This window comes from Streptomyces sp. R-07 (genome assembly GCF_049913175.1).
Classification (GTDB): domain Bacteria; phylum Actinomycetota; class Actinomycetes; order Streptomycetales; family Streptomycetaceae; genus Streptomyces.
The window spans coordinates 2,952,399-3,067,741 of sequence record NZ_CP183978.1 but is presented as its reverse complement, the minus strand read 5'-3'; the positions used below and the strand labels follow the sequence as shown (position 1 = coordinate 3,067,741).

General features: G+C 71.7%; 87 protein-coding genes, 3 rRNA genes, 1 other RNA gene and 1 pseudogene (2 of these 92 cut by a window edge). 58 read left to right on the top strand and 34 right to left on the bottom strand.

The annotated features are described in order from the left end of the window. Positions 1–274: the 5' end (the start) of an RNA polymerase sigma factor SigF gene (locus ACN9M0_RS13785; protein ID WP_366037832.1), read on the bottom strand. The gene continues 623 nt to the left of window position 1, outside the view; 274 of the gene's 897 nt are visible here — the first part of the coding sequence; it begins with the start codon at positions 272–274; the stop codon falls past the left edge of the window. Between the two features lie 221 nt (positions 275–495). Here ACN9M0_RS13785 and ACN9M0_RS13780 point away from each other — a divergent pair, with 221 nt between their 5' ends. The 6 genes from ACN9M0_RS13780 (at position 496) to ACN9M0_RS13755 (ending at position 5,796) form a co-directional block, all read left to right on the top strand. Continuing rightward, positions 496–864 (top strand): STAS domain-containing protein, encoded by a 369-nt coding sequence (locus ACN9M0_RS13780; RefSeq protein WP_366037831.1) that lies wholly within the window; start codon positions 496–498, stop codon positions 862–864. Between the two features lie 94 nt (positions 865–958). Continuing rightward, positions 959–1,378 (top strand): ATP-binding protein, encoded by a 420-nt coding sequence (locus ACN9M0_RS13775; protein WP_366037830.1) that lies wholly within the window; start codon positions 959–961, stop codon positions 1,376–1,378. Between the two features lie 119 nt (positions 1,379–1,497). Then, positions 1,498–2,184 (top strand): peptidase, encoded by a 687-nt coding sequence (locus ACN9M0_RS13770; RefSeq protein WP_366037948.1) that lies wholly within the window; start codon positions 1,498–1,500, stop codon positions 2,182–2,184. Further along, positions 2,184–3,260, top strand: a complete 1,077-nt coding sequence (locus ACN9M0_RS13765; protein WP_366037829.1) for a hypothetical protein — start codon at positions 2,184–2,186, stop codon at positions 3,258–3,260. The genes ACN9M0_RS13770 and ACN9M0_RS13765 overlap by 1 nt, the downstream gene beginning before the upstream one ends. Next, positions 3,257–4,312, top strand: a complete 1,056-nt coding sequence (locus ACN9M0_RS13760) for a hypothetical protein (RefSeq protein ID WP_366037828.1) — start codon at positions 3,257–3,259, stop codon at positions 4,310–4,312. Before ACN9M0_RS13765 ends, ACN9M0_RS13760 begins: the two co-directional genes overlap by 4 nt. 14 nt (positions 4,313–4,326) lie before the next feature. Beyond that, entirely contained in the window at positions 4,327–5,796 is a 1,470-nt protein-coding gene (locus tag ACN9M0_RS13755) for a hypothetical protein (RefSeq protein WP_426403665.1), read from the top strand. Between the two features lie 62 nt (positions 5,797–5,858). Here ACN9M0_RS13755 and ACN9M0_RS13750 read toward each other — a convergent pair whose 3' ends face one another. Next, a complete protein-coding gene (locus ACN9M0_RS13750) occupies positions 5,859–7,379 on the bottom strand; it encodes a peptide MFS transporter (protein WP_399702050.1) in 1,521 nt (506 codons plus the stop codon). 426 nt (positions 7,380–7,805) lie between these two features. Between ACN9M0_RS13750 and ACN9M0_RS13745 the strand changes: the two genes are divergently transcribed. Beyond that, positions 7,806–8,483 carry a response regulator transcription factor gene (locus ACN9M0_RS13745; RefSeq protein WP_041129540.1) on the top strand — a complete coding sequence of 226 codons (678 nt, stop codon included), beginning with the start codon at positions 7,806–7,808 and terminating at the stop codon, positions 8,481–8,483. 48 nt (positions 8,484–8,531) lie between these two features. Then, a complete protein-coding gene (locus ACN9M0_RS13740; protein ID WP_399702047.1) occupies positions 8,532–9,803 on the top strand; it encodes an ATP-binding protein in 1,272 nt (423 codons plus the stop codon). A 35-nt stretch (positions 9,804–9,838) separates the two neighbouring features. Here the strand turns inward: ACN9M0_RS13740 and ACN9M0_RS13735 are convergent, their stop codons facing one another. Next, positions 9,839–10,354: a GtrA family protein gene (locus tag ACN9M0_RS13735; protein WP_399702044.1), complete on the bottom strand. Its 516-nt coding sequence runs from the start codon at positions 10,352–10,354 to the stop codon at positions 9,839–9,841. Positions 10,355–10,511: 157 nt separating this feature from the next. On the opposite strand from ACN9M0_RS13735, the gene ACN9M0_RS13730 reads away from it, so the two are divergent. From ACN9M0_RS13730 to ACN9M0_RS13715, 4 genes are all read left to right on the top strand, one after another. After that, complete coding sequence (locus ACN9M0_RS13730; protein ID WP_366037823.1) at positions 10,512–11,705, top strand: 5-(carboxyamino)imidazole ribonucleotide synthase; 1,194 nt, start codon at positions 10,512–10,514, stop codon at positions 11,703–11,705. Between the two features lie 19 nt (positions 11,706–11,724). After that, positions 11,725–12,222 (top strand): 5-(carboxyamino)imidazole ribonucleotide mutase, encoded by a 498-nt coding sequence (gene purE / locus ACN9M0_RS13725; RefSeq protein WP_366037947.1) that lies wholly within the window; start codon positions 11,725–11,727, stop codon positions 12,220–12,222. Continuing rightward, positions 12,219–13,415, top strand: coding sequence for a dipeptidase (locus ACN9M0_RS13720; protein ID WP_366037822.1), 1,197 nt, complete (start codon positions 12,219–12,221; stop codon positions 13,413–13,415). Before purE ends, ACN9M0_RS13720 begins: the two co-directional genes overlap by 4 nt. Positions 13,416–13,536: 121 nt before the next feature. Then, on the top strand, positions 13,537–14,460 hold the full coding sequence (locus ACN9M0_RS13715) for a membrane dipeptidase (RefSeq protein ID WP_366037821.1): 924 nt from the start codon (positions 13,537–13,539) through the stop codon (positions 14,458–14,460). Positions 14,461–14,521: 61 nt separating this feature from the next. Here ACN9M0_RS13715 and ACN9M0_RS13710 read toward each other — a convergent pair whose 3' ends face one another. Continuing rightward, the gene (locus tag ACN9M0_RS13710) at positions 14,522–15,853 is read right to left on the bottom strand and encodes a UDP-glucose dehydrogenase family protein (RefSeq protein ID WP_366037820.1); all 1,332 of its coding nucleotides are present in this window, start codon (positions 15,851–15,853) and stop codon (positions 14,522–14,524) included. Positions 15,854–15,980: 127 nt separating this feature from the next. Here ACN9M0_RS13710 and ACN9M0_RS13705 point away from each other — a divergent pair, with 127 nt between their 5' ends. Next, on the top strand, positions 15,981–17,153 hold the full coding sequence (locus tag ACN9M0_RS13705) for an acyl-CoA dehydrogenase family protein (protein ID WP_426403664.1): 1,173 nt from the start codon (positions 15,981–15,983) through the stop codon (positions 17,151–17,153). 51 nt (positions 17,154–17,204) lie between these two features. Here the strand turns inward: ACN9M0_RS13705 and ACN9M0_RS13700 are convergent, their stop codons facing one another. Further along, the gene (locus ACN9M0_RS13700; protein WP_399702040.1) at positions 17,205–18,467 is read right to left on the bottom strand and encodes an LCP family protein; all 1,263 of its coding nucleotides are present in this window, start codon (positions 18,465–18,467) and stop codon (positions 17,205–17,207) included. Positions 18,468–18,597: 130 nt separating this feature from the next. Here ACN9M0_RS13700 and ACN9M0_RS13695 point away from each other — a divergent pair, with 130 nt between their 5' ends. Next, positions 18,598–19,143, top strand: coding sequence for an acyl-CoA thioesterase (locus ACN9M0_RS13695; RefSeq protein ID WP_366042658.1), 546 nt, complete (start codon positions 18,598–18,600; stop codon positions 19,141–19,143). A gap of 223 nt (positions 19,144–19,366) precedes the next feature. Here ACN9M0_RS13695 and ACN9M0_RS13690 read toward each other — a convergent pair whose 3' ends face one another. Then, entirely contained in the window at positions 19,367–20,746 is a 1,380-nt protein-coding gene (locus ACN9M0_RS13690; protein ID WP_366042659.1) for an LCP family protein, read from the bottom strand. Positions 20,747–20,958: 212 nt separating this feature from the next. Here ACN9M0_RS13690 and ACN9M0_RS13685 point away from each other — a divergent pair, with 212 nt between their 5' ends. Continuing rightward, a complete protein-coding gene (locus tag ACN9M0_RS13685) occupies positions 20,959–21,996 on the top strand; it encodes a glycosyltransferase family 2 protein (RefSeq protein ID WP_366042660.1) in 1,038 nt (345 codons plus the stop codon). A gap of 69 nt (positions 21,997–22,065) precedes the next feature. Here the strand turns inward: ACN9M0_RS13685 and ACN9M0_RS13680 are convergent, their stop codons facing one another. The 5 genes and pseudogenes from ACN9M0_RS13680 to ACN9M0_RS13660 form a co-directional block, all read right to left on the bottom strand. Further along, entirely contained in the window at positions 22,066–23,823 is a 1,758-nt protein-coding gene (locus ACN9M0_RS13680; protein WP_366042661.1) for an LCP family protein, read from the bottom strand. Between the two features lie 50 nt (positions 23,824–23,873). Then, positions 23,874–25,589 (bottom strand): LCP family protein, encoded by a 1,716-nt coding sequence (locus tag ACN9M0_RS13675; protein WP_366042662.1) that lies wholly within the window; start codon positions 25,587–25,589, stop codon positions 23,874–23,876. Between the two features lie 231 nt (positions 25,590–25,820). Further along, on the bottom strand, positions 25,821–27,020 hold the full coding sequence (locus ACN9M0_RS13670) for an LCP family protein (protein ID WP_366042663.1): 1,200 nt from the start codon (positions 27,018–27,020) through the stop codon (positions 25,821–25,823). Positions 27,021–27,347: 327 nt separating this feature from the next. After that, a pseudogene (locus ACN9M0_RS13665) lies at positions 27,348–27,599 on the bottom strand (TIGR03089 family protein); the annotation flags it as partial. Positions 27,600–27,720: 121 nt separating this feature from the next. Further along, positions 27,721–28,473 (bottom strand): TIGR03089 family protein, encoded by a 753-nt coding sequence (locus ACN9M0_RS13660; RefSeq protein WP_366042664.1) that lies wholly within the window; start codon positions 28,471–28,473, stop codon positions 27,721–27,723. Between the two features lie 137 nt (positions 28,474–28,610). Between ACN9M0_RS13660 and ACN9M0_RS13655 the strand changes: the two genes are divergently transcribed. From ACN9M0_RS13655 to ACN9M0_RS13645, 3 genes are all read left to right on the top strand, one after another. Then, entirely contained in the window at positions 28,611–30,065 is a 1,455-nt protein-coding gene (locus tag ACN9M0_RS13655) for a peptidoglycan recognition protein family protein (RefSeq protein WP_426403663.1), read from the top strand. A 105-nt stretch (positions 30,066–30,170) separates the two neighbouring features. After that, a complete protein-coding gene (locus ACN9M0_RS13650; protein WP_366042666.1) occupies positions 30,171–31,253 on the top strand; it encodes an NDP-sugar synthase in 1,083 nt (360 codons plus the stop codon). 605 nt (positions 31,254–31,858) lie between these two features. Next, the gene (locus tag ACN9M0_RS13645; RefSeq protein ID WP_399702027.1) at positions 31,859–32,803 is read left to right on the top strand and encodes a DNA-3-methyladenine glycosylase family protein; all 945 of its coding nucleotides are present in this window, start codon (positions 31,859–31,861) and stop codon (positions 32,801–32,803) included. Between the two features lie 3 nt (positions 32,804–32,806). On the opposite strand, the gene ACN9M0_RS13640 is transcribed toward ACN9M0_RS13645, so the two are convergent. From ACN9M0_RS13640 to ACN9M0_RS13630, 3 genes are read right to left on the bottom strand one after another with little or no spacing between them, the layout of a single operon-like run. Next, complete coding sequence (locus tag ACN9M0_RS13640; RefSeq protein ID WP_399702024.1) at positions 32,807–34,114, bottom strand: coenzyme F420-0:L-glutamate ligase; 1,308 nt, start codon at positions 34,112–34,114, stop codon at positions 32,807–32,809. After that, positions 34,111–35,067: a 2-phospho-L-lactate transferase gene (gene cofD, locus ACN9M0_RS13635; protein WP_366042336.1), complete on the bottom strand. Its 957-nt coding sequence runs from the start codon at positions 35,065–35,067 to the stop codon at positions 34,111–34,113. The genes ACN9M0_RS13640 and cofD overlap by 4 nt, the downstream gene beginning before the upstream one ends. Positions 35,068–35,079: 12 nt before the next feature. Beyond that, positions 35,080–35,601 (bottom strand): cysteine dioxygenase, encoded by a 522-nt coding sequence (locus ACN9M0_RS13630; RefSeq protein ID WP_366042337.1) that lies wholly within the window; start codon positions 35,599–35,601, stop codon positions 35,080–35,082. 654 nt (positions 35,602–36,255) lie between these two features. On the opposite strand from ACN9M0_RS13630, the gene ACN9M0_RS13625 reads away from it, so the two are divergent. The 3 genes from ACN9M0_RS13625 (at position 36,256) to ACN9M0_RS13615 (ending at position 42,024) form a co-directional block, all read left to right on the top strand. After that, the gene (locus ACN9M0_RS13625) at positions 36,256–36,519 is read left to right on the top strand and encodes a WhiB family transcriptional regulator (protein WP_015033978.1); all 264 of its coding nucleotides are present in this window, start codon (positions 36,256–36,258) and stop codon (positions 36,517–36,519) included. Positions 36,520–36,775: 256 nt separating this feature from the next. Further along, positions 36,776–40,501 carry a glycosyltransferase family 2 protein gene (locus ACN9M0_RS13620; protein ID WP_426403662.1) on the top strand — a complete coding sequence of 1,242 codons (3,726 nt, stop codon included), beginning with the start codon at positions 36,776–36,778 and terminating at the stop codon, positions 40,499–40,501. Beyond that, complete coding sequence (locus ACN9M0_RS13615; protein ID WP_426403661.1) at positions 40,498–42,024, top strand: DUF5719 family protein; 1,527 nt, start codon at positions 40,498–40,500, stop codon at positions 42,022–42,024. The genes ACN9M0_RS13620 and ACN9M0_RS13615 overlap by 4 nt, the downstream gene beginning before the upstream one ends. A gap of 323 nt (positions 42,025–42,347) precedes the next feature. Here ACN9M0_RS13615 and ACN9M0_RS13610 read toward each other — a convergent pair whose 3' ends face one another. After that, on the bottom strand, positions 42,348–42,803 hold the full coding sequence (locus ACN9M0_RS13610; protein ID WP_366042352.1) for a metallopeptidase family protein: 456 nt from the start codon (positions 42,801–42,803) through the stop codon (positions 42,348–42,350). Positions 42,804–43,102: 299 nt separating this feature from the next. On the opposite strand from ACN9M0_RS13610, the gene ACN9M0_RS13605 reads away from it, so the two are divergent. From ACN9M0_RS13605 to ACN9M0_RS13570, 8 genes are all read left to right on the top strand, one after another. After that, positions 43,103–43,537, top strand: a complete 435-nt coding sequence (locus tag ACN9M0_RS13605) for a DUF3499 domain-containing protein (RefSeq protein ID WP_366042353.1) — start codon at positions 43,103–43,105, stop codon at positions 43,535–43,537. A 104-nt stretch (positions 43,538–43,641) separates the two neighbouring features. Then, the gene (locus ACN9M0_RS13600) at positions 43,642–45,009 is read left to right on the top strand and encodes a phosphomannomutase/phosphoglucomutase (RefSeq protein ID WP_366042341.1); all 1,368 of its coding nucleotides are present in this window, start codon (positions 43,642–43,644) and stop codon (positions 45,007–45,009) included. Between the two features lie 89 nt (positions 45,010–45,098). Next, positions 45,099–45,281, top strand: coding sequence for a Trm112 family protein (locus ACN9M0_RS13595; RefSeq protein ID WP_366042343.1), 183 nt, complete (start codon positions 45,099–45,101; stop codon positions 45,279–45,281). A gap of 302 nt (positions 45,282–45,583) precedes the next feature. Beyond that, positions 45,584–46,732, top strand: a complete 1,149-nt coding sequence (locus ACN9M0_RS13590) for an SIS domain-containing protein (RefSeq protein WP_366042345.1) — start codon at positions 45,584–45,586, stop codon at positions 46,730–46,732. Positions 46,733–46,898: 166 nt separating this feature from the next. Continuing rightward, complete coding sequence (gene manA, locus ACN9M0_RS13585; RefSeq protein ID WP_366042346.1) at positions 46,899–48,050, top strand: mannose-6-phosphate isomerase, class I; 1,152 nt, start codon at positions 46,899–46,901, stop codon at positions 48,048–48,050. Positions 48,051–48,116: 66 nt separating this feature from the next. Beyond that, entirely contained in the window at positions 48,117–49,082 is a 966-nt protein-coding gene (locus ACN9M0_RS13580) for a cation diffusion facilitator family transporter (RefSeq protein ID WP_366042347.1), read from the top strand. A 338-nt stretch (positions 49,083–49,420) separates the two neighbouring features. Further along, a complete protein-coding gene (ahcY, locus tag ACN9M0_RS13575) occupies positions 49,421–50,875 on the top strand; it encodes an adenosylhomocysteinase (protein WP_366042348.1) in 1,455 nt (484 codons plus the stop codon). Between the two features lie 153 nt (positions 50,876–51,028). Beyond that, positions 51,029–51,643, top strand: a complete 615-nt coding sequence (locus ACN9M0_RS13570; protein ID WP_399702012.1) for a hypothetical protein — start codon at positions 51,029–51,031, stop codon at positions 51,641–51,643. Positions 51,644–51,653: 10 nt separating this feature from the next. Here the strand turns inward: ACN9M0_RS13570 and ACN9M0_RS13565 are convergent, their stop codons facing one another. Beyond that, entirely contained in the window at positions 51,654–52,616 is a 963-nt protein-coding gene (locus ACN9M0_RS13565; protein ID WP_426403660.1) for an RDD family protein, read from the bottom strand. Between the two features lie 119 nt (positions 52,617–52,735). Here ACN9M0_RS13565 and ACN9M0_RS13560 point away from each other — a divergent pair, with 119 nt between their 5' ends. From ACN9M0_RS13560 to rrf, 4 genes are all read left to right on the top strand, one after another. Next, the gene (locus ACN9M0_RS13560; protein ID WP_366042351.1) at positions 52,736–53,743 is read left to right on the top strand and encodes a stage II sporulation protein M; all 1,008 of its coding nucleotides are present in this window, start codon (positions 52,736–52,738) and stop codon (positions 53,741–53,743) included. A gap of 570 nt (positions 53,744–54,313) precedes the next feature. After that, positions 54,314–55,839 (top strand): 16S ribosomal RNA (locus ACN9M0_RS13555). Positions 55,840–56,126: 287 nt separating this feature from the next. After that, a 23S ribosomal RNA gene (locus ACN9M0_RS13550) occupies positions 56,127–59,246 on the top strand. Positions 59,247–59,331: 85 nt separating this feature from the next. Further along, positions 59,332–59,448 (top strand): 5S ribosomal RNA (gene rrf, locus ACN9M0_RS13545). Together the 16S, 23S and 5S rRNA genes form the textbook arrangement of a ribosomal RNA operon. 93 nt (positions 59,449–59,541) lie before the next feature. On the opposite strand, the gene ACN9M0_RS13540 is transcribed toward rrf, so the two are convergent. From ACN9M0_RS13540 to ACN9M0_RS13520, 5 genes are read right to left on the bottom strand one after another with little or no spacing between them, the layout of a single operon-like run. After that, positions 59,542–60,852, bottom strand: a complete 1,311-nt coding sequence (locus tag ACN9M0_RS13540; RefSeq protein ID WP_426403659.1) for a DUF58 domain-containing protein — start codon at positions 60,850–60,852, stop codon at positions 59,542–59,544. 12 nt (positions 60,853–60,864) lie between these two features. Next, positions 60,865–61,848: an AAA family ATPase gene (locus ACN9M0_RS13535; RefSeq protein WP_426403658.1), complete on the bottom strand. Its 984-nt coding sequence runs from the start codon at positions 61,846–61,848 to the stop codon at positions 60,865–60,867. Next, positions 61,845–63,059, bottom strand: a complete 1,215-nt coding sequence (locus ACN9M0_RS13530) for a DUF4350 domain-containing protein (protein ID WP_426403657.1) — start codon at positions 63,057–63,059, stop codon at positions 61,845–61,847. The genes ACN9M0_RS13535 and ACN9M0_RS13530 overlap by 4 nt, the downstream gene beginning before the upstream one ends. Continuing rightward, entirely contained in the window at positions 63,056–63,748 is a 693-nt protein-coding gene (locus ACN9M0_RS13525; protein WP_399699268.1) for a DUF4129 domain-containing protein, read from the bottom strand. The genes ACN9M0_RS13530 and ACN9M0_RS13525 overlap by 4 nt, the downstream gene beginning before the upstream one ends. 4 nt (positions 63,749–63,752) lie before the next feature. Continuing rightward, positions 63,753–64,967 (bottom strand): DUF7544 domain-containing protein, encoded by a 1,215-nt coding sequence (locus ACN9M0_RS13520; RefSeq protein WP_366036586.1) that lies wholly within the window; start codon positions 64,965–64,967, stop codon positions 63,753–63,755. A 330-nt stretch (positions 64,968–65,297) separates the two neighbouring features. Here ACN9M0_RS13520 and mtrA point away from each other — a divergent pair, with 330 nt between their 5' ends. The 6 genes from mtrA to ACN9M0_RS13490 all read left to right on the top strand — a co-directional run bounded on the left by mtrA (position 65,298) and on the right by ACN9M0_RS13490 (position 72,759). Further along, a complete protein-coding gene (gene mtrA, locus ACN9M0_RS13515) occupies positions 65,298–65,975 on the top strand; it encodes a two-component system response regulator MtrA (protein ID WP_010356958.1) in 678 nt (225 codons plus the stop codon). Between the two features lies 1 nt (position 65,976). Further along, the gene (gene mtrB / locus ACN9M0_RS13510; protein WP_426403656.1) at positions 65,977–67,995 is read left to right on the top strand and encodes an MtrAB system histidine kinase MtrB; all 2,019 of its coding nucleotides are present in this window, start codon (positions 65,977–65,979) and stop codon (positions 67,993–67,995) included. 43 nt (positions 67,996–68,038) lie between these two features. Beyond that, positions 68,039–69,850, top strand: a complete 1,812-nt coding sequence (locus ACN9M0_RS13505; protein WP_426403655.1) for an LpqB family beta-propeller domain-containing protein — start codon at positions 68,039–68,041, stop codon at positions 69,848–69,850. Positions 69,851–70,014: 164 nt separating this feature from the next. Next, entirely contained in the window at positions 70,015–70,818 is an 804-nt protein-coding gene (locus tag ACN9M0_RS13500; protein WP_426403654.1) for a ComF family protein, read from the top strand. A gap of 294 nt (positions 70,819–71,112) precedes the next feature. Continuing rightward, complete coding sequence (hpf, locus tag ACN9M0_RS13495; RefSeq protein WP_399699263.1) at positions 71,113–71,793, top strand: ribosome hibernation-promoting factor, HPF/YfiA family; 681 nt, start codon at positions 71,113–71,115, stop codon at positions 71,791–71,793. A 213-nt stretch (positions 71,794–72,006) separates the two neighbouring features. Further along, entirely contained in the window at positions 72,007–72,759 is a 753-nt protein-coding gene (locus ACN9M0_RS13490; protein ID WP_366036591.1) for a response regulator transcription factor, read from the top strand. 13 nt (positions 72,760–72,772) lie between these two features. Here the strand turns inward: ACN9M0_RS13490 and ACN9M0_RS13485 are convergent, their stop codons facing one another. After that, positions 72,773–73,936, bottom strand: a complete 1,164-nt coding sequence (locus ACN9M0_RS13485; protein ID WP_366036592.1) for a winged helix-turn-helix domain-containing protein — start codon at positions 73,934–73,936, stop codon at positions 72,773–72,775. Between the two features lie 30 nt (positions 73,937–73,966). After that, on the bottom strand, positions 73,967–74,557 hold the full coding sequence (locus ACN9M0_RS13480; protein WP_426403653.1) for a GNAT family N-acetyltransferase: 591 nt from the start codon (positions 74,555–74,557) through the stop codon (positions 73,967–73,969). A 239-nt stretch (positions 74,558–74,796) separates the two neighbouring features. On the opposite strand from ACN9M0_RS13480, the gene secA reads away from it, so the two are divergent. Beyond that, positions 74,797–77,607 carry a preprotein translocase subunit SecA gene (gene secA, locus ACN9M0_RS13475; protein ID WP_366036595.1) on the top strand — a complete coding sequence of 937 codons (2,811 nt, stop codon included), beginning with the start codon at positions 74,797–74,799 and terminating at the stop codon, positions 77,605–77,607. Positions 77,608–77,737: 130 nt separating this feature from the next. Here secA and ACN9M0_RS13470 read toward each other — a convergent pair whose 3' ends face one another. Next, on the bottom strand, positions 77,738–78,265 hold the full coding sequence (locus tag ACN9M0_RS13470) for an Rv3235 family protein (protein ID WP_366036597.1): 528 nt from the start codon (positions 78,263–78,265) through the stop codon (positions 77,738–77,740). A gap of 275 nt (positions 78,266–78,540) precedes the next feature. On the opposite strand from ACN9M0_RS13470, the gene ACN9M0_RS13465 reads away from it, so the two are divergent. Continuing rightward, positions 78,541–79,047 carry a DUF6912 family protein gene (locus ACN9M0_RS13465; RefSeq protein ID WP_366036598.1) on the top strand — a complete coding sequence of 169 codons (507 nt, stop codon included), beginning with the start codon at positions 78,541–78,543 and terminating at the stop codon, positions 79,045–79,047. A gap of 47 nt (positions 79,048–79,094) precedes the next feature. Beyond that, complete coding sequence (locus tag ACN9M0_RS13460; RefSeq protein WP_366036599.1) at positions 79,095–79,751, top strand: HAD family hydrolase; 657 nt, start codon at positions 79,095–79,097, stop codon at positions 79,749–79,751. A gap of 360 nt (positions 79,752–80,111) precedes the next feature. Here the strand turns inward: ACN9M0_RS13460 and ACN9M0_RS13455 are convergent, their stop codons facing one another. Then, a complete protein-coding gene (locus ACN9M0_RS13455) occupies positions 80,112–80,666 on the bottom strand; it encodes a DJ-1/PfpI family protein (RefSeq protein ID WP_366036600.1) in 555 nt (184 codons plus the stop codon). Positions 80,667–81,096: 430 nt separating this feature from the next. Between ACN9M0_RS13455 and ACN9M0_RS13450 the strand changes: the two genes are divergently transcribed. Then, positions 81,097–86,064 (top strand): NAD-glutamate dehydrogenase, encoded by a 4,968-nt coding sequence (locus ACN9M0_RS13450; protein WP_366036601.1) that lies wholly within the window; start codon positions 81,097–81,099, stop codon positions 86,062–86,064. A gap of 122 nt (positions 86,065–86,186) precedes the next feature. On the opposite strand, the gene ACN9M0_RS13445 is transcribed toward ACN9M0_RS13450, so the two are convergent. The 3 genes from ACN9M0_RS13445 to ACN9M0_RS13435 are packed head-to-tail and all read right to left on the bottom strand — an operon-like array spanning position 86,187 to position 89,258. Continuing rightward, on the bottom strand, positions 86,187–87,518 hold the full coding sequence (locus ACN9M0_RS13445) for a glycosyltransferase family 87 protein (RefSeq protein ID WP_426403652.1): 1,332 nt from the start codon (positions 87,516–87,518) through the stop codon (positions 86,187–86,189). Positions 87,519–87,544: 26 nt separating this feature from the next. Then, the gene (locus tag ACN9M0_RS13440; protein WP_366036603.1) at positions 87,545–88,342 is read right to left on the bottom strand and encodes an ABC transporter ATP-binding protein; all 798 of its coding nucleotides are present in this window, start codon (positions 88,340–88,342) and stop codon (positions 87,545–87,547) included. Then, positions 88,335–89,258: an ABC transporter permease gene (locus tag ACN9M0_RS13435; protein WP_366036604.1), complete on the bottom strand. Its 924-nt coding sequence runs from the start codon at positions 89,256–89,258 to the stop codon at positions 88,335–88,337. Before ACN9M0_RS13435 ends, ACN9M0_RS13440 begins: the two co-directional genes overlap by 8 nt. A 167-nt stretch (positions 89,259–89,425) precedes the next feature. Here ACN9M0_RS13435 and ACN9M0_RS13430 point away from each other — a divergent pair, with 167 nt between their 5' ends. Further along, positions 89,426–90,025, top strand: coding sequence for a TetR/AcrR family transcriptional regulator (locus ACN9M0_RS13430; protein ID WP_426403651.1), 600 nt, complete (start codon positions 89,426–89,428; stop codon positions 90,023–90,025). A 93-nt stretch (positions 90,026–90,118) separates the two neighbouring features. On the opposite strand, the gene ACN9M0_RS13425 is transcribed toward ACN9M0_RS13430, so the two are convergent. The 4 genes from ACN9M0_RS13425 to ACN9M0_RS13410 all read right to left on the bottom strand — a co-directional run bounded on the left by ACN9M0_RS13425 (position 90,119) and on the right by ACN9M0_RS13410 (position 97,830). Next, on the bottom strand, positions 90,119–91,042 hold the full coding sequence (locus ACN9M0_RS13425; RefSeq protein ID WP_366036606.1) for a carbohydrate ABC transporter permease: 924 nt from the start codon (positions 91,040–91,042) through the stop codon (positions 90,119–90,121). Continuing rightward, positions 91,039–92,334, bottom strand: a complete 1,296-nt coding sequence (locus ACN9M0_RS13420; protein WP_426403650.1) for a carbohydrate ABC transporter permease — start codon at positions 92,332–92,334, stop codon at positions 91,039–91,041. Before ACN9M0_RS13420 ends, ACN9M0_RS13425 begins: the two co-directional genes overlap by 4 nt. 9 nt (positions 92,335–92,343) lie before the next feature. Further along, positions 92,344–93,705, bottom strand: coding sequence for an ABC transporter substrate-binding protein (locus ACN9M0_RS13415; RefSeq protein WP_426403649.1), 1,362 nt, complete (start codon positions 93,703–93,705; stop codon positions 92,344–92,346). 123 nt (positions 93,706–93,828) lie between these two features. After that, complete coding sequence (locus tag ACN9M0_RS13410; protein WP_426403648.1) at positions 93,829–97,830, bottom strand: FHA domain-containing protein; 4,002 nt, start codon at positions 97,828–97,830, stop codon at positions 93,829–93,831. Between the two features lie 485 nt (positions 97,831–98,315). Between ACN9M0_RS13410 and ACN9M0_RS13405 the strand changes: the two genes are divergently transcribed. The 4 genes from ACN9M0_RS13405 (at position 98,316) to ACN9M0_RS13390 (ending at position 103,928) form a co-directional block, all read left to right on the top strand. Continuing rightward, positions 98,316–100,040: a serine/threonine-protein kinase gene (locus ACN9M0_RS13405; protein WP_366036610.1), complete on the top strand. Its 1,725-nt coding sequence runs from the start codon at positions 98,316–98,318 to the stop codon at positions 100,038–100,040. 107 nt (positions 100,041–100,147) lie between these two features. Continuing rightward, on the top strand, positions 100,148–101,386 hold the full coding sequence (locus ACN9M0_RS13400) for a serine/threonine-protein kinase (protein ID WP_366036611.1): 1,239 nt from the start codon (positions 100,148–100,150) through the stop codon (positions 101,384–101,386). A gap of 48 nt (positions 101,387–101,434) precedes the next feature. Then, complete coding sequence (gene prfB, locus ACN9M0_RS13395; RefSeq protein WP_366036612.1) at positions 101,435–102,538, top strand: peptide chain release factor 2; 1,104 nt, start codon at positions 101,435–101,437, stop codon at positions 102,536–102,538. Between the two features lie 394 nt (positions 102,539–102,932). Beyond that, the gene (locus ACN9M0_RS13390) at positions 102,933–103,928 is read left to right on the top strand and encodes an LPXTG cell wall anchor domain-containing protein (protein ID WP_426403647.1); all 996 of its coding nucleotides are present in this window, start codon (positions 102,933–102,935) and stop codon (positions 103,926–103,928) included. 102 nt (positions 103,929–104,030) lie between these two features. Here the strand turns inward: ACN9M0_RS13390 and ACN9M0_RS13385 are convergent, their stop codons facing one another. Next, on the bottom strand, positions 104,031–104,213 hold the full coding sequence (locus ACN9M0_RS13385) for a hypothetical protein (RefSeq protein WP_041129480.1): 183 nt from the start codon (positions 104,211–104,213) through the stop codon (positions 104,031–104,033). Between the two features lie 235 nt (positions 104,214–104,448). On the opposite strand from ACN9M0_RS13385, the gene ftsE reads away from it, so the two are divergent. From ftsE to ACN9M0_RS13355, 6 genes are all read left to right on the top strand, one after another. Then, complete coding sequence (ftsE, locus tag ACN9M0_RS13380; RefSeq protein WP_030692056.1) at positions 104,449–105,138, top strand: cell division ATP-binding protein FtsE; 690 nt, start codon at positions 104,449–104,451, stop codon at positions 105,136–105,138. Between the two features lie 21 nt (positions 105,139–105,159). After that, positions 105,160–106,077, top strand: a complete 918-nt coding sequence (ftsX, locus tag ACN9M0_RS13375; RefSeq protein ID WP_366036614.1) for a permease-like cell division protein FtsX — start codon at positions 105,160–105,162, stop codon at positions 106,075–106,077. A gap of 78 nt (positions 106,078–106,155) precedes the next feature. Further along, on the top strand, positions 106,156–107,340 hold the full coding sequence (locus tag ACN9M0_RS13370) for a S41 family peptidase (protein ID WP_366036615.1): 1,185 nt from the start codon (positions 106,156–106,158) through the stop codon (positions 107,338–107,340). Between the two features lie 18 nt (positions 107,341–107,358). Continuing rightward, the gene (gene smpB / locus ACN9M0_RS13365) at positions 107,359–107,901 is read left to right on the top strand and encodes an SsrA-binding protein SmpB (RefSeq protein ID WP_366036616.1); all 543 of its coding nucleotides are present in this window, start codon (positions 107,359–107,361) and stop codon (positions 107,899–107,901) included. Between the two features lie 96 nt (positions 107,902–107,997). Next, positions 107,998–108,391: a transfer-messenger RNA gene (gene ssrA, locus ACN9M0_RS13360) on the top strand. A gap of 188 nt (positions 108,392–108,579) precedes the next feature. Continuing rightward, complete coding sequence (locus ACN9M0_RS13355) at positions 108,580–109,662, top strand: hypothetical protein (RefSeq protein ID WP_366036617.1); 1,083 nt, start codon at positions 108,580–108,582, stop codon at positions 109,660–109,662. A gap of 4 nt (positions 109,663–109,666) precedes the next feature. Here ACN9M0_RS13355 and ACN9M0_RS13350 read toward each other — a convergent pair whose 3' ends face one another. Beyond that, positions 109,667–111,025, bottom strand: coding sequence for an MFS transporter (locus ACN9M0_RS13350; RefSeq protein WP_399699250.1), 1,359 nt, complete (start codon positions 111,023–111,025; stop codon positions 109,667–109,669). Positions 111,026–111,108: 83 nt separating this feature from the next. Between ACN9M0_RS13350 and ACN9M0_RS13345 the strand changes: the two genes are divergently transcribed. The 4 genes from ACN9M0_RS13345 to ACN9M0_RS13330 form a co-directional block, all read left to right on the top strand. Further along, positions 111,109–112,071 (top strand): LysR family transcriptional regulator, encoded by a 963-nt coding sequence (locus ACN9M0_RS13345; RefSeq protein WP_426405301.1) that lies wholly within the window; start codon positions 111,109–111,111, stop codon positions 112,069–112,071. 134 nt (positions 112,072–112,205) lie between these two features. Next, a complete protein-coding gene (locus ACN9M0_RS13340; RefSeq protein WP_366036619.1) occupies positions 112,206–113,561 on the top strand; it encodes a nitrate/nitrite transporter in 1,356 nt (451 codons plus the stop codon). A gap of 84 nt (positions 113,562–113,645) precedes the next feature. Next, the gene (locus ACN9M0_RS13335; RefSeq protein ID WP_366036620.1) at positions 113,646–114,782 is read left to right on the top strand and encodes a uroporphyrinogen-III synthase; all 1,137 of its coding nucleotides are present in this window, start codon (positions 113,646–113,648) and stop codon (positions 114,780–114,782) included. A 372-nt stretch (positions 114,783–115,154) separates the two neighbouring features. Next, on the top strand, positions 115,155–115,343 hold the 5' end (the start) of the coding sequence (locus ACN9M0_RS13330; protein ID WP_366036621.1) for a HelD family protein. 2,145 nt of this gene lie beyond the right edge of the window; 189 of the gene's 2,334 nt are visible here — the first part of the coding sequence; the start codon lies at positions 115,155–115,157; its stop codon lies off the right edge, out of view.

Here is a 115,343-nt window from a genome sequence, read left to right as displayed (position 1 = left end):
GGGTGCCGAACCGGGCGGCGGCGAACCTGACCAGGGCGAGGTTGAGTTCGACGAGGGTGTTGCGGACGTACGCGTGGTCGTGGGTGCCCTCCTCCAGCTCGGAGAGCCGGGCGAAGAGCTGCTTCGACAGGGCACGGGCGTCGACCGGTCCGATCCGGTCGAGCGGTGTGTCGAGCAGTCGGTCGGGCAGTTCGACGGCAGGGGGGACAGGGGGGTGGGGGAGTGCTGCCGACGGCGCGTCGGGGGTACGCGGGGCGTCGAGCCGGGGTGACATGGGTCTCCTTCTGGTTCTTCTCGCTGCGGTTTGCGGCGCCTCCAAAGCCGGCCGGGTCGGATGTTCTCTTCTAGCCCTACCCGCTCGACCCGGATGGTTGCAAGTGGCAATAATCCGTTTCGTACCGATATGAGAAGTACCTCGTGTGCATCGGAGGGCACCCCGCTTGTAGGGTTCGGGGCACGTCAGTCGGCATCCGCGAGAGCGAAAGAGGCACGGCCATGGACCGCGAACACATCGGCAGCGCGCCGCCCGCGCGGCTGCGGGTCGAGGTCCGGGACGTGGGCGGGAGCGCACTCCTCACACCCGTCGGTGAGCTCGACCACCACACCGCCGAACTGCTGCGCACCCCCCTGGACGACGCCCTCGACGCGGGCCGCGCCCGGCTCGTCGTCGACTGCTCGGGTCTGGAGTTCTGCGACTCGACCGGCCTCAACGTGCTGCTCGGCGCCCGCCTGAGGGCGGACGCGGCCGGTGGTGGCGTCCATCTGGTGGCGATGCCGCCCGCGGTGGCCAGGGTGTTCCACATCACGGGCGCGGACGCCGTTTTCACCGTCCACGAGACGCTCGCCACAGCACTCCCCGGCTGAGACCCGCGTCATACGCCGTCGCCCCGGCGTCACCCCGCACGGCCCCCGTACGTCCTGTTCCCTCTGTCCCGCCGATCGGTGAGGTGAAGCGTTGATGGACCAAGCTTCCGACGTCCGTACGCTCGCCCTCGGCGAGACCAGCGGCACCGTGCCGCTCGCGCGTGACTTCACGCGGTCGGCGCTCCACGAGTGGGGCTGGCTGCCGGCCGCCACCGCCGACCGCAGGGCCGCCGCCGAGGACGTCCTGCTCGTCGTCTCCGAACTCGTCACCAACGCCTGCCTGCACGCCGAGGGCCCCGAGCGGCTCGTCGTCCTGCGGATGCCCCGGACGCTGCGCCTCGAAGTCACCGACCGCGGCGCCGGACAGCCCGCGCCGCGCACCCCGCACCGCTCCGGGCGGCCTGGCGGACACGGCATGTTCATCGTGCAGCGGCTCTGCCTCGACTGGGGCATCGACCGCACCCCGGGAGCCCCCGGCAAGACCGTCTGGGCCGAACTGGCCGCACCGGCATAGGACTTTCACAACTCGACGCGTTCCCCTGCCTTCCCTCCGCAAGGTCTCGGGCGTACCTTGACGCCCAATCTGAAAGACCGTCAGTTTCGTTGCGGTGAGGGGTGCTCGGGGTGTCCAAGGTGCCGAACCGGAGGAGAACGACCGCTGCGCTCACGGCGGCGGTCGCGGTGGCGGGCGCGGCCGTGCTGGCCGGCGCACCGGCCGCCCAGGCGGCCGTCGTCGACGTCAACTACGCCTGCGAGACGAAGATCGGGCCCAAGAGCGCCGTCTCGCCCGTCGACATCAAGGCCGTGAAGAGCGGCAGCGGCTACACGATCACCATGTCGTTCGAGAAGGGGGTCTCCGACAGCCCGGTCGAACTCCCCAAGGGCGTCATGACCCCGCGCGCCGAACTCGTCCTCGGCGGCGACGCGAGCGGCACGGTCAAGGTCACGGGGACGCCGAACACGGCCGCCATCCCGCCGGACACCCCGATCAAGATCGGCACGCTGACCGGCACGTTCACCCCGAAGAAGAACGGCAAGGTCACCTTCACGGCGGGGACCCTCACCGTGCACGCCCTCGGGATGGACGCGGCCGTCTGCACGCCGAAGAACAACCCGAAGCCCTCGCTGGAACTCCAGGTCACGGGCGTCTCGGGAGGCTCCGACACCCCGCCCCCCGCCGACGACTCCGGGGACTCCGGCGGCCGACTGCCCAAGACCGGCCCGCTGGACTCCGCCCTGGCGCTCGGCACCCTCGGCGGCACCGTCCTGCTGACCGGCGCCGCCGGAGTCCTCTGGCTCACGCGGCGCACGGCACGCTGATGCGGACGGCGGACCGCTCCGGACGGCGGACGGCGGACCGCGCCCGGAGGCGTACGGAGGCGAGCGCCAGGGGTCGTTCGGAGACGGAGGCGAGCGCCAGGGGTCGTACGGAGACGGAGGCGAGCGCCAAGGGCCGTGCGGAGACCGAGGCGAGCGCCAGGGGTCGTTCGGAGACGGAGGCACGCTCCCGTGCGTCTGCGGCGCGCTCCGGGAGGCGTACGGCCGCGCGCTCCGGGCTCCTGGTCGCCGCGACAGCCCTCCTCGGCGCTGTCGCGGCGGCGCCCCCCGGCGCCCAGGAGTGGACGGCGGCGCCCGCCGCCGGCCGGCCGTACGCCTACCTGGAGGGCCCCGCGGGCAGCGTCCTCCAGGACACCCTGTCGGTCACCAACCCCGGCACCGCACCGCTCACCGTGCGCCTCACCGGCCAGGGCGCCCCGGTGTCCTTCGCCGCCCGGACCGTGACCGTGCCCGCCAGGACCCGCGCCGACGTGCCCTTCGCCGTGACCGTCACCGCGGACACCCCGCCCGGCGAACACCGGGGCACCGTCCGGGCCGCGGCCGCCGGCCGGGAGGTGCGCGTCGACCTCCGGCTACGGGTCAGCGGACCGCACCTCGCCGCGCTCACCGTCGAGGACGTCCACGTCGACACCCGCACCGGCGCCCTCCGCTACACCCTGGTCAACCGCGGGACCACGGTCCTCGCCCCGCGCCTCGCGGTCCGCGCCGAGGGCCTCCTCGGCACCGTCCTTGACCGGCCCGGCCGGGCCCTGCCGCTCACCCTCCGCCCCGGCGAGCGGGCCACCAGGACCGAACCCTGGCCCGACCCGCCCGCCCTCGACTCCGTCACGGTCCGGCTGACGGCCACCGCACCGGGCGCCGCCCCCGCCACCGCCCGCGCCGAGGCCGCCTTCGCCTCGGGCCCCGCGCTCACCGGCGCCGGCGGGCTGCTCCTCGCGGCGGCGGGCGGCGCCGGGTACGCGGTGCGGCGGCGGAACAGGTCCCGTACGCCGGGAGAGCAGGCGGGCGCGAGCCGCGCGTCCCGTACCCAGCGAGCCCCGGCGGGAGCGACACCATGAGGACGATCCGTACGGCCGCCGCCCTCCTCGCCGCCCTCGCCCTCCTCCTGCTGCCCGCCGTCCCCGCGACGGCGGCCCCGGGGCCCGTGGTCGCGCTCTCGCAGGCGGAGGGCGGCAAGGGCGGCGAGATCACCGTCAGCGGCAGCGGCTGGAAACCCGGCGCGCTGCTCATGCTCCTGATCTGCGGTCAGGCCGCCCCCGGCAAGGGCGTCATCGGCGGCACCAACTCCTGCGCCAACACCGAGGGCCGGGCCGCCACCGTCGACAGCCGGGGCGCGTTCAGCGCGAAGCTCCCCGTCGCCGAACCGCCCAAGCCCTGCCCCTGCGTGGTGCACGTGGCCGGGGTCACCGGGCAACAGGACGCCGTCGACAAGGAGTTCACGGTCGCCGGCCACCCCACCGCCCCGCTCCCCGAGGCCTCGGGCGACGGCCGCCTCGCCGTCCTCGCCGCCGTGCGCCTCGACGGCTCCAGCGGCCTCCTCGTCTGGTTCGGGGCGCCCCCGCGCCGGGACGTCGTCTTCACCGTCGGCAACCTCGGCCCGGCCCCCGTCAAGGACCCCGTCTTCCAGGTCGGCACCAGCCACGGCGTCTTCGCGCCGCAGTACGAGGAACGCCAGTGGCGCGGCACGATCGAACCCGGCAAGAAGGCCCTGATCCGCCTCCCCGCCGAGCTCACGGCCGGCGCGCACGGCGACTACCAGGTCTCCGTGAAGTACGCGGGCAAGGTCCTCGTCGAGCAGCCCTGGGGCGTCGGCAGGCCCTGGGGCGTGACGCTCTTCTGGGTGCTCCTCGCCGTCGTCGTGCCCGCCGCGCTGTTCCGGATCGGCATGGCCGTGGTCGACCGCGCGCGGCCCGCTTCCGGGGCCGCCCGGACCGGAGGCCACCGGACCCGGACGGGGCCGCGCCGGCGGCGCCGCGCCCCGGCCCGTACACCCGCTTCCGCCCCCGCACCGGGGGACGAGGAGACGACCGCGGCCCTGCCGTGGTTCAGCCCTGACTCCGCACCGTCAGCGCCAGAGAGCAGCAGCCCGACGACGAAGGGACATGCGTGAGTACGCAACGGAGGATGAGCGCGGCCGGGGTCGCGCTGATGCTCGGCGGCGCGGGGATCCTGTATGCCGCCGGCCCCGCCCAGGCCGCCGAGGTCGGTTACGCGACGGAGTGCATCCCGCCGTCGATCTCGGGGCTCCCGCCCGTGCAGGGCACGACGAAGGTGCTGATCACCGCACCGGCGGAGGCCAAGGTCGGCGACGAGGTCGAGATCGTCTGGAAGACGGTCCAGGCCGCCTCGAAGAACCCCGACGTGCTCGACCTGGAGAAGGACACGGTCAAGCCGACCGGCGTCCTCACCGTGGGCGGCGCGGGGAGCGGGACCGTCGCCATGGAGGGACCGCGGCAGAACCCGCCGATCCCCAAGAACAGCCCGATGGTTCTGCCCGACATGAAGGGGAAGCTGAAGCTGGACAAGGCGGGCGAGTTCACCCTGACGCCCGGCAAGTACACGATCAACGTGTCCAAGCCCCTGTCGACGGACACCAAGTGCTCCCCGAAGGAGACGGTGCCGGTCGGCGCGACGATCAAGGTCACGGACGGGGGAGGGGGGACGACGACGTCGGGCGGTTCGACGTCGGGCGGGACGACCTCCGGGGGTACGACGACGGCCGGCGGTACGACCTCCGGCGGTACGACGTCGGGCGGGACCACGACCACCTCGGGCGGTTCCTCCACCTCGGGCGGGTCCACGGCCTCGGGCGGTTCTACGAGCTCGGGCGGCTCCTCGGCCTCCGGTGGTACGAGTTCCACCGGCGGCGGCTCGAACGACACCGGCGGCTCCGCGACCAGCTCCTCCGGCGGCACCGGCGGGAGCTCAGGCGGTGGCGGCGGGCAGACGGACTTCTCCGGCAAGCAGGTCGCGGTCCAGTTCTCCTGCCAGCCCCCCGGCCCCACCTCGATCGCCTCCAAGGTGACGATCGACGCCAAGAAGAACGGCAATGCCTACGACCTCACGGTCAAGACCGCCAAGGGCGTCATGGACAGCCCGGCGGCCCTGCCCGCCGGCGCCCTCAAGCCGTCGATGGCCGTCAAGATCGGCGGCGCGGACAGCGGATCGGTGAAGGTCACCGGCCCCGCCAACGCGGCTCCGCTGGAGGCGGGCAAGCCGGTCGACCTGCCCGACATGAAGGGCACCTACACACCGGGGGCGACCGGCAAGTCCACCCTCAGCCCCGGCGCCCTCACCATCAACGTCACGCTCGGCGGCTCGCAGATCGTCATCCCCTGCCAGGTCAAGGGCGCCGTGCAGGCCTCCCTCGAACTGGACACGAGCAAGCAGGCGGGCGGCGCCTCCGGCGGCTCCGACGGCGGCGCGGGCACGGCCACCGGCTCGGGCTCCGGCGGTGCCGACGGCGGGAACCTCGCCCACACCGGCGCCGAGAACGACGGCGCCCTGCGCGCCCTCGCCCTCGTCGCGGGCACGATCATCCTGGTCGGCGGTGCGGTGTTCACCTTCACCCCCTGGGCGCGGCTCAGGCGCTGAGAACGACGGAGGGCCCGTCGCACCGGTGCGGTGCGACGGGCCCTCCGTGCGGGCGGGTGACGTCAGTGGACGTCGCCCATGAGCGACTTGACCTTCTTGCGGTACATGAAGATCGCGAAGGCGGCCAGGGTCGCGGCTGCTGCCTGCAGGGCGATGATTCCGGTGCCGTTCAGGTCCACGCCCGCGAGGGAGAGCAGACCCGTGGTGCAGTCACCGGCGGTGACGGCGAGGAAGAACACACCCAGCATCTGCGAGGCGTACTTCTTCGGGGCCATCTTCGTGGTCAGCGACAGACCGACCGGGGACAGGCACAGCTCGGCGATCGTCTGGATCATGTAGATGCCGACCAGCCACATCGGGCTGACCTTGGCGTCGCCGGTGGCCATGCCGATCGGGGCGAGGAACACGAAGAACGAGATGCCGATGCCGAGGAGGCCCAGCGAGAACTTCACGATGGTGCTCGGCTCCTGGTTGCGGCGGGCGAGCCACACCCACAGCCAGGCGAAGACCGGGGCCAGAGCCATGACGAACAGCGGGTTGAGCGACTGGAACCAGGTGGCCGGGAAGCTCAGCGGACCGATGTGGTCGGTGGTCTTGCTGTCCGCGAAGAGGGACAGGGTCGAGCCGCCCTGGTCGTAGATCATCCAGAAGACGGCCGCGGCCACGAAGAACCAGATGTAGCCGGAGACCTTCGACTGCTCGGCCTTGTCGAGTTCCTTGTCGCGCTTGATGCGGACGATCACGGCGATCGGGATGATCAGGCCGGCGACGGTGATCGGGACCAGCGCCCAGTTCAGGGTGTACATGCCGGCGGCGACGACGGCGCCGTAGAAGACGGCGATGGCGACGGCCGTGAGGCAGACCTTCACGAGGACGGACTTGCGCTCGGCGGCGGAGAGCGGGTTCGGGACCACGCTGCTCTTCTCGCTCAGGTGGCGGGTGCCGAAGAGGAACTGGCCCAGACCCACGGCCATGCCGATGGCCGCGAGCAGGAAGCCCATGTGCCAGTTGTAGTTCTCGCCGACGGTGCCGATGACCAGCGGGGCGAGGAACGCGCCGAGGTTGATGCCGACGTAGAAGAGCGTGAAGCCACCGTCGCGGCGCGGGTCGTCCGGGCCGTCGTAGAGGTGGCCGACCATCGTGGAGATGTTGGCCTTGAGCAGACCGGAGCCGGCGGCGACGAGCGCCAGACCGACGAAGAACATCGCCTGGCCGGGAATGGCCAGCGAGGCGTGGCCCGCCATGATCACGAAACCGGCGATGGTGACGGTCTTTCGGGCGCCCCAGACGCGGTCGCCGAACCAGCCGCCGGGCATGGCCATCAGGTAGACCATCGAGACGTACACCGAGTAGATGGCCGTCGCGGTGGCCGCCGTCATGGCGAGGCCGCCACCCTGGCTGCCGGTCGCGGCGTCCGCGCCGCCGGAGACCAGGTACAGAACGAGAAGGGCCCTCATGCCGTAGTAGGAGAAACGCTCCCACATCTCGGTCATGAAGAGGGTGGCCAGACCACGGGGGTGGCCGAAGAACGTCTTCTCGGAACCAGGGGTTCCGGTCGAAGCCGTCGTCAGGCTGGACGCCATGTCGATCCTTGCTCTGTCGGGACGCTCGCTTTGTGAGCGGGTTGCGCCCGGTGGGGGAGGCCGGCACCGGCGGAGCCGCAGAGGACTCCACAGGGATCCACGCCCCGGTTGACGCGTGTACGCGCCCCGGGACCCGGCCCACAGGTCATTCACCGTCAAGGTTCGGCGGAGCCGAACTTACGCAGAAAGAGGACCTTGGCGCGCGAAGCTGGCCAAAGGTCCCCGATTACCGCTACTGACGTCTCGCCACCATACGACACGACAGTGCCGGATATGGAAGGACTTGAGAGATGGATCACAGGTGACGAAGGAACCGTACGCGATCATTCGAAGGTCATCTGCTGGATGCCCACAAGATCCCCAGGGGCCATCCCTGCCCGGCGGATCCCGACCCGGCCCGGGTGCCGTGCGGACTACCATCACCCCATGACCCGTGTACTGCTCGCCGAGGACGACGCATCCATCTCGGAACCGCTGGCTCGCGCCCTGCGGAGAGAGGGGTACGAGGTCGAGGTCCGCGAGGACGGCCCGACGGCCCTCGACGCCGGACTCCAGGGCGGGGTCGACCTGGTCGTGCTCGACCTCGGCCTGCCCGGCATGGACGGCCTGGAGGTCGCGCGCCGGCTCCGCGCCGAAGGTCACACGGTCCCGATCCTGGTCCTCACCGCCCGCGCGGACGAGGTCGACACCGTCGTCGGGCTCGACGCGGGCGCCGACGACTACGTCACCAAGCCCTTCCGGCTCGCCGAGCTCCTCGCCCGGGTCCGGGCCCTGCTCCGGCGCGGCTCCACCGAGCCCGCCGCCGCCCCCGCGACCCACGGCGTACGGATCGACGTCGAGTCGCACCGCGCCTGGATGGGCGACGAGGAGCTCCAGCTCACCGCGAAGGAGTTCGACCTGCTCCGGGTCCTGGTCCGGGACGCCGGCCGGGTCGTCACCCGCGACCAGCTGATGCGCGAGGTCTGGGACACCACCTGGTGGTCCTCCACCAAGACCCTCGACATGCACATCTCCTGGCTGCGCAAGAAGCTCGGCGACGACGCGGCGAACCCCCGCTACATCGCGACGGTCCGGGGAGTCGGCTTCCGCTTCGAGAAGAGCTGAGCCACGCCGGGCCACCGTTTCCGACCAGAGCTGAGCCACCGTTAAGCCATGCGCCGCCGCCTGATCAACTCCACGCTCGCCGTCGTCCTCGTCGTCATCGCCGTCTTCGGCGTCTCCCTCGTCCTCGTCGAGACCCGCACCATCTCCAACAGCGCCCAGGAGAGCGTGGACTCGGAGGCGCTGCGGATCGTCTCCATCGTGGACAGCCGGCTCATCGGCGGCGAGCCGGTCAACCCGGACATCCTCGCCGAGCAGAGCGGCGCCAAGCGGTACGCCCAGATCCGCATTCCCGGCCGCGAGACCATCGAGATCGGTGCCCGCCCCGAGGGCGACGTCATCCGGGGCCTCGCCGAGGGCGAGCGCGGCGAGACCGTGCTCGTCGAGGAGTCCCGCTCCGCGGTGACCGCCGAGGTTGGCCGCACCCTGCTGATCATCGGCGCCGTGGCGCTGCTCGCCGTCGTCGCCGCCGTCCTCCTCGCCGTACGACAGGCGAACAAGCTGGCGTCCCCGCTCACCGACCTCGCCGAGACCGCCGAGCGGCTCGGCTCGGGCGACCCGAGGCCCCGGCACAAGCGGTACGGGGTGCCGGAGCTCGACCGGGTCGCGGACGTCCTCGACGCCTCCGCCGAGCGCATCGCCCGGATGCTCACCGCCGAGCGCCGACTCGCCGCCGACGCCTCCCACCAGCTCCGTACGCCCCTCACGGCGCTCTCCATGCGCCTGGAGGAGGTCGCCCTCGCCGACGACCTGGAGACGGTCAAGGAGGAGGCGACGATCGCCCTCACCCAGGTCGAGCGGCTCACCGACGTCGTCGAGCGGCTCCTCACCAACGCGCGGGACCCCCGCACCGGCTCCGCCGTCGCCTTCGACCTGGACGAGGTCGTCAAGCAGCAGATCGAGGAGTGGCGCCCGGCCTACCGCAGCGCGGGGCGGGCCATCGTGCACTCGGGGAAGCAGGGGATGCGGGCGGTCGGCACCCCGGGCGCGGTCGCCCAGGTCCTCGCCGCCCTGATCGAGAACTCACTCATGCACGGAGGCGGCACGGTCGCCCTGCGCACCCGCGTCACCGGCAACCAGTCGGTGATCGAGGTCACCGACGAGGGCCCGGGCGTCCCCGCCGACCTCGGCGCGCGGATCTTCGAGCGGGCGGTGAGCGGCCGCAGCTCCACGGGCATCGGCCTCGCCGTCGCCCGCGACCTGGCGGAGGCGGACGGCGGCCGTCTGGAGCTGCTCCAGCAGCAGCCGCCGGTCTTCGCGCTCTTCCTGAGCCGGGAGGTCAGGAGCGTCGCGGGAGAGCCGCGGGAGCGCCCCGTACGGTGACGGCCCTGAGATCGGACCGAGGCCGGACGGGAGGGTCAGACGCGGTTGGGCTGGCGGCGGGTCGCCTGCCGCGGGGCCTGCTCCAGGAACGATTCGGCGGTCTGCACGGCCTCCTTCGCCGGCAGCGCGCGGAACACCCACGTGCGGTACGACCAGAAGCGGAACAGGGTCGCGATGCCGATGCCGGAGAACTTGAAGAAGTTGCTGGCCAGCGGGCCGTCCCAGCCGAAGCCGTACGTCGCCGCGTACAGGATGCCGTTCTCGATGACCAGGCCGACCAGGCTGAACAGCAGGAACAGCGTCAGTTCCTTGGTCCGCCCGGACTTGTCCCGGTCGCGGTACGTGAAGTAGCGGAAGCCCACGTAGTTGAAGGCGATCGCGACCACGGTGGCGATCAGGCTCGCCCGCACCATCGGGATCTCCGTGGTGTGACGCACCAGGTTGAAGACGCCGAGATTGACGAGGACGCCGAGACCGCCGACCACCCCGAACTTGGCGACCTCTCGGACGAGCCCCTCGAGTCGCGTGCGCAGCGCGCCGGGTTCACTCATGGTGATCGCTGTGTCCCGTCCGTCCGGATGACGTCCGGGCGACGTCAACCCAACCATGCTAACCAGCGCCCCTGTCACCCGCCTGTGTACCTCGCAATCCTGTGGAGAAACCGACTCCCACCCGTGCTCCACCCGTGTCCCACCGGGCTCTTGCCTTGTGGCAAACCACAGCCGGACGAGTGTTCCCCGATGGTGCGGATACCCTAAGAGGGTGACGTTCCCCGTAGTAGGCATGGTCGGCGGCGGGCAGCTCGCCCGTATGACCCACGAGGCGGGTATCCCCCTCGGCATCAAGTTCAAGCTCCTCAGCGACACCCCGCAGGACTCCGCGGCCCAGGTGGTGAGCGAGGTCGTCATCGGCGACTACCGCGACCTGGACACGCTGCGTGACTTCGCGCGCGGCTGCGACGTGATCACCTTCGATCACGAGCACGTGCCCGCGGAGCACCTGGCGGCCCTGGAGGCGGCCGGCGTCGTCATCCGCCCCGGCCGCGAGGCCCTCGCGCACGCGCAGGACAAGGGGGTGATGCGCGCGAAGCTCGACGAGCTCGGCGCGCCGAGCCCCCGGCACCGCATCGTGGCGGACCCGGCGGACGCCGAGGCCTTCGCCGCCGAGGTCGGCGGCTTCCCGATCATCCTCAAGACCGTGCGCGGCGGCTACGACGGCAAGGGCGTCTGGTTCGTCCGTACGCCCGAGGACGCCCGCGACCCCTTCCTCGCCGGGGTCCAGGTCCTCGCCGAGGAGAAGGTCGACTTCGTCCGCGAGCTCGCGGCGAACATCGTCCGCTCCCCGCACGGCCAGGCCGTCGCCTACCCGGTCGTCGAGTCCCGTCAGGTCGACGGCGTCTGCGACACGGTCATCGCGCCCGCGCCCGGCCTCGACGAGGAGCTGGCGGGGCAGGCCCAGGAGCTGGCCCTGCGGATCGCCAAGGAGCTGGGCGTCGTCGGCCACCTCGCCGTCGAGCTGTTCCAGACCACGGACGGCCGCATCCTCGTCAACGAACTGGCGATGCGCCCGCACAACTCCGGCCACTGGACCCAGGACGGGGCGATCACCTCGCAGTTCGCCAACCACGTCCGGGCGGTTCTCGACCTGCCCCTCGGCGATCCGCGCCCGCGCGCGCCGTGGACCGTGATGTGCAATGTCCTGGGCGGCGACTACCCGGACATGTACTCCGCGTACCTGCACTGCATGGCCAGGGACCCGCAGCTCAAGATCCACATGTACGGCAAGGACGTGAAGCCCGGTCGCAAGGTGGGCCACGTCAACACCTACGGCGACGACCTCGACGACGTGCTGGAGCGCGCCCGTCACGCCGCCGGCTATCTGCGAGGAACGATCGTTGAGTAACCCGCTCATTGGCATCGCGATGGGATCCGACTCCGACTGGTCCGTCATGGAGGCCGCCGCCCAGGCCCTGGACGAGTTCGAGATCCCCTACGAGGTGAACGTCCTCTCCGCCCACCGGATGCCGCGCGAGATGATCACGTACGGCGAGGAGGCCGCCGACCGCGGCCTGAAGGCGATCATCGCGGGCGCGGGCGGCGCCGCCCACCTCCCCGGCATGCTCGCCTCGGTCACCCCGCTGCCGGTCATCGGCGTGCCGGTGCCGCTGAAGTACCTCGACGGCATGGACTCGCTGCTCTCCATCGTGCAGATGCCGGCCGGCGTCCCCGTCGCCACGGTCTCCGTCGCCGGCGCCCGCAACGCGGGCCTCCTCGCGGCCCGGATCCTCGCCGCGCACGACACCGAGCTGCTCGGCCGGATGAAGGACTTCCAGCAGGAGCTCAACGACCAGGCCACGGAGAAGGGCAAGCGGCTGCGCGCCAAGGTCGAGGGCGCGGCGTCCTTCGGCTTCGCCAAGTGAGCGCGGCCGACCGTCTGGCGGAGGCCCGCGAGCTGCTCGCGGGCCACCCCGTCGTCGACGGACACAACGACCTCCCGTGGGCGCTCCGCGAGCACGTGCGCTACGACCTGGACCGGATGGACATCGGCGCGGACCAGACCGGCGCGCTCCACACCGACCTCGCCCGGCTCCGGGCCGGTGGCGTCGGCGCCCAGTTCTGGTCGGTGTACGTGCCCTGCCGCCTGGCCGGCGACGACGCGGTCAGCGCGACCCTGGAGCAGATCGACATCGTCGACCAGCTCCTCGACCGGTACGCCTCCGAGCTCGCCCCGGCCCTCACGGCGGACGACATGGAGACGGCCCGGAAGCAGGGCCGTATCGCCTCCCTCAAGGGCGCCGAGGGCGGCCACTCGATCAACAACTCCCTCGCCACCCTGCGCGCGCTGCACACCCTCGGCGTGCGCTACATGACGCTCACGCACAACGACAACAACGACTGGGCGGACTCGGCGACCGACGAGCCCGGCGTCGGTGGGCTCTCCGCCTTCGGCCGGCAGGTCGTCCGCGAGATGAACCGCTCCGGCATGCTCGTCGACCTCTCGCACGTCGCCGCGACGACGATGCGGGACGCCCTCGACGCCACGGCGGCGCCGGTGATCTTCTCGCACTCCTCGTCCCTCGCGGTCTGCGACCACCCGCGGAACATCCCGGACGACGTCCTGGAGCGGCTGCCCGCCAACGGCGGCGTCGCGATGGCGACCTTCGTGCCCAAGTTCATCCTTCCCGCGGCCGTCGAGTGGACCGCGCGGGCGGACGACAACCTGCGGGCGCACGGCTTCGACCACCTCGACACCACCGCCGAGGCGATGAAGCTGCACCGCGCCTTCGAGGAGGCCGACCCGCGCCCGATCGCCACCGCCGCGACGGTCGCCGACCACCTCGACCACATGCGCGAGGCCGCCGGCATCGACCACATCGGCATCGGCGGAGACTACGACGGCACCGCCTTCACCCCGGCCGGTCTCGACGACGTCGCCGGCTACCCGAACCTGATCGCGGAGCTCCTGCACCGCGGCTGGTCCCACCCGGACCTCGCCAAGCTGACCTGGTCCAACGCGGTCCGCGCCCTGCGGGACGCGGAGGCCGTCTCGCGTGACCTGAAGAGCCGTACGGCCCCTTCGAACGCCACGATCGACGCGCTCGACACGCCGTAGCGGTCCTCCCCCGGACGGCGCAGTCCGCCGAGCCCCCCGAGGGGGCCGGTGGCACGGTGGACGGTACTGCCCCGCTGCTCTCGGCGGGGCGGTACTGCATCGCCGAGTTCGGAGTAAGACCATGGCGGAACTGCTAGACGACCATCCCACCCTCTCCACCGTTCCTGCCGCCGCGGGCGAGCCCGCCGCCGCGGAGCCACCTCCGCCGCTCGACGAGACGGCCCGCGCCCGTGCCCTCCTGGCCGCGCAGCCCGTCACCGAGGGCCACACCGAACTCCCCGGGTCCCTCGACCCCGAGGACCTGCCGCCGACCCGCACCGCGGAGGCCGGCGCCCAGCTCTGGTCCCTGCACGTCGAGGCCGACGAGGGCGTCATCGGGACCCTGCGGCGGATCGACTCCGTCCGCGCCCTCGTCGCCGCCTGCCCCGAGGACCTGCGCCTCGCGCACACCACGTCCGAGCTGGCCGACGCCCGCAACTGCGGCCGCGTCGCCGCCCTGCTCGGCCCGGTCGGCTGGACGGCGCTCGGCGGCTCGGGCGCCACCCTGCGCGCGTACCACGCCCTGGGCGTACGGGCCGTGAACCTCACCCGCTTCGACCGCTTCGCCCGCGACGCGGTACGGGAGATGAACCGCATCGGCCTGGCCGTGGACCTCTCCGGCGCCGACCAGGACACGGTCCTCCGCGCCCTCGCGGTCACCCGCGCCCCGGCCCTGCTGACCAGGGCGGCCCCGGAGACCCTGCCGGACGACGTCCTGCGCCTCCTCGGCGAGAACGGCGCCGTCCTCATGGTCACGGTCACCGACGACCCGGCGGCCACCGCCGACGTCCTCGACCGGGTACGGGCGCAGGCGGGCGCGCACTGCACGGGCGTCTCCCACACCACCGACCCGGCCGCCGGCTACGTACCGCTCTTCGCGGAGCTGCTCCGCCGGGGCTGGACCGCCCAGGAACTCGTCGGCCTCTCCCACGCCAACGCCACCCGGGCGCTGCGCGAGACGGAGTTCCTGTCCCGGACGAACCGGATCCGGCCGGCCGCGGCCTGACCGCAGGTACGGAGAAGGGGCGCACCGCCCGGCGGTGCGCCCCTCGTTCCCCTGCTCAGGATCAGGCCGTCGGGCGGCCCATCGCCCGGTAGGTCCAGCCGGCCGCCCGCCAGCGCTCCCCGTCGAGGGCGTTGCGGCCGTCCAGGATCACCCGCGAGGAGGCGACCGAGGCCAGCTCGGCCGGGTCGAGCTCACGGAACTCGCGCCACTCGGTCAGGTGAAGCACCACGTCCGCCCCGCGCACGGCCTCCAGGGCCGAGGAGGCGTAGCCGAGGGTCGGGAAGACGCGACGCGCGTTCTCCATGCCCTTCGGGTCGTAGACGGTCACCTGGCCGCCCTGGAGGTGTATCTGGCCGGCCACGTTCAGCGCGGGGGAGTCGCGGACGTCGTCCGAGTCCGGCTTGAAGGTGGCGCCGAGGACGGCCACCCGGCGGCCCAGGAAGGTGGACCCGCCGAGGGCCTCGCGGGCCATCTCCACCATCTGGCCGCGCCGCCGCATGTTGATCGAGTCGATCTCACGCAGGAAGGTCAGGGCCTGGTCGGCGCCCAGCTCGCCCGCGCGGGCCATGAAGGCCCGGATGTCCTTGGGGAGGCAGCCGCCGCCGAAGCCGATGCCGGCGCGCAGGAACTTGGCGCCGATCCGGTCGTCGTGGCCGATGGCCTCGGCGAGCTTGACGACGTCGCCGCCGGCGGCCTCGCAGACCTCCGCCATCGCGTTGATGAAGGAGATCTTCGTCGCGAGGAAGGAGTTGGCGGACGTCTTCACCAGCTCGGCCGTCGGGAAGTCGGTCACCACGAACGGCGAGCCCTCGCCGACGGGGACCGCGTACACCTCGCGGAGCGTCTTCTCGGCGGGCCCGCCGGCGTCGCGCACGCCGACCACGATCCGGTCCGGGCGCAGGGTGTCCTGGACGGCGAAGCCCTCCCGCAGGAACTCCGGGTTCCATGCGAGGTCGACGCCCTCGGGGAGGAGCGCCGCGAGGCGCTCGGCCGAGCCGACCGGCACGGTCGACTTGCCGACGACCAGGGCCCCTTCGCGGACGACCCCGGCGAGGGAGCCGAAGGCGGCGTCCACGTAGCTCATGTCGCAGGCGTACTCGCCGTGCTTCTGCGGGGTGTTCACGCAGACGAAGTGCACGTCGCCGAAGGCGCCGACCTCCTCCCAGGAGGTGGTGAAGCGCAGCCGGCCGCTCGATCCCTCGATGCCGGCCACGTGCTTCGCGAGCAGCTCCTCCAGGCCGGGTTCGTACATCGGGACGCGTCCGGCGGACAGCATCTCGATCTTCTCGGGGACCACGTCCAGGCCGAGCACCTCGAAGCCCAGCTCCGCCATGGCCGCGGCGTGGGTGGCGCCGAGGTAGCCGGTGCCGATCACGGTGATCTTGAGGGCCATGCGGGACTCCAGGGAAACGTCGGGCGGAATGCCTGCCCGAGCATAGTCGTGCCCTGGCCCGGGGCCCGGTCACGCCCTACCCTTTGTGTTACTTAACGGTAGTTAGCAAGCGTGGGAGTGAGTGAACGTGGCGGGTTCGACTGATTTCGACCTGTATCGGCCCTCCGAGGAGCACGACATGCTCCGGGAGTCGGTGCGTGCCCTCGCGGAGGCGAAGATCGTGCCGTTCGCGGCGGCGGTGGACGAGGAGGGCCGGTTCCCGCAGGAGGCCCTGGACGCGCTGGTCGCCAACGACCTGCACGCCGTGCACGTCCCCGAGACCTACGGCGGCGCCGGCGCGGACGCGCTCGCGACGGTGATCGTGATCGAGGAGGTCGCGCGCGCGTGCGGCTCCTCCTCGCTGATCCCGGCGGTCAACAAGCTGGGCTCGCTGCCGGTGATCCTGTCCGGCTCGGAGGAGCTCAAGCACAAGTACCTCGGCCCGCTCGCCAAGGGCGACGCGATGTTCTCCTACGCGCTGTCCGAGCCCGACGCGGGCTCCGACGCGGCCGGCATGAAGACCCGCGCGGTGCGCGACGGCGACTTCTGGGTCCTCAACGGCGTCAAGCGGTGGATCACCAACGCCGGCGTCTCGGAGTACTACACCGTGATGGCCGTCACCGACCCCGACAAGCGCTCCAAGGGCATCTCCGCGTTCGTGGTGGAGAAGTCCGACGAGGGCGTGTCCTTCGGCGCCCCGGAGAAGAAGCTCGGCATCAAGGGCTCCCCGACCCGCGAGGTCTACCTCGACAACGTCCGCATCCCCGCCGACCGCATGATCGGCGCCGAGGGCACCGGCTTCGCCACCGCCATGAAGACCCTCGACCACACCCGCATCACCATCGCCGCCCAGGCCATCGGCATCGCCCAGGGCGCCCTCGACTACGCCAAGGGCTACGTCAAGGAGCGCAAGCAGTTCGGCAAGCCCATCGCCGACTTCCAGGGCGTGCAGTTCATGCTCGCCGACATGGCCATGAAGCTCGAGGCCGCCCGCCAGCTCACCTACGCCGCCGCCGCCAAGAGCGAGCGCGTGTCCGCCGGAGGTGACAAGGAAGACCTCACCTTCTTCGGCGCCGCGGCCAAGTGCTTCGCCTCCGACGTCGCCATGGAGGTCACCACCGACGCCGTCCAGCTCCTCGGCGGCTACGGCTACACCCGCGACTACCCCGTCGAGCGCATGATGCGCGACGCCAAGATCACCCAGATCTACGAAGGCACCAACCAGGTCCAGCGCATCGTCATGGCCCGCAACCTCCCGTAGGCACGGCGAAGGGGCGCCCTCCTGCCGGAGGGCGCCCCTTTCCGTATCCGGTCAGCGGTCCGAGGTCACCGTGACCGGCTCGTCGTTCTTGATCTGCTCGACGAGCTGCTTCACCTTCGGCATGTCCCACTTGAAGGAGTTCTGCGGCGCGGAGCCCGCGAGCGGCATGTTCATGGACTTGCCGTCACCGCTGTTGATGCCCTTCATCGCGAAGAACATCTTCCCGAGGTCGTACAGCGACATGTCCTTGTCCACGATCAGCGTGTCCAGACCGGCGCCCAGCGTCGGGTACAGCGTGAACGGGTTGAGGATCGTGCCCGGCGTCGCCGCCTGGTTCGCGAGGGCGGCGAGGAACTTCTGCTGGTTCTTCGTCCGCTGGAAGTCCGACTGGGCGAAGGCGTACCGGGTCCGGACGAAGGCCAGGGCCTGCTCGCCGTTGAGGGTCTGCTCGCCCGCTTGGAAGTCGGCGCCGGACTTCTTGTCCTTGAAGCCCTTCTCGATGTTCAGGTCGACGCCGCCGAGCGCGTCCACGATGTTCGCGAAGCCGGCGAAGCCGATCTCCGCGTAGTGGTCGATGTGCAGGTTGGTGTTGAACTCGATGGTCCGCACGAGCAGCTCGGGGCCGTCCATCGCGTAGGCCGCGTTCAGCTTGGAGCCGCCGCGGGCCGGGTACGCCTTGCCCGACTCGGAGCCGACGAAGTTCGGGATCGTCACCCAGGAGTCACGGGGCAGCGAGACCATCGTGTTCCCGCTGGAGCAGGCCGCGAGGATCATCATCGAGTCGGTCCGCTTGCCCTCGGCGGAGCCGGTGTGGAGCTTCTTCTTCTCCTCGGCGGACATGCCCTCACGGCTGTCGGAACCGACGATCAGATACGTCGTGCAGTCCCCCTCCTCCGGCCGCTCGATGACCTTGGAGAGGTCGACCTCGTTGCGCATCTTCGAGCTGGCCCAGGCGTAGGTGCCGACGCCCCAGCCGAGGACGGCGACGACCAGCACGATCGAGCCGACCTTGATGCGCTTGCGCCAGTCCGGCGCGGGACGGCCGGGCCCCTGCGGGGAGTACTGCGGGGGAACGGTGCCGCGGCCGCCGCCCTGGGCGCCGCCGCCCTGCGCTCCGCCGTAGACCTGGCCCGTGTTGTAGCCGGAGTCGAACCCGTCGTTCCGCGCCTGCGTGTAGTTCGGGTTGTAGCCCTGGCCCTGGTCGTAGCGGGGCTGCTGCTGCGGGCGCTGCACATGGCTCATCCGGCGGGGTCCCTCGGGCTGGGAGTTCGCGTTGCCGCGGCCGTATCCGCCGTCTTCGGGCCAGTCATTCATACGGACCAGTGTGCCGGGCAGGCCTTTCCGGGCGACAGTCCGGGTAGAAGATCGGACCGGTGCTGTTGCCAAGCTGATGCAAAGCGGACCCGACGGGGACGGAGACAGGACCCGGCATAAGGTGGAGGACATGACAGATCAGGGCGACATCGCGGGCGGAATTCCGGGCAAGCCGACCTCGGCGTCCCGCACCACCCTCAGCCACATCATGACGAGCCACGACACCAACCTCCTCGGGACGGTGCACGGCGGTGTGATCATGAAGCTGGTGGACGACGCGGCGGGCGCCGTCGCGGGCCGGCACTCGGGCGGCCCGGCGGTCACGGCCTCGATGGACGAGATGGTCTTCCTGGAGCCGGTACGCGTCGGGGACCTGCTGCACGTGAAGGCCCAGGTCAACTGGACCGGCCGGTCCTCCATGGAGGTCGGCGTACGGGTCATGGCCGAGCGCTGGAACGAGTCCACGCCCGCCACCCAGGTCGGCTCCGCGTACCTCGTCTTCGCGGCCGTCGACGCGGAGGGCAAGCCGCGCCGCGTCCCCCAGGTCCACCCGGAGACGGAACAGGACAAGCGCCGCAACCAGGAAGCCCAGATCCGCCGCACCCACCGCCTGGCCCGCCGCCAGGCCATCAAGGAGCTCCGGGAACGCCGAGCGGCCGAGGGCTACGAGGACTGACCCCCCCGTTGTGGGCACGCGTTCCTCCCCCAGACTTCGTCCGGGAGGTGTCCCCAGGGCGGAACGGGTAGGCGCAACAGACGGCGCCCTTGCCGGCGCCAGAGGCTTCCGAGTCTGACCCCGCACCCGATGTCCGCCACGCCGGGTGGTGCGGGTCCAGGCGCGGCGCCCTAAACGGCGCCTCCGCGTTCCACGACCGCCCACACGGGCGCGGGGGCAGCGGTCACGGACACACCACCTGGTCCCCGGTGACCGCCTCGAACGGCGCCCCGGAAGCCTCCGCCCGCACCCCCCGCACTCCCTTGTAGTCCCCGCCCACAGTCACCCGCAGCGTCGCCCCCCGCCCCGCGACCGCCCGCAGCTCCGACCCCGGCAGGGCCGCCGCCAAGGACTTGGCGGACCGGTCCCACCGCGGGTCGTACTCCACGACGGTGCGCCCCCGCTCCTTCCCGGCCCCGGTCATCGGCGTGCGGGTGGTGTCGAAGCCGGTCGCGCGCAGCGCGTCGTCCACCTTGCGGCCGAGACCGTCGGTCCGGGTCCCGTTGTAGACCTGGACGCGGACCGTCCGTGGCGGCACGTCGACGACGACCGCCTTCGGCGAGCCGGCCTTCGCGGAGGCCGCCGCCTTCTGAGGGGCGAGCGGCTGATCGTCCCGTACGGCCTGGAACAGCTTCTGGGCCTTGGCCGCGTCCCACTTCACCGTGGAGCCGATGCCCTTCACGGGGAAGCTCATGTCCCCGATCGGCACGGACACGAACTCCGAGGACGCCGGGGTGAAGCCGCGCATCGCCTTGGCGAGGGCCAGCAGCTGATCCGTACCGAAGTCCTCGTCGGCCCGTACGGAGCTCAGCATCGTCGTGGCCACCTCACGGAACCGCACCGGGTTGAGCAGCACCCCGCCGTCCGTCGTCCGCTCGATCAGCGCCGCCAGGAACCTCTGCTGCCGCTGCATCCGGCCGATGTCGGCGGCCCCGTCGATGTGCCGGGAGCGCACGTACTGCAGGGCCTGCCCGCCGTCCAGCTCATGGGTGCCGGGGGACAGGTCGAGCCCGGTGTACGAGTCCTTCAGGGACCGCGTCGTACAGATCTGCACCCCGCCGACCGCGTCCACGGTCCGCATGAAGCTGGTGAAGTCGACCTCCAGGTAGTGGTCGATCTTCACGCCGGTCATCGACTCGACGGTCCGCACGGTCAGCGAGGGCCCGCCCTCGGCGTAGGCCGCGTTCAGCTTCACCGGATGGGCCCGGTGCTTCCTGCCGCTGTTCAGGTCGGTGTGCTCGGGCATCTCGGCGTACGAGTCACGGGGGAGGCTGACGACGCTGGCCCGCTCCCGGTCCTCGGAGATGTGGACGAGCATGACGGTGTCGGTGCAGTGACAGGGCGCACCGCCGAGCCGGTACTTCTGCTTCTCCTCGGCGGTGATCCGGTCCCGCCCGTCGGTGCCGACGACGAGGACGTTCATCCCGTGCCCGGCCTGCGGCCGGTTCTTCATGTCCTTGAAGGGGTCGACCCGGGTGATCCCGGTGTCGAGGCCCGTGACCACGGCGTGCCCGATCCCGCCCGCCGCGAGGACCGTCACGGACAGCGCCGTCGCCATCCGCATCCCCCACCGGGGGCGCCTCCGCCGCCGGCGGACCGTTGCGCGGCGGGCGGCGGGCCGGGGACGAGGCGTGCGGGGCGGTGTGGGCACGGACGGACACCTCCGCGGGTGTGACAGGGGAACCGTGAGCACGGTAGGCCCATACGATCAGCGCAAGGGCGCACCACACCTTCGGCGCGCACCGGTGTCCCCCATTCGCGGTAACGTGGCGGGCAATGAACGCCACGCCCCCCGTCTCCGTGATCATGCCGGTCCTCAACGAGGAACGGCACCTGCGCACCTCGGTTCGTCACATCCTGGAGCAGGAGTACGACGGCGAGATGGAGGTGGTGATCGCCCTCGGCCCGTCCACGGACCGCACGGACGAGATCGCCGCCGAACTCGTCCGCGAAACTGCCTCGGACAAGCGCCGCGTCCAGACGGTGCCGAACCCCACCGGCCGCACCCCCGCCGCCCTCAACGCGGCGATCCAGGCCTCCCGGCACCCGATCGTGGTCCGTGTCGACGGCCACGGGATGCTCTCCCCGAACTACATCGCCACCGCGGTCCGGCTCCTGGAGGAGACCGGCGCGCAGAACGTCGGCGGCATCATGCACGCCGAGGGCGAGAACGCCTGGGAGGACGCGGTCGCGGCCGCGATGACCTCGAAGATCGGCGTGGGCAACGCCGCCTTCCACACGGGCGGCGAGGCGGGCCCGGCGGAGACGGTCTACCTGGGCGTCTTCCGCCGCGAGGCGCTCGAACAGCAGGGCGGCTACAACGTGGAGTTCATCCGCGCCCAGGACTGGGAGCTGAACTTCCGGATCCGCGAGGCCGGCGGCCTGATCTGGTTCTCGCCCGAGCTCCGCGTCCAGTACCGCCCGCGGCCCTCGGTGAAGGCCCTCGCGAAGCAGTACAAGGACTACGGCCGCTGGCGCCACGTGGTGGCCCGCTACCACCAGGGCTCCATCAACCTCCGCTACCTGGCCCCGCCGACCGCCGTCGTCGCGATCGCCGCGGGCCTGGTCGTGGGCGCCGTCCTCACCCCCCTCGGCTTCGTGATCCCGGCGGGCTACCTGGCGGCGATCACGGCGGGCTCGCTCCCGGCGGGCAAGGGCCTGTCCTTGAAGGCCCGCCTGCAGATCCCGGTGGCGCTCGCGACGATGCACATGTCCTGGGGCTACGGCTTCCTCACCAGCCCCCGCGCCCTCGCGAAGAAGGTCATCGCGAGCCGCCGCCCGGCGGTGAAGACGGGCGAGACCGAGACGGTCTGACCCTACGTACGAGTGACGGCCGGGCCCCCGGAAAGGGGCCCGGCCGTCGCTCTCACAGCGGGGAGCGGGTCAGCTCTTCCCGTCCCACTTGTAGGGGTCGTAGATGTACATGCAGCCCTTGTCGTCGCCCCGGAGGACCTCCGCGCCGTCCGGGATGTCACCGGCCTTGCTGGCCGGCTTCTTGTAGACCGTTCCTTCGCGCCAGTCGGCGCCGACGACGAGCGTGAGGCCCTCGGCCTTCGCGTCGGCCCGGACGGCCGAGTCGGGCAGCCCGAGCGCCTTGGCCACGGACATCGCGTTCGCCTTGCCCTGGTCGCCGTCCGCCTTGGGGTAGGTGACCACGGTGTCCGGGCGGTTTCCGCCCTCCTTGGAGGACTCGGCCTGCGTGAAGCCCTTGCCCTGGAGGATCTCGGTGACCGTGCGGGCGCGGCCCTCGGCGGCGGGCTCCTCGTCACTTCCGGTGCCGTTGACGACCGTCACGGCGAGCGAACCGGGCGCCTCGGCGGTGGCCTTCGGCTTCGCGGAGGCGGTCGGCTTCGGCTTCGCGTCGGCCGGGTTGCCGTTCTTGTCGAAGGCGACGTCGTCGCGGAGCATCGCGAACATCTTCTCGGCCGACGACTTGACGAGGACGTTCTTGTTGCGGTCCTGCGACCACTCGGCCGTCGGGATGTTCGCCGTGGTGAGGCGGTCCAGCTTCACGTTCTTGAGCTGCATCGACAGATCGAAGAGCCCCTTGACCGACTTGATCTCGTCCGAGACCTGGAGCGCCTGGGTGGCGGTCTCCGCCAGGCCCATCAGACGGCCGGTGTCGGTCCAGGCGTTCTGCTTCTGGAGCTTCGCGACCATGCCGTTCATGTACATGTGCTGGGCCTTGGCGCGGTTCTGGTCGCTGCCGAAGGCGTGCCGGGTGCGCAGCCACTGGAGCGCCTGCACGCCCTTGACCTCGTGCGTTCCCTCGGGCAGCCGCAGGTGGGAGCCACCGGGCTGCAGCCTGGTCGGGTGGTCGTCGACGCCGGACTTCACACAGACCGGGACGCCGCCGACCTCGTCGGCCATGGCCACCACACCGGCGAAGTCGACCATGATCCAGTGGTCGATGTAGACCTTGGTGAGGTTCTCCCAGGTGGTGAGGGTGCAGCCGGGGCCGCCGCGCTGGAGCGACTCGTTGATGGGCCGGGTGTCGGTGGCGGGATAGGGGGGCTTGCCGTCCTCGCCCTTGCACTCCGGGATGTGGACGACCGTGTCGCGCGGGATCGAGACGACCGAGGCGTTCTTACGGTCCGCCGAGACGTGCAGCAGCATCTGCACGTCGGCGAGCGGCGGGCGGTTCTTGTCGTCCCGGCCGCCGCCGAGGGCGATGTTCTTCTCGTCGCTCCGGTCGTCGGAGCCGATGAGCAGGATGTTCAGCGGGGTGTCCCCCAGGGCGTTCGGTGCGGCCTTCTTGACGCCGCTGTCGCCGCCTGCGCGGCTGCCACCGCGGATGTTGCCGTTGAGGTGCTCGTAGTACAGGTATCCGGCGCCGGCCGTGCCAAGTATCAGCAGCGACAGCGTGATCGCCGTCCAGCGCAGCACCTTGCGCTTGCCGGTCTTCTTCGCGCGGCGGCGCGCGGCGGCGCGGCCGGCCGCGCCCGTGCCGCCGGTACCGCCACCACGGCGGCGCGCGGCGCGGCCCGACGCGGGCGCGTCGGTGTCCGCCTCCACCTCGGGAGCGTCGTCCTTCGCGCCGGTCGCTTCCCCGGCGCCGTACAGGTCGTCGTCCCAGCCCAGTTCCCGGGCGCGCGGAACGCGTTTCCGCGTTCCCTCCCCACGCACGTTGCTCTGTCCCACCCCATGTCCCCTCGTGAGTCAGAAGCGCGTCAAGTCCCGGTGTTTCCGGGCTACTTGGCGCACACCTGCTTGTCAGCTTCCACCTTCACCAGATCCTTCGGCGCCTTTGCCGGTCCGGTGATGGGCACCCCCGCGCCCTTGAAGTCGGCGCCGAGGACGAGCGTCATCGGCTCGCGCTCCCCGGCGTCCTGAGTGCCCGGCTTGAGAGCCGTGGCCGGCAGACCCATCATGTCCGCGAGCTTGCGGGCCTGATCGGCCTGGTTCGGTGCGTACGTGAGCGTGGTCTTCGCCGCCTGCTCGGGGGCGTTGCTCTTGTTGGTGGAACGGTTCACGCCCTGGTCGTTCTGCAGCCAGTTGATGGTCGACTGGGCCGCGCCCGTGATGCCGCTGCCGTTGTAGACGTCGACGCGCACCTCGGCCGCGGTGGACCGCGTGCCCTTGAGGAGCGCGGCCTGGGCGTTCTTCGCGTCCTGCTGCTTCTTCTTCACCTCGGTGAGCGAGGTGTCGGACTGGAGCATCGCGAACAGCTGCGGCGCCTTGACCGGATCGGGGACGACGGTGGCCCTGATCTTCTCGGCGGGGTTGTCGATGACCGGAAGCGTCGTGAACGCGATGTTCTTGGTGTCGATCGAGGACAGCTCGCGGGCCAGGTCCTGGAGCTTGGTGAGCGAGCCTATGCCGGAGTCGACGGTGAGGGCGTTCGTCGCCGCGTCGGCGAGGTCGTACAGCTTGCCCGGGTCCGTGAGCGTCGAGTCCGACTTCATCTGGCGGATCATCGAACTCAGGAACTGCTGCTGGACCTTGATGCGGTCCAGGTCGCTCTCGTTGCCGAAGCTGTGCCGGGTGCGGACGAAGGCGAGGGCCTGCTCGCCCTTGATGACCGACTCGCCGGCGGGGAGCTTCAGGTGCGACTTCGGGTCGTTGACGGCCTTCTCGACGCAGACCTTCACGCCGCCGACGGCGGTCGTCATCTCCTTGACGGCGTTGAAGTCGGCCATCATGAAGTGGTCGACCTGCACGCCGGTGAGTTCCTCGACCGTACGCATGACACAGCCGGGGTCGCGGCCGTCCTGGCCGAGGCTCACGTTGAAGCGGACGTCGGTCTCACCGGGGATCGTCTTGATCGACTTGTCGGGCTGGCGCGACTCGCACTCGGGGATGTCGGTCTTCATGTCGCGCGGGATGGAGAGCGCCGTGGCGTTCGTCCGGTCCTTGGAGACGTGGAAGAGGATCGTGGTGTCGGCGTGGCCGGGGCTGTTCTTGTCGCCGTAGCCCGCGTTGCCCTCACCGGTCCGCTTGTCGGTGCCGATCAGCAGGACGTTGAACGCCTGGCCCTTGGCGAAACCGGCGTCGGTGTTCTTGCCGACGACGTCGACGACGTCGAGGTTGCCGTTGAGCTTGTTGTAGAGGGCGTACGCCCCCGCGGCGCCGCCCACGAGGACGAACGCCATCGTGCCGCCGGTCCACAGCAGGACCTTCTTCTTGCGGCTCGCGCCCTGCTTGCGCTTGCGGCGGCTCTGCGACGGCACCTGGCCGCCGGTGTCCTCGGGGGCGCGGCGGCGGCGCTGGCCGGGGACGGGTGCCTCGACGGGGCTGTCGGCCGGTGCGGGGGCGGTGGTTCTACGGGGTCGGGCGGCCGGGGCCTGCTGCCGCGACTGCCCAGCGGAGCGGTCCAGTCGCAGTTCGTAGTTGCCGGTCCGCGGGTTGAGGACCCACTGGTCGGCGGGGTCGATCTCGTCCGCCCGTCCACGGCTGTGCGCGTCCACGGTTACTCGAGTCCTCCGTCGGTGCCACGCGGGGCGCCTCCCCCACAGGGCGCCGCTCTCTCGGTCGTTCGATCCTTGGTGGGTGCGACCACGCGGTCGGGGTGCACCGGATCGCGTCACACTATCCGCCCAGTTCAGCGTGGGGCGACGTCCGTGACAAATTCCACGCACCTTACAACCGGGCAATTTGCTCAAACCTCATCCCTCCCCGCGCTCCCCTTGGTTCGCGCTTTACTCACACACCCCTTCCGCCGCGTTCCGCCCCGTGAAGGTCGGCGTCGCGGACGGCGGAGGCGTGCCGGTGTCGTCGGGCTTCCCGTCCGTGCCCGGCCGTCCGTCCTTCTTCTCGCTGTCGGGCGTCACCAGGACGGGCTTGTCCTCGCGCAGTTGCCTGAAGAGCTCACTCGCCGCCGGTTGCACCAGTTCGTCCCGGTTGGCGTCGTATCGGTAGGACCGGCGCGGGACCGTGAGGAACTGCACCTTCTCGGTCGGGATGGCCCGCATGGCCCGTGCCAGGTCGTACAGGTCCCGCAGCGAGTCGAGACCGGGGTCCGTGGTGATCGCCTTCGTGGCCGCGTCCAGGACCGGGTAGAGCTTGGTCGGGTTGAGCAGCACCCCGTCGCTCTGCACCTTGTTGACGAGGGCGCCGAGGAACTGCTGCTGGCGGTCCATGCGTTCCGTGTCGCTGCCGTTCCCGATCGACTTGCGGGCGCGTACGAAGCCGAGGGCCTGCTCCCCGTGCAGCGTCTGGCGGCCCGCGGGCAGCTTCAGCTTCGCGTCCGGGTCGTTCACGGGCTCCTTGAGGCAGACCTCCACCCCGTCCACGGCGTCCACCATCTTCTTGAAGCCCCGGAAGTCGATCACCATGTGGTGGTCGACCCGGATCCCGGTCAGCTTCTCGACGGTACGGATCGTGCACGCCGTGCCGCCGAACTCGAAGGCCCAGTTGAACTGCGCGAACTGCTCCCGGGTGCGGGTCCCGTCCGGCTTGTGGCAGCTCGGGATCGTCACCATCAGGTCGCGGGGGAGGGAGACGGCCGTCGCGCTCGACTTCCCCGCCGAGAGGTGCAGCAGGATCGTCGTGTCGGAGCGCTGGGTGCCCTGGTCCTTGCCGTACTTGCGGTTGCCCTCGCCGGCCCGGGTGTCCGAGCCGATGAGCAGGATGTTCCGGGCGGCCGAGGTGCCCGCCGGAGGGCGTTCCTTCTCGTACTTCTCCAGCTCGGCGGCGGCGGTGGTGTCGGTGGTGATGTTGTCGTCGAGCTTGCGGTAGAACCACCAGCCGACCCCGGCGGCGGCCAGCACGACGACCGCGACACCGAGGGCCGTCCAGCGCAGCCAGTGGTGCCTGCGCGGCTCCTCCGGAGCACCGGGCGCCGCGTCCTCCGCTGCCGGGGGATCCGGTTCGGCGGGCGTGCCTGCACGGTCCGTCACGTCTGGGTCCGTCCTTCATGGCGTCGGCGGCGCGCCGGGCGTCCACCGGTCACAGGAGGAGACGGCGGAACCCGGCACATGGTTGTGCGGAAGGAGGCGACTCCCCCCGGCCGATCATGTACCGGACTCGCCGCGCGGACCCGGGTACGCGGCGCGGTGCTAGCCCGAATGGGGCGCTAACCGGGGTGGGGGGCTGGTGCCGGAGGGTGTCGACCGGGCGCTCGGCCGGCGTGGAGAGCCCCGGTGCCGGCGCGCCGGCGGACGGGTGTGCTCGTCGGGCGGGAACCCGGGCGCCCCTGAGGGCCGTCCGGGTCCGCCCGTGAGGGCTCAGAGTGCCGAGTGCGTCACGCGCTCGCTCTCCACGCGCTTCTCCAGGGACTCGGGCGCCAGCTCGTGCAGGTTGCGGCACAGGACCACGGAGCCGCCGGCCGCGAGGGGCGCGTACAGGCCCGCGGAGAGGCCCTGCCAGTCCCCGTAGCCGAGTCCGGAGAGGAGTCGCGAGCCGGGGGCGAGGCCGAGCGACGCCGCGTCCGCCCGGGCCTGCTCGACGAGCTGGGCGCCGCTGCGTTCCGTACGGTCCTGGTGGTGGACCGGCGCCCAGGTGGGTGGGGGCTGGTGCCGGGGGTGTCGGAGTGGCGCTGGGCCGGTGTGGGTGGATGCGTGCCGGTGCTGGGACGGATCCTTGTCCGCCCGTGAGGGCTCAGAGTGCCGAGTGCGTCACGCGCTCGCTCTCCACGCGCTTCTCCAGGGACTCGGGCGCCAGCTCGTGCAGGTTGCGGCACAGGACCACGGAGCCGCCGGCCGCGAGGGGCGCGTACAGGCCCGCCGAGAGGCCCTGCCAGTCCCCGTAGCCGAGTCCGGAGAGGAGTCGCGAGCCGGGGGCGAGGCCGAGCGACGCCGCGTCCGCCCGGGCCTGCTCGACGAGCTGGGCGCCGCTGCGTTCCGTACCGTCGACGACGAGCGCCGGAGCCTCCGGATCGACAGGTACGAACGGGGCGAACCGGTCGCCCTGGCTCGGCACCTCGACCGCGTAGTCCGCGTACCCGGCGGGCGCGGCCGGGAAGCGGCGGCCCAGCGGGGCCAGCGAGAGGGCGATCCGCTCACCGGAGCAGGCGAGGCCCGCGTCGAGGGTGTCGGGGCCCGCCACCACCAGGTCGGCGTCCGAGGGGTCGCCGCCGATCTCCGCGGTCACACCGACGGACGAGCAGGCGAGCAGCCAGACGGCGCTCTGCCAGTGCGCGGGCAGCAGCAGGGCGAGGCGGTCGCCGGGCGCGGCGGACAGCTCGCCCTGGAGCAGGTTCGCCGTCTTGGCCACCCAATTGGCGAAGGTGGCGACGGACAATTCCACGCGCTCACCGGTGGCGTCGTCGTAGAAGGTGACCAAGGGGCGGGCGGGGTCCGCGGCGAGCGCGGATCGCAGCAGGTCGGCGGGGGTGCGGTCGCTGGCGTTCACGCCGGACAGCGTACGCGGGCGGGTGCGCGGGGGTCCGCCGTACCGGTGACGCCGTCCTCCGGTCGGACCGACGGCCCGTCAGTTTCCGGGCGGGTTCCCGGCGCGCGGAACGGCCCGGCGATACGCACGATCGGCCCATGCGTGCCTCACTCGCCTCCTCGATCGCCATCACCTGCGCGGCGGTGCTCGCCCTGCCGGTCTCCCTCGCCGCGCCCGCGGCGGCCGCGGTGCCCTCGGCGCTCGGACTGCCACCGGCGGCCACCGCACTGCCACCCGCGCCCGAACTGCCTGGCTCCACCCAGTCGCTCCCGCTCGTCCCCCTGGGCGCCGCCACGCGGTCCCTGGGCGGCGGGGCGACCGGATCCGGCGAGCAGGGGCTCACCCGACGCGACGTCAGGCCCTTCTCGCTCGTCGGCGTCGTCTGGGACGACCCGGCGGCCCCGCTGCACGGCACCGTGCAGGTCCGCACCCGGCCCACCGGCGGCGGCGCCTGGTCGCCGTGGCAGGACGTGGAGACCCACAACGAGGAGCACGGGGCCGACCCCGACACCGCCGAGGGCTCCGCCCGGGCGCTCCGCGGCTCCACCGCCCCGCTGTGGGTGGGCGACTCGGACGGCGTCGAGATCCGCGTACGGGGCGAGGAAGCCCTCCCCGCGGGCCTGCGGCTCGAACTCGTGGACCCGGGCGAGGACCCGGCGGCCGCGCCGGAGGAGGGTGCGCAGCAGGAGGGCGCTCCGCGGGACGGCGCCCCCGCCACCCGCAGTGCGATGGTCCCGGCCGCCCCGGCCGCCCCGGCCGGCCTGAGCGCGGCGGAGGCGGCGGCGAGCGGGGTGAACGCCCAGCTCGCCCCGTACGGCGCGACGTGGATCCCGGCCCTCTCGAAGGAGGAGACCGAACTCACGGTCCGGAACATGCCGCAGGAGGCGGCGGCGCCGCAGCGGCAGGCGGGCCAGGCGGCACACGCGGCCGTCGCTGCGCAGCCGTACATCGGCCCCCGCCCCAAGATCATCACCCGCAAGGGCTGGGGCGCGGACGAGCGGCTCCGCGAGAAGGGCTTCGTCTACACGAAGACCATCAAGGCGGCCTTCGTCCACCACAGCGCCACCGGCAACAACTACACCTGCCGCCAGGCCCCCTCCGTCCTGCGCAGTATCTACCGCTACCACGTCAAGAGCAGTGGATGGCGAGACTTCGGCTACAACTTCGCCGTCGACAAGTGCGGAAACATCTACGAAGGCCGGGCCGGCGGCGTCGCCAAGCCGGTCATGGGTGCGCACACCCTGGGCTTCAACACCAACAGCATGGGCATCGCCGTCCTCGGCACCTTCAGCAAGAGCAACCCGCCGGCCGCCGCCGTGACCGCCGTCGCGCGCCTGACGGCCTGGAAGCTCGGGCTGTACGGGGTGAATCCGAAGGGAACGTCGTACCTGATCTCGGGCGGCGGAAACCTGTACAAGAAGGGGCGGAAGGTGCGGTTCAACGCCATCGCCGGACACCGCGACGGCTTCGCGACGGAGTGCCCCGGCGTACGCCTGTACGGCAAGCTCGGCACCGCCCGCGCGAGCTCGGCGAAGTACCAGGGAAGGCGCTGATGGGGGCATGGAGGCAACCATCTGCATAAACTGACCGGTCATATCGCACGGACGAACGAGACGGGCGAGCCGGCCGGCCCCGAAACAGGAAGCAGAGACGACAAGGTGACAGAAGCGATCCTCCTGGTCGGTGGCAAGGGCACACGGCTGCGACCCCTCACGGTCAACACGCCCAAGCCCATGGTCCCGGCGGCGGGCGTCCCCTTCCTGACCCATCAGCTGGCCCGTGCCCGCGCCGCCGGCGTCGAGCACATCGTGCTCGCCACCTCCTACCTGGCCGAGGTCTTCGAGCCGCACTTCGGGGACGGCTCCGCCCTCGGCCTGAGCCTGGAGTACGTCACCGAGGAGGAGCCCCTCGGCACCGGCGGCGCGATACGCAACGTCGCCTCCCGGCTGCACTCGGGTCCCGACGAGCCCGTCCTCATCTTCAACGGGGACATCCTCACGGGCCTGGACATCCAGGCCCTCGTCGCGACCCACTCCTCCTCCGGCGCGGACGTCTCGCTCCACCTCACCCGCGTCGAGGACCCGCGCGCCTTCGGCCTCGTCCCCACGGACGCGACCGGGCGGGTCACGGCCTTCCTGGAGAAGCCGCAGACGCCCGAGGAGATCGTCACCGACCAGATCAACGCGGGCGCGTACGTCTTCAAGCGCTCGGTCATCGACTCGATCCCCACGGGCCGACCGGTCTCGGTCGAGCGCGAGACGTTCCCGGAGCTCCTGTCCTCCGGAGCGCACCTCCAGGGCATGGTCGACTCCACGTACTGGCTGGACCTCGGCACCCCGCAGGCCTTCGTCCGCGGCTCCGCCGACCTGGTCCTCGGCCGCGCACCCTCCCCGGCCGTCCCGGGCCGCTGCGGCGACCGCCTGGTCCTGCCGACGGCACGCGTCGCCCCGGACGCCAAGCTGACCGGCGGCACGGTGGTGGGCGCGGACGCGGTGGTGGGCGAAGGCGCCCGCGTCACCGGCTCCACGCTCCTCGCGGGCGCGATCGTCGAACCGGGCGCGGTGATCACGGACTCCCTGATCGGCGCGGGAGCCCGCATCGGCGCCCGTACGGTGGTCAGCGGGGCGGTCATCGGGGACGGGGCGCAGGTGGGCCCGGACAACGAACTCCGCGAGGGCATCCGCATCTGGTGCAACACCACCCTCCCAGCCGGAGCAGTCCGCTTCTCCTCGGACCAGTAACGACCCCCACCGCCCGCGGGCGCCCACCCGCCGCGCCGGCACCCGTTGCGGGCCGCCGCGGCCCTGAGCCGGCACGCCCCGCGCCCCCCGTTGTGGGCGCGCCCGCCCGCCGCGCCGGCACCCGTTGCGGGCCGCCGCGGCCCTGAGCCGGCACGCCCCGCGCCCCCCGTTGTGGGCGCGCCCGCCCGCCGCGCCGGCACCCGTTGCGGGCCGCCGCGGCCCTGAGCCGGCACGCCCCGCCGCCCCCGTTGTGGGCAGTTGTTCCGCTGGGGCGGAACGGGTGGGCACAACGGACGGCGCCCCGTGCCGGGCCTAGGCTTCCGCGCCCTGACCCGCACCCGGTGCGCGGCGTCCTCGTGGTGCGGGCAGGTACAGGGGGCGGAGGCGCCCGCAAGGGCGCCGTCCCGTGTGCCCACCCGTCCCGCCCCAGCGGGACGATTGCCCACACGGGCGGGGGGCGGGGCCACCGCCCAGCAGACGCCCGCCCGCACCACGCGCAGACCCGCGCCCGCACCACGCGCGGACGCGCGACCCGCACGCCGGCCCGGGGCGCGACCCCCACGACGGCCACAGCCGCACCCGCCCGCCCGGCTACGCTCATAGCCATGGCCGGCCGCTTCGCACCCAAACCCACCCGCACCACGGTCCGTGGCGGTCACATCCCCCTGTCCGCCACCCCAGACGCCCCGCTGGACCTCGGCCTCACCCTCGGCCCCCTCCGCCGCGGCCCCGCCGATCCGACCTTCCGGGCGGCCCCGGACGGCTCGGTCTGGCGGGCCAGCCGCACCCCGGACGGCCCCGGCACGATCCGTATCACCGCCACGGCCGCGGAGGCGTGGGGCCCGGGAGCCTCCTGGCTCCTGGACCGCCTCCCGGCGCTTCTCGGCGCGGAGGACGACCCGACGGCCTTCGTCCCCCGTCACAAGCTGCTCCTGGCGACCCACCGCCGCCGCCCGGGCCTGCGTCTCACCCGTACCGGCCTGGTCCTGGAGTCGCTGATCCCGTCGGTCCTGGAGCAGAAGGTCACGACGAACGAGGCCTACGGCTCGTGGCGGACGCTCGTACGGAAGTACGGCGAGCCGGCCCCGGGCCCGGCGCCGGACGGCATGTACGTGATGCCGGACGCGCACGCGTGGACGCGGATCCCGTCCTGGGAGTGGCACCGGGCGAACGTCGACGGCAAACGCTCGGCGACGATCGTCCGCGCGGCGCGGGTGGCGGCCCGCCTGGAGGAGGCCGCGCTCATGGACCCGCCGGCGGCCCGCAAGCGCCTGGAGCTGATCCCTGGCGTCGGCCCGTGGACGAGCGCCGAGACGATCCAGCGCAGCAACGGCGCCCCGGACGAGGTCACCACCGGCGACCTGCACCTGCCCGGCATCGTCGGCTGGGCGCTGGCGGGCGACCGTACGACCGACGACGAGGCGATGCTGGAGCTGCTGGCCCCGTACGCGGGACAACGCCACCGCGCGGCCCGCCTGATCCTCCTCAGCGGCCGCGTCCCACCCCGCAGGGCACCCCGGATGACGCCGAACGACATCAGGGCCCTCTGAAAGTCACCGCACCTCGACGAACTCCGAAGCCGTCCGCGCGGCCCGTTCCCTCGGCGGAGCCGCCGGGTGGCCGATCGCCACCGCGCCCATCGGGTCCCACGTCTCCGGAAGCCCGAGGGCCTCCCGTACGACGTCCCGGCAGAACATCGTCGAGGACACCCACGCCGAGCCGAGCCGCTCACCGGCCAGCGCCACCAGGAAGTTCTGCACGCCGGCGCCCGTCGCCACCACGAACATCTCGCGCTCGGCGGCGTCCCGGCGCGGGTCGCCGTAGTGGTGGGAGCCGTCCATGACGAGGCAGGGCACGGCCAGGTAGGGCGCGTTGCGCAGGACGTCGCCGCGCCGGACCCGCCGGGCGACGGACTCCTCGGACTTACCGTCCCGCCGCAGGTCCGCGATCCACGCGTCCCGCATCGCGTCGAGCAGCCGCGTCCGCGACTCCGCCGACTCCAGGAGCACGAACCGCCACGGTGTGGTGTGGTGCGGCGCCGGGGCCGTCACGGCCGCGGCGACCGCGCGCCGGACCGCCCCCGGGTCGACCGGCTCGGCGGTGAACTCCCGTACGGTCCGCCGCAGCGTCACCGCCTCCCGTACGGCCTCCGAGGTCCCCAGCCGGAACATGTCGTCGGCGGCGCCGCGCACGAGCGCCCGCGCGCCCTCCTCGGCGTCGCCGCCCACCACATGGGGCAGTCCGCGGACGACGGCGACGGGAAGCCCGGCCGCCTTGCCCTTCACCAGGTCGCCGGCGGCGGCGAGTTCGTCGGCGGTGGCGACGACGGTCGCGCTCAGCGGATTGCCGTGCGCGTCGGTCCCGCCGCGCAGGTCGTCGAGGACCCGCACCCCGGCCGCACCGATCGCGACGTCGGTGAGCCCGGTGCGCCAGGGCCGCCCGAAGGTGTCCGTGACGACGACGCCCACGTCGACGCCGAGGGCGTCCCGCAGACCCGAACGGATGTGCCGCGCCGAGGCGTCGGGGTCCTCGGGCAGCAACAGGACCGTCCCGGAGGGGGTGTTGGAGGCGTCGACCCCGGCGGCGGCCATGACGAGCCCCTGCCGGTTCTCGACGATCCGCAGCGGGCCGCGCCGCGCCACCACCCGTACCGTCTCGGCGTCGATGGCCTCCTCGCGGTCGTCGGCCGCGATCACCCGCCCCTCGGCCTTGCTGACGATCTTGGAGGTGACGAGCAGGACGTCCCCGTCGGCGAGTTCCGGCGACACGGAGGCGATCAGCTTGGCCAGGTCGTCGCCGGCCGCCACCTCGGGCAGCCCGGGCAGCGCCCAGACGCGGTACGCGGGGGGTATGGCCGTCACCCCCGCACCTCCTCGGCCAGCGCCAGCGCCTCGCGCGCCATCGCGGCCGTCGCGTCCACGTCGGTCATCATCAGCGGCACCGCCCGGCAGGCGATGCCCGCCGCCTCGACCTCGGCGACCGCGCCCGCGTCCACGGTGTCCACGAGCCAGCCGCCGACGAGTTCGGCGCCGTAGTGCAGGGCCACCGCCGCCGCCGTGGACTCCACGCCCACCGCCGCGAGCACCTTGTCGGCCATGCCGCGCACGGGCGCGTCGCCGACGATGGGGGAGAGGCCAACGACCGGCGCCCCGGCCGCGACGACCGCCTCACGGATCCCGGGCACGGCCAGGATCGTCCCGACGCTCACCACGGGGTTGGACGGCGGGAAGAGGATGACGTCCGCCTCGGCGATCGCCTCCAGGACGCCCGGCGCGGGCTTCGCGGCCTCCGCGCCGACGGGCACGACGGCCTTCGCGTCGACGGAGGCGCGCAGCTTCACCCAGTACTCCTGGAAGTGCACCGCGCGCTGCTCGCCGTCCACCTCGATCGCCACGTGCGTCTCGACGCGGTCGTCGGACATGGGGAGGAGACGCACGCCGGGCTGCCAGCGGGCGCACAGCGCCTCGGTGACGGCGCTCAGCGGGTAGCCCGCGCCGAGCATCTGCGTACGGACGATGTGGGTGGCGAAGTCCCGGTCGCCGAGGCCGAACCACTCGGGTCCGACCCCGTACGCCGCGAGCTCCTCCTTGACGGTGAAGGACTCGTCCGTACGTCCCCAGCCCTGCTCCTCGTTGATGCCACCGCCGAGGGTGTACATCACCGTGTCCAGGTCGGGGCAGACCTTCAGCCCGAAGAGATGGATGTCGTCACCGGTGTTGCCGATGACCGTGATCTCCGCGTCCGGCGCGGCCTGCTTGAGGCCGCGAAGGAAACGGGCACCACCGATGCCGCCGGCCAGAACCACAATGCGCATGCCAGCAGTTTGTCAGGCGGGGAGCACCTCGGGGGCGGCCGGGGCGCACTGGGCCTGGAGCGACTCGTGCATCGACTCGTGCATCGGCATCTCGGTCAGGCCGGGGAAGTACACGTGCAGGCTGACGGCCGGTTCGAGGGAGTCGTTGACGACCTCGTGGACGTACCCGGGGGCGAACACGCGCTGGGCGCCGCCGTCGAGGGTCCGTACGCCTCGGTCCGTGCGCTCCGTGAGCTCGCCCTGCAGGACGGTCAGCACGCCGGAGGAGAGGCCGTGGTCGTGCAGCCCGCTGCCCTGTCCGGGCACCCAGGAGAGCAGCCAGACCTCGTAGCCGGGTCCGGTGCGCAGGCGGTGGTACCAGCGGGTGGTGGCGTCGTACTCGACGTACGGGGCCCACTGGGAGCGGTCGTCGGCGATGGAGCGCGCGAGGCCGGCGAACTCGGCCACGGTCTGGGGGTGGGCGCGCTCGGGCTGGAGGAGGTGCGGGACCTCGAGGATGTCGCCGGCGATCTGAAGGTCGCTGTCCATGTTCATGGGATGGGGAGGTTCCTCAGCAGAAACAGAAGCGGTGGGGGGTCACGAAAGAGAGGTGACACGGGTGACGCAGGGTGACGCTGGGAGAAGGAGCTGGAGCTCTACGGCATCAACAGCTGGGACAGCAACAGCAACAGCGCGCCTGGACAGCGCGGCGGAACCCACGGCTGTGGGTCGCGGAGGGCGCTGTGGTCGCTGGCATGCCACCAAAGGTGGCCGGAGGGGCACCCGACTGTCAACTCAATGCCCGATTTGGGGGCAATGTTTCACCTCATCCGGTTACAGTGCCCGGAGAAAGGTTTGTTCAGGCGCGGACCAGGAGAGATGGCGCTTCGACCGCGCCTTTAAACATGGGTGGGCGTGATCGGACTGTGATCCAGATCGCTTCCTCGGTCGGATCGCAACAAGATCCAAGTCCTGGACGTCCTCCCTTGTGGAGGTGGCGCGGGGTGGTCAAGCCGGTGGCATGTGTCACGGTTTTTGGTGATTTGAACACTTTCCGCATACGCTTGGTTCCGCAGAGTGAATACGGGGCCCAATAGCAGATCTCGGCTTGACTCGCACAGAGCACGAACTTGTAATTTCACTCGTGTCGTTCGGCCGGGTTCGCCCCGGCAACATCACGGGGACGCACAGAACAGACGAGGGGCGCACATGACCGAGTTGTTCCAGGAACTGCTGGTCGAGGACGCGGACGAGGAACTCGGCTGGCAGGAGCGCGCGCTGTGCGCCCAGACCGATCCCGAGTCCTTCTTCCCCGAGAAGGGCGGCTCGACCCGCGAGGCCAAGAAGGTCTGCCTCGCCTGCGAGGTCCGCTCCGAGTGCCTCGAATACGCCCTGCAGAACGACGAACGGTTCGGCATCTGGGGCGGCCTCTCCGAGCGCGAGCGACGCCGCCTGAAGAAGGCCGCCGTCTGAACCGCGCGAAGCCCGCCCGGCCCCGCGCGCCACGGCGCGCACACCAGGACATGACGAACGGTCCGCCCCCTGTGCACCATCCACAGGCGGCGGACCGTTCTGCGTGTCCGGTACGCGGTGTCCCTTACGAAGGCGTCCCGCACGGTCTGTCCACAGGGCGGCGGACCGCTCCGCGTGCAGCCGTTAGTGTGGGCCTCCGTCCGAGACGCTCCCCACGCCCCCCGCGGGCGACCCCGGCCGGAGGGCCCGTAGCTCGATGTCCTCAACTCCTGAGTTTCCGCGACACGTCGTCACCGCCGTGCTCGTCACCCACGACGGCGCCCGCTGGCTGCCCGACGCACTCGCCGGGCTGCTCGCCCAGGAGCGCCCCGTGCAGAACGTGGTGGCGGCCGACACCGGCAGCGCCGACGACTCGGCGCAGCTCGTCGCCGACGCCATCGGCGCCGACCGCGTCCTGCACCTCGCGCGCCGCACCGGCTTCGGCGCCGCCGTCGAGGAGGCCGCGCGCACCGCGCCCCTGCTCGGACCCGAGGACCTGCCCTACCTGAAGCGCCCCAGCGGCTGGGACCCCGTCAGCCGCAGCTGGAACGACGAGGCGTACGACCTCCCCGAACTCCCGCACGGCGAACCGGTCCAGTGGCTCTGGCTCCTCCACGACGACTGCGCCCCCGAGCCCGGCGCCCTCGCCGAACTCCTGCGCGTCGCCGACTCCGACACGGAAGCCGCCGTCATCGGCGCCAAGCTGCGCGGCTGGTACGACCGGAAGCAGCTCCTCGAAACCGGCGTCAGCATCGCCCGCAGCGGCCGCCGCTGGACCGGACTCGACCGCCGCGAGCAGGACCAGGGCCAGCACGACCAGGTCCGCTCCGTCCTCTCCGTCTCCACCGCCGGCATGCTGATCCGCCGCGACGTCTTCGAGGAGCTCGGCGGCTTCGACCGGCGCCTGCCCCTCATGCGCGACGACGTCGACCTGTGCTGGCGCGCCCACTCCGCCGGCTTCCACGTCCTCATCGCCCCCGACGCCGTCCTGCGGCACGCCGAGGCCTCCGCCCGCGAGCGCCGCACCGTCGACTGCGCCGGCCGCACCGCCGCCAACCCGCACCGCGTCGACAAGGCCGGCGCCGTCCACACCCTCCTCGCCAACACTCGCGGCCTGGCCCTCCCGTACGTCCTCCTGCGGCTCGTCCTCAGCACCCTGCTCCGCACCCTCGCCTACCTCGTCGGCAAGGCCCCGGGCCAGGCGGTCGACGAGGTCATGGGCCTCCTCGCGACCCTGCTGCGCCCCGAGAAGATCCTCGCCGCCCGCAAGCGCCGCAAGAACCCGGCTGTCCTCAACAGCGAGTTCCGCTCGCTCTTCCCGCCGCCCGGCGCCACGATCCGCGCCACCGTCGAGCAGATCGCCTCCCACTTCGGCGGCGCCGAGGCCGACACCGGCGGCTCCCGCCACGGCGTCGTCGAGTCCGGACCCGGCGGCGACGACGCCGACTACCTGGAGATCGAGCAGTTCGCCCGGCTCAAGAAGATCGCCCGCAAGCCCGGGCCGGTCCTCTTCGCCCTGCTCCTCCTCGTCTCCCTGGTCGCCTGCCGCAACCTCTTCGCCGGCGGCTCCCTGGCCGGCGGCGCCCTGCTGCCCGTCCCCGACACCGTCTCCGGCCTCTGGTCGCGGTACGCCGACGCCTGGCACGCCATCGGCACCGGCGGCACCCAGACCGCCCCGCCCTACCTCGCCGTCCTGGCCGCGCTCTCCGCGCTGTTCCTCGGCTCCACCTCCACCGCGCTGACCCTGCTCCTCGTCTGCTCGGTCCCGCTCGCCGGCTTCACCGCGTACTTCGCCGCCCGCGGCATCGTCGAGTCCCGGCTGCTGCGCGCCTGGGGCGCCATCGCGTACGCCTTCCTGCCCGCCGCCACCGGCGCCCTCGCCGCCGGCCGGCTCGGCACCGCCGTCCTCGCGATCCTGCTCCCGCTGATCGCCCGCGCCGCCGTCGCCGCCCACGGCTTCAACCGTCCCGACCGGGGGAGCTGGCGCGCCACCTGGGCGTACACCTTCCTGCTCACCTCCGCGATGGTGTTCACCCCGGTCGTCTGGCCGCTCGCCGTCCTCCTCGGCCTCGGCGTGCTCGCCGTGCGCCGCTCCGACCTCACCGCGTACGGACTGCGCTTCCTCGCCGCCGTCGGCACCCCGCTGCTCGTCCTCGCCCCCTGGTCGCTCACCCTCCTCACCGACCCCGGCGCCTTCCTGCGCGAGGCCGGTCTCGACGTCCGCACGGGCACGGCCACCGCGCTCGACCTGCTCGGCACGAGCCCGGGCGGCCCCGGCACCACCGGCGGCGTGCTCCTCATCGGCCTCGTCCTCGCCGGCCTGGCCGGACTGCTCCGCGAGGAGCGGCAGCTCGCCGCCCGTACCGCCTGGGCCGCCGCCCTCGCCGGACTCCTCTTCGCCGCCCTCTCCAACGGCGCGGGCGGCACCGGCTGGGCCGGACCCGCCACCCTCGTCTACGGCGCCGCCCTCATCGCCGCCGGCATGATCGGCGCCGAGGGCGGCCGCACCCGCGTCGCCGCCCACGGCTTCGGCTGGCGCCAGCCCGTCGCCGCCCTCATCGCCCTCGCCTGCGCCCTCGGCCCCGCCGTCGCCGCCGTCGGCTGGATGATCGGCGGCGCCGACGGCCCGCTGACCCGGCGCGACCCGGTCCAGGTCCCGGCCTTCGTCGCCGAGGAGAGCGGCACCCGCGACCAGCCCCGCACCCTCGTCCTCGGCGGCAGCGCGCCCGGCGAGGTCGCCTACACCCTGGTCCGCGGCTCCGGTGCCCGCCTCGGCGACGCCGAACTCACCGCGACCGCCGAGGACGACCCCCGCCTCGACGAGGTGGTGGCCCACCTCGTCGCCGGCTCCGGCGCCGACCAGACCCAGGAGCTCAGCGGCTACGCCATCCGGTACGTCCTCGTACGGGACGGAGCACCGCGCCAGATGAGCCGCGTCCTCGACTCCACCCACGGCCTCAGCCGCCTCAGCCAGCTCGACGGCAGCGCGCTCTGGCGCGTCGACCGCGAGATCGCCCGCGTCATGATCGTCCCGCCCGCGGCCAAGACCGGCGCCACCGACAAGACACCGGAGACCGCACGGCCGGTCGCCGTCGCCGCCGGGCCCGTCGAGGCCCACACCGAGGTTCCGGCCGGGCCCGCGGGCCGCGTCCTGCGCCTCGCCGACCGCGCGGCCGAGGGCTGGACCGCCACGCTCGACGGCAAGCAGCTGACCCGGACCACCGTCGACGGTTGGGCCCAGGGCTTCGAGCTCCCCGCCCAGGGCGGCCGACTCGACGTCACGTACGACGAGCCGCTCACCCACACCGCGTGGATCTGGGCCCAGGCCGGCCTCGCCCTCGTCCTGCTCGTCCTCGCCCTGCCCGGCCGGCGCCGCGAGATCGACGACGACCTGCCCGAGGAGGAGCTCGCCATCCCCGCCCAGGCGACCGAGGGCGACGGCCGCCGCGCCCGCCGCCTGCGCGCCGCCGCCGAAGCGGAGGCGGAGACGGAGACGGACGACGCCGAGGCCGTCGGCACCACCGACGCCTTCGACGCCTTCGGGACCGCGAAGGGCGGGCCGGCCCCCGTCCCGCAGCAGCAGTCCTACGAGCCCCGCGACCAGGACCAGGAATGGGACGGCGGCTACGACCCGGCCTACGCCCAGACCCCGGCGCAGCAGACCCAGGACCAGCAGCAGGCCCAGCCGTACGCCGACCAGGGCTACTACCAGGACTACGCGGCCGACCCGTACCAGCAGCAGCCGTACGCGTACCCCCAGCAGGGCTACGAGCAGCAGCCGCAGCCGTACGCCGAGCAGGGCTACGAGCAGCCGCAGCAGTACGACCCGCAGCAGCCCCAGCAGCCGTACGACCCGCAGCAGTACGACCAGTACGGCTACGGCTACGGATACCCCCAGGGCCACGAGACCGAGCAGCGTCCCGACGGGAGCAGCAACCAGTGAAGCGCACGACCCTCTCCCTGATCGCGGGCGCCACGGCCCTCGCCGCCGTCACCGGCTTCGCGGCCCTCACCGCCCCGGACGGCACCGCCGCTCCCGAGGCGAAGGCCACCACCCGCCTGCCGGTGGAGCGCGCCGGCCTCGTCTGCCCGGTCCCCAGCACCTCCGAGGTGGCCGAGACGCTCTACACCTCGTACACCCCGACGGGCACCGGCGCCGCCACGGGCAGCACGGGCAAGACCGAGCAGCCCACGGCGCTGCTGCGGGCCGCGACGAGCGCGACGAGCGCGGGCGGCACCGGCAAGACCGGCAAGAAGCCCACGGCCCCCAAGGCCCCGGCCACCGTCACCGCCCCCGGCAAGCCCGTCACCGCCGAGGCGGACGGCGGCTCCGTACCCGCCCTCACCGGCGCGGCGACCGGCACCCTCGCCCCCGGCTGGACCGTCCAGCAGACCACCGTCGTCCCGGCCGGCGGCGCGCGCGGCCTCCTCGGCCTCGGCTGCGGCGCCCCCGACACCGACTTCTGGTTCCCGGCCGCCTCCACCGCGAAGGACCGCCAGGACTACGTCCACCTCACCAACCCGGACGACACGGCCGCCGTCGCCGACATCGAGCTGTACGGCCCCGAGGGCGTGCTCAAGACCCAGTTCACCGAGGGCATCCCGGTCCCCGCCCACGCCAGCGTCCCGGTGCTCCTCTCCACCCTCACCACCGAGGCCGGCAAGCGGGACATCACCGTCCACGTCACCACCCGCAGCGGACGCGTCGGCGCCGCCGTCGCCGCGGCCGACGACAAGCTCGGCAGCGACTGGATCGCCCCGGCCGCCGACCCGGCGAGCAGCGCCGTGCTCCCCGGCATCCCGGGCGACGCCACCTCGGTACGGCTCGTGGCCTTCGCCCCCGGCGACGACGACGCCGACCTCAAGGTCCAGCTGGTCACGGCGACCGGCACGATCGTCCCGGCCGGCGCCGACTCCCTGCACGTGAAGTCCGGGATGACGACCTCCGTCGACCTGCCCGAACTCACCCGGGGCGCCGTGGGCTCGCTGCTGCTCACCCCGAGCGACCCGAAGAAGCCGACCCCGGTCGTGGCGGCCCTCCAGGTCGTCCGCGGCAAGGGCGATAACACCGAGATCGCGTTCATCCCGGCGACCGCGGCCGTCTCCGCCCGCGCGACGGTCGCCGACAACCGCGCCAAGGCCTCGACGCTCTCCCTGACCGCCCCCGGCGCCGACGCCCAGGTCAAGGTCACCGCCTCGGCCGGCTCCGAGGGGGGTACGCCGGTGTCGAGGACCGTCACCGTCAAGGCGGGCACCACGACCGTCCTGACCGACCTCGTCCCCGAGGGCCTCAAGGGGTCCTACGCGCTGACGGTCGAACCGGTCTCCGGCGGCAAGGTCCACGCGGCCCGGACCCTCGCCCTCCCGGAGGACGGCGTCCCGATGTTCACGGTCCAGACCTTCACAGACGACCGAGGCACGGTAGAGGTCCCGACGGCCCACCAGGACCTGGGCGTACTGGACTGAGGTGCCTCCGTGGGGGCAATCGTCCCGCAGGGGCGATGGGGGTCCCCCTGCTCGAGCGGAGCCGAGAGCTTGGGGGAGGGCGGGAACACGGGACGGCGCCCTCAGCCGGGCCTAGGCTCCCGCGCCTGAACCGGCACTCGGGGCGCGGCGCGCCGTACGGGGTAGTGCCCGCATGAGACGGGCCGTACCAGCAACAGGACAAGACCGAACCCGTACGGGACAAGACCGAGCTCGTACGGGACAAGGCCGAACCCGTACGGGACAAGATCGAACCCGTACGGGACAAGATCGAACCCGTACGGGGCCGGCCCCCCGGCGGCGCCTCAGTCCTGCCCGTACCGAGGATCGACAGACTCGGGCGAGAGCCCGAGGAGCTCGGCGACCTGCTCCACGACGACCTCGTGGACCAGGAGCGCCCGCTCGTCCCGGCTCTTGGAGCGGATCTCGATCGGCCGCCGGTAGACGACCACCCGCGCCGGCTCGTTCTTCTCGGCGGGCAGCGAGCCGCCCAGCGGCACCGTCTCGCCCGACACCGGCGGCGGCACCTCGATGACCATGAAGTCGACGTCCGCGAGCTGCGGCCAGCGCCGTTCGAGGCGCTCCACCGAGTCGAGGACGAGATCGCGGAAGGTGTCGGCCCGGCTCGCGGAGAGCGGCACCTGCGGCGGCGCGACGGGTCCCCGCATCCCGCGGCCGTGCCGGTCGCGGCGGCGGACCCGAGGCTCCGCCGGGGGCTCCGTGGGGCGGTGCGAGGGGCTCGGCGGCACAGGACTGTCCATCACTGACGCAGCGTAACCCTCATCCGTCCCACCGCACCGTGGCGCATCCTCGCCGACTTTCCCGGCGTGCCCGCGGCCCCGCCGCACCCCTTGTCGAAACCTGAACATTCCGGCCGACCTCGCGCCCGATTCGACGGTCCGTCACGATCGGCCATCTGGCCCTGGTTGACCGGTTTTGTATCCCAAGGTGTCCGGATAGCCCCCCGCCCCCACCCCCGTACGCCCCCTCCCTCGCAGGTCAGAGCCGTCACCACCCGAAGGGGGGTGGCGGAGGTCACACCGCGACACGGTGGAGTGACCTGAGGGAGAGTCGTCGCGGCCCGCTCAAGAGTGCGGTACCGTCCAACGTCGTGAGCCCTGTACGTCGCTGTTCGCGCACCGCGTGCGGCCGCCCTGCCGTCGCGACACTGACGTACGTCTATGCCGACTCGACTGCGGTCCTCGGCCCGCTCGCCACCTACGCCGAGCCCCACTGCTACGACCTGTGCGCCGAGCACAGCGAGCGCCTCACCGCCCCGCGCGGCTGGGAGGTGGTGCGGCTCACCGACGGTTCCGCCCCGACCCGCCCCAGCGGCGACGACCTCGAAGCCCTGGCCAACGCGGTACGGGAGGCGGCCCGCCCCCAGGAGCGCGCGGCCGAGGCCGGCGGCAAGGGCGGCGGAGGCCGTGGCGGCGACCCGATGGAGGTCGGGCGCCGCGGACACCTCAGGGTGCTCCGTTCGCCCGACAACTGACGGCAACCGGCCACCGTCCGCGTATACCCGACCCCGCTCCGGGTAGTTTTGGCGTTCCGTGCACACGCCGCACACGTGTGCAGAGAACTCAGGAGGGTGGATCCGTGACTGCCGATCTGTCGCAGATCGTGAAGGCGTACGACATCCGCGGAGTCGTACCCGACCAGTGGGACGAGACGCTCGCGGAACTCTTCGGCGCCGCCTTCGTACGGGTGACGGACGCGGACGCCATCGTCGTCGGCCACGACATGCGCCCCTCCTCGCCAGGCCTCGCGGCCGCCTTCGCGCGCGGCGCGGCCCGCCTCGGCGCCGACGTCACCCTCATCGGTCTCTGCTCCACGGACCAGCTGTACTTCGCCTCCGGCAGCCTCGACCTGCCCGGCGCCATGTTCACGGCCTCCCACAACCCGGCCCAGTACAACGGCATCAAGATGTGCCGCGCCGGCGCCGCCCCCGTCGGCCAGGACACCGGCCTCGCCGACATCCGCGCCCTCGCCGAGGAGTGGACGGAGACGGGCGCCCCCGAGGCGGCGGCGACGCCGGGCACGATCACCGAGCGCGAGACGCTGGCGGACTACGCCGCGTACCTGAAGTCCCTGGTCGACCTCACCGCGATCCGTCCCCTCAAGGTGGTCGTCGACGCGGGCAACGGCATGGGCGGCCACACCGTCCCGACGGTCTTCGAAGGCCTCCCGCTGTCCGTGGTCCCCATGTACTTCGAGCTGGACGGCACCTTCCCGAACCACGAGGCCAACCCGCTCGACCCGAAGAACATCGTCGACCTCCAGGCCCGCGTCCTCGCGGAGGGCGCCGACCTCGGCCTCGCCTTCGACGGCGACGCCGACCGCTGCTTCGTCGTCGACGAGCGCGGCGAGCCGGTCTCCCCGTCCGCGATCACGGCCCTCGTCGCCGCGCGCGAGCTCGCCAAGACTCCCGGCGGAACGATCATCCACAACCTGATCACCTCCTGGTCCGTGCCCGAGGTCGTCCGCGAGCAGGGCGGTGAGCCCGTCCGCACCCGCGTCGGCCACTCCTTCATCAAGGAGGAGATGGCGAAGACCGGCGCGATCTTCGGCGGCGAGCACTCGGCGCACTACTACTTCAAGGAGTTCTGGAACGCGGATACGGGCATGCTCGCCGCGCTCCACGTCCTCGCGGCCCTCGGCGGCCAGGAGGGCACCCTGTCCGACCTGGTCTCCGCCTACGACCGGTACGCCTCCTCGGGCGAGATCAACTCGACGGTCGCGGACCAGGCGGCGAGCACGGCCAAGGTGAGGGCGACGTACGAGGACACGGAGGGCGTCACCTTCGACGAACTCGACGGCCTGACCGTGACCGCGGAGGACTGGTGGTTCAACCTCCGCGCCTCCAACACGGAGCCGCTGCTCCGCCTCAACGTCGAGGCCCGCGACGAGGCCACCATGGCCAAGATCCGCGACGAGGTCCTCGACCTGGTCCGGGCGACGGACTGACCCCGCCGTCCCGCCGGGGAACGGGGGCGTGCCCCGTTCCCCGGCGGTAGGCTGACCTGGCCCGATCCGTCTGTTCGAAGGGACACCCCATGCCGCTCGAAGCCGGCCTCCTGGAGATCCTGGCCTGCCCGGCCTGCCACGCTCCGCTGAACGACCGCACGGCGGACGAGACCCCCGAGCTGATCTGCACGAGCCCCGACTGCGGCCTCGCCTACCCGGTCCGCGACGGCATCCCGGTCCTCCTCACGGACGAGGCCCGCAGGCCGGCGTAACCGGCTCACCGGCCGACGAAGCCGGCGAGAGCCGGGGGGCCCGCTGCCCGGGATGGGCCTCGCCCACCCGCCGTGTGGGCAATCGTCCCGCTGAGCGATGGGGGTCCCCCTGCTCGAGCGGAGCCGAGAGCTTGGGGGAGGGTGGGCACACGGGACGGCGCCTTCTGCGGCGCCCCCGCCCCCGCGCCTGAACCCGCACCACGTTGGGGAGCACTACCTCCGGGACCCGCACCACCAGGCCCCGCACCGAGCAGCGCCCCGCACGGGACCCCGCACCCCCGTCCACCCAGGAGGCACCGCACATGCTCGACGAGACCCTCCTCGACGCCCCGGACGACCTGGCCCTGGCCGACCGCCGCGGCCTCCTCCGCGGCGCCGCCGAGGCCGGCGCACGGGTACGGACCGCCGCGCGCCACGCCGCCGAGGCCGGCATCGCGGACCTCCGCCCCGAGGGCCGCCCCCGCGCCGTACTCGTCGCGGGCCCCGGCACCGCGGCCGCCGCCGTCGCGGACCTGATCGGCGCGCTCGCCGGAGCCTCCGCCCCCGTCGTACGCCTCCAGCCGACCGGCGTCGCCCCCGCCGCGGGCGCCCTGCGCTGGGCCCTGCCGGGCTGGGCGGGCTCGGTGGACCTGCTGCTGCTCCCGACCACCGACGGCGCCGAACCGGGCCTCGCCGTCCTCGCCGAGCAGGCCTACCGCCGCGGGATCACGGTCGTGGCCGTCGCCCCGAAGGCCTGCCCGCTCGCCGAGACGGTCAACGGCTCGCACGGCCTCTTCGTCCCGATGGCGACCGCCCCGAACGAGACGCCCGACGAGTACGCCGAGAGCATCGGGGCCAGCCCGGGCGCCCTGTGGGCCCTGTTCACCCCACTGCTCGCGCTCCTGGACCGCGTCGGCCTCATCGAAGCGCCGCCGGAGGCGCTGGAGAAGGTCGCCGACCGGCTGGACCGCACGGCCGAGCGCTGCGGCCCGGCCATCGCCACGTACAGCAACCCGGCGAAGACGCTCGCCGCCGAACTCGCGGACTCGCTCCCGCTGATCTGGACCGAGGGCAACGCCGCGGGCCCGGCCGGCCGCCGTTTCGCCGCCGTCCTCGCCGAACTCGCCGGCCTGCCCGCGCTCGCCGCCGAACTCCCGGAGGCCCTCCCGGCGCACGGGGTCCTCCTCGCGGGCGACTACGCGGCGGGAGCCGACCCCGACGACTTCTTCCGCGACCGCGTGGACGAGCAGCAGGCGCTCCGCGCGCGCGTGGTCCTGCTCCGCGACCGCCCGGCGGAGGGCCTCACCGCCGCCCCGGCCGCCCGCGAACTCGCCCTCGGCCACGAGACCGCCGTCAGCGAACTGGAACCGGAGGAGGGCGGCTACCTGGAGACCCTCGCCGAACTGCTCGCCGTGACCGACTTCGCGGCCGTCTACCTCGCCCTGGCCACCCCGGGCCGCACCCCGCACTAGCCGCACGCGGCGCGCGCACCACCCACCCGGCACCGCCTCTCGCGCCGTCCACCACCCCGTCACCCACGCACCCACCGCCCCGTCACCCACCCGTCACCCGCCCCCTGTCACCTGTCTCCCGACACCCCGCACGATCCGTCACCACCCCGAGGAGCTGGCAGGCACCATGGACCGCCTCGTCAACACCGTCCGCCCCTACGCCTGGGGATCCACGACGGCCATCCCGGAACTGCTCGGAACCGCCCCGACCGGCGAGCCCCAGGCCGAGATGTGGATGGGCGCCCACCCCGGTGCCCCCTCCCGCACCGACCGCGGCTCGCTGAACGAGCTCATCGCCGCCGACCCCGTACGCGAACTGGGGGAGCGGGCCGTCGAGAAGTTCGGACCGCGGCTCCCGTTCCTCCTGAAGCTGCTCGCCGCGGGCGCCCCGCTCTCCCTCCAGGTCCACCCCGACCTGGCCCAGGCCCAGGCCGGGTACGCCGCGGAGGAGGCCGCCGGCATTCCGGTCGACGCCCCGCACCGCACGTACAAGGACGCCAACCACAAGCCCGAGCTGATCTGCGCGCTCACCCCCTTCGACGGGCTGTGCGGCTTCCGCGCCCCCGCCGAGGCCGCCGACCTGATCGCCGCGCTGGGCGTCGACTCCCTCAAGCCGTACGTGGACCTCCTCCACGCCCACCCCGAAGAGGCCGCGCTCCGCGAGGTCCTGACGGCCCTGCTCACCGCCGACCGCGAGCAGATGGCGCACACCGTGGCCGAGGCGCACGCCGCGGCCGACCGTCTCGGCGGCGACCACGCCCCGTTCGCGAGCCTGGCCCACCACTACCCGAGCGACCCCGGCGTGATCGCCGCCATGCTCCTCAACCGCGTCCGGCTCCAGCCCGGAGAGGCCCTCTACCTCGGCGCGGGCGTCCCCCACGCCTATCTCGACGGCCTCGGCGTCGAGATCATGGCCAACTCCGACAACGTGCTGCGCTGCGGCCTCACGCCCAAGCACGTCGACGTCCCCGGACTCCTCCGGGTCATCCGCTTCGAGCCGAACGAACCGGCCGTCCTGCGCCCCGAGGCCTCCCCTTCCGGCGAGGAGGTCTACGAGACCCCGGTCGACGAGTTCCGCCTCTCCCGGTTCGCCCGCGCGGAAGGCGCCGCGCCGACCGACGTCACCGCACCCACGCCCCAGATCCTGCTCGCCGCCGCGGGCCGGCCGAAGGCGGGCGAGGTCACCCTCGGCCCCGGCGAGTCCGTCTTCGTCCCGGCGGGGGAGACCACCGAACTGACCGGAGCGGGCACCGTCTTCCGGGCGACCGTCGTGGCCTGATGCGACAATGACCGGCCGAACCGCGGCGATCGAGCCGGAGCACCGACGAAGGGACCACGTACACCCATGAGCGCGTCAGGCGGAACCAAGGCGATCGTGGCGGCACTCGCCGCCAACCTCGCGATCGCCGTAGCCAAGTTCGTGGCGTTCCTCTTCAGCGGTTCGTCGTCGATGCTCGCCGAGAGCGTCCACTCGCTCGCCGACTCCGGCAACCAGGGCCTGCTGCTCCTCGGCGGCAAGAAGGCCCAGCGCGAGGCCACTCCGCAGCACCCCTTCGGCTACGGCCGCGAGCGGTACATCTACGCCTTCCTCGTCTCGATCGTGCTCTTCTCCGTCGGCGGCATGTTCGCCATCTACGAGGGCTACGAGAAGATCAAGCACCCGCACCCCATCGAGGCCTGGTACTGGCCGGTCGGCGTCCTCGTCTTCGCGATCATCGCCGAGAGCTTCTCCTTCCGCACCGCCATCAAGGAGTCCAACGAGATCCGCGGTGACCTCTCCTGGAAGGACTTCGTCCGCCGCGCCAAGGCACCCGAGCTGCCGGTCGTCCTCCTGGAGGACCTCGGTGCCCTCGTCGGTCTCGTCCTCGCCCTCGGCGGCGTCGGCCTCGCCCTGCTGACCGACAACGGCGTCTGGGACGGCATCGGCACCCTCTGCATCGGCCTCCTGCTCATCCTGATCGCGCTCGTGCTCGCCGCCGAGACCAAGTCGCTGCTCCTCGGCGAGTCCGCCGGCGTCGACCAGGTGAAGAGGATCGAGGCGGCGATCGTCGACGGCGAGACCGTCACGGGCCTCATCCACATGCGCACGCTCCACCTCGGTCCCGAGGAACTCCTCGTCGCCGCCAAGGTCGCCGTCCAGCACGACGACACGGCCACCGAGGTCGCGAACGCCATCAACGCGGCCGAGGAGCGCATCCGCGCCGCCGTCCCGATCGCCCGGGTCATCTACCTGGAGCCCGACATCTACAGCGAGACGGCCGCCTCGGCGGGCCGGAACCCGGCCAAGACCCCGGGCGGCCCCAGCCACTGACCCCCACGGGCCGGCACGCCCCCACCCTCGCAAGGCCCCCGGGACCGCACGGCCCGGGGGCTTCGTGCATGTGTACGACCTACGGGGCGGGGGGCGCCGGAGCCCCCCGCGGGCCCGATGCGGACTGTGGCCCGCCGCACCGATCGGTGTAGATTCGTGACCAGCCAGACGTCGCTGCTGATGGCGGTCGGGCGGTCCGCGGACCGTCCGAGGGAGAGAGGGCCTCCGACGACGGCACCGTGGAAACGCCCGGGCATTCGTATGCCCAGGGGCCGTCGCCGTGGTGCCAGGCACCTCAACCGACCCTCGCACCCGCAGACACGAGGAGCAGCCCAGTCATGACGACTGCCGCCCACCAGGACTTCAAGGTCGCCGACCTCTCCCTGGCCGCCTTCGGCCGCAAGGAGATCACCCTCGCCGAGCACGAGATGCCCGGCCTGATGTCGATCCGCCGCGAGTACGCCGAGCAGCAGCCGCTCGCCGGCGCCCGCGTCACCGGCTCCCTGCACATGACCGTGCAGACCGCCGTCCTCATCGAGACCCTGGTCGCCCTCGGCGCCGAGGTCCGCTGGGCCTCCTGCAACATCTTCTCCACCCAGGACCACGCCGCCGCGGCCATCGCCGTCGGCCCGAACGGCACCCCGGAGAACCCGCAGGGCGTCCCGGTCTTCGCCTGGAAGGGCGAGACCCTGGAGGAGTACTGGTGGTGCACCGAGCAGGCCCTCACCTGGCCGAACACGCCCACCGGCGGCCCGAACATGATCCTCGACGACGGTGGTGACGCCACCCTCCTCGTCCACAAGGGCGTCGAGTTCGAGAAGGCCGGCTCCGCCCCGGACCCGTCCACCGCGGACAGCGAGGAGTACGGCCACATCCTCCGTCTCCTCAACCGCACCCTCGGCGAGAACCCGCAGAAGTGGACCCAGCTGGCGTCCGAGATCCGCGGCGTCACCGAGGAGACCACCACCGGCGTCCACCGCCTGTACGAGATGCAGCAGGCCGGCGACCTCCTCTTCCCGGCGATCAACGTGAACGACGCCGTGACGAAGTCGAAGTTCGACAACAAGTACGGCTGCCGCCACTCCCTCATCGACGGCATCAACCGCGCCACCGACGTCCTCATCGGCGGCAAGACGGCCGTCGTCTGCGGCTACGGCGACGTCGGCAAGGGCTGCGCCGAGTCCCTCCGCGGCCAGGGCGCCCGCGTCATCGTCACCGAGATCGACCCGATCTGCGCGCTCCAGGCGGCGATGGACGGCTACCAGGTCACCACCCTGGACGACGTCGTCGAGACGGCCGACATCTTCATCACCACGACCGGCAACAAGGACATCATCATGGCCGCCGACATGGCCAAGATGAAGCACCAGGCCATCGTCGGCAACATCGGCCACTTCGACAACGAGATCGACATGGCCGGCCTCGCCAAGACCCCGGGCGTCGTCAAGGACGAGGTCAAGCCGCAGGTCCATACCTGGACCTACCCGGACGGCAAGGTCCTCATCGTCCTGTCCGAGGGCCGCCTGCTGAACCTCGGCAACGCGACCGGCCACCCGTCCTTCGTGATGTCGAACTCCTTCGCGGACCAGACCCTGGCCCAGATCGAGCTCTTCACCAAGCCGCAGGAGTACCCGACCGACGTCTACGTGCTGCCGAAGCACCTGGACGAGAAGGTCGCCCGCCTCCACCTGGACGCGCTCGGCGTCAAGCTGACGACCCTCCGCCCGGAGCAGGCCGCCTACATCGGCGTCGAGGTCGAGGGCCCCTTCAAGCCGGACCACTACCGCTACTGATGCCCCGACCGGCGGCGCCCGCGCGCTGACGCGGCGCCGTCCCGGACACCCGTAGAGGACTCAGGCAGGCCCCCCGCACCCCCGTGCCGGGGGGCCTGCCCCGTCCCACCTCCGCTACCGCTCCTGGAAGCGCCCCCTCCCGAGGACCGACCCATGCCCCGCGGCCGTTATTCGCTCCATGACCCGCACGATCACACCCCCCTCGGTGAGGAACACTTCCACTGCGCGCCCGGCCCCTCCGGCTGGCGCTACGTCTCACAGATCACCACCCCCGCCGGCGACCACCGGGGCTCCGTCGACCTGGCCGTCGACGAACTCGGCCGCCCCATCCGTCTCGAACTGCACGCCGCGAGCTGGCAGGTCCGCGGCGCGGCCCTCGACGGCGTCACCTGGGTCCGCACGGACCCCACCGGAACCCACGCCACCGAAGGCAATGTGCGCGCCCACGCCTTCACCGGCACGTCCCCGGCGTTCCTCGTCGCCCTCACGCGACTGCTGCGTCTCACCCCCGATTCCCCCGAGACCCGTGTCAGGCTCCTCGCCTTCACGGACCCGGTGCTCGCCCCTCTCACGGTCGACCAGTCCTGGGCCCTGTTGGGAAGTGAAGCGCACGCCACTGACAACGGCCCTCTGATGGTGGACGAGTACCAGGTCAGCGCCCTGGACACGGGCGAACGCCACACGGTCCACATCGCCGGCGACGTGGTCCTCGCCGCCCCCGGCATCGAACTCGAAGCCCTCGAAACCCCGCCCTCGGTCTTCCCCTGACCGACGCAGCTCAGGCAGGCGGCGCGAACCCGGTGGGCCGCGCCCCGGACTCCACCGCCGGATCGACGGCGGGGGGAGCGACGACCGGGGGAGCGACGCGTCCCGAAGGCGCCACAGCGCCTGGTGAAACAGCACCCGGAGGCACGACACCGGGAGGAACAGCCCCCGGCAGAGCAACCCCCGGAACCCCACCGCCCGGAGGCACCTGCCCCGCCGCCCCCGCCGAGGGGGCGAACGCCCGCCGGGCGTCCCGCGCCTGCCGCTCGGCCACCACCCCCGCCAGATAGGCGTCGGCCGGCACCCCCGCCGGCGGAGGCGTACCGGTCCGCGCCACGAGCTCGTCGGCCAGCCGCTCCGCCAGCCGCCGCCCCACGGCCGGGTCCAGCTCACGCGACCGCGTCAGGTACTGACGTATCTCCAGCCACAGCGCCTCCGGCACCGCCGAGAGATCGATCCCGCCGAAGCGCCCCACCAGCCACGGCGGCGGCGGAGGCACGGCCAGAGCACGCGCCGCGGGTATGCGCTCGCGCACCACCAGCGTCCCCGCGAAGACGTCCCCGAGCCGTCGCCCCCGCTCGGACACGAGCGAAGCGACACAGGCGACGACCCCGAAGGTCATCAGGATCTCCACGACCCCCATCGCCCCCCGCACCAGCGCGTGCCGGAATCGGATCGGCCCCCCGTCGTCCCGCACCACCCGCAGCCCACAGGCCAGCTTCCCCAGCGACCGCCCGTGCGACAGCGTCTCCACCGCGATCGGCGCCCCCACGAGCACCAGCAGGAAGGACGCGATGGACACCGCCGTCACCGCCGCCTCGTCCAGCGAGGCCGTGGCGACCGCGAGCCCGAGCGTGATCAGCAGATACGCGGCCCACACCACGACCAGATCGATGAGCACCGCCAGCGCCCGGCTCGGCAGCCGCGCGGGCTGCAATCCCAGGACGACCGCATCGCCCGTCACCAGCCCACTCACGGCACCCACCCTTCTCCGACCTTCCCGACCCCTCCGCACGTCAGTCTGCCAAGCTGGCCCGCAGCGCGCCGCAGTAGTACGGACCCGTCCCCAGCCAGTGCCTGGAGCAGCAGCCGATCATGGACCTCGACGTCTACGTGACCGCCCACCGCGCCGAGTGGGAACGCCTGGACCACCTCCTGCGCCGGGGCGGCAGGCTCACCGGCGCCGAGGCCGACGAACTGGTCGCGCTGTACCAGCGCACGGCCACCCACCTGTCGATCGTCCAGTCGAGCGCCCCGGACCCGATGCTCACGGCCCGGCTCACCCAGCTCGTGGCCCGCGCCCGCGCCGCCGTCACCGGCACCCGCCGCTCCTCGTGGCGCGACGCCGTCCGCTTCCTCACGGCCGGCTTCCCCGCCGCGGTCTACCGCTCCCGCCACTGGTGGATCCCCACGGCCGTCCTCTCCACCCTGCTCGCGGTCCTCATCGGCTGGTGGATCGGCACGCACCCGGAGGTCCAGGCCTCGATCGGCGCCTCCACCGACCTCCGCGAGATGACCCGCCCCGGTGGCCAGTACGAGACGTACTACTCCAGCCACCCGGCGGCCTCCTTCGCCGCCCAGGTCTGGACGAACAACGCCCAGGCCGCGGCGATGTGCCTGGTCCTGGGCGCGTTCCTGGGCATCCCGGTCCTCTGGATCCTCTTCCTGAACATGCTGAACCTGGGCGTCGGCATCGGCCTGATGTCCTCCGCCGGCCGCCTCGACGTGTTCCTGGGCCTGGTGCTTCCCCACGGCCTGCTCGAACTGACCGCCGTCTTCGTGGCCGCCGGTACGGGCCTCCGCCTCGGCTGGACCGTCATCGACCCGGGCCCCAGGACCCGCCGCGCCGCCCTGGCGGAGCAGGGACGCGCGGCCGTCGGCATGGCGATCGGCCTGGCCCTGGTCCTCTTCGTCTCGGGCCTGATCGAAGGCTTCGTCACCCCCTCGGGCCTCCCCACCTGGGCCCGCATCACCATCGGCGTCGCCGCCGAGCTGGCCTTCCTCACGTACGTCTACGTGCTCGGCGGCCGCGCCGCGCGGGCCGGCGACACCGGCGACCTCGAGGAACCGGACCGCAGCGCCACGCTCCCCACCGCCGCCTGATGTGCGTCGACCCCTCCTGAGCTGTTAGGCTCCTCCGGTGCTCGCGAAACCTGTTGACACGGGGCTCGTGGGGAGGTAGATTCAAACGGTTGCCTAGAACTGGAGAGTTCGGCAGCGACCGGGTAGAGTCTCACTCACTCCGGCAGGGAATTCGATTCCACGGAGTCACCCCGATTCTTATTCGAATCACGAAAGCCACCGATTAGGTCGGCCGAAATGAATCTGATAAAGTCGAAACCGCCGGAAGGGCCCGGAGCGAAAGCGAAAGGGACCGGAAAGCACCGAGGAAATCGGGTCGGAAAGATCTGATAGAGTCGGAAACGAAGGAAGCGCCCGGAGGGCCTGGAAACAGGAACGAAGGAAGCGTCCGCACCTTGAGAACTCAACAGCGTGCTAAAAATCAACGCCAGATTAGTTGATACCCCGTCCATCTTCGGATGGTCGAGGTTCCTTTGAAAAAGTCCACCCCTCGGGGTGGCACACTACAGCGAGGACGCTGTGGACGGTCGGCCATATTCCGGCATGACTGTCCCGCTCAACGCGAGTGTCTCACCGGATTACCGGTAAACATTCACGGAGAGTTTGATCCTGGCTCAGGACGAACGCTGGCGGCGTGCTTAACACATGCAAGTCGAACGATGAAGCCCTTCGGGGTGGATTAGTGGCGAACGGGTGAGTAACACGTGGGCAATCTGCCCTTCACTCTGGGACAAGCCCTGGAAACGGGGTCTAATACCGGATAACACCGGCTCCTGCATGGGGGCTGGTTAAAAGCTCCGGCGGTGAAGGATGAGCCCGCGGCCTATCAGCTTGTTGGTGGGGTAATGGCCTACCAAGGCGACGACGGGTAGCCGGCCTGAGAGGGCGACCGGCCACACTGGGACTGAGACACGGCCCAGACTCCTACGGGAGGCAGCAGTGGGGAATATTGCACAATGGGCGAAAGCCTGATGCAGCGACGCCGCGTGAGGGATGACGGCCTTCGGGTTGTAAACCTCTTTCAGCAGGGAAGAAGCGAAAGTGACGGTACCTGCAGAAGAAGCGCCGGCTAACTACGTGCCAGCAGCCGCGGTAATACGTAGGGCGCAAGCGTTGTCCGGAATTATTGGGCGTAAAGAGCTCGTAGGCGGCTTGTCACGTCGGGTGTGAAAGCCCGGGGCTTAACCCCGGGTCTGCATCCGATACGGGCAGGCTAGAGTGTGGTAGGGGAGATCGGAATTCCTGGTGTAGCGGTGAAATGCGCAGATATCAGGAGGAACACCGGTGGCGAAGGCGGATCTCTGGGCCATTACTGACGCTGAGGAGCGAAAGCGTGGGGAGCGAACAGGATTAGATACCCTGGTAGTCCACGCCGTAAACGTTGGGAACTAGGTGTTGGCGACATTCCACGTCGTCGGTGCCGCAGCTAACGCATTAAGTTCCCCGCCTGGGGAGTACGGCCGCAAGGCTAAAACTCAAAGGAATTGACGGGGGCCCGCACAAGCAGCGGAGCATGTGGCTTAATTCGACGCAACGCGAAGAACCTTACCAAGGCTTGACATATACCGGAAAGCATTAGAGATAGTGCCCCCCTTGTGGTCGGTATACAGGTGGTGCATGGCTGTCGTCAGCTCGTGTCGTGAGATGTTGGGTTAAGTCCCGCAACGAGCGCAACCCTTGTCCTGTGTTGCCAGCATGCCCTTCGGGGTGATGGGGACTCACAGGAGACCGCCGGGGTCAACTCGGAGGAAGGTGGGGACGACGTCAAGTCATCATGCCCCTTATGTCTTGGGCTGCACACGTGCTACAATGGCCGGTACAAAGAGCTGCGATGCCGTGAGGCGGAGCGAATCTCAAAAAGCCGGTCTCAGTTCGGATTGGGGTCTGCAACTCGACCCCATGAAGTCGGAGTTGCTAGTAATCGCAGATCAGCATTGCTGCGGTGAATACGTTCCCGGGCCTTGTACACACCGCCCGTCACGTCACGAAAGTCGGTAACACCCGAAGCCGGTGGCCCAACCCCTTGTGGGAGGGAGCTGTCGAAGGTGGGACTGGCGATTGGGACGAAGTCGTAACAAGGTAGCCGTACCGGAAGGTGCGGCTGGATCACCTCCTTTCTAAGGAGCACAGTACCGATTGCAGGCAAATGTTCTGCACGGTCAGCTCATGGGTGGAACGTTGATTAGTTGGCACGATCGCAAGGTTCACTTCACCAGTACTGCTTCGGCGTGGAACGTGATGATGATCCGAGGGGTCGTGCTTGGCACGTTGTTGGGTGTCTGAGGGTACGGCCGTCAGGTTCGTATCTTCGAGGATGCCGGCCCCAGTGAACTTGATTCTTTGGATCAGGGTGATGGGTGGCTGGTCGTTGTTTGAGAACTACACAGTGGACGCGAGCATCTGTGGCCAAGTTTTTAAGGGCGCACGGTGGATGCCTTGGCACCAGGAACCGATGAAGGACGTGGGAGGCCACGATAGTCCCCGGGGAGCCGTCAACCAGGCTTTGATCCGGGGGTTTCCGAATGGGGAAACCCGGCAGTCGTCATGGGCTGTCACCCATGCCTGAACACATAGGGCATGTGGAGGGAACGAGGGGAAGTGAAACATCTCAGTACCCTCAGGAAGAGAAAACAACCGTGATTCCGGGAGTAGTGGCGAGCGAAACCGGATGAGGCCAAACCGTATGCGTGTGATACCCGGCAGGGGTTGCGCATGCGGGGTTGTGGGATCTCTCTTTCACAGTCTGCCGGCTGTGAGACGAGTCAGAAACCGTTGATGTAGGCGAAGGACATGCGAAAGGTCCGGCGTAGAGGGTAAGACCCCCGTAGCTGAAACATTGACGGCTCGTTTGAGAGACACCCAAGTAGCACGGGGCCCGAGAAATCCCGTGTGAATCTGGCGGGACCACCCGCTAAGCCTAAATATTCCCTGGTGACCGATAGCGGATAGTACCGTGAGGGAATGGTGAAAAGTACCGCGGGAGCGGAGTGAAATAGTACCTGAAACCGTGTGCCTACAAGCCGTGGGAGCGTCGGACGTAGCTTGCTATGTCTCGTGACTGCGTGCCTTTTGAAGAATGAGCCTGCGAGTTTGCGGTGTGTTGCGAGGTTAACCCGTGTGGGGAAGCCGTAGCGAAAGCGAGTCCGAATAGGGCGATTCAGTAGCACGCTCAAGACCCGAAGCGGAGTGATCTAGCCATGGGCAGGTTGAAGCGGAGGTAAGACTTCGTGGAGGACCGAACCCACCAGGGTTGAAAACCTGGGGGATGACCTGTGGTTAGGGGTGAAAGGCCAATCAAACTCCGTGATAGCTGGTTCTCCCCGAAATGCATTTAGGTGCAGCGTCGTGTGTTTCTTGCCGGAGGTAGAGCACTGGATAGGCGATGGGCCCTACCGGGTTACTGACCTTAGCCAAACTCCGAATGCCGGTAAGTGAGAGCACGGCAGTGAGACTGTGGGGGATAAGCTCCATGGTCGAGAGGGAAACAGCCCAGAGCATCGACTAAGGCCCCTAAGCGTACGCTAAGTGGGAAAGGATGTGGAGTCGCAGAGACAACCAGGAGGTTGGCTTAGAAGCAGCCACCCTTGAAAGAGTGCGTAATAGCTCACTGGTCAAGTGATTCCGCGCCGACAATGTAGCGGGGCTCAAGCGTACCGCCGAAGTCGTGTCATTGCAGCATATAGCCCCAACGGGTGCTGTGATGGGTAGGGGAGCGTCGTGTGCCGGGTGAAGCAGCCGCGGAAGCGAGTTGTGGACGGTTCACGAGTGAGAATGCAGGCATGAGTAGCGATACACACGTGAGAAACGTGTGCGCCGATTGACTAAGGGTTCCTGGGTCAAGCTGATCTGCCCAGGGTAAGTCGGGACCTAAGGCGAGGCCGACAGGCGTAGTCGATGGACAACCGGTTGATATTCCGGTACCCGCTTTGAAACGCCCAATATCGAGCCCATTAATGCTAAGGCCGTGAAGCCGCCCCGGAGCCTTCGGGCAAAGGGGAGTGGTGGAGCCGTCGACCCAAGGTGGTAGTAGGTAAGCGATGGGGTGACGCAGGAAGGTAGTCCAGCCCGGGCGGTGGTTGTCCCGGGGTAAGGGTGTAGGGCGTGTGATAGGCAAATCCGTCACACATGAAGCCTGAGACCTGATGCCGAGCCGATTGTGGTGAAGTGGATGATCCTATGCTGTCGAGAAAAGCCTCTAGCGAGTTTCATGGCGGCCCGTACCCTAAACCGACTCAGGTGGTCAGGTAGAGAATACCGAGGCGTTCGGGTGAACTATGGTTAAGGAACTCGGCAAAATGCCCCCGTAACTTCGGGAGAAGGGGGGCCACGTCTGGTGATGGAGTTTTCCTCCTGAGCTGGGGGTGGCCGCAGAGACCAGCGAGAAGCGACTGTTTACTAAAAACACAGGTCCGTGCGAAGCCGTAAGGCGATGTATACGGACTGACGCCTGCCCGGTGCTGGAACGTTAAGGGGACCGGTTAGTCACATTTCGGTGTGGCGAAGCTGAGAACTTAAGCGCCAGTAAACGGCGGTGGTAACTATAACCATCCTAAGGTAGCGAAATTCCTTGTCGGGTAAGTTCCGACCTGCACGAATGGCGTAACGACTTCTCGACTGTCTCAACCATAGGCCCGGTGAAATTGCACTACGAGTAAAGATGCTCGTTTCGCGCAGCAGGACGGAAAGACCCCGGGACCTTTACTACAGTTTGATATTGGTGTTCGGTTCGGCTTGTGTAGGATAGGTGGGAGACTTTGAAGCCGTGACGCCAGTCATGGTGGAGTCGCCGTTGAAATACCACTCTGGTCGTGCTGGATGTCTAACCTCGGTCCGTGATCCGGATCAGGGACAGTGTCTGATGGGTAGTTTAACTGGGGCGGTTGCCTCCCAAAGGGTAACGGAGGCGCCCAAAGGTTCCCTCAGCCTGGTTGGCAATCAGGTGTTGAGTGTAAGTGCACAAGGGAGCTTGACTGTGAGACCGACGGGTCGAGCAGGGACGAAAGTCGGGACTAGTGATCCGGCGGTGGCTTGTGGAAGCGCCGTCGCTCAACGGATAAAAGGTACCCCGGGGATAACAGGCTGATCTTCCCCAAGAGTCCATATCGACGGGATGGTTTGGCACCTCGATGTCGGCTCGTCGCATCCTGGGGCTGGAGTCGGTCCCAAGGGTTGGGCTGTTCGCCCATTAAAGCGGTACGCGAGCTGGGTTTAGAACGTCGTGAGACAGTTCGGTCCCTATCCGCTGCGCGCGCAGGAATATTGAGAAGGGCTGTCCCTAGTACGAGAGGACCGGGACGGACGAACCTCTGGTGTGCCAGTTGTCCTGCCAAGGGCATGGCTGGTTGGCTACGTTCGGGAGGGATAACCGCTGAAAGCATCTAAGCGGGAAGCCTGCTTCGAGATGAGTATTCCCACCTCCTTGAGAGGGTAAGGCTCCCAGTAGACGACTGGGTTGATAGGCCGGATGTGGAAGCCCAGTAATGGGTGGAGCTGACCGGTACTAATAGGCCGAGGGCTTGTCCTCAGTTGCTCGCGTCCACTGTGTTAGTTCTGAAGTAACGAACACGCCCCCCTTTCGGGTGGTGCGGCGGTTCATATCTTCATAGAGTTTCGGTGGTCATAGCGTTAGGGAAACGCCCGGTTACATTCCGAACCCGGAAGCTAAGCCTTTCAGCGCCGATGGTACTGCAGGGGGGACCCTGTGGGAGAGTAGGACACCGCCGAACAATCATTGTGGGAAAGCCCCGCACCTCATGGTGCGGGGCTTTTCTGCGTTTACGGCACGGATCCCCTTTCGGGGGTGCCTTGGTGCCTCGGGCTCAGAGGCGGCCGGCTGCTTTCAGGGCGAGGTAGGCGTCCGCCAGCGCGGGGGCGAGGGTGTCAGGGGTGGCGTCGACGACCGTGACACCGTGGCGCTGGAGCTGGTCCGCGGTGCGGGCGCGCTGGGACTGGGTCTGCGTGGCCGCCGCCGCTTCGTAGACGCCTTCGATCGTGCCTCGGGCCGCAGCCATGCGGGAGACGTGGGGATCGGCCACAGAGGCCACCAGGACCGTGTGGCGCTGGGCGAGCTGAGGGAGGACCGGGAGCAGGCCCTCCTCGATCGGGGCGGCGTCGAGGCTGGTCAGCAGGACGATCAGCGAGCGGCGCGGAGCGCGGGCGAGAGCCGTCGCGGCCAGGCCGCGGGCGTCGGTCTCCACCAGCTCGGGTTCCAGCGGGGCGAGGGCGTTGACCACTGCCGGCAGGACGTCACCGGCGGAGCGGCCCTGGACCTGGGCGCGGAGGCGGCGGTCGTACGCCAGGAGGTCCACGCGGTCGCCGGCGCGGGAGGCGAGCGCGGTGAGGAGGAGAGCCGCGTCCATGGAGGCGTCCAGGCGGGGAACGTCTCCGACACGGCCGGCCGAGGTGCGGCCGGTGTCGAGGACGATCAGGATGTGGCGGTCGCGCTCGGGGCGCCAGGTACGGACGGCGACCGTGGTCTGGCGGGCGGTGGCCCGCCAGTCGATGGAGCGGGTGTCGTCACCGGGGACGTACTCGCGGAGGCTGTCGAACTCCGTGCCCTCGCCGCGGGTGAGCACGCTGGTGCGGCCGTCGAGCTCGCGGAGCCGGGCCAGGCGCGACGGCAGGTGCTTGCGGCTGGTGAACGGCGGCAGGACGCGGACGGTCCAGGGGACCTCGTGGTGGCCCTGGCGGGCCGCGAGGCCGAGGGGGCCGAAGGAACGGACCGTGATCCGTTCGGCCTGGCGGTCGCCGCGACGGGTCGGTCGGAGGCTCGTGGTGAGGCGGCGGCGCTCGCCGGCAGGGACGGTCAGGCGGCGGCGTGAGGAGGCCTGCTCGGTGCCGGGGAGCCAGCTGCTGGGCGGCCAGGCGTCGCGGAGCTGGGCGCGCAGGCGGCGGCGGGACGGGTTCGTGACGGTGAGCTGGACTGCCGCCCCGTCACCGAGTCGAACGGATGTGTCACCACTTCGGGTGAATTGGAGCGTTCGTACTGGCGCCGCCAGGGCGTAGTCGCACAGAATTGCGAGGGAGAGGGGCGCGTTCACCGCGAGCATCCCCGCCCAGCTGGGGGCGAGGATGCCGACGGGGAGTGATCCGAGGGCGGCGAGCAGCGCGGTTCGTCCGGTGAGGGCCATGAGGCGCCGTTCTCAGCGGGGGACGGGGACGTGGGCGAGGATCGAGTTGATGACGGAGTCGGGGGTGACTCCCTCCATCTCGGCCTCGGGCCGCAGGTGGATGCGATGACGCAGGGTGGGGAGAGCGAGGGCCTTCACATCGTCCGGGGTGACGTAGTCCCGGCCGGTGAGCCAGGCCCAGGCGCGGGCGGTGGAGAGCAGGGCGGTGGCGCCTCGGGGGGAGACCCCGAGGGTGAGCGAGGGGGATTCACGCGTGGCACGACAGATATCGACGACATAGCCGGCGATCTCGGCGGAGACCGAGACCTTGGCGACGGCGGCCCGGGCCGCTTCGAGTTCGGCGGGGCCCGCGACGGGGCGGACACCGGCGGCCTTCAGGTCGCGCGGGTCGAAGCCCTCGGCGTGACGGGTGAGGACGTGGATCTCGTCCGCGCGTGAGGGCAGAGGGACCGTCAGCTTGAGGAGGAACCTGTCCAGTTGGGCCTCGGGCAGCGGGTAGGTGCCCTCGTATTCGACGGGGTTCTGGGTCGCGGCGACCAGGAACGGCTCCGGGAGGAGTCGAGGGGTGCCGTCGACCGTGACCTGGCGCTCCTCCATCGCCTCCAGGAGGGAGGACTGGGTCTTCGGGGGCGTGCGGTTGATCTCGTCGGCGAGCAGCAGGTTGGTGAAGACGGGGCCGGGCTGGAACGAGAACTCGGCGGTGCGGGCGTCGTAGACCAGGGATCCCGTGACGTCGCTCGGCATCAGGTCCGGGGTGAACTGGACGCGCTTGGTGTCGAGTTCGAGAGCGGCGGCCAGCGAGCGGACCAGGAGGGTCTTGGCGACTCCGGGGACGCCTTCGAGGAGGACGTGTCCCCGGCAGAGCAGGGCGACGACGAGACCGGTGACGGCGGGGTCCTGGCCGACCACTGCCTTCGCGATCTCGGTGCGCAGGGCCTCCAGGGAGGCGCGGGCGCTGTCCGAGTCCGTGATGGTCTCGGGGGTCGGGGCGCTCATGAGGTGCGTACCTCTCTTTCGAGGGCGTCGAGTTGGTCCGCCAGGCGGATGAGGGTGGCGTCGTCGGCGGGAGCCGGGCCGAAGAGGAGGTCTCGGGGTTCCGCGGTGGTCTCGGGGAGACGGGCGGAGAGTGCGGGGAGGAGTCGGTCGGGGGAGTGGGCGTCCTGGACGGGGACGCCCAGCAGAGGGGCGAGCCGGGTACGGGTCGCGGTGCGCAGGACGGAGGCGGCGCGGTCGCGGGCGTTGGCCTTGCGGTAGAGGCGGGCGCGGCCCTCGGTGGCTTCGGAGGCGCGGAGGGCGACGGGCAGGCGCTCGGTGACCAGGGGGCCGAGGCGGCGGCCGCGCCAGAAGGCGGCGAGCAGGGCCGCGAGGGCGAGTTGGAGGGTGCCCCACAGCCAGCCCGAGGGGATGAGGGAGAGGAAATTGCCCGTGGTGTCGTCGGCGGGGGTGTCGGCGGTGGCCGAGGAATCGGAGAGGGAGGGGAGGTACCAGACGAGATGGGGCCGGGAGCCGAGGAGTTGCAGGGCCAGCGAGGCGTTGCCCCGTTGGTCGAGGCGGGAGTTGTAGAGGATGTCGGGCGAGCCGAGGAGGACGGTGTCGCCGGTGCCGGTGCCGGTGCCTGTGCCTTGGAGGACGAGCAGGGTCGGCAGGCCGTCGGAGGGGTAGCAGGCGGCGGCGTTGGTGCCGGGGGAGGGCTCGTAGCGTTCGCCGCCGAGGTCGACGCTGCCGGCGCGGGTCGCGGTCTCCATGGTGCAGGCGGGGGCGCGTTCCCTCACCGGGACGCTCAGGGCGCTGGTGACGCCCGGGGCCAGAGTGCGGAGGGAGGAGCGGCCGGCGCCGACGAGGACGGTGCGGCCGGTGGAATCCGTCATGGCCGAGCGGAGAGTCGACTGCTGAGTGTTCGTCAGCAGATCGGGGGTGGTGACCAGGAGGGTGGTTCCGGTGTCCGTGGCCGCGGTGACCTCGGCGAGGGTGCCGGCCAGGGTGACGGTGACGCCGCGGGCCTTGAGCAGTTCGGCGACGGCGCGGCTGCCGTGGGGGTCGGCGGAGCGCGGGTCCAGGGCTCCGTGGGCGTCGGAGGACTGGAGCGTCGCGAGGGCGAGGCCGCCGGTCAGGATCAGGGCGACGACGAGCGCCGCGCCGCGGACGCGGGTCCAGACCTGGCGGGCGGTGGGGGCGGTCGAGGTGGTGCCGGTGGCCGGGCGGCTCATGCGGGCGTTCCCGTGGAGGCGGTGTCGAGGGTGGGGCGGGTCCGCTCCAGGGCGGTGTCCAGGTCCTCGACGCGGCGGTACGACGGTTCGTCGGCGGTGCGGCCGCCGTACGTGACGTCGTCGAAGGTGCGGGCCGCGAGGCGCAGGTCGTCCGCGTGGGAGGGAAGGGAACGGCCGGCTTCGGCGGCCGCCTCGTCGGCGGTGCGGCCGGGGCGGGGTTCGAGGAGCGTGCGTTCTTCGAGGGAGCGGACGATGGCCCGCATCCGTTCCTGGACGGCCTCGTTCCAGCGTCCGGCGGAGGCGTGGCGTGCGGCGGCCGTCCGGTGGTCCCGGGCGGTGCGTGGGCCGTCCGCGAAGAGTGAGTCGCCGGTGGTTCCGGGGGCCCGGTACGGGGTGCCGAGGCGCCACCAGAGGGCGGCGACCAGGGCGGCCACGGCCAGGACGATCACGACGAGGCCGAGGACGCCGCCCGGAGTGGCACCGGAAGCGGCGCCGAAGAGGTCGTCGAGCCACTCCCAGAAGCGGTCGAGGCCGCGCTGGAGGAGGTTCGGATCGTTCTCGTGGTACCTCGGGTCGGACAGCTCCCGCTCCGCCGCCTCGCGGGCGGGGACGCGGGAGATGTCCACCGGTACGTCGCCGTCGGCGCGCAGCCGTGTCAGTGCCGCGGCCGCCCCCCCCGTGACCGTCACCGCATCAGCCCCCGACGGTGTGGGTGCCCGGCGTCGGGTCGTAGCCGGGGAGGCCTGCGGCCCGGGCCAGTTCGAGGTCCAGGGCTTCGCGGCGGATGCGCTGGTCCACGTAGAGGAGGACGGTCACACCGGCCGAGATCGGGTACGTGATCGCGCTGGTGATCACGCCGCCGATGCCCGTGACGATCAGGAACGGCCAGCCGAAGGTGGTGGAGTTGCCGGAGAGCAGGCCGGGGAGGTCGTGGCCGTCGGCGACGATGCCGACGGCGAGGAACGGGATCGAGACGATCATGGTGAAGAGGAAGATCAGCAGCTGGGCGAGCAGCGTGATGCCGAAGATTCGCCACCACGCGCCCTGCACCAGCTTCGCCGAGCGCTTCAGCGCCTGGACGACCCCGCGGCGCTCCAGCATCAGGGCGGGGGAGGAGAGGCTGAAGCGGATCGTCAGCCAGACGACCGCCACCATGGCGCCGAGACCGCCGAGGAAGGTCAGGGCCACTCCCGCGGCGCCGCCGATCAGGAGCCCGGGGAGCAGGCCGACGCTCACGACGACGACGGTCATCACCGCGAGCAACAGCGTCAGGCCGAGCAGCTGGAGCAGCCGCGGGCGGGCCTCCCGCCAGGCGGAGCCCAGCGAGACCGGGCGGCCGAGGACCGCGCGGCTGATGACGACGGTCAGCAGGGCGGCGCTCACGAGCGACGCCATCATCGTGACGAGGAGGGCCGGGCCCAGGCCGATCAGGGACGACTGCACCGAGTCGAGGGACTGCTCGATCTGCTCGGCGGGCGTGGCGTCCGGGTTGATCTCCGGGGCCGCCGGCACGAGGTACCGCTGGGCCAGGATGTTGGCGATCTCGGAGATCACCGCGACCGTGACCGTGATCGCGAGGACCGTGCGCCAGTAGGTGCGGAGGATCTTCGTCGCGCCGTCGAGGATCTCGCCCGTGCCCAGCGGGCGCAGCGGGACGACGCCGGGCTTCGCGGCCGGAGGCCTGCCCCAGTTGACGTTCGGGGGCGGGGTGCCCCAGTTCGGGCCCGGTGCGGGCGGCGGGGTCCGGTCGGTCGGCGGCGACCACTGGCCGGCGGGCGGCTGCTCCTTGGACCACTGGGCGGCGGAGCCGTCCGCGTCGGCCGGGGTGGAGGGCCCGGAGACCCCCGAGCCGTCCTGGCCGTCGGAGGGGGCGGATCCGGGCGAGGTCCAGCCCGGAGTGTCGTTCACGGTCGTCCACCTCGGAGGAATGGTCGCGGTGCCGGATCGGCGAACCGGCTCGGTCACGGCGGCCGACACCTGACTCGGCGGCGGGCCGGGTGCCATCGTGCCACGCGGGGCCCGCCCGTGGGCCGGAGCCCGCATCTCGTTCGTACCTTTGTCCGGACCTTCATTGTGCGAGCGGCAGACGGCACACTGTGCGGATGCCCGAGAAGGTCGCGCGAACCGTGCGCCGCCGGGCCGAGCGGGCCGCCGTCCACGAGAGCGCGGCCCGGGCTGGGGGAGGCGCTGTGGGACAGGTCACGGCAGGTAACGATTGGCTAATGGGATGATGTCGATATGAAGGGACGCGTTCTTGTCGTCGACGACGACACCGCACTGGCCGAGATGCTCGGCATCGTGCTGCGGGGTGAAGGGTTCGAGCCGTCGTTCGTCGCGGACGGTGACAAGGCGCTTGCCGCTTTCAGAGAGGCCAAGCCCGACCTGGTACTGCTGGATCTGATGCTGCCCGGCAGGGACGGCATCGAGGTGTGCCGGCTCATCAGGGCCGAGTCCGGCGTGCCGATCGTCATGCTCACGGCCAAGAGCGACACCGTCGACGTGGTCGTGGGCCTGGAGTCCGGCGCCGACGACTACATCGTGAAGCCGTTCAAGCCGAAGGAGCTCGTCGCCCGTATCCGGGCGCGGCTGCGGAGGTCCGAGGAGCCTGCTCCCGAGCAGCTCACCATCGGGGACCTGGTCATCGACGTGGCCGGGCACTCCGTGAAGCGGGACGGCCAGTCCATCGCCCTGACGCCGCTGGAGTTCGACCTGCTGGTCGCGCTGGCGCGCAAGCCGTGGCAGGTCTTCACCCGTGAGGTCCTGCTCGAGCAGGTCTGGGGCTACCGGCACGCGGCCGACACCCGGCTGGTGAACGTGCACGTCCAGCGGCTGCGCTCGAAGGTCGAGAAGGACCCCGAGCGCCCGGAGATCGTGGTGACCGTCCGCGGTGTCGGTTACAAGGCGGGACCGAGCTGACATGAGCACAGGCAGTACTGCTCCGAAGCCCGGGGACCCGGGAGTCCGTACGGGGCGGACTGCCGGACCGGGGCGGGGGGGCTCGCGATTCGGCCGTCTGCTGCGAGGCGGACGGCTGCTCCAGGACGGGGCGCGGGGCGGACCGGTCTTCCGGCTCTTCGCGCGCTGGGTCCGCCGCCCGCTGCTGCCCGCCGTACGGCTGTGGCGGCGGAACATCCAGCTGCGGATCGTGGCGGGCACCCTGCTGATGTCCCTCGGAGTGGTGCTGCTGCTCGGCCTCGTCGTCATCGGGCAGGTCCGCAACGGTCTGCTCGACGCCAAGGAGAAGGCCGCCCAGAGCCAGGCCGCCGGAGGGTTCTCCGCCGCCCAGGACCGGGCGGCGACCACCCCCTCGGCGCCCGTACAGCAGGACGGCGTCCGTGCGGGCGCCTCCGTGAACTGGCGCTCCACGCTCGTCGAGCAGCTCGCCAGCGGTGGACAGAGCGCCTTCAACGTGGTGGCGCTCTCCCTCGACACCGGTGACACCGCGAGCCGCGGCGCCCGCGCCTCCGGCGAGGTCGACCCGACCACGAGCATCCCCGCCGACCTGCGGCACTGGGTCGCCCAGGGCGCCGGAACGTTCCAGAAGTTCACGCGCATCCACTACACCAGCGGCAAGGCGTCCGAGCCGGGCCTGGTGATCGGCAAGCGGCTGAACGATGCCGACGGCGACCAGTACGAGCTGTACTACCTCTTCCCGCTGACCCAGGAGGAGGACTCCCTCACCCTGGTCAAGGGCACCCTGGCGACCGCCGGGCTCTTCGTCGTCGTCCTGCTCGGCGCCATCGCCTGGCTCATGGTGCGCCAGGTCGTCACGCCCGTGCGGATGGCCGCCGGGATCGCCGAACGGCTCTCCGCCGGCCGCCTCCAGGAACGCATGAAGGTCACCGGCGAGGACGACATCGCACGGCTCGGCGAGGCCTTCAACAAGATGGCCACCAACCTCCAGCTGAAGATCCAGCAGCTGGAGGAGCTGTCGCGGATGCAGCGGCGGTTCGTCTCCGACGTCTCGCACGAGCTGCGGACCCCGTTGACCACGGTCCGGATGGCCGCCGACGTCATCCACGACGCCCGCGTCGACTTCGACCCCGTCACCGCCCGCTCCGCCGAGCTCCTCGGCGACCAGCTCGACCGCTTCGAGTCGCTGCTCTCCGACCTCCTGGAGATCAGCCGCTTCGACGCGGGCGCGGCGGCCCTGGAGGCCGAGCCGATAGACCTGCGTCAGGTCGTCCGCCGGGTCATCGGCGGAGCCGAACCCCTCGCCGAGCGCAAGGGCACCCGGATCGTGGTCGTCGGCGACCAGCAGCCCGTGGTGGCCGAGGCGGACGCCCGCCGGGTCGAGCGGGTGCTGCGCAACCTCGTCGTCAACGCCGTCGAGCACGGCGAGGGCCGGGACGTGGTCGTGAAGCTCGCCGCCGCCGGCGGAGCCGTCGCCGTCGCCGTCCGCGACTACGGCGTCGGACTCAAGCCGGGCGAGGCCACCCGGGTCTTCAACCGCTTCTGGCGGGCCGACCCCGCGCGGGCGCGCACCACCGGCGGCACGGGCCTCGGCCTGTCGATCGCCGTCGAGGACGCGCGGCTGCACGGCGGCTGGCTGCAGGCCTGGGGCGAGCCGGGCGGCGGTTCGCAGTTCCGGCTCACCCTGCCGCGGACCGCGGACGAGCCGCTGCGGGGCTCCCCGATACCCCTGGAGCCCGAGGACTCACGGCGCAACCGCGAGCAGGCCGCCGCCGGACGCGACCAGGAGAGCGGCCGGCTCACCGCGGTGCCGGCGCAGTCCGTGGGGGACCGGCAGACGCTCCCCGTACCGCCGAGGCTGCCCGCGCCGCCGCGGGCGACCGTGGATCCGACGGCGCTGCCCGGCAGCGGCGCCAGGGTCGTGGCGCGCGCGGCGACGGACGGCGACGGCGGCGGGGCGGGACCGGCGACGGCCGGTGGGAACGGGCAACTGGAGCGGGAGGACGGGACACGTGGGCGCTGACTCCCGAGCGGAGCACGCGGGGCGGGGACGGAGTACACGCGCGATGGTGCTCGCCGCATGCGGCGGGCTCCTGGTGACCGGCTGCGCGACGATGCCCGACAGCGGGGACGTACAGCCGGTGAAGGGGGCCGGCACCGGCGACTCGCAGGTACGGGTCTACGCCGTCGCCCCGCGGGACAGCGCGGATCCCGACGAGATCGTCGACGGCTTCCTGGAAGCCATGACCAGTGACGACCCCGGCTTCGCCACCGCGCGCAAATACCTCACGAAGAAGGCCGCGCAGAGCTGGAAGCCGGAGCAGAGCATCACCGTGCTCACCACCGCGCCCAACCGCGATCAGGCCGACCGCAACGCCGACCCCGACAACCAGGGCCGCGCCTTCCCGCTCTCCGGCCGCAAGATCGCGACCGTGGACGCCCGCCACGCCTACCAGCCGAACAGCCCCGCCGAGTACCTGCAGTCGATCCACGTCGTGCAGCAGTCGACGGCCAACGGCAAGGGCAAGGAGTGGCGCATCGACAGCCTCCCGCCCGGTCTGGTCCTCGGAGAGGCCGACTTCCTCCGCAATTACCGCTCGGTCAACAAGTACTACTTCGCCTCCGGGGAGGACTGGGTCGTCGCCGACCCCGTCTACATCCGGCAGCGGCAGGACCCCGTCACCCGGATGGATCCGGTGACGCAGACGGTCAAGGCGCTCCTCGAAGGGCCGACGAACTGGCTGAAGCCGGCCGTCGACTCGCAGTTCCCCTCCGGTACGGAGCTGAAGGCCGGCGTCACCACCCTGACCACGGACGACCAGTCGACGCTGAGGGTGCCGCTCAACCGCAAGGCGGACCGGGCCGGGGGCGAGGCGTGCCGGCGGATGGCGGCGCAGCTGCTGTTCACGCTCGGTGACCTGACCTCCGTACGGGTCGAGCAGGTGGAGCTCCTGGGGTCGGGCGGGCAGTCGCTGTGCCGGCTGGGCAAGGGGCAGGCGGTCGAGTTCGCGGCGGTGCGGAACACCGACCGCGAGGAGCACCCGTACTTCGTCGACGAGCACGGCAAGCTGATGATGCTCCTGGTCGGCGGCAAGGAGGCGAACGCGCCGGTCGAGGTGCCGGGGCCGTTCGGCAAGGGCACGGTGCCGCTCCGCTCGGTCGCCGTCGACCGGGGCGAGACCCGGGCCGCCGGGGTCGGGGAGGCCGGCCGCGAGCTCCTCGTCTCCTCGATCACCACGGAGCAGGACCCGCTCCCGCCGGTCCTGACCAGCCGGGCCGTCCGGCCGGCCGACCGTCTCTCCGCGCCCAGCTGGGACGGCAGGGGCGATCTGTGGGTCGCGGACCGGGACCCCGCGGCGCCCCAGCTGTGGATGGTGCCGGACGGCACCGGTCACCCCGTCAAGGTCCGTACGCCGTGGCTGGGCGACGACGCCCGCATCGAGTCGCTGCGGGTCTCCGCGGACGGGGTACGCATCGCCCTGGTGATCACCCGGGGCGAGCGCACGACCCTGCAGATCGGCCGGATCCAGCGGCAGACGGCGAGCGAGGAGCCCGTCGTCTCCGTCCTGGACCTGCAGCCCGCCGCGCCCCGGATGGAATCGGTCACGGCCGTCTCCTGGGCGGGGCCGAGCCGGCTCGTCGTGGTCGGCAAGGAGGCGGGCGGCGTCCAGCAGATCCGCTACCTCCAGACCGACGGCTCGACCTCGACGACCTCGGTGCTGCCCGGTCTGAACGGGGTGACCTCGGTGGCCGCCCCGCACAAGGACTCGGTGCCGGTGGTGGCGGACTCCGGAGCCGATGGGATCGTGCGCCTGGTGCCGGGGACGAACTGGCAGCCGATGGCCAAGAAGGGGCTCTCGCCGGTCTACCCCGGCTAGGGGTGTCTCGCCGATCAGCGGGCCCTTTCCGGCGAGGCGAGGCGAGGCGAGGCGAGGCCGGGCCCCGGGCCTCCCGGTGCCGGGCGCACCTGACGTACTTCGGGGGTCCTGGCGGGTTTTCCACAGGGGTGGCCGGGCGGCGTTCTGAGGCGCACAGTGGAGCCATGCGGGGGTGGTGGCGCGAGATCGCCGGGCTGGTGCTGCCGGTCGCCTGCGGAGGCTGCGGCAGACCGCGGACGGAGTTGTGCCCGGGCTGCGCCGACGCGCTGGCCGGGACGGGACCGCGCAGGGTGCGGCCCGCACCCGAGCCCGCCGGGCTGCCCCTGGTCCACGCCGCCGCGCCGTACGCCGACGCCGTACGGGAGCTGCTCATCGCCCACAAGGAACGCGGGGCGCTGACCCTGGCCGGGCCGCTGGGCGGCGCGCTCGCCGGGGCCGTGGAGGCCGCTGCCGGGCCCGGGGAGGGGTCCGCGGGCGGCCCGCTGCTCCTCGTACCGGTGCCGTCCTCGCGGCGTTCCGTACGGGCGCGTGGCCATGATCCGACGCGGCGGATCGCGCTGGCCGCGGCGGCCCGGCTGCGGCGGACGGGGAGGCCGGCGCGGGTCGTGCCCGTGCTGCGGCAGCGGCGGTACGTGGCGGACCAGGCGGGGCTCGGAGCGCGCGGACGGCTCGCGAACCTGTCGGGGGCGCTGGAGGTCGTGCCGGGCGGCGCGCGGCTGCTGACGGCGGGAAAGGTGATTCTCGTGGACGACCTGATGACCACGGGCGCTTCGCTCGCGGAGGCGGCGCGGGCCCTCGGGGCCGTGCATCTTCCGTTCATTCCTGGAATACCGCACGGCTTACCGGCCGGTTCGGCGCAGCGCGAAATCGAACAGCGCGCGGCGGCTGTAATCGCATCCTCTCCCGCCTCGTTCGAAATAAACCGGAACTCGCCGGAAACTTGGATCGTTGCAGGTGGTGAGAGGTGAGAGCACCCGAACGGAGGTATGTCGCAGTAGCGGGTGCCGACACCCGTCCGAAGGGGCTATGTTCGGTTATGAGGGATGGCGAACGCCATCGCCTCACCGAATACATGGTTGCGCCTACAGGACAGGAGTTCAGGGCGAATTAACCTCTTGTCGATGGGGTGGGGATCTTGTCGACTGGGGAGGAGGAGGGCGAAGTCGCCAAGTCCGAGCTCCGGTGACCACCGGAGTCTGGTGCAAAGGGAGATGCCCGGCGGCCAAGGAGCCGACCAGGGCGATCCGGGAACGGAGTTCTGCGTGGACATCGTCGTCAAGGGCCGCAAGACCGAGGTGCCCGAGCGGTTCCGCAAGCACGTGGCCGAGAAGCTGAAGCTGGAGAAGATCCAGAAGCTCGACGGCAAGGTGATCAGCCTCGACGTCGAGGTGTCCAAGGAGCACAACCCGCGGCAGGCCGACCGGTCCGACCGCGTGGAGATCACCCTCCACTCCCGAGGCCCGGTGATCCGGGCGGAAGCTGCGGCAGCGGACGCCTACGCAGCGCTCGACCTCGCCAGCGACAAGCTCGAGGCGCGACTGCGCAAGCAGCACGACAAGCGGTACACCCGCCGAGGCAACGGCCGGCTGTCCGCGGCGGAGGTCGGGGACGTGGTGCCCGGCGCCGCCCAGCTCAACGGAGACGGCCAGCTCGCCGTAGACGAGACCGACAAGGTGCCCACCACGATGATGGGCTCCATCGAGGTCCAGGGCGAAGGCCCGCTCGTGGTCCGCGAGAAGACCCACCGGGCCGCACCGATGACGCTCGACCAGGCGCTCTACGAGATGGAGCTGGTCGGGCACGACTTCTACCTCTTCGTCGACTCCGACACCAAGCAGCCGAGCGTCGTCTACCGACGACACGCGTACGACTACGGCGTCATCCACCTGGAGAGCGACCCGCTCGCCGAGGGCGGCGGCGCCGGCGGTGCGCTCGGCGGCTGACCCGCCGCCGCCCCGTACCGCCTCCGAACTGAGGTGTCCTTCTCGGTGCCCCTGGAGCGCGTTTCGCGCCCCCAGGGGCACCCCCGTGCGTCCGCGGATCACCCCGTCGTCGCCCGGACGTGAAATCATGGCGTGCACGCCAACCGGTGCCGATCGGGCACAGGTTGGAGGACCGGAAACGAATTCAGGCCACGGCCTTCAGGGGGAGGAACGATGGCGGACAGCTTCGGGCCGGTGCTCAGCGGGCGCGAGCACGGTGGGGTGGTCCCGGAGGGATCGGATTCGGACAGCGACGCGTGCCGCAAGGAGCCGATCCGGGTCCTTGTCGTGGACGACCACGCCCTCTTCCGTCGCGGGCTCGAGATCGTCCTCGCCCAGGAGGAGGACATCCAGGTCGTCGGCGAGGCCGGTGACGGCGCCGAGGCCGTCGACAAGGCCGCCGATCTGCTGCCCGACATCGTCCTGATGGACGTACGGATGCCCCGGCGCGGCGGCATCGAGGCGTGCACCTCCATCAAGGAGGTGGCCCCCAGCGCGAAGATCATCATGCTGACGATCAGCGACGAGGAGGCCGACCTCTACGACGCGATCAAGGCGGGGGCCACCGGCTACCTCCTCAAGGAGATCTCCACCGACGAGGTCGCCACCGCGATCCGCGCGGTCGCCGACGGGCAGTCGCAGATCAGCCCCTCGATGGCGTCCAAGCTCCTGACCGAGTTCAAGTCGATGATCCAGCGCACCGACGAGCGCAGGCTCGTGCCCGCGCCCCGGCTGACCGACCGCGAGCTGGAGGTCCTCAAGCTCGTCGCGACCGGGATGAACAACCGGGACATCGCCAAGGAGCTGTTCATCTCCGAGAACACGGTGAAGAACCACGTCCGGAACATCCTGGAGAAGCTGCAGCTGCACTCCCGGATGGAAGCCGTGGTGTACGCGATGCGGGAGAAGATCCTCGAGATCCGCTGAGGCCCCGGACCCCTCAGCCCAGCGCCGCCACCAGGTCCTTCGCCAGTTCCGGGCGGTCCACCCGCTCCACCGTCACCGCGTCGCAGCCCACCCATTCGGCCGCCTCGCGCAGCGCCCGTGCCACCGCCGGCACGGCCTTGGGGCCGTCGAGCGTCACCTGGCGGGCGACGAGCGTCCTGCCCTCCCGCGCCGGGTCCACCCGGCCGACCAGACGGCCCCCCGCGAGCACCGGCATCGCGAAGTAGCCGTGGACCCGCTTCTGCTTCGGCACGTACGCCTCCAGGCGGTGCGTGAAGCCGAAGATCCGCTCCGTGCGGGCCCGCTCCCAGATCAGCGAGTCGAACGGCGAAAGGAGCGTCGTCCGGTGCCGGCCGCGCGGCTCGGCCGCCAGCGCCGCCGGATCCGCCCAGGCGGGCTTCCCCCAGCCAGCCACCGTCACCGGCACCAGGCCCGCCGCCTCCACCACCGCGTCGAACTGCTCGCCCTTGATCCGGTGGTAGTCGGCGATGTCCGCGCGCGTGCCCACGCCGAGGGCTTCGCCCGCCTGCCGCACCAGGCGCCGCACACACTCGGCGTCGTCCAGGTCGTCGTGGCGCAGCGCCTGCGGGATCGCCCGCTCGGCCAGGTCGTACACCCGCTTCCAGCCGCGCCGCTCCGTGACGACCACCTCGCCGTACATCAGCGCCCGCTCCACGGCGATCTTGGAGTCGGACCAGTCCCACCACTCGCCCTTGTTCTTCGCGCCGCCCAGCTGCGTCGCCGTCAGCGGCCCCTCGTCGCGCAGCTGGTCGATCACCTTGTCGTACGCCCCGGCCGACAACTCATGGCCCCAGTGCGGGCGGTCGCGGTAGGCGCGCCTGCGGAAGGCGAAGTGCGGCCACTCCTCGACGGGCAGCACGCACGCGGCGTGCGACCAGTACTCGAAGGCGTGGGCCCCCGACCAGTACGCGTCCTCCACCGTCGTCCGGCCCACGGCGCCCAGGCGTGCGTACGGAATGAGCTCGTGCGAGCGGGCGAGGACCGAGATGGTGTCGAGCTGGACCTGACCGAGCGACCGGAGGACCCCGCGCACCCCGGCCCGGCGGTCCGGCGCGCCCAGGAACCCCTGGGCGCGCAGGGCGATCCTGCGGGCTTCGTCGGCGGACAGTTCGGCGGCGGGGCGCGGCGCAGTCGTCATGGACCGCACCCTAGGCCCCGGCACCGACAGTCACGCCGCCCCGGCCGGGCGCTCGGGGGCGGGCAGATACGGCAGGGGGCTCGGCAGGCCGAAGTCGGAGGGGAGGAGGGCGCCGATCCAGGCGTCCCGGAGCGTGCCCTTGTTGGCCAGGGCGGCGCGCTGGGTGCCCTCGACGACGAAGCCGGCCCGCTCGGCCACCGCGCGCGAAGCGGCGTTGCCGACCTCGGCGCGCCAGACCAGGCGGGTGCAGCCGAGCCCGGTGAAGGCCCAGTGGGCCAGGGCGCGGACGATCTCCGTCATGTGGCCGGCGCCGCGATGCTCCTTCGCCAGCCAGAAGCCGATCTCCCAGACGCCCTGGCCGCGACTGCTCAGGGTGGCCGCGGCGAGCAGCGGGCCGCCCTCCACGGGCTCCGCGGCGAAGGTGTACTCGGTGTCCTCGCGCCAGCCGTCAGGGACCAGCCGGTGCACGAAGAACTCGGCGTCCTCACGACGGTAGGGGTCCGGGACGGTCGTCCAGCGGCGGATTTCGGGGTCCTGGCAGACGGCGTACACCGCGTCGACGTCCTCCGGGACGAAGTTCCGCAGCCGCAGCCGGTCGGTGGTGAGGGTGATGGGATCCATGCCGGGATTGTGGTGACCTCGCGGACCGGAAGCGAACACTTTTCGGATGGGGCGGCACCTTCCGCCCACCTCGTGCGTTCTCTTTACGGGCGGACGTACGGCTCCGGCACTGCGGGCCTCCCTGTGCGAGGGCGGTCTCGCTTACGATGGCCGTTGCGGTGGGGACCACCTGCCGTGCCCGCGCTCGCGTCCATCACAAGACCCAGTGCCAGGCCCGACCGGCAAGGAGACCAGCCTCAGTGTCCGTCTTCAACAAGCTCATGCGTGCAGGCGAAGGCAAGATCCTGCGCAAACTGCACCGCATCGCGGACCAGGTCAACTCCATCGAAGAGGACTTCGTCAACCTCTCCGACGCCGACCTGCGGGCGCTCACCGAGGAGTACAAGCAGCGGTACGCCGACGGCGAGAGCCTCGACGACCTGATGCCCGAGGCCTTCGCGACCGTCCGCGAGGCCGCCAAGCGCGTCCTCGGTCAGCGCCACTACGACGTCCAGCTGATGGGCGGCGCCGCCCTCCACCTCGGCCACGTCGCCGAGATGAAGACCGGTGAGGGCAAGACCCTCGTCGGCACCCTCCCGGCGTACCTCAACGCGCTCTCCGGCAAGGGCGTGCACCTGATCACGGTCAACGACTACCTGGCCGAGCGCGACTCCGAGCTCATGGGCCGGGTGCACAAGTTCCTCGGCCTGACCGTCGGCTGCATCCTCGCCAACATGACGCCGGCCCAGCGCCGTGAGCAGTACGGCTGCGACATCACGTACGGCACGAACAACGAGTTCGGCTTCGACTACCTGCGCGACAACATGGCGTGGTCCCAGGACGAGCTCGTCCAGCGCGGCCACAACTTCGCCTGTGTCGACGAGGTCGACTCCATCCTCGTCGACGAGGCCCGTACGCCGCTGATCATCTCCGGCCCCGCCGACCAGGCGACCAAGTGGTACGGCGACTTCGCCAAGCTCGTCACCCGCCTCGGCAAGGGCGAGCCCGGCAACCCGCTCAAGGGCATCGAGGAGACCGGCGACTACGAGGTCGACGAGAAGAAGCGCACCGTCGCCATCCACGAGGCGGGCGTCGCCAAGGTCGAGGACTGGCTGGGCATCGACAACCTCTACGAGTCGGTGAACACCCCGCTCGTCGGTTACCTGAACAACGCCATCAAGGCGAAGGAACTGTTCAAGAAGGACAAGGACTACGTCGTCATGGACGGCGAAGTCATGATCGTCGACGAGCACACCGGCCGTATCCTCGCCGGTCGCCGCTACAACGAGGGCATGCACCAGGCGATCGAGGCGAAGGAAGGGGTGCAGATCAAGGACGAGAACCAGACGCTCGCCACGATCACCCTCCAGAACTTCTTCCGCCTGTACTCGAAGCTCTCCGGCATGACCGGTACGGCCATGACCGAGGCCGCCGAGTTCCACCAGATCTACAAGCTCGGCGTCGTCCCGATCCCCACGAACCGGCCGATGATCCGCAAGGACCAGTCGGACCTGATCTACCGGACCGAGGTCGCGAAGTTCGCCGCCGTCGTCGACGACATCGCGGAGAAGCACGAGAAGGGTCAGCCGATCCTCGTCGGCACGACCTCCGTCGAGAAGTCCGAGTACCTCTCGCAGCAGCTCTCCAAGCGCGGCATCCAGCACGAGGTGCTCAACGCCAAGCACCACGAGCGCGAGGCCAGCATCGTCGCCCAGGCCGGCCGCCGCGGCGCCGTCACCGTCGCCACGAACATGGCCGGTCGCGGTACGGACATCAAGCTCGGCGGCAACCCGGACGACCTCGCCGAGGCCGAGCTGCGCCAGGCGGGCCTGGACCCGGTCGAGCACGTCGAGGAGTGGGCCGCGGCCCTGCCCGGCGCCCTGGAGCGCGCCGAGAAGGCCGTGAAGGCGGAGTTCGAGGAGGTCAAGGAGCTCGGCGGGCTGTACGTCCTCGGCACCGAGCGCCACGAGTCGCGCCGTATCGACAACCAGCTGCGCGGCCGCTCCGGCCGTCAGGGCGACCCCGGCGAGTCCCGCTTCTACCTCTCGCTCGGCGACGACCTGATGCGCCTGTTCAAGGCGCAGATGGTCGAGCGCGTGATGGCCATGGCCAACGTGCCGGACGACGTGCCGATCGAGAACAAGATGGTCACCCGCGCCATCGCCTCCGCCCAGTCCCAGGTCGAGACCCAGAACTTCGAGACGCGCAAGAACGTCCTGAAGTACGACGAGGTCCTCAACCGGCAGCGTGAGGTCATCTACGGCGAGCGCCGCCGCGTCCTGGAGGGCGAGGACCTGCACGAGCAGATCCGCCACTTCATGGACGACACGATCGACGACTACATCCGCCAGGAGACCGCCGAGGGCTTCGCGGAGGAGTGGGACCTCGACCGCCTGTGGAACGCCTTCAAGCAGCTCTACCCGGTGAAGGTCACCGTGGACGAGCTGGAGGACGCGGCCGGGGACCGGGCGGGCATCACCGCCGAGTTCATCGCCGAGTCCATCAAGGACGACATCCACGAGCAGTACGACGCGCGTGAGAAGCAGCTCGGCTCGGACATCATGCGCGAGCTGGAGCGGCGCGTGGTCCTCTCCGTCCTCGACCGCAAGTGGCGCGAGCACCTCTACGAGATGGACTACCTCCAGGAGGGCATCGGCCTGCGCGCCATGGCGCAGAAGGACCCGCTGGTCGAGTACCAGCGCGAGGGCTTCGACATGTTCACCGCCATGATGGAGGGCATCAAGGAGGAGTCCGTCGGCTACCTGTTCAACCTGGAGGTCCAGGTCGAGCAGCAGGTCGAGGAGGTCCCGGTGCAGGCGAGCGCGCCCTCGCTCGACAAGGAGGACGCGGTGCCGGCCGCGGCCGGGCGCCCGGAGATCCGCGCCAAGGGGCTCGACGCCCCGCAGCGGCCGGACCGGCTGCACTTCTCCGCGCCGACCGTGGACGGGGACGGCGGTGTCGTCGAGGGCGACTTCGCCTCCGACGACGCGGACTCCGGCGACGGGCTGACCCGTGCGGAGCGGCGCAAGGCGCAGAAGAACGCGGGCGGCGGGCGTCGCCGCAAGAAGTGACGCGTCTGAGCCGATGCGTCTGAACGGACGGGTCTGAGCCGATGTGACGGAGGGGGCGGTCGCCCGGTGGCGGCCGGCCCCTTCGTCATGGGCGGCGGGGTCGGTGGCCCGGTGGCGGCCGGCCCCTTCGTCATGCGTGGCGGGCGGCCACGCCGAGCCCGTCCAGCTCCACGGCGGCGCAGCGCCAGCGCTGGTCCTCGCCGCGCTCCAGGCGGAACGCCATGGCCCGCACGCGGGCGCCGGTGGCGATCGTCGCGAAGGCCTCGACCACCGCCTGCGGGGAGTGCACCTGGACCGAGCAGCGGCGCAGGACCGGACGGGGGCCGAGGGAGCGCAGGGGCGTCCCCGGGGCGAGCCGTACGAGCTGCTCGTACGCCTCGCCGACGGTGTGGCCGAGCATCCAGTGGACGGGCCGTTCCCCGCTGAGCACGGCGAGCAGGCGCTCGGCGAAGACGGTGTGCGGCGGGAGGGCGCGGGGTGCGGTGCCGGGGATGGTGCGGGGCGGGCCGCCCTGGGTCGGGGTGCGGGGGTGGGTGCCGGCCGCGCCGCGTGGGCGCGCTCCGGCGGAGCCACGCGGGCGCGTGCCGGCCGGACCGCCCTGCGCGCCGGTGCGGGGGCGGGGGGTCGGGGAGGGCGTGGTGGTGAGCGTGGCGTTCATGGCAGGCCCCTGTCGTTGCGTAACCGAGTGATACCAGTCGGTAACTTCCGTTGGGGATCTTGTACGGGGGGACTCCGAGGCCCCGCAAGGAGTCCGCCGCGGCCGGGCGGTCCGGAAACCGGATCACCTATCAGGGTGACGCGGTCGAAAATCGGCTCTCCGGCGGCCCGGCGGACGGCCGTCCGTGGTGGACGGACGGCGAGTCCGGTCCGCCACCCCGAAGGGGGACTCCGCACGTATCCTGAGGGCCTCTCCGTCTACGAAAGCGGCCTGCCATGCGCGTCTACGTCCCCCTGACCCTCCCCGGTCTCGCACAGGCGCACAAGGCGGGCGAGCTGGGCCCCGGACCGCTGACGGCCTACGCCGTCACCCCCGCGCTCCGCGAGTGGTACGTCTCCGACGACATCGAGGAGCTGGAGTACGCGGCGCTCAACCGGGCCGCCTCCGCCTCCCTGCGGCTCCTCGCCGGCGACCCCGAGGCGCCCCGGCGCCGGATCGTCGTCGCCGTCGACGTGGCCGACAAGGACGCGACCACCGACCCCGACCGCGGGCTCGACGCCGGCTCCATCGGCGAGGTCCGCATCGCCGGGGCCGTACCGCTCGCCAAGGCCGCGGCCGTGCACGCCGACGCGGACGACGCCGAGGCGGACGTCACGGCGGCGGCGGGCGCGCTCGGCGCGGCGGACCAGGGTGACGACGACGCGCAGTTCGTCGTGGACGGGGCCGAGGACCACGAGCTGCTGTGGTTCGGGGTGCAGGAGATCCCGGGGCTGCTGGGCTGACACCCTCCCGGGTCTTCGGTGTCGGTGGGGCCGGGTACCGTCCTTTCATGGGGAAGCACGGAAAACACCTGGTCTGGGACTGGAACGGCACACTGCTCGACGACATCGACGCGGTGATCGGCGCGACGAACGCGGCCTTCGCCGAGCTAGGGCTCGCCTCGATCACTCTTGAGCGGTACCGCGAGCTGTACACGGTGCCGGTGCCGAAGTTCTACGAGCGGCTGATGGGGCGGCTGCCCACGGACGAGGAGTGGACCGTCATGGACGGGGCCTTCCATCGGCACTACTGGGAGCGGGCCGAGTCGTGCGGGCTCACCACCGGCGCGGCGGAGCTGCTCGCGGCGCGGCAGGAGGCCGGGGCCACGCAGTCGCTGCTGTCGCTCGCGCAGCACGCCGAGCTGATACCGCTCGTGCGGCGGTACGGGATCGCCGAGCGGTTCGTCCGGATGGACGGGCGCGTCGACGCCTCCACCGACGGGAAGTCCGGGCACATGGTGCGGCACCTGGCGGCGCTGGGGGTTCCGGCCGATCGGGTCGTCGTCATCGGTGACGCGGCGGATGACGCGGTGGCGGCGGCGCATGTGGGCGCGCGGGCGGTGCTCTACACCGGCGGTTCGCACAGTCGGGCGTCGTTGTCGCGGGTCGGGGTGCCGGTGGTCGACTCCCTGGAGGAGGCGGTCTCCGTGGCGGAGGAGCTGGTCTAGGGGGTGTCTTGCCGATCAGGCCGGGCTCGCGGCGTGATCGGCACCGCACCTCGCCGCGTTGTCGTCGGTCCACAAAGTCCCCCAGCTACCGCTGGGAGGTGCCCCACCGCGTTGCCTCCCTCCTCCGCCTTGCGAGGCACGGCACCAGACGCCGCTCCCTGATCCGGCCTGATCGGCAAGACACCCCTAGGGCCTTCGCCCCTGCGGGCGGGGCTTTCTGCGGGCTGTGCCCGCGGGCGGCGGCTGTCCGGTGGTGGGCAGGCTCGAGGGGCCGGGTGCGGCCCAGGGGTGGGCACAACCACCCGGCGGAACGTATGCCCACGACCAGCCGGCGGCGGACCCGCCTGCCCACAGCACGCGTCAGCCCTTGGCGCGGAGGACCTTCAGGAATTCGCGCATCCAGGTGGGGTGGTCCGGCCAGGCCCGGGAGGAGACCAGGAGGCCGTCGACGACGGCCGCGCTGTCCTGGAAGGTCGCCCCGGCCGCCTGCATGTCGAGCTCCAGGGCCGGGTAGGCCGTGACCCGGCGGCCCTCCAGGCCGCCGATCGCCGCCGTCAGGAGCGGGCCGTGGCAGATCTGGGCCACCGGCTTGTCGGCGTCGAAGAAGGCCTTGAGGATCTTGCGGAGCTCCGGGTCGTTGCGCAGGTACTCCGGCGCCCGGCCGCCCGGGATCACCACCGCCAGGTACGCGCCCGGGTCGACCTCCGAGAAGGCCAGGTCCGCGGGCCAGGTGTAGCCCGGCTTCTCCGTGTACGTGTCGTAACCCGGCTCGAAGTCGTGGACGACGAAGCGGAGCTGCTTGCGGGCGGGGGCCGCGATGTCGACCTCGTACCCCTCCTCGAGCAGCCGCTGGTACGGGTACATCACCTCCAGCGACTCCGCCGCGTCCCCGGTCACGATCAGGATCTTCGCCATGGCTCTCCCAGATCACAGATGGTCGGTCTGTCGTGCTGTGCCCATGCTTGCGTACACGCTGCCCCGGGCGGGGTGGTTTGCCAAGAGGACACGTGTCGCTGTCCATAACGTCAAACTTCCCCCGCTCTTTTGTACGCATACGGCCCATGACGGTTCGGGGGGCGAGGGCGATAGGCTTTTCCCGTGATCAGCGCGATACGCCGAGGGGGCAGCGAAGCCCCCGGCTGCCGCCCGGACCGCGACAGCGGCCGGGTCGACCGTGCGTTCGCCGATCCTCTCCGTCCGGGCGCGCCACACTCCGTGGCCGATAACGACCTGGGCATCTCTCATCCGGGCATAACGTCGACTTCGACCGGAATCACCGCGTCGTGGCGTTGTGCCCTTTCTTCCACCGACGTCACGCAACGGCGCGCGACAGGAGTCAGAGGACATGCAGACCAAGCTGGACGAAGCAAAGGCCGAGCTGCTCGAAAGGGCCGCTCGGGTAGCTGAGCACAGCCCGGTCGGGGGGCGACTTCCGACGGGCCCGGAGGGTGCCGGGGAGCACCCGGACCGGGACACCGTGCTCGACTACCTCCAGCGCTACTACCTGCACACCGCGCCGGAGGACCTCGCCGACCGTGACCCGGTCGACGTGTTCGGTGCCGCGCTCTCTCACTACCGGCTCGCGGAGAACCGCCCGCAGGGCACCGCGAACGTGCGCGTCCACACCCCGACGGTGGAGGAGAACGGCTGGACCAGCAGCCACTCCGTCGTCGAGGTCGTCACCGACGACATGCCCTTCCTCGTCGACTCCGTCACCAACGAGCTGTCCCGCCAGGGCCGCGGCATCCACGTCGTGATCCACCCGCAGGTCCTCGTCCGCCGTGACGTCACCGGCAAGCTCATCGAGGTCCTGTCGGCCCAGATCCACGGCGAGCTGCCGCACGACGCGCTCACCGAGTCCTGGATCCACGTCGAGATCGACCGCGAGACCGACCGCGCCGACCTCAAGCAGATCACCGTCGACCTGCTGCGCGTCCTGTCCGACGTCCGCGAGACGGTCGAGGACTGGGAGAAGATGCGCGAGGCCGCGCTGCGGATCGCCGAGGGCCTCCCGGACGAGCCCACCGCCTCCGACCTGCGTCCCACCGAGGTGGAGGAGGCCCGCGAGCTGCTGCGCTGGCTCGCCGACGACCACTTCACCTTCCTCGGCTACCGCGAGTACGAGCTGGTCAACGGCGACGCCCTGTCCGCCGTCCCCGGCACGGGCCTGGGCATCCTGCGCTCCGACCCGCAGCACGCGGGCGACGACAAGGGCCACCACGCCCACCCCGTCTCGCCGTCCTTCAGCCGTCTGCCCGAGGACGTCCGCGCCAAGGCCCGCGAGCACAAGCTGCTGATCCTGACGAAGGCCAACAGCCGCTCGACCGTGCACCGCCCCTCGTACCTCGACTACGTCGGCGTGAAGAAGTTCGACGCCGACGGCAACGTCATCGGCGAGCGCCGCTTCCTCGGCCTGTTCTCCTCGGCCGCCTACACCGAGTCCGTCCGCCGGGTCCCCGTCGTCAAGCGCAAGGTCCAGGAGGTCCTGGAGGGCGCCGGCTTCTCGCCGAACAGCCACGACGGCCGCGACCTGCTCCAGATCCTGGAGACGTACCCGCGCGACGAGCTGTTCCAGACCCCGGCCGACCAGCTCCAGGCCATCGTCACCAGCGTCCTGTACCTCCAGGAGCGGCGCCGGCTGCGGCTCTACCTGCGCCAGGACGAGTACGGCCGCTACTACTCGGCCCTCGTCTACCTGCCGCGCGACCGCTACACGACCCGCGTCCGGCTGCGGATCATCGACCTCCTGAAGGAGGAGCTCGGCGGCACCAGCGTCGACTTCACCGCCTGGAACACCGAGTCGATCCTCTCCCGGCTGCACTTCGTCGTCCGCGTCCAGCCGGGCACCGAGCTGGCCAAGCTCACCGACGCCGACGTCGACCGGATCGAGGCCCGGCTCGTCGAGGCCGCCCGCTCCTGGGCCGACGGCTTCGGCGAGGCGCTGAACGCCGAGTGCGGCGAGGAGCGGGCCGCCGAGCTGCTCCGCCGCTACGGCAACGCCTTCCCCGAGGGCTACAAGGCCGACCACTCGCCGCGCGCGGCCGTGGCCGACCTGGTCCACCTGGAGGCCCTCGCCAGCAGCGGCAAGGACTTCGCGCTCTCCCTGTACGAGCCGGTCGTCGCCGGCCCCGGCGAGCGCCGCTTCAAGATCTACAAGACGGGCGACCCGATCTCCCTCTCCGCCGTCCTCCCGGTCCTCAACCGGCTCGGCGTCGAGGTCACCGACGAGCGCCCGTACGAGCTGCGCTGCGCCGACCGCACCCACGCCTGGGTCTACGACTTCGGTCTGCGGATGCCGGCCTCGACCGGCAACGGTGGCGACTACCTCGCCGACGACGCCCGCGAGCGCTTCCAGGAGGCCTTCGCCGCCACCTGGACCGGCGAGGCCGAGAACGACAACTTCAACTCGCTCGTCCTCTCCGCCGGGCTCACCTGGCGCGAGGCGATGGTGCTCCGCGCCTACGCCAAGTACCTGCGCCAGGCCGGTGCGACCTTCAGCCAGGACTACATGGAGGACACCCTCCGCAACAACGTCCACACCACCCGGCTGCTCGTCAACCTCTTCGAGGCCCGCATGGCCCCGGAGCGCCAGCGCGCCGGCACCGAGCTGATCGACGCGCTCCTCGAAGAGCTGGACGCCGCCCTCGACCAGGTCGCGAGCCTGGACGAGGACCGGATCCTGCGGTCCTTCCTCACCGTCATCAAGGCGACGCTGCGGACGAACTTCTTCCAGGTCACGGCGGACGGCAAGCCGCACTCCTACGTGTCGATGAAGTTCGACCCGCAGGCCATCCCGGACCTTCCGGCCCCGCGCCCTGCCTTCGAGATCTGGGTGTACTCCCCGCGCGTCGAGGGCGTCCACCTGCGCTTCGGCAAGGTCGCCCGAGGCGGTCTGCGCTGGTCCGACCGCCGTGAGGACTTCCGTACGGAGATCCTCGGCCTGGTCAAGGCGCAGATGGTGAAGAACACCGTCATCGTGCCGGTCGGCGCCAAGGGCGGCTTCGTCGCCAAGCAGCTCCCGGACCCGTCCGTGGACCGGGACGCCTGGCTGGCCGAGGGCATCGCCTCGTACAAGACCTTCATCTCGGCGCTGCTCGACATCACCGACAACCTGGTCGCGGGCGAGGTCGTGCCGCCGGTCGACGTGGTCCGCCACGACGAGGACGACACGTACCTCGTGGTCGCCGCCGACAAGGGCACCGCGACCTTCTCCGACATCGCCAACGGGGTCGCCGAGTCGTACGGCTTCTGGCTGGGCGACGCCTTCGCCTCCGGCGGCTCCGCCGGCTACGACCACAAGGGCATGGGCATCACCGCCCGCGGCGCCTGGGAGTCCGTCAAGCGGCACTTCCGCGAGCTGGGCCACGACACCCAGACCGAGGACTTCACCGTCGTCGGCGTCGGCGACATGTCCGGCGACGTCTTCGGCAACGGCATGCTGCTCTCCGAGCACATCCGCCTGGTCGCCGCATTCGATCACCGGCACATCTTCATCGACCCGAACCCGGACGCCGCCGTCTCGTACGCCGAGCGCCGCCGGCTCTTCGACCTGCCGCGTTCCTCCTGGGCGGACTACGACACCTCGCTGCTCTCGGCGGGCGGCGGCATCCACCCCCGTACCGCCAAGTCCATCCCGGTGAACGCGCAGACGCGGGCCGCCCTCGGCATCGAGGACGGCGTCACCAAGATGACCCCGGCCGACCTGATGAAGACGATCCTCCAGTCGCCCGTCGACCTGCTGTGGAACGGCGGCATCGGCACGTACGTGAAGTCCTCGGCCGAGTCCAACGCCGACGTCGGCGACAAGGCCAACGACGCCATCCGCGTCGACGGCCAGGACGTCCGCGCCCAGGTCATCGGCGAGGGCGGCAACCTCGGCGCGACCCAGCTGGGCCGCATCGAGTTCGCCCGCACCGGCGGCCCCGAGGGCCAGGGCGGCAAGGTCAACACCGACGCCATCGACAACAGCGCCGGCGTCGACACCTCCGACCACGAGGTCAACATCAAGATCCTGCTCAACGGGCTCGTCGCCGAGGGCGACATGACCGTCAAGCAGCGCAACAAGATCCTCGCCGAGATGACGGACGAGGTCGGCCGGCTCGTCCTGCGCAACAACTACGCGCAGAACACGGCCCTGGCCAACGCCGTCGCCCAGTCGCCGTCCCTGCTCCACGCCCACCAGCGGTTCATGCGCCGCCTGGGCCGCGACGGGGCCCTCGACCGCTCCCTGGAGTTCCTGCCCAACGACCGGCAGATCCGCGAGCTCCTCAACAACGGCCGGGGCCTGAGCCAGCCCGAGCTCGCCGTCCTCCTCGCGTACACCAAGATCACGGTGGCCGACGAGCTGATCGGTACCGAGCTGCCGGACGACCCGTACCTGCGCGGCCTGCTCCACGCGTACTTCCCGACGCTGCTGCGCGAGAAGTTCACCGAGGCCGTCGACAACCACGCCCTGCGTCGCGAGATCATCACGACCGTCCTGGTCAACGACACCGTCAACACCGGTGGCTCGACCTTCCTGCACCGCCTCCGCGAGGAGACCGGCGCGTCGATCGAGGAGATCGTCCGCGCGCAGACCGCCGCCCGGATCGTCTTCCGCCTCGGCCAGGTCTGGGACGCCGTCGAGGCCCTCGACAACGTGGTGCCGGCCGACGTCCAGACCCGGATGCGGCTGCACTCCCGCCGTCTCGTCGAGCGCGGCACCCGCTGGCTGCTCAACAACCGGCCGCAGCCGCTCCAGCTCACCGAGACCATCGAGTTCTTCGGCGACCGCGTCGAGGAGGTCTGGGCGCAGCTGCCGCAGCTGCTGCGCGGCTCGGACCTGGAGTGGTACCAGTCGATCCTGGAGGAGCTGACCGAGGTCGGCGTGCCGGAGGAGCTCGCGCTGCGGGTCGCCGGCTTCTCCTCGGCCTTCCCGATCCTCGACGTCGTCGCGATCGCGGACCGGATGGGCAAGGAGCCGCTCGCGGTCGCCGAGGTCTACTACGACCTGGCCGACCGGCTGCGGATCACCGACCTGATGGACCGGATCATCGATCTGCCGCGCAGCGACCGGTGGCAGTCGATGGCCCGCGCGTCGATCCGCGAGGACCTCTTCGCGGCGCACTCGGCGCTGACCGCCGACGTCCTGACGGTCGGCAACGGCACGACGAGCCCCGAGGAGCGGTTCAAGGCCTGGGAGGAGAAGAACGCGGCGATCCTGGGCCGCGCACGGACGACCCTGGAGGAGATCCAGGGCTCGGACACCTTCGACCTGGCGAACCTGTCGGTGGCGATGCGGACCATGCGCACGCTGCTCCGCTCGCACAGCTAGTCACGTGGACGGAAGGGGCCCCGCCGGAGAACCGGCGGGGCCCCTTCCCGTTCCCCGGAGCTTGCGGAGGGTGAGGCTCCAGGGCTTCCCGCGGGGGCCCGTCGCGGCGCACCCGCGGGACTTCAGGTCTCGGCCGGGACGTCGGTGACCGTCGAGGTCCACAGGCGGCGGGCGGCGAGCAGGGCGGCCGCGAGGAGCAGGGCGTTGCGGAGGAGCATGACGGTCAGGCCGGTGGCGGTGCCGGTGACGACGTCGAGGTAGAGGACGGGGTACGCGAGGGAGCTGAGGGCGGCGGCCGGGAGGAGCAGCAGGGCGACCGGAGCCATCACGGTCCGGCGGGAGGTCAGGCAGACGGCGGCGAGGCCGAGCAGCCAGATCATGTACTGGGGGCTGATCACCCGGCTGGTGACGGTGAAGAGCAGGACGGCGGCGAGGGCCGCGTCGAGCGGGGTGGCGGGGGTCCAGCGGCGGGCCCGGAGGCGCCACAGGAGCAGCCAGCCGAAGGCGATGACGGTGAGCAGCAGGGCGAGGTGCCCGAGGCTGGAGACGTACGGGCCCATGTACTCGAAGGCCCCGTAGCGGAACTCGACCCTGCCCGGCCAGGCGCCGGTGGCCCGGGCCAGGGCGAGGGCCGTGCCGCCCAGGGACTCGATCTGGATGCCGCGGCTGCCCTGCTGGCGCAGGAAGCCCAGCGACTCGGAGAAGAACAGGGCGAGGGTGGCGAGGAGTGCGAGGGCGGTGACGGCGGCCGCGGTCCAGGCCTCGCGGCTGGTACGGCCCCGGGGCGTGCCGATCAGGGCGAGTGCCGGCCACACCTTGACCATCGCGCCGATCCCGGCGAGCGCCCCGCCGAGCTGGTGGGCGGCGGTGGAGCGGGCGCTCAGGGCGAGGAGGGCGAGCACGGCGAGGGCGGTGGTCTGGACGTCGTACCGGGCGAGCGGCAGATGGAGCAGGAGGGGGAGGCCGCAGACCCAGATCCAGGCGCCGTGGGTGAGGCGGGCGCTGTCGGCGCGGGCGAGGGCGAGCGTGACGACCGCGTCGGCGAGGAGGGTGAGGGTGACGAAGGCCTGGAAGTAGGTGAGCCAGGGCAGGATGCCCGGCGACATGATCACGAGTCCCGCGCCGGGCGGGTACTGCCAGGTGACGTCGCCGGGCGGGAAGGTGCCGTCGGCGAACTTCCCGTACCAGTGCTGGTAGAGGGCCACCTCGCGGCCCACCCCGCCGATGCCGAGGTCGTCGCGGACGAGGAGCAGGAGCATCCCGGCCCGGCTGAGGAGCCAGGAGGCGGCGAGGGCGAGGTAGGGGCCGCGGCCGACGGTGACGAAGGTGGCGGCGGTGAAGGTGTCCGAGTCGAAGGGGGACCGGGAGCGGCTGGGGGGTTCGCTCTCGGACCGGGGAGCGACCGGAGGTTCGTTCCCGGGCCGGGGCGGTGACTGGGGGTGATCGTTCGTCATCCCACCGCACTTTAGCCCGCAATGTCTTATTTGTTCGTTGTCTTCGGGCCCGGCCGGGCCGTGAACTCCTCGTATGCCGCGACCACCTCCTTCGCCGGGCCGTCCATCCGCAGCGTGCCCGCCTCCAGCCACAGCGCCCGCTCGCAGGTCTCCGTGATCGTGGAGTTCGAGTGGCTGACCAGGAAGACCGTCCCCGCCTCCGCCCGCAGTTCGTCGATCCGCCGCTGGCTGCGGCGGCGGAAGCGCGCGTCCCCGGTCGACAGGGCCTCGTCGATGAGCAGGACGTCGTGGCTCCTGGCCGCGGCGATGGAGAAGCGCAGCCGGGCGCCCATCCCGGAGGAGTACGTCCGCATCGGGCGGGAGATCGCGTCGTCCTTCTCGTTGATGCCGGAGAAGTCGACGATCCCGTCGTAGCGCTCCCGGACCTCCGTGCGGCTCATGCCCATCGCGAGGCCGCCCAGGATCACGTTCCGCTCGCCGGTCAGGTCGTCCATCAGGGCAGCGTTGACGCCGAGGAGGGAGGGCTGCCCGTGGGTGTAGATCGAGCCCCGGTCCACCGGCTGGAGGCCTGCGACGGCCTTAAGGAGGGTCGATTTCCCCGATCCGTTCGAACCGATCAGGCCAATCGCCTCGCCCCGGTACGCGACGAAGCTGACGCCCTTCACGGCGTGGACCCGGCGGCCGGCCGGAGTCGTACGGCGGCGCATCATCCGGCCGAGCGCGGCGGTGGCGCCGCCCCGGCCGCCGGCCTGCCCGCCGTGGACGGTGTACGTGACGTGGACGGCGTCCGCCACGACGGTGGGGGTTCCCGGGTTGTCAGCCACGGCCGTACGTCTCCTCCGCCTTCCAGAACCAGATGAAACCGCCCGCGAAGGCCAGCAGGGCCCAGCCGGCGGCGAGCGCCCACACGTGCGGCGGCAGCTGATCCGCCGTGAAGCTCTCGATCAGCGCGAAGCGCATGAGGTCGATGTAGACGGCCGCCGGGTTGCACTGGAGTGCGAGCACCACGCCCTCCGGGAAGCGCCCGCTGGTCGCCAGGTTCTGGATCGACCACATCGCGCCCGAGGCGTACATCCAGGTCCGGAGCACGAACGGCATCAGCTGGCTGATGTCCGGGGTGCGGGCCGCGAGCCGGGCGAGGACCAGTGCCACGCCCGTGCTGAACAGCGCCTGGCAGAACAGCGCCGGGACGGCGAGCAGCCAGCTCCAGGAGGGGAACTCGCCGAAGACGGCCAGCATCACGACGAGCGCGGCGAGCGAGAACATCAGCTGCTGGAGCTGCTGGAACGCGAGCGAGATCGGCAGGCTCGCGCGCGGGAAGTGCAGGGCGCGGACCAGGCCCAGATTGCCGCTGATCGCCCGGGTGCCGGCCTGGGCCGTGTTGGCGGTGAAGGTCCACACGAAGATGCCGGTCATCAGGAAGGGCACGTAGTCGGGCACGCCGTTCTTCGCGTCCATCAGGACGCCGAAGATCAGGTAGTACACGGCCGCGTTGAGGAGCGGGGTCATCACCTGCCAGACCTGGCCGAGGCGCGCCTGGCTGAACTGGGCGGTCAGCCGGGCGGTCGCGAAGGTGGTGATGAAGTCGCGGCGGGACCAGAGCTGCCGCACGTAGGAGGGGAGCGAGGGGCGGGCCCCGCTGACGCTCAGGCCGTGCCGGCGGGCGAGGGCGCTCAGGTCCTCCGGCGCCTCGCGCGCGGGTGCCGAGGTGGGTGCGGCGGGGATCAGGGTCGTGGTCACGGGCGGGCGCTTTCGACGAGGGGTGCGGGCGTGCGGGGACGCGGGTGTCGTCGGCGATGGGACGGGTCCGTATCGTCGCTACGGGGAGGTTAGGGCGCACCCACGACGGAACGCAACCGTCTCGTCGTAACGCCTCCGGGATATCGCCGTTGGTTAGGATGCCGTTCATGACCGATCCGACACCCCGCCGCGCCCCCGCCGGAGCCGCCGTACTCCGCGAGGACGTGACCGAGGCCATCCGCGCCGCCGTCTTCGAGGAACTCGCGGCCGTCGGCTACGCCCGGATGTCCATCGAGGGCATCGCGCGCCGCGCGGGAGTCGGCAAGACCGCCGTCTACCGGCGCTGGAAGTCCAAGCTCTCCCTCGTCCTCGACCTCGTCGGCGCCTTCGCCGCCCAAGGCCTGCCGGCACCCGCCAGCGGCTCCCTCCACGGGGACGTGCGCGCCCTCCTCGAAGTGGCCTCGCACGCCCTGCGCCACCCGGTCGCCTCCCAGGTCATCCCCGACCTGCTCGTCGAGGCCGCCCGGCACCCCGAGATCGCCGAGACCGTCAAGGCCGTGCTGCTCGACGGGCAGCAGGGCGTCATGAGCCAGATCGTCCGCGAAGCCGTCGCGCGCGGCGAACTCCCCGAGGGCGCCGACCCCGCCCGCGCCCTCGACCTGATCGTCGGCCCGCTCTACTGGCGCCTCGTCGTCGTCCGTACGCCCCTGCCGAAGGGGTACGTGGACGAGCTCGCGCGCTCGGCGGTGGCGGCGCTCAAGGCGTAAGGCCTGCCTTTCGGATCAGTCCGGACCCCCGGGGGTAAGGCCTGCCTTTCGGATCAGGCCGGTCCGCCGGGGGGCCATCAGGCCGGCGGGCGGTCACTTCACCGCGCCCGCCATCACCCCCGAAGCGAACTGCCGCTGGAACGCGAAGAACACCAGCAGCGGCACCACCATCGACACGAACGCCCCCGGCGCCAGCACGTCCACGTTGTTGCCGAACTGCCGCACCTGCTGCTGGAGCGCCACCGTGATCGGCGGCGACTGGGAGTCCGCGAAGATCAGGGCGATCAGCATGTCGTTCCACACCCACAGGAACTGGAAGATCCCCAGCGAGGCGATCGCCGGACCGCCGAGCGGCAGCACCACCCGGGTGAAGAGGCGGATCTCGCCCGCCCCGTCGAGCCGCGCCGCCTCCAGGAGCTCGCGCGGGATCTCCGCGAAGAAGTTCCGCAGCAGGAAGATCGCGAACGGCAGGCCGAAGGCCGTGTGGAAGAGGACCACCCCGAGCGTCGTCTCGAAGAGCCCCACCGCGCCGAACAGCTTCGACACCGGGACCAGGGCCACCTGCACCGGGACCACGAGGAGCGCGACCACACCCAGGAACCACCAGTCCCGGCCCGGGAACTCCAGCCACGCGAAGGCGTATCCGGCGAGCGAGCCGATGACGAGGACGAGGAGGGTGGCCGGGACGGTGATCAGGACGGTGGAGAGGAGCGAGCCGGTGATCGTGTCGTTCGCGAGGAGACGGGCGTAGTTCTCCGTGGTCAGCTGGGCCGGGGCCGTGAACACCTGCCACCAGCCGCTCGCCGCGATGTCGGAGGGCGAGCGGAGCGAGGAGAGCAGCAGCCCGACCGTCGGCAGCAGCCAGAACAGGCCGGCGAGGAGGAGGAAGACCCGGACGGCGCCGGAAGCGGCCCGGGCGGCGAGCCGCGCGGCGATCCCGGGAGTGGGCCGGGCGGCGATCCCCGGGGCGAGCCGGGCGTCGGCCTCGGGGGCCTTCGGCGTGGCGGGCGACGTCATCGGCGGGACTCCCTTCGGATGCGGCGGATGTTGACCACCATCACCGGCAGCACGAGCAGCAGCAGGACGACCGCGATGGCCGAACCCACCCCGAGATCCGCGTCCGTGCCGAAGGACGAGCGGTACAGCTGGAGCGCGAGCACGTTCGCGTCGTCCTGCGCGGAGCCCGGCGCGATCACGAAGACCAGGTCGAAGACCTTGAGCACGTTGATCATCAGCGTGACGAGGACGACCACGAGGACCGGCGCCAGGAGCGGCACCGTGATCCGCCGGAACACCTGCCACTCGTTCGCCCCGTCCACCCGCGCCGCTTCGAGCAGTTCGCGCGGTACGGCCGCGAGCCCGGCGCCGATCAGGACCATCGCGAACCCGGCCCACATCCACACGTACGCCCCGATCACGGCCGGCGTGACGAGCGAGGGGCCCAGCCACTCCACGCCGTTGTACTGCTCCCGGAAGTTGCTCGCGGGCAGCCGGAGTACGGCTCCGTCGGCGCGGTCGGCCGGCAGGGTGAAGCTGCCGTCGGCCGCCGCCGTGGCCGTCGCGACCACCTTCCCGTCCCGTACCGCCTCGATCCGCAGCCCTTTCAGGCCCAGCTCGGCCGGGTCGACGGTATTGGGCTTCCCGCCGCCGCCCCGGGTGAAGTCCAGCCAGGCGGTTCCGGTGATCCCCGCGCCCGTCGCGGTCGGCGCGTGCGCCGGGCGGGCGTCCTTCGGCATCCGCCCCGGCGCCACCCCGACCAGCGGGAGGAGCACGGGCACCCCGGCCCGTACCGGCGTCTTCGTCTCGAACGCCCCGCCGCCCGCCGCCTTCAACGGGTGCACCGGCAGCGGCCGGGCCCGCGGGAAGCCGGAGGACTCGGCGAAGGTGTCGTGGACCCCGACCCAGACGGCGTTGGCGACCCCGCGGTCCGGGTCCTGCTCGTAGACGAGCCGGAAGATGATCCCGGCGGCGAGCATCGAGATCGCCATCGGCATGAAGACGACCAGCTTGAACGCCGTCCCCCAGCGCACCCGCTCGGTCAGCACGGCGAAGACCAGCCCGAGGGCGGTGGCGACCGCAGGGGCCACCACCAGCCAGATCAGGTTGTTCCGGACGGCGGTGCGGAGCGAGTCGTCGGTGACGAGCGCGAGGTAGTTGTCGAGGCCGACGAAGGAGGCGCCGGAACGGTCGAAGAGCGAGCGCCGGACGGAGTACCCGATCGGGTAGACCACGAGCGCGCCGAGCAGGAGCAGGGCGGGCAGCAGGAAGCCCGCCGCGACGGTCCTGCTCCGGCGATTGGTCCTCGGCATCCCGGAACCTCAGCTTTTCGCGCCGGCGGCCTTGTACGCCTTCGCCGCGTCCGCCTCCAGGCGCGCCTGCGCACCGGCGACGTCCTGCGGGTTCTTCAGGAAGTCCTGGAGCGCCTTCCACTCGCCCTTGCCCGGCGTCCCGCCGAAGGACTGCGGCATCTGGTCCGACATGTCGAAGCGGAAGTCGTCACCGGCGCCGATGAGCGCCTTGGCGATCTCGCGCTGGACGTCGTTCGGGTAGGCCGCCGGGTCCAGGTTCTTGTTGGGCGACAGGAACCCGCCCTCGGCCGCCCAGATCTTCGCCGCGTCCGGGGAGGCGAGGAAGGCGAGCAGCGCCCGCGCGCCCTTGGTGTCCTTCAGGGCCACGGCCGCGTCGCCGGCCGTCACGACGGGCGAGGTGCCGGCGTCGCCCACCTTCGGGAAGGGGAAGACCTTCGCGTCCTTCCCGATCTCCGCCTTGGTCTGGGCGATGTTGACGGCGGCGAAGTCGCCCTCGAAGACCATCGCCCCCTTGGGCTGGTCGCCGCCCGTGAAGGTCTGCGTGACCGACGCCGGGTACTCCGTCTGCAGCGCGCCGCCCGGCCCGCCCGCGATCAGCGCCGGCTTGCCGAAGAGTTCGGCGAGGGTCTTCAGGGCGGCGGCGACGGACGGGTCCGTCCACTTGATCTCGTGCTTCGCCAGCTGGTCGTACTTGGCCGGACCCGCCTGGGAGAGGTAGACGTTCTCGAACCAGTCGGTGAGGGTCCAGCCGTCCGCGCCGCCGACCGAGACCGGGGTCACGCCGGAGGCCGAGATCGTCTCGGCGGTGGTCAGGAACTCCTTCCACGTCTTCGGCTCGGCGGCGCCCGCGTTCTCGAAGACGGCGGTGTTGTACCAGACCAGGGACTTGTTGGCGGCCTTGAAGTACACCCCGTACTGGGTGCCGTCCACCGCGCCGAGCTCCCGCCAGCCGCGCGAGTAGTTCGCCGCCAGCTGCGTCTCGGCCTCCGGGCCGACCGGCTTCAGCCACTTCTGGGCCGCCGCCTGCTGGATCGCGCCCACCTGCGGCAGCATCGCCACGTCGGGCGGGGAACCACCGGCGATCTTCGTCCCGAGGAAGTTCACGATCGGGTCCTGTGCGGGCACGAAGGTGACCGTCGCGCCGGTGCGCTTCTCGAACTCCTTCAGGACCTTGGTGAAGTTCTCCTGCTCGGGCCCCGTCCAGACGGCGGCGACCTCGATCTTCTCGCCCGTGAGGGAGAGGTCGCGGTCGGGTGCCGGTGCCGGGTCCTTCGTGGTCTCGCCGCCGCAGCCCGCGAGGACGAGTGAACCCAGCGCCGTGAGCGTCGTGAGGGTCACTGCGGCCTTGCGTGGACGAAGAGTTGTACGCATCGCTGCCCCGTCTCTCCCGTGCGCTTCGCTGTCCCGTGCCGACAGGTCTACGCCGGGCCGCGGAGCCCCGCAATACCGCCTTCCGTGTCAAGTGGGCGATCGTGATGCCCTCGTGACGTCACGTCAGCCGTGATGGGCGGGGGTCAGGGGGGCCACGGGTGTCGCCTCGACCGAGCGCGCAGCCCGGTCGAGGGCGCTCGCGAGGAGGGCCAGGTCCGTCGGGCCGTTCCCCAGCTCACGGACCGGGCGACGGGTGGGCGGATCGCCCATCCGCTCCCACTCCAGCGGGACGACCGTCGGCCGGAGCGTCCCCGTCCGGGGGATCCGGCCCGTGACGCGGCCCGCCTGGAAGGGGGTCACCCGGCCGTCCGGATGCCCGAGGCGGCCCCGCCCGGCCACCGGCACGTCCGGGCCCGCCGCCACCGGGGGCGCGTCGAGCACGATCCGCAGCCGGGCCCCGTGGGCCAGCTCCGTGTCGGCCGTACGGTCCGGGCGCGCCGAGGTCGCGACGAGGTGCACCCCGAGCCGCTCGCCGTTCCGCGCGACGGCCTCCAGGGCCCGTACGACGGACCCGGCGGCCGGGCGGCCGGGGGCGCCGAGCGCGGGGGCGACCAGGGCGTCGAAGTCGTCGACGAGGACGACGAGCCGCGGCAGATGCCCGGCCCCCGCCGCCCTCGCGGGAGCCTGCTCGCCGGAGGCCGGCCGCGGAATCCGCCCACTGGCGTCCTCGCTGCCGGGGTGGTTGGTGAGGTCACCGGCTCGGGGGACGCGCCCGCTGGGGTGATCGGTGAGGTCACCGGCTCGGGGGACGCGCCCGCTCGGGCGGTCGGCGAGGTCGCCGTCGCCCGTGCGGAGGGTGCGGCTGCTCGGACGGTCGTCGAGGGCCCCGGCGTCCCGCCGCGGCAGCCGCCCACTGGGTGTGTCGCCCAGGTAGGCGTCCCCTCCGGACCGCGCCCGCACACCGGACCGCTCGTCGAGCGCCCCGTCCCCGGCGCGGGGGACGCGCCCGCTGGGGTGGTCGGTGAGATCGCCGGAACGGGGGATCCGTCCGCTGGGGTGGTCCGTGAGATCGCCGGCGCCCGGGTACGGGACGCGGCCGCTGCCCCGGCTGGAGACGTCCTCGCCACCGGGGTGCGGCACGCGCCCGCTGGTACGGCTGTTGAGGTCGCCGGAGCCGGAGCCGGAGCCGGAGCCGGAGCCGGGGTGGGGCAGGCGGCCACTGGTGCGGCCCGACACGTCGTCCGCGCCGGGGTACGGGATGCGGCCGCTCGGGCGGCCCGGGACGTCGTCCGCGCCCGTGCGGGGGACTCGGCCGCTCGGGTGGTCCGTGAGGTCGGCCTCGCCCGTGCGGAGGGTGCGGCTGCTCGGGCGGCCGACCGGGTCTGCCGTGCCCGGGTACGGGACGCGCCCGCTGGTGCGGCCCGTCACGTCCTCGCCGCCCGCGCGCGGGACCCGCCCGCTACGGCCGCTGGGGAGCGCGCCGATCGAACCGTCGCCCGTGCGGAGCGTACGGCCGCTCGGGCGGTCCGTGAGGTCGCCGGTGTCCGGGACGCGGACGGTCGCGCGGGCGCCCTGGGGCAGGGATTCCGCCGCGCTCGGGGCACGCTGCCCGATCAGCCGGTCGGCGGCGCGCGCCCCCCGGCGGTCGGCGAAGTGGCCGTCGCCCAGGATCTCAGCCCTGCGCTTCAGCTCGGCGCCCAGCGCCTGAGCGAACTCCCGCATCCGCACCGGGTCGGAGGCGACCAGGTGCTCGGTGACGTGCGGCAGCTCCGTACAGACCGCGAGGCCCTCGCCGCGCTCGCCGCCCGCGCCGTCCACGAGGAGCAGGCCGAGCCGGTCCGGGCGGCCGCCCGCCGCGAGCGAGGCGGCGATCGAGCGGAGCAGCTCCGTGCGCCCGCTGCCCGCCGGACCCTCGATCAGCAGGTGCGGCCCCTCCTGGGTGAGGTCCACGGCCAGCGGGCCGCGCGGGCCCGCTCCCAGGACGGCCGTGCCGTCCCCGGCGGAGGCCCAGCGGGCCATCAGGGAGGCGGGGGTGGCCCGGGCGAGTCCGAGCTCGTCGAGCAGGCGGGCCGACGGGGGCAGCGCGGCGGTCCGAGTGCCCGGCGCCGCCGCCGTCTCCGGACGCAGCGGGGCGAGGGCCCTGCCGAAGCGTTCGGCCCAGGCGACGGAGACCGCGTCGACGACGCCGACGGTGCCGTGGCCCGCGAGCCGTCCGCCGGAGGTCCGGAGCAGCCGCAGCGCGGTCGCCACGTCGCCGCTCAGGAGCGCGGCGGCCCCGCACTCGCGGAAGGCGAGGGAGGCGGCGCACGCGCTCTCGTAGGTGGCGGCCACCGGTGAGTCCGGGGTGGCGGAGGGCGCCTCGGCGAGGCAGAGGAGGTGGATGCCGGCTGCCGCGCCCACGCCCGCGAGCCGCGCGACCGTCTCGCGCAGCACGGCGGAACCGGGGTCGCCGTCGACGATCACGACCGTCGTCGGACCGTCGTGGCGGGCGGCGGTCTCGGCGACGGACGCGCGGTCGGCGCTGGGCCAGCCGGGGCCCAGCGGGCATTCGTCGAGTCGTCGGGTCAGCTCGGCCGTACGGGCCTGGGCCTGCTCGCGGTCGTACGCCAGGAGCAGCCGGCAGTCCTGGCCGTGGGCGGGCCGGACGTGCGGGAGCCAGCCGAGCCAGCCCCAGGCGCGGCGCCGCTCCTCCAGGGAGCGGTTCCGGTCGGCGCTGATGAGCACGATCTCCAGGTCGGAGGGGGAGTGCAGGGCGGCGAGCTGGGCCACGACCGAGCGCGCGAGCCCGGTGAGCCGGTCGCCGGGGCCCGCGAGACCGAGGGAGCCGGCCTCGCGCAGTCCGACGGTGACCGGTACGCCGGAGAGTTCGGCGCGGTCCGTGGTGCCGAGCCGGACGACCAGGGACTCGGGGTGGTCCTGGCCCCGCTCCCAGAGCCGGGGGCCCGGGCCGAGGGCGGTGAGCAGGACGGTGGCGGGGTCGGGCCAGGTGTCGGCGACCGGTGCGGGTCCGGGGGCGCCGCCGTGCGGGCCGGGGCGGGGCCGGGTGCCGGCGTGGGTGTCCGGGGAGGCGTGGAGGCCTGCGGCGGGGAGCTCCTCGCGGCCGCCCGCCAGGCGCCGTGCCCACGCGCCGAGCCCGCGCTTGCTCCCGCCGCGCGCCGAGGCGGCGGGGGCCGTGGGCGCGTCCCCCCGGTCCCGGGTCCGGTCGGTCTGCCGGGTCCTGCCCTGCGGCTCGCCGCCGTCGTGGCCGGGGCGCTCGTCGTGCCCGTCGTGCGCGCCGTAGCCGTCGTGTCCTTCGTGTCCTTCGTGTCCGTCACGGGGGTGCCCCGCGTGCGCGTGGCCGCCGTCGTACACCTCGCCGTACGCGATCCCGCGCGCGCCGCCGTGGGTGGTGTCGTCGGCCGGACGCACCGGGTCGGGCCGGTCCGGCAGGTCCGTCGTGTGCGCGACCCGCAGGTGGCCCTCGCCGTCCGGGGCCGTCGCCACCGTGTCCTCCCCCACAGCCTTGAGGGCGTGGGAGGCGCCCCCCTCGCCGGGGGTTCCGCAGGGGCCCGTGAGACGGAGGGCGGACTCGCCGAGGCGCAGCAGCGCGCCCGGGCGGAGCGGGACCGGGCGGTCGCCGACGGGCACGCCGTCGAGCGTCGTCCCGTTCGTCGAGCCGCGGTCGACGACCGTGACCCGGCCGTCCTCGCCGACGGTGACCGTGCAGTGGGAGCGGGAGACGTCCGGGTCGTCGAGCGGCACGTCGGCGTCGACGGAACGGCCGATTCTGATCGCTCCGCCGTGGAGCAGGTGCACCCCGCCCGCGTCCGGGCCCGCCACCACGTGCAGTCGGGCGGAGGCCGTCTCGTCGGCCCGGTCGTCCGGGCCGGGGAGGTGGAGGGAGAGGACCGCGCCGTCGACCAGCGGGGGTTCGCCGAGCACGGCTCGACGGCCGTCGAGCCGCTCCGCGCCCGCGTAGAGCACGGTCGTGCCCGAGGCGGAGGTGTCGGGGCCGGTGACGGCAGCGGCGAGGTTCGAGGCCACGGCGGCGAGAGCCGTCCCGGCGGGGGCCGTGACGAGCACGTCGCAGGCGCGGCCGGCGCCGTGGCCGGCGTACGGCGCGAGGACGGTCAGCCGGATCTGCATCGCCGTCAGCGGTCCCTTCTGCGCGAGATGGCCCGGCAGGGGGGAACCGCCCTGTGTCTCCCCCCACCCGGCACGGACGCGTCGCCCGGTACAGGTCGGCACGGCGCGGGGGCTCCCGACCCCATCGATGCGACGTGCTGTAGGCATCCTCGCACCTGCCACCGACGACACGCCCGCGGGTCGGCCACAAGTGATCTTGAATGGTCGGCTGTGGACGAGAAATAGCCTGCTTGGGCATGCCTTCGGAGCATGCCTGGCAACCGCCACACCCCGTGGAGCGTCTTCTTCCGGACAAGTTCCGTTCGCTCCGGGCCCCCGGTGGGGCTCGAACACGGCATCGGAATCGGCCTGTGGACGACCGGTCGGTGACCCGTTCGGCGGCACTAAAGTGGGTCGGACACCCGGACGGGTCACAACAGAGGACAGGGACCGCGGGGACACTTCGGGAACCACCCCAGGACCACGATCAGCAGGGAGCGCGTGACGTGCGGCCTATCGGCAGCAAGTACCTGCTCGAGGAGCCGCTCGGCCGCGGCGCCACGGGCACCGTCTGGCGAGCCCGCCAGCGGGAGGCGGCGGGCGCCGAGGCGGCCGTGGCCGGCCAGCCCGGCGAGACCGTCGCGATCAAGGTCCTCAAGGAGGAGCTGGCCAACGACGCGGACATCGTGATGCGCTTCCTGCGCGAGCGGTCCGTGCTGCTCCGGCTGACGCATCCGAACATCGTGCGCACCCGCGACCTGGTCGTCGAGGGCGATGTCCTCGCCCTCGTCATGGACCTCGTCGAGGGCCCCGACCTGCACCGGTACATCAGGGAGAGCGGCCCGCTCACCCCGGTCGCCGCGTCCCTCCTCACCGCCCAGATCGCCGACGCGCTCGCCGCCAGCCACGCCGACGGCGTCGTCCACCGCGACCTCAAGCCGGCCAACGTGCTGCTCGCCGAGCAGGGCGGCCAGATGCACCCGATGCTCACCGACTTCGGCATCGCGCGCCTCGCGGACTCCCCGGGCCTGACCCGCACCCACGAGTTCGTCGGCACGCCCGCTTACGTGGCGCCCGAGTCCGCCGAGGGCCGCCCGCAGACCTCCGCCGTCGACATCTACGGCGCGGGCATCCTCCTCTACGAGCTGGTCACCGGCCGGCCCCCGTTCGCCGGCGGCACCGCCCTGGAGGTCCTCCACCGGCACCTCAGCGAGGAGCCGCGACGCCCCTCGACGGTGCCCGGACCGCTGTGGACGGTCATAGAGCGCTGCCTCAGCAAGGACCCGGACCGGCGGCCGAGCGCCGTGAACCTCGCCCGGGGCCTGCGCGCGGTCGCCGCCGGGATCGGCGTGCACGCCACGCCCGCCCAGATCGAGGCGGCGGAAGGCGTCGGGGCGCTCCTCGCCCCCGACCCGGCGCCCGCGCCCGTCCCGGGGACCCCGGAGGGTCAGACTCCGGGCGCCGCCGACCCCACCCAGGTGCTGCCGAGCGGCGCCGCCGGGGCCGGGATGCCCCCGCAGTACGACCCCGCGGCCGCGACCAGCTTCATGCCGACCAGCGGCCCGGCGGGCGCCGCCGACCCGACGGCCGTCATGCCCCCCGTACCCCAGAACCCTCCGGCGGAGGAGCCGCACCCCTGGCAGAGCCAGCTGCGCCAGGTCCGCGACCGCAACGAGCAGACCCAGGTGCAGTACCTGGACCCGAGCGAGGACCCGCTGCGCCGCCGCCCGCAGCGCCAGCCGCAGCCCCCGCAGGACGCCCGGCCCGGCGCGTACGGTCAGCAGCAGGGCCAGCAGCCGCCGCAGCCGTACCAGCAGCAGCGCCCGGCCCCGCAGCGCCCCGCACCCCAGCCGTACCAGCAGCAGCCGCAGCAGTACGCGCCTCCGCCGCCTCCGCCGCAGCAGTACGCCCCGCCCCAGCAGCAGTACACGCCCCCGCAGCCGCCGCCCCAGGCCCCGGCGCCGCGCGAGCCGCGCCCGCCGCGGCAGCGGAGCGCGAACCCGGTGCGGATCCCCGGTCTCGGCTGCCTCAAGGGCTGCCTGATCATGATCGTCCTGTTCGTGGTCGCCGGCTGGCTCGTCTGGGAGCTCACCCCGCTCCAGGACTGGGTCGCCCAGGGCAAGGGCTACTGGGAGGCCATCGGCGACGGCATCTCGACGGTGACCGACTGGATCTCCTCGATCGGCGACGCCGCCGATTCCGGGGGTACTACCGGCGGTACGGGGCAGTAACGCTGCCGATTTGTCGACTTCCGAGGGGTGATTTCCCCTCGGAGGTCGAGACCGGCGGCTGTGGACGCGTAGCTTTGTCGAGAACCGCAGCCGCTGAGGGAGCAGTCTTGGCACGGAACATCGGCAGCCGCTACACCGCCCACCAGATCCTCGGACGGGGCAGCGCCGGAACGGTGTGGCTCGGCGAGGGACCCGAGGGGCCCGTCGCCGTCAAACTGCTGCGCGAGGACCTGGCCTCCGACCAGGAGCTCGTCGGCCGCTTCGTCCAGGAGCGGACCGCGCTGCTCGGCCTCGACCACCCCCGGGTCGTCAAGGTCCGCGACCTCGTCGTCGACGGCAACGACCTCGCCCTCGTCATGGACCTCGTCCGCGGCACCGACCTGCGCACCCGGCTCGACCGGGAGCGGCGGCTCGCCCCCGAGGCCGCCGTCGCGATCGTCACCGACGTCGCCGAGGCCCTCGCCGCCGCGCACGCCGCCGGGGTCGTCCACCGGGACGTCAAGCCCGAGAACATCCTGCTCGACATGGAGGGGCCGCTCGGGCCGGGCGGCTCGCACCCCGCCCTCCTCACCGACTTCGGCGTCGCCAAGCTGATCGACACCCCCGGCCGCACCAAGGCCACCCGCATCATCGGCACCCCCGACTACCTCGCCCCCGAGATCGTCGAGGGCCTCCCGCCGCGCGCCGCCGTCGACATCTACGCCCTCGCGACCGTCCTGTACGAGCTGCTCGCCGGCTTCACCCCGTTCGGCGGCGGCCACCCCGGCGCGGTCCTGCGCCGCCACGTCACCGAGACCGTCGTCCCGCTGCCCGGCATCCCCGAGGAGCTGTGGCAGACCATCGTCCAGTGCCTCGCCAAGGCCCCCGCCTCCCGGCTTCGCGCCTCCGAGCTCGCCGCCCGCCTCAAGGACGTCCTGCCGCTGCTCAAGGGCATCCCGCCGCTGGACGTCGACGAGCCCGACGCGGAGCCGGCCCCGGAGCCGTACGAGGAGGACACGTACGCCACCGGTACGGGCGCGGGTGAGCCCGGCCCGCGCCGCGCCGCCGTCCCGCTCGTCCCCGGCGCCTCCGCCGACTCCAACCGCGACACCCACACCTCCATGCGGGTCCCGGCCCCCGACGAGCTCTCCGGCGGCCCCCTCGGCACCGCCCGCGCCCCGCGCCCGGCCGGCGCCCGCCGCCCCGGCTCGGCCCGCCACAAGGCGGGCGCGGTCCGCAAGAGACGGATCACCCTCGCCGTCGCGGCGGTCGTCGTCGCGGGCGCGCTCGGCGCCGGCGGCTACCTGGCGGCGTCCGGCGACGGGGAGGCCCCGCCGCAGGACTCCAAGCAGTCGTCCCAGCCGTAGCTCCCGCCACAGGTTCGGCTCCAGGCCCGGAGCCGTTACGCTGGACGCGTGGCAGTCGTCGATGTATCCGAAGAGCTGAAGTCCCTCTCCTCGACCATGGGGTCGATCGAGGCCGTCCTGGACCTCGAGAAGCTGAGGGCCGACATCGCCGTGCTCGAAGAGCAGGCCGCGGCCCCGTCCCTGTGGGACGACCCGGAGGCGGCGCAGAAGATCACGAGCAAGCTTTCGCACCTCCAGGCCGAGGTCCGCAAGGCCGAGACCCTGCGCGGCCGGATCGACGACCTCGCGGTGCTCTTCGAGCTCGCCGAGGAGATGGACGACCAGGACACCCTCGCCGAGGCCGAGACGGAGCTGACCTCCGTCCGCAAGGCCCTCGACGAGATGGAGGTCCGCACCCTCCTCTCCGGCGAGTACGACGAGCGCGAGGCGCTGGTCAACATCCGCGCCGAGGCCGGCGGCGTCGACGCCTCCGACTTCGCCGAGCGGCTCCAGCGCATGTACCTGCGCTGGGCGGAGCGGCACGGCTACGCGACGGAGATCTACGAGACCTCGTACGCGGAAGAGGCGGGCATCAAGTCCACCACCTTCGTCGTCAAGGCCCCGTACGCCTACGGCACGCTCTCCGTCGAGCAGGGCACCCACCGGCTCGTCCGCATCTCGCCCTTCGACAACCAGGGACGTCGCCAGACCTCCTTCGCCGGTGTCGAGATCCTGCCGGTCGTCGAGTCCTCCGACCACGTCGAGATCGACGAGTCCGAGCTGCGCGTGGACGTCTACCGCGCCTCGGGCCCCGGTGGCCAGGGCGTCAACACGACCGACTCGGCCGTGCGCATCACGCACCTCCCGACCGGCATCGTCGTCTCCTGCCAGAACGAGCGCTCCCAGATCCAGAACAAGGCGAGCGCCATGAACGTCCTCCAGGCCAAGCTCCTGGAGCGCCAGCGCCAGGAGGAGCGGGCCAGGATGGACGCCCTCAAGGACAGCGGCAGCTCCTGGGGCAACCAGATGCGTTCGTACGTGCTCCACCCGTACCAGATGGTCAAGGACCTCCGTACGGAGTTCGAGGTCGGCAACCCGCAGTCCGTCCTGGACGGCGAGATCGACGGCTTCCTGGAGGCGGGCATCCGCTGGCGCAAGCAGCAGGACAAGTAGTCCCCTCCGTCGCACTCGGTCGTACGAGCCCGGGCCCCGCACCTTTCGGTGCGGGGCCCGGCGCCGTTTCCGGAGCCTCCCTCGCATTCGCTGACGCAAGCGGAAGCGAGGCCGTCGGGACGCTTTGTCGACAAGGGAACTGCCGCCGCCGGGCCCGGAGTTCCGGGTTTACGTCACAGTTGCATCGTCGCATGTCGGTCACCTGGTGATCTTTCGGGCATCGCACGCGCAACGACCTTGACGCTTCATCGGAAACTCGGAAGGGTGGCGTACTGGCATGCGCTTTCCTGGGACGCGTGTGAACGGGGGCCGGTCCAGCAGTGACACCGCCCCTGCTGCGCGAGGCCCCGAGCGCTGCCCCATGACGAGATGAGCTACTGGGGGTAGCAGCCAGATGACCAACAAGACGCGCGTCCGCCTGGTGCGGGTCGCGGCCAGCGCCGTGATCATCGCCGGTGCGTCCCTGACGGCGGCCGGTGCCGCGCAGGCCGTCGGCGGATTCGGAACCGACTCGCAGCAGAGCGTGGACGTGGGCCTCGGCATCCAGTCCGACGGCGACACCGACGGCAACACGATCCTCGGCGGCATCTCCGGTTCGACGGGGACCACGGGCGAGGACACGGGCACGACGGGCACCACCGGTACCGACGGTTCGACGGGTACCACCGGCACCGACGGTTCGACCGGTACGGACGGTTCGACGGGCACCACGGGTACCGACGGTTCGACCGGTACCACCGGTACCGACGGTTCGACCGGTACCACCGGTACCGACGGTTCGACCGGTTCGACCGGTACGGACGGTTCGACGGGCACCACGGGTACGGACGGCTCGACGGGCACCACGGGTACCGACGGTTCGACCGGGTCGACCGGTACGGACGGTTCGACGGGCACCACGGGCACCACGGGCACGACCGGCACCACCGGCACCACCGGCACCACCGGTACGGACGGCTCGACGGGCACCACGGGTACGACCGGCACCACGGGTACCACGGGCAGCACCGGTAACACCGGTGAGCAGTCCGGCAGCAACGGGAACAACGGAAACGGGAACGGCTCCGCCACCAGCGGTTCGTCCTCGTCCTCCTCCTCCACCACCGGCGGCTCCACCACCACGACCGGTGGCGGCTCGTCCACCGACGGTGGCGCCGGCACCTGCACCGTCGACCTCGACGGCGCCGAGTGCGTGGACACCCCGAACAACACCGACACCGACCAGGCCGGCTCGCAGCCCGTCCAGCAGGGTCAGGCGAAGGAGGAGCTCGCCGAGACCGGTGCGGCCGAGACCTCGTTCCTGATCATCGGTGCCGCCACCATGATCGCCGGCGGCATCGGCTTCCGTATGCTGCCGCGTCTCGTCGGCGGCGGTCGCGCCGCCGTCTGACGCACCCGCGCAGACGCGTAGACGCATGACGAAGGGCCGGGGAGTTCGCTCCCCGGCCCTTTCGCGTGGTTCCGGCTCGTGTCGGCTCCGCGCGCCCGCCGGTCAGGCCGCCTGGACCGCGGCGAGCAGCGCGATGGCCGCCAGCAGGGCGATCGCCAGCGTCAGCAGCATCGCGGGGGACAGCCCCTGAGGGGTCAGACGCTCCCGGTTGGCGCGGCAGACGGGGCAGCGGCCCTCGGCGACCGGGGCCGCGCAGTTGGCGCACACCAGTCGGTCGTAGGTCATGCGCTCTCCTCCTCCCGCACTGGGGTACACACCAGGACAACGTCCGGTGGGATCCGGACGTTCCCCCTACCACTGTGCCAGCTCCGCGGCGTTTCGGCGCGCCCCGCCGGATTGCCCGCCTTCGGCCCGGAAGGGCGAAAAGGATAAACGGTGCAAGCCGGGACCGCGACTGCGCGGGCCATCTCCGGTCGCGTAAGGTCACGCACACCTACTCCCGGCCGACCGTGGTGCATCCGTGATCCGATTCGACAACGTCTCCAAGTCCTATCCGAAGCAGAGCCGCCCCGCGCTCCGGGATGTCTCCCTGGAGATCGAGAAGGGGGAGTTCGTCTTCCTCGTCGGTTCCTCCGGCTCCGGAAAGTCGACTTTCCTGCGACTGCTCCTCCGTGAGGAGCGCGCCAGCCAAGGCCAGGTGCACGTCCTCGGCAAGGATCTGGCCCGGCTCTCCAACTGGAAGGTGCCGCAGATGCGGCGCCAGCTCGGGACCGTCTTCCAGGACTTCCGCCTGCTGCCCAACAAGACCGTCGCCGAGAACGTGGCCTTCGCCCAGGAGGTCATCGGCAAGCCGCGCGGCGAGATCCGCAAGGCCGTGCCGCAGGTGCTCGACCTGGTCGGACTCGGCGGCAAGGAGGACCGGATGCCGGGCGAGCTCTCCGGCGGTGAGCAGCAGCGCGTCGCCATCGCCCGGGCCTTCGTCAACCGGCCGATGCTGCTGATCGCCGACGAGCCCACCGGCAACCTCGACCCGCAGACCTCCGTCGGCATCATGAAGCTGCTCGACCGGATCAACAGGACAGGGACCACCGTCGTCATGGCGACCCACGACCAGAACATCGTCGACCAGATGCGCAAGCGCGTCATCGAGCTCGAAAAGGGCCGCCTCGTCCGCGACCAGGCGCGCGGCGTCTACGGCTACCAGCACTGACGGCGGGGGATCCAGAACACCATGCGCGCTCAGTTCGTGCTCTCCGAGATCGGTGTCGGTCTCCGGCGCAATCTCACGATGACCTTCGCCGTCATCGTGTCCGTGGCCCTTTCGCTCGCCCTCTTCGGCGGCGCGCTGCTCATGCGCGAGCAGGTCAGCACGATGAAGGACTACTGGTACGACAAGGTCAACGTCTCCATCTTCCTCTGCAACAAGGCCGACGCGGCCACGGCGGCCAAGTGCGCCAAGGGCGCGGTCACCAAGGAGCAGCGGGAGCAGATCGAGGCCGATCTGAAGAAGATGGACATCGTCGAGTCCGTGGAGACGGAGACGGCCGACGAGGCTTTCAATCACTACAAGGAGCAGTACGGCGACACCGCCATCGCCTCCGTGGTGACGCCGGATCAGATGCAGGAGTCGCTCCGGGTCAAGCTCAAGGACCCGGAGAAGTACAAGGTCGTCGCCACGGCCTTCGCCGGCCGCGACGGCGTCGAATCGGTCCAGGACCAGCGGAACATCCTGCAGAACCTCTTCGACCTGATGAACGGCATGAACATCGCGGCCCTCGGCGTCATGGGTCTGATGCTGGTCATCGCGCTGATGCTGATCGTCAACACCGTCCGCGTCTCGGCCTTCAGTCGCCGCCGCGAGACCGGCATCATGCGGCTCGTCGGCGCGTCCAGCTTCTACATCCAGATGCCGTTCATCATGGAGGCCGCGTTCGCCGGACTCCTCGGCGGCGGCGTCGCCTGTGTGCTGCTGCTCGTCGGCCGGTACTTCCTGATCGACCACGGCATCGCGCTCGCCGAGAAGATGCAGCTGGTCAACTTCATCGGCTGGGACGCCGTCCTCGCCAAGCTGCCGCTGGTGATCGCCATCGGACTGCTCATGCCCGCCGTGGCCGCCTTCATCGCGCTGCGCAAGTACCTGAAGGTGTGAGAAGACACCTCTGACGGCCGATGGCGCCGTACGGGCAAAGCCCGTGCGGCGCCATCGCCTTGTCCTAGAGTGGGCGCCATGCCGGCCGGCACCGACGATCTCTGTATCCGGCCCCGCGGAGTGCTCCGTGGGGCCGTTCTGACGTTGGTCTTCACCGGCGTCCTCGCCACCGCCGCAGCCACCGGCTCGCTGCCCCGGCAGGAGTCCGCCGTGAAGGCCGCGGGCGCGACCGGGGGCGAGGGGCAGGCCGCTGACCGTGCGACCGTCGACAGCGCCGCTCTCGCGCAGGCCGCCGCCGCGGCCATGGCCGACGGGAAGTCGGGCAAGAAGGCCGCCGAGGAGTTCGTCAGCCGCAGCGGCGACCGCTGGGGCGCGGTGTACGACAAGAAGGAGTACGCCGAGTTCGAGCAGGCCCTCGACGGCGCCTATACCGGGGTCGGTCTCTCCGCGGGCCGCGCCGGTGCGGACGGGGTCCGGGTGACGCGGGTGCAGTCCGGGGGGCCCGCCGAGCGCGCCGGCCTGCGGACCGGCGACCGGATCGTCTCCGTCGACGGACGCCCGGTCGACGGGCTCTCCGTCTCCGAGGTCGTCTCCCTGCTGCGCGGCGACGGCGTGGCCGGCTCGGCCGTCGCCCTCCGGGTCGAGCGCGGGCGCGCCACCTGGACACAGACCCTGCGCAGGGCCCGGCTCGCGACGGACCCGGTCACCGTCCGCCGCCTCGACGACGGCGCCGTACTGATCCGGGTCGCCGCCTTCACCAAGGGCGCGGGCACGCGCGTGCGTGACGCCGTACGGGCCGCCCCGGCCGGCGCCGGAGTCCTCCTGGACCTGCGGGGCAACTCGGGCGGCCTGGTCGCCGAGGCCGCCGTCGCCGCCTCCGCCTTCCTCGACGGCGGGCTCGTCGCCACGTACGACGTGGAGGGCGAGGAGCGGGCCGTGTACGCGGAGGGCGGCGGCGACACCGGCAGACCGCTGGTCGCGCTGATCGACGGGGGCACCATGAGCGCGGCCGAGCTGCTCACCGGCGCGCTCCAGGACCGGGGCCGGGCGGTCACCGTCGGCTCGCGGACCTTCGGCAAGGGGTCGGTCCAGATGCCGAGCGCCCTGCCCGACGGCTCCGTCGCCGAGCTGACCGTCGGCCACTACCGCACCCCCGCAGGGCACGCCGTCGACGGCCGGGGCATCACGCCGGACCTGGCGGCGGGGGATCGGGCCGAGGAGCGGGCGAGAACGGTATTGAGTGGCCTCGGAGGGGGCTCGTAGTGCGAAAATGACCGCACTATGGCAAAGGGACTCGTGAACGTGCAGGGCAAGCCTGCGAAGAAGACATCGGACAAGGCGCCGGAGCGCAAGCTCATCGCGCAGAACAAGAAGGCGCGGCACGACTACCACATCATCGACACCTACGAGTGCGGTGTGGTGCTCATGGGCACCGAGGTGAAGTCGCTGCGCATGGGGCGGGCGTCGCTGGTCGACGGCTTCGTCCAGATCGACAACCACGAGGCGTGGCTGCACAACATCCACGTCCCGGAGTACATGCAGGGCAGCTGGACCAACCACTCCGCGAAGCGGAAGCGCAAGCTGCTGCTGCACCGCGCCGAGATCGACAAGCTGGAGTCGAAGGCGCAGGAGACGGGTCACACGATCGTGCCCCTCGCTCTGTACTTCCTGGGCGGCCGGGTGAAGTGCGAGATCGCGCTCGCCAAGGGCAAGAAGGAGTACGACAAGCGCCAGACCCTGCGGGAGAAGCAGGACACGCGGGAGACGAACCGGGCCATCGCGGCGGCGAAGCGGAAGCAGCGGGCGGCGGCGCAGGGCTCCTAGCGCCTCGCGCCGTTAATACGCTGGCAACCGCACCCGTCGGTCACGTACGATGGGACCTGCACCCCACAGAGGGTGCGACCTTTGAAAAAACAACATGGGGATGATCGGTTTCGACAGCGGATGTCGAAGCAGTGGGAAGCGTGTCGAGGAAGCGGCAATGATCTCGTAAACCATATGTCGCAACCAATAATCGCCAACACCAAGAGCGATAACTCCCGCTTCGCCCTCGCTGCCTAATTTTAGGTAACGAACAGAAGCCTCTGTGAGGAGCGTCAGCCCGGGGGTGGTCCCGACCCGGATCCTGGCGTCATTTAGGGATCTAAACCTCTAGCCCCGGTCACGGGGGTTGGAGGGAAATCAAACAGTGGCTGAGCCCGTTCCGGACTTGTCTGGGTGATCCGGAGGGCTGAGAAAGTCGCACCAGACTGCACACGGAGAAGCCCTGATTCTGCACCGTTGGACGCGGGTTCGATTCCCGCCATCTCCACCGAGCGCCCGAGGGGGTACACCCCGCTCGGACACCTCATCCCATGTGGGCACAGGCCCGGTGGTCGTTCGCGACCGCCGGGCCTTTGTCATGCCCGGCGGCGCATGTGTGGCCGCCCTCTTGTCGACTTGGTCTGTACCTGCCACTCTGCCGGGGCCGCCCCTCACGCCACGGCACTCCCGGAGGTACGTATGCGTCACAGACCCCTCGCGGTCCTGCTCATGCTCCTCGCCCTCCTCGTCCCCGCCACCCTGCCCGCCGGAGCCGCCGCCCCCGCGCCCGTGCAGGTCTACGGCACCTGGCACTGCGGGGACGACTACTGCACCTGGTCCACCGTCCGTGACGTCGCCGAGTTCGACGCCAAGAACCACTGGCTGATCGACCGCGGCGACGGACGCCCCTCGGTCAACCTGGTCGTCCTCAGCTTCGTCGAGCCGCTCAAGCTGCTGCACCGCACCACCGACGCGACCACCGCGAACGGCGTCCCCGTCGGCATGAGCCGCGAGATCGTCCAGTACTTCACCTCGCGCGGGATCCGCGTGATGCTCTCCATCGGAGGGATCACCTACACCGACGCGTGGGACGCGGCCCTCGCCGAGAACGCCACGCAGCTGGGGCTCAACGCGGCCGCCGTCGCCGCCGACCTCGGCGTCGGCATCGAGATCGACTACGAGCAGAACACCGCCCCGAACCTCACCGGGCTCCAGGCCTTCATCGACGCCTACCGGTCCGTCCACCCCTACGACGCCTCCGGTACGCGGCCGGCCGCGCGGCTCACCATCGACACCGCCGCCGGCGACCGCTGGCTCATCGACCTCAACCGGAAGGCCACCGCCGACTGGCTGCGCACCGACAACCCGGTGCTCGACTACGCCAACGCGATGGTGACCGCACGCCCCACCTCGGCGAGCTCGCACATCGCGAACTGGCAGGAGCACCTCGACGGCAAGTCCCAGTTCTCGCCGCCGGTCGCCCCGCTCGCCCCGGCCAAGCTCACGGCGGGGCTGTACCTCGCCTACGGACGCAGTCCGCTGCCCGAGTGCACCGACTTCGCGAACTCGCTCCAGAAGGAGACCGGCGACTGGGTGCGGAACGCGGCGCCGAACGGAGCCGGGACCACGCCGGGGCTGCTCGGCTACATGTTCTGGGCCGCCGAGAAGCCGTCCACGCGCGGTCTCGGCACCCAGGAGCCCAACGGCTGCGCGGGCGGTGCCGGGGCCGGTGCCACCGCGTACGGGGTGCAGGTGCCGATGGCGCCGCTGCGGCAGGGTTAGAGGGTTAGGACCCCTCCGGTGCACGGCGGCCCACCCCGGTCGCCGTGCACAGGGCCAGGGCCAGCGCCGCCGCCGTCACCGGGATCAGGAAGCCGAACGACGCGAAGGGCGCGTGGTCGGCGGCCCAGCCGCCGGTGGCCGAGCCGGCCGCGATGCCGGCCAGGAGCGCGGTCACGGCGAGGGTCATGCCCTCGTTGAGCTGGGCCGCGGGGGTGAGGCGCTGGACCAGGCCCATGCCCGTCACCATCGTCGGGGCCGTGGCCATGCCCGCCACCAGGAGGCCCGCCGCCAGCGCGGGCAGCGCGCCCGTCGAGGCGCCGAGCAGCGGCATCGCCATCAGGACCGTCATCGCGGCCAGACACGTGCGCAGGCGGGCGGTGCGCCGGGCGCGGCCGTAGAGGAGGCCCGCCCCGCAGGAGCCGGCGGCCTGGAGGGCGAGGACCGGTCCCGCGACCGGGCCGTCCACGAACGCGAGGGCGACCACCTCCATGGAGCCGAAGACCGCTCCCGTGGCGAGGAAGACCGCGAGCAGCGGCGCCATGCCGGGGGCCCGCAGCGGCGAGCCCGCCGCCGTGCGGGGGGCGACCGGGGGCTCCGTGGAGCGCTGGGCCGCGAAGACCAGGACGCCGGAGAGGAAGAGGAGGCCCGCGGTGAGCGTGCCGGCCTCGGGGAAGAGCGCCGAGCAGAGGACCGCGGCGAGCACGGGGCCGAGCATGTAGCAGAGCTCGTCCGCGGCCTGCTCGAAGGCGTTCGCGGTGTGCAGCGCGCCCGGGTCGTCCCGGAAGAGATACGCCCAGCGGGCCCGGGACATGCCGCCCGTGTTCGGGGTGGTGGCGGTGACGGCGGTCGTCACGAAGAGCGCCCAGACGGGAGCCCTCTCGTGGACGCAGAGCAGCAGGACCAGATGGCCCAGGACCGCGTAGGCGGTCGCCGGGACCGCGATCCGGGCCTGGCCGTACCGGTCGACGAGCCGGGCGATCAGCGGGCCGGTGACGGAGCCGACGGCGAGCCCGGTGGCGGTGACGGCGCCGGCCAGGGCGTAGGAGCCGTACGCCCCCGCGATCATGATCACGGCGCTGACGCCGAACATGCCCATCGGCAGCCGGGCGATCAGGTTCCCGGCGGTGAAGGCCCGGGTGCCGGGGCGGGAGAAGAGGCGGAGGTAGGGGTTGGTGGGGGTTGTGGGGTGTGGAGGGCTGGGGAGGATGGGGAGGTTGGCGGGGTTGGCGGGGTTCTGCGGGGGCCTGGGCCTCTCGGGTCTCCAGGGCCTCTCGGGCCTCTCGGGGAGGGGCGTCGCCCGGTCGCGGTAGCGGGGGGCGAGGGCCGGGCCCGCCGGGGTGAGGGTGAGGTCCGGTTGCGGCATGGAACCAGGGTCTGTTGGCATGACCCTGCCGGTCCAACACCTGATCGGTGGCCATTCACGCGCCCGTGTTGTTAAATGCGGCGATGGCCTCCTCGTACGACATCGACCCCCGCCTGCTGCGCGCCTTCACCGCCGTCGCCGAGGAACTCCACTTCACCCGCGCCGCCTCACGCCTCTACGTCGCCCAGCAGGCCCTCAGCCGCGACATCCGTCGCCTGGAGCGGGAGTTGGGCGCCGAGCTGTTCGTGCGGACCACCCGGCAGGTCGCCCTCACCGCCGACGGCGAGCGCCTCCTCCCGTACGCCCGCCGGGTGTTGGCCGCCCACGACGAACTCGGCGAAGCCTTCCGCGCCGCCCCCCGGCCTCTCCTCGTCGACCTCAACAGCCCCGACCTCGTCCAGGGACGCGTCCTCCTCCGGGCCCGCGAACTCGCCCCGGAACAAGAGTTGATGGCCCGCTACGAGAGCGGACTCACCGGCGCCGCGCAGTCCATCCTCGCCGGCCGCATCGACACCTCCTTCGGCCGGTACGGAGGACTCGACGCCCGGCTCAGGGCGGGGCTCGACGCGCAGTTCGTCCGGTACGAACCGATGGCCGTGATCCTCCGCGAGGACCATCCGCTCGCCGGCCTGCCCGAGGTGCCGCTCGCCCGTCTCGCCGGGGAGCGGATCTACGCCGGGGCCGGAAACGACCGCACACCCGAGTGGACCGACCTCGCCGCCCGCCTCTTCGCCGGCCGGGACATCGAGATCGCCCCGCCCGCGCCGCTGGCCATCGGCCGCGAGGAGTTCCGGCGGCTCATGGCCAAGCACCGCAACCCGGTCCTCGCCGTCGTCGACTTCCCGCCCCTGCCGGACTGCGTCATCCGCCCGCTCGTCGACCCCGTGCCCCTCTCACCCGTGAGCCTCGTGTGGCGCAAGGGACTCCGTCACGCCGGCCTGGACGCCCTGCGCCGGGCCGCGGCGGAGCTCGGCGCCCGGGAGGGCTGGCTCACCCGGCCGCCCGGCGCCTGGCTGCCGGAAGGCGAACCGGGACTGCCCGCATGAGAGGGGGCGCTCACACAGGGCTCGTACGCCGGGTGAGAGCAAGGTTCCGTCACCGTCACCTCACGGCACCGGCCTGAAACGCGCCCTTCCTAGCGTTCGGAGGCATCAGGGATCCGACTCCGTGGAGGTGCGCGATGGGTAGCCGCTGGATCGAACGCTGGGAACCGGAGGACGAGACCTTCTGGCGTGAGAAGGGAGAGCGGATCGCACGACGCAACCTGCTCTTCTCCGTCCTCTCCGAACACATCGGCTTCTCGATCTGGAGCCTCTGGTCGGTCATGGTCCTCTTCATGGGCCCCCAGTACGGGGTCGACCCCGCCGGCAAGTTCTTCCTCATCGGCACCGCCACCTTCGTCGGCGCGCTGATCCGGATCCCGTACACCTTCGCCGTCGCCCGCTTCGGCGGCCGCAACTGGACGATCTTCAGCGCCCTGCTGCTCCTGATCCCCACCGGCTTCGCCTTCGCGGTGATGGAGCCCGGCACCTCGTACACCACCTTCGTCCTGGTGGCCGCCCTCACCGGCGTCGGAGGCGGCAACTTCGCCTCCTCCATGACCAACATCAACGCCTTCTTCCCGCTCCGGAAGAAAGGCTGGGCACTCGGCCTCAACGCGGGCGGCGGCAACATCGGCGTCCCCGTCGTCCAGCTCGTCGGCCTCCTCGTCATCGGCACCGCCGGCGCCGTGCACCCGAGGATCGTGCTCGGCGTCTACCTGCCCCTGATCGTCGTCGCCGCAGTCTGCGCCGCGCTCTTCATGGACAACCTCGCCCCCGTGAAGAACGACACCGGCGCCGCGAAGGAAGCCGTCCGGGCCCGCCACACCTGGATCATGGCCTTCCTCTACATCGGCACCTTCGGCTCCTTCATCGGCTACAGCTTCGCCTTCGGCCTCGTCCTCCAGACCCAGTTCGGCCGCACCCCGCTCCAGGCCGCGTCCCTCACCTTCATCGGCCCGCTGCTCGGCTCCCTCATCCGGCCCGTCGGCGGCTCCCTCGCCGACCGGCACGGCGGCGCCCGCATCACCCTCGGGACCTTCGCCGCGATGGCCGTCGCGACCTCCGTGGTGATCTACGCCTCCGTCACCGAGTCGCTCACCGTCTTCCTCGTCGGTTTCATCGGCCTCTTCGTCCTCAGCGGCCTCGGCAACGGCTCCACGTACAAGATGATCCCGGCGATCTTCCTCGCCCAGGGGCACCGCAAGGGCCTCGTGGGCGAGCCCGCCGAGGCCTACGGGCGACGGCTCTCCGGGGCCTCCATGGGCCTCATCGGCGCCGTCGGCGCACTCGGCGGCCTCGGCATCAACCTCGCCTTCCGCCAGTCCTTCCAGACCGCCGGCACCGGCACCGCCGCCTTCGTCGCCTTCCTCGCCTTCTACGCGGCCTGCATGGTCGTCACCTGGGCGGTATACCTTCGGACCCCTGCCACCGTCCCCGAGACCGCCGAGGCGGTCACCGAGCCGGAGCCCCGGTCCGGTTACGCGAAGGTGTGATGCCCGATGCCCGGCGCGGACCGTAACGACCAGGAAATACGGGCGAACCCGGACTGTCACGCGGTCCCGTCAGGCTCGGGCCCCATGGACGAGCAAGAACACGGCCCCCTCGCCGGCTTCACCGTCGGCGTCACCGCGGCACGACGAGCCGACGAGCTGATCGCGCTGCTGCGCCGGCGCGGCGCCGCCGTCGTCCACGGCCCCGCCCTGCGGATCGTGCCGCTCGCCGACGACACCGAACTCCTCGCCGCCACCAAGGAGCTCATCGGCCACGCCCCCGACGTCGTCGTCGCCACCACGGCGATCGGCTTCCGGGGCTGGGTCGAAGCCGCCGAGGGCTGGGGGTACGGGGAGGAGCTCCTCGCGGTCCTGCGGGACGTCGAGCTCCTCGCCCGCGGCCCCAAGGTCAAGGGAGCCGTACGGGCCGCCGGACTCACCGAGTCCTGGTCGCCCTCCTCCGAATCCATGGCCGAGGTCCTCGACCGGCTCCTCGCCGAGGGCGTCGACGGCCGGCGGATCGCGCTCCAGCTCCACGGCGAACCGCTCCCGGGGTTCGTCGAGGCCCTGACGGCGGGCGGGGCGGAGGTCGTCGGCGTACCCGTCTACCGCTGGATGCCCCCCGAGGACCTCGGCCCGCTCGACCGGCTCCTCGACGCGACCCTCTCCCGCGGCCTCGACGCGGTGACCTTCACCAGCGCGCCGGCCGCCGCCTCGTTGTTCTCCCGGGCGGAGGAGAGGGGCGTACGGGACGAACTCCTCGCCGCACTCCGGCACGACGTGCTCGCGGTGTGCGTGGGGCCCGTCACGGCGCTGCCGCTCCAGGCCGAGGGCATCGACACGTACCAGCCCGAGCGCTTCCGGCTCGGCCCCCTCGTCCAGCTGCTCTGCCGCGAACTCCCCGGCCGCGCCCGGGTCCTGCCCGTCGCCGGCCACCGCGTGGAGGTCCGCGGGCACGCCGTCCTCGTCGACGGCGGCCTGCGCCCCGTCCCGCCCGCCGGGATGGCCCTCCTCGGCCTCCTCGCCCGCCGGCCCGGCTGGGTCGTCTCCCGCGCCGACCTCCTCCGGGCGCTGCCGGGCGCGGGACGCGACGAACACGCCGTCGAGACGGCGATGGCCCGGCTCCGTACGGCCCTCGGCACGCCGAAGCTGATCCAGACGGTGGTGAAGCGGGGGTACCGGCTGGCGCTGGACCCTTCGGCGGACGACAAGTACGCCGAGTAGCGCGCGCGGCGCCCCCGCCGCCCCCGTTGTGGGCAATCGTTCCGCTGGGGCGGGACGGATGGGCACAAAGGAACGGCGCCCGTGCCGGCGCCAGAGGCTTCCGCGCCTGTACCCGCACCGCAGGTACGGCGCGCATCGTGGTGCGGGTCAAGGCACGGAAGGCGGAGGCGCCCGCAAGGGCGCCGTCCCGTGTGCCCACCTGTCCCGCCCCGGCGAGACGATTGCCCACACGGCGGTGGGGTGCCGTCCCGCAGGGGCTCGGGGGGCCGTGCGTGGGCGACCCGCCGGGAAGCGGTGACCCGCGCCTGACACGGTGCCCCCCGGTGGCGTACGCTCGACGGCTGCCCAGTGCACGTGAGAAGGGGGCCTTAGGTGGCCGCGCAGGAAGCCGTGGACACGGTCGGAGACCGTGAGATCGGTGTCGAGCAGGAACATCTGGATCAGGTCTACCGCCGTCTCGAGGAGAAGATCCACGAGGCGGAGTTCCTGATGAACGACGCCGCCCAGCGGGGCCAGGTCGGCACGCCCGGCGCTCTGGCAGAGCGTGATGCCCAGGTCTTC

Coding starts and splice junctions, on each gene's coding strand:
- ACN9M0_RS13780 (WP_366037831.1), top strand. CDS start 496: ATGGACCGCGAACACATCGGCAGCGCGCCGCCCGCGCGGCTGCGGGTC.
- ACN9M0_RS13775 (WP_366037830.1), top strand. CDS start 959: ATGGACCAAGCTTCCGACGTCCGTACGCTCGCCCTCGGCGAGACCAGC.
- ACN9M0_RS13765 (WP_366037829.1), top strand. CDS start 2,184: ATGCGGACGGCGGACCGCTCCGGACGGCGGACGGCGGACCGCGCCCGG.
- ACN9M0_RS13760 (WP_366037828.1), top strand. CDS start 3,257: ATGAGGACGATCCGTACGGCCGCCGCCCTCCTCGCCGCCCTCGCCCTC.
- ACN9M0_RS13755 (WP_426403665.1), top strand. CDS start 4,327: ATGAGCGCGGCCGGGGTCGCGCTGATGCTCGGCGGCGCGGGGATCCTG.
- ACN9M0_RS13750 (WP_399702050.1), bottom strand. CDS start 7,379: ATGGCGTCCAGCCTGACGACGGCTTCGACCGGAACCCCTGGTTCCGAG.
- ACN9M0_RS13745 (WP_041129540.1), top strand. CDS start 7,806: ATGACCCGTGTACTGCTCGCCGAGGACGACGCATCCATCTCGGAACCG.
- ACN9M0_RS13740 (WP_399702047.1), top strand. CDS start 8,532: ATGCGCCGCCGCCTGATCAACTCCACGCTCGCCGTCGTCCTCGTCGTC.
- ACN9M0_RS13735 (WP_399702044.1), bottom strand. CDS start 10,354: ATGAGTGAACCCGGCGCGCTGCGCACGCGACTCGAGGGGCTCGTCCGA.
- purE (WP_366037947.1), top strand. CDS start 11,725: ATGGGATCCGACTCCGACTGGTCCGTCATGGAGGCCGCCGCCCAGGCC.
- ACN9M0_RS13715 (WP_366037821.1), top strand. CDS start 13,537: ATGGCGGAACTGCTAGACGACCATCCCACCCTCTCCACCGTTCCTGCC.
- ACN9M0_RS13710 (WP_366037820.1), bottom strand. CDS start 15,853: ATGGCCCTCAAGATCACCGTGATCGGCACCGGCTACCTCGGCGCCACC.
- ACN9M0_RS13700 (WP_399702040.1), bottom strand. CDS start 18,467: ATGAATGACTGGCCCGAAGACGGCGGATACGGCCGCGGCAACGCGAAC.
- ACN9M0_RS13695 (WP_366042658.1), top strand. CDS start 18,598: ATGACAGATCAGGGCGACATCGCGGGCGGAATTCCGGGCAAGCCGACC.
- ACN9M0_RS13690 (WP_366042659.1), bottom strand. CDS start 20,746: ATGCGGATGGCGACGGCGCTGTCCGTGACGGTCCTCGCGGCGGGCGGG.
- ACN9M0_RS13685 (WP_366042660.1), top strand. CDS start 20,959: ATGAACGCCACGCCCCCCGTCTCCGTGATCATGCCGGTCCTCAACGAG.
- ACN9M0_RS13655 (WP_426403663.1), top strand. CDS start 28,611: ATGCGTGCCTCACTCGCCTCCTCGATCGCCATCACCTGCGCGGCGGTG.
- ACN9M0_RS13645 (WP_399702027.1), top strand. CDS start 31,859: ATGGCCGGCCGCTTCGCACCCAAACCCACCCGCACCACGGTCCGTGGC.
- cofD (WP_366042336.1), bottom strand. CDS start 35,067: ATGCGCATTGTGGTTCTGGCCGGCGGCATCGGTGGTGCCCGTTTCCTT.
- ACN9M0_RS13630 (WP_366042337.1), bottom strand. CDS start 35,601: ATGAACATGGACAGCGACCTTCAGATCGCCGGCGACATCCTCGAGGTC.
- ACN9M0_RS13625 (WP_015033978.1), top strand. CDS start 36,256: ATGACCGAGTTGTTCCAGGAACTGCTGGTCGAGGACGCGGACGAGGAA.
- ACN9M0_RS13620 (WP_426403662.1), top strand. CDS start 36,776: ATGTCCTCAACTCCTGAGTTTCCGCGACACGTCGTCACCGCCGTGCTC.
- ACN9M0_RS13610 (WP_366042352.1), bottom strand. CDS start 42,803: ATGGACAGTCCTGTGCCGCCGAGCCCCTCGCACCGCCCCACGGAGCCC.
- ACN9M0_RS13595 (WP_366042343.1), top strand. CDS start 45,099: ATGCCGCTCGAAGCCGGCCTCCTGGAGATCCTGGCCTGCCCGGCCTGC.
- ACN9M0_RS13590 (WP_366042345.1), top strand. CDS start 45,584: ATGCTCGACGAGACCCTCCTCGACGCCCCGGACGACCTGGCCCTGGCC.
- manA (WP_366042346.1), top strand. CDS start 46,899: ATGGACCGCCTCGTCAACACCGTCCGCCCCTACGCCTGGGGATCCACG.
- ACN9M0_RS13580 (WP_366042347.1), top strand. CDS start 48,117: ATGAGCGCGTCAGGCGGAACCAAGGCGATCGTGGCGGCACTCGCCGCC.
- ahcY (WP_366042348.1), top strand. CDS start 49,421: ATGACGACTGCCGCCCACCAGGACTTCAAGGTCGCCGACCTCTCCCTG.
- ACN9M0_RS13570 (WP_399702012.1), top strand. CDS start 51,029: ATGCCCCGCGGCCGTTATTCGCTCCATGACCCGCACGATCACACCCCC.
- ACN9M0_RS13560 (WP_366042351.1), top strand. CDS start 52,736: ATGGACCTCGACGTCTACGTGACCGCCCACCGCGCCGAGTGGGAACGC.
- ACN9M0_RS13540 (WP_426403659.1), bottom strand. CDS start 60,852: ATGGCCCTCACCGGACGAACCGCGCTGCTCGCCGCCCTCGGATCACTC.
- ACN9M0_RS13535 (WP_426403658.1), bottom strand. CDS start 61,848: ATGAGCGCCCCGACCCCCGAGACCATCACGGACTCGGACAGCGCCCGC.
- ACN9M0_RS13530 (WP_426403657.1), bottom strand. CDS start 63,059: ATGAGCCGCCCGGCCACCGGCACCACCTCGACCGCCCCCACCGCCCGC.
- mtrA (WP_010356958.1), top strand. CDS start 65,298: ATGAAGGGACGCGTTCTTGTCGTCGACGACGACACCGCACTGGCCGAG.
- mtrB (WP_426403656.1), top strand. CDS start 65,977: ATGAGCACAGGCAGTACTGCTCCGAAGCCCGGGGACCCGGGAGTCCGT.
- ACN9M0_RS13505 (WP_426403655.1), top strand. CDS start 68,039: ATGGTGCTCGCCGCATGCGGCGGGCTCCTGGTGACCGGCTGCGCGACG.
- ACN9M0_RS13500 (WP_426403654.1), top strand. CDS start 70,015: ATGCGGGGGTGGTGGCGCGAGATCGCCGGGCTGGTGCTGCCGGTCGCC.
- ACN9M0_RS13490 (WP_366036591.1), top strand. CDS start 72,007: ATGGCGGACAGCTTCGGGCCGGTGCTCAGCGGGCGCGAGCACGGTGGG.
- ACN9M0_RS13485 (WP_366036592.1), bottom strand. CDS start 73,936: ATGACGACTGCGCCGCGCCCCGCCGCCGAACTGTCCGCCGACGAAGCC.
- ACN9M0_RS13480 (WP_426403653.1), bottom strand. CDS start 74,557: ATGGATCCCATCACCCTCACCACCGACCGGCTGCGGCTGCGGAACTTC.
- ACN9M0_RS13470 (WP_366036597.1), bottom strand. CDS start 78,265: ATGAACGCCACGCTCACCACCACGCCCTCCCCGACCCCCCGCCCCCGC.
- ACN9M0_RS13465 (WP_366036598.1), top strand. CDS start 78,541: ATGCGCGTCTACGTCCCCCTGACCCTCCCCGGTCTCGCACAGGCGCAC.
- ACN9M0_RS13460 (WP_366036599.1), top strand. CDS start 79,095: ATGGGGAAGCACGGAAAACACCTGGTCTGGGACTGGAACGGCACACTG.
- ACN9M0_RS13455 (WP_366036600.1), bottom strand. CDS start 80,666: ATGGCGAAGATCCTGATCGTGACCGGGGACGCGGCGGAGTCGCTGGAG.
- ACN9M0_RS13450 (WP_366036601.1), top strand. CDS start 81,097: ATGCAGACCAAGCTGGACGAAGCAAAGGCCGAGCTGCTCGAAAGGGCC.
- ACN9M0_RS13445 (WP_426403652.1), bottom strand. CDS start 87,518: ATGACGAACGATCACCCCCAGTCACCGCCCCGGCCCGGGAACGAACCT.
- ACN9M0_RS13430 (WP_426403651.1), top strand. CDS start 89,426: ATGACCGATCCGACACCCCGCCGCGCCCCCGCCGGAGCCGCCGTACTC.
- ACN9M0_RS13425 (WP_366036606.1), bottom strand. CDS start 91,042: ATGACGTCGCCCGCCACGCCGAAGGCCCCCGAGGCCGACGCCCGGCTC.
- ACN9M0_RS13420 (WP_426403650.1), bottom strand. CDS start 92,334: ATGCCGAGGACCAATCGCCGGAGCAGGACCGTCGCGGCGGGCTTCCTG.
- ACN9M0_RS13415 (WP_426403649.1), bottom strand. CDS start 93,705: ATGCGTACAACTCTTCGTCCACGCAAGGCCGCAGTGACCCTCACGACG.
- ACN9M0_RS13410 (WP_426403648.1), bottom strand. CDS start 97,830: ATGCAGATCCGGCTGACCGTCCTCGCGCCGTACGCCGGCCACGGCGCC.
- ACN9M0_RS13390 (WP_426403647.1), top strand. CDS start 102,933: ATGACCAACAAGACGCGCGTCCGCCTGGTGCGGGTCGCGGCCAGCGCC.
- ACN9M0_RS13385 (WP_041129480.1), bottom strand. CDS start 104,213: ATGACCTACGACCGACTGGTGTGCGCCAACTGCGCGGCCCCGGTCGCC.
- ftsX (WP_366036614.1), top strand. CDS start 105,160: ATGCGCGCTCAGTTCGTGCTCTCCGAGATCGGTGTCGGTCTCCGGCGC.
- ACN9M0_RS13370 (WP_366036615.1), top strand. CDS start 106,156: ATGCCGGCCGGCACCGACGATCTCTGTATCCGGCCCCGCGGAGTGCTC.
- smpB (WP_366036616.1), top strand. CDS start 107,359: ATGGCAAAGGGACTCGTGAACGTGCAGGGCAAGCCTGCGAAGAAGACA.
- ACN9M0_RS13355 (WP_366036617.1), top strand. CDS start 108,580: ATGCGTCACAGACCCCTCGCGGTCCTGCTCATGCTCCTCGCCCTCCTC.
- ACN9M0_RS13350 (WP_399699250.1), bottom strand. CDS start 111,025: ATGCCGCAACCGGACCTCACCCTCACCCCGGCGGGCCCGGCCCTCGCC.
- ACN9M0_RS13345 (WP_426405301.1), top strand. CDS start 111,109: ATGGCCTCCTCGTACGACATCGACCCCCGCCTGCTGCGCGCCTTCACC.
- ACN9M0_RS13340 (WP_366036619.1), top strand. CDS start 112,206: ATGGGTAGCCGCTGGATCGAACGCTGGGAACCGGAGGACGAGACCTTC.
- ACN9M0_RS13335 (WP_366036620.1), top strand. CDS start 113,646: ATGGACGAGCAAGAACACGGCCCCCTCGCCGGCTTCACCGTCGGCGTC.